This is a genomic window from Jeotgalibacillus sp. R-1-5s-1, from assembly GCF_004405105.1.
In the GTDB taxonomy this organism is placed as follows: domain Bacteria; phylum Bacillota; class Bacilli; order Bacillales; family Jeotgalibacillaceae; genus Jeotgalibacillus.
The window spans coordinates 1-91,068 of record NZ_SORW01000024.1; the positions used below are offsets into that span (position 1 = coordinate 1).

General features: G+C 45.4%; 89 protein-coding genes, 3 tRNA genes and 1 pseudogene. 60 read left to right on the top strand and 33 right to left on the bottom strand.

Going from position 1 to position 91,068, the window contains the following annotated elements:
* Positions 1-208 precede the first annotated feature (208 nt).
* The 14 genes from E2491_RS10480 to dnaA form a co-directional block, all read right to left on the bottom strand.
* Positions 209-985, bottom strand: coding sequence for an ABC transporter permease subunit (locus tag E2491_RS10480; protein ID WP_134375601.1), 777 nt, complete (start codon positions 983-985; stop codon positions 209-211).
* Entirely contained in the window at positions 982-1,878 is an 897-nt protein-coding gene (locus tag E2491_RS10485) for an ABC transporter ATP-binding protein (RefSeq protein WP_134375602.1), read from the bottom strand. Before E2491_RS10485 ends, E2491_RS10480 begins: the two co-directional genes overlap by 4 nt.
* Entirely contained in the window at positions 1,879-2,070 is a 192-nt protein-coding gene (locus tag E2491_RS10490; protein WP_134375603.1) for a PLD nuclease N-terminal domain-containing protein, read from the bottom strand.
* Complete coding sequence (locus E2491_RS10495; RefSeq protein WP_134375604.1) at positions 2,063-2,281, bottom strand: sigmaY antisigma factor component; 219 nt, start codon at positions 2,279-2,281, stop codon at positions 2,063-2,065. Before E2491_RS10495 ends, E2491_RS10490 begins: the two co-directional genes overlap by 8 nt.
* On the bottom strand, positions 2,274-2,579 hold the full coding sequence (locus tag E2491_RS10500; protein ID WP_134375605.1) for a YxlC family protein: 306 nt from the start codon (positions 2,577-2,579) through the stop codon (positions 2,274-2,276). The genes E2491_RS10495 and E2491_RS10500 overlap by 8 nt, the downstream gene beginning before the upstream one ends.
* Positions 2,557-3,054 carry a sigma-70 family RNA polymerase sigma factor gene (locus tag E2491_RS10505; RefSeq protein ID WP_134375606.1) on the bottom strand — a complete coding sequence of 166 codons (498 nt, stop codon included), beginning with the start codon at positions 3,052-3,054 and terminating at the stop codon, positions 2,557-2,559. Before E2491_RS10505 ends, E2491_RS10500 begins: the two co-directional genes overlap by 23 nt.
* A 471-nt stretch (positions 3,055-3,525) precedes the next feature.
* Positions 3,526-4,617, bottom strand: coding sequence for an HD-GYP domain-containing protein (locus tag E2491_RS10510; RefSeq protein WP_134375607.1), 1,092 nt, complete (start codon positions 4,615-4,617; stop codon positions 3,526-3,528).
* A 157-nt stretch (positions 4,618-4,774) separates the two neighbouring features.
* On the bottom strand, positions 4,775-7,282 hold the full coding sequence (gene gyrA, locus E2491_RS10515; RefSeq protein ID WP_134375608.1) for a DNA gyrase subunit A: 2,508 nt from the start codon (positions 7,280-7,282) through the stop codon (positions 4,775-4,777).
* A gap of 170 nt (positions 7,283-7,452) precedes the next feature.
* A complete protein-coding gene (gene gyrB / locus E2491_RS10520) occupies positions 7,453-9,393 on the bottom strand; it encodes a DNA topoisomerase (ATP-hydrolyzing) subunit B (protein ID WP_134375609.1) in 1,941 nt (646 codons plus the stop codon).
* 26 nt (positions 9,394-9,419) lie between these two features.
* Positions 9,420-9,674 (bottom strand): extracellular matrix regulator RemB, encoded by a 255-nt coding sequence (gene remB, locus E2491_RS10525; RefSeq protein WP_134375610.1) that lies wholly within the window; start codon positions 9,672-9,674, stop codon positions 9,420-9,422.
* Positions 9,675-9,679: 5 nt separating this feature from the next.
* Entirely contained in the window at positions 9,680-10,807 is a 1,128-nt protein-coding gene (gene recF / locus E2491_RS10530; RefSeq protein WP_134375611.1) for a DNA replication/repair protein RecF, read from the bottom strand.
* Positions 10,808-10,821: 14 nt separating this feature from the next.
* Positions 10,822-11,043 (bottom strand): S4 domain-containing protein YaaA, encoded by a 222-nt coding sequence (gene yaaA / locus E2491_RS10535; RefSeq protein WP_134375612.1) that lies wholly within the window; start codon positions 11,041-11,043, stop codon positions 10,822-10,824.
* A 440-nt stretch (positions 11,044-11,483) separates the two neighbouring features.
* Complete coding sequence (gene dnaN / locus E2491_RS10540) at positions 11,484-12,620, bottom strand: DNA polymerase III subunit beta (RefSeq protein WP_134375613.1); 1,137 nt, start codon at positions 12,618-12,620, stop codon at positions 11,484-11,486.
* A 197-nt stretch (positions 12,621-12,817) separates the two neighbouring features.
* Positions 12,818-14,164, bottom strand: coding sequence for a chromosomal replication initiator protein DnaA (dnaA, locus tag E2491_RS10545; protein ID WP_134375614.1), 1,347 nt, complete (start codon positions 14,162-14,164; stop codon positions 12,818-12,820).
* A gap of 989 nt (positions 14,165-15,153) precedes the next feature.
* On the opposite strand from dnaA, the gene rpmH reads away from it, so the two are divergent.
* The 11 genes from rpmH to E2491_RS10600 all read left to right on the top strand — a co-directional run bounded on the left by rpmH (position 15,154) and on the right by E2491_RS10600 (position 25,336).
* The gene (rpmH, locus tag E2491_RS10550; protein WP_084215458.1) at positions 15,154-15,288 is read left to right on the top strand and encodes a 50S ribosomal protein L34; all 135 of its coding nucleotides are present in this window, start codon (positions 15,154-15,156) and stop codon (positions 15,286-15,288) included.
* A 72-nt stretch (positions 15,289-15,360) separates the two neighbouring features.
* Positions 15,361-15,717 (top strand): ribonuclease P protein component, encoded by a 357-nt coding sequence (gene rnpA / locus E2491_RS10555; RefSeq protein WP_134375615.1) that lies wholly within the window; start codon positions 15,361-15,363, stop codon positions 15,715-15,717.
* A 100-nt stretch (positions 15,718-15,817) separates the two neighbouring features.
* Positions 15,818-16,570: a YidC family membrane integrase SpoIIIJ gene (gene spoIIIJ, locus E2491_RS10560; protein WP_371414472.1), complete on the top strand. Its 753-nt coding sequence runs from the start codon at positions 15,818-15,820 to the stop codon at positions 16,568-16,570.
* A 17-nt stretch (positions 16,571-16,587) separates the two neighbouring features.
* Positions 16,588-17,205, top strand: a complete 618-nt coding sequence (gene jag / locus E2491_RS10565) for an RNA-binding cell elongation regulator Jag/EloR (RefSeq protein ID WP_134375617.1) — start codon at positions 16,588-16,590, stop codon at positions 17,203-17,205.
* A 333-nt stretch (positions 17,206-17,538) separates the two neighbouring features.
* Positions 17,539-18,924, top strand: a complete 1,386-nt coding sequence (gene mnmE / locus E2491_RS10570; protein WP_134375618.1) for a tRNA uridine-5-carboxymethylaminomethyl(34) synthesis GTPase MnmE — start codon at positions 17,539-17,541, stop codon at positions 18,922-18,924.
* A 239-nt stretch (positions 18,925-19,163) separates the two neighbouring features.
* A complete protein-coding gene (gene mnmG, locus E2491_RS10575) occupies positions 19,164-21,059 on the top strand; it encodes a tRNA uridine-5-carboxymethylaminomethyl(34) synthesis enzyme MnmG (protein ID WP_134375619.1) in 1,896 nt (631 codons plus the stop codon).
* A 16-nt stretch (positions 21,060-21,075) separates the two neighbouring features.
* Positions 21,076-21,789: a 16S rRNA (guanine(527)-N(7))-methyltransferase RsmG gene (gene rsmG, locus E2491_RS10580; RefSeq protein WP_134375620.1), complete on the top strand. Its 714-nt coding sequence runs from the start codon at positions 21,076-21,078 to the stop codon at positions 21,787-21,789.
* A gap of 53 nt (positions 21,790-21,842) precedes the next feature.
* The gene (noc, locus tag E2491_RS10585; RefSeq protein WP_134375621.1) at positions 21,843-22,697 is read left to right on the top strand and encodes a nucleoid occlusion protein; all 855 of its coding nucleotides are present in this window, start codon (positions 21,843-21,845) and stop codon (positions 22,695-22,697) included.
* Between the two features lie 264 nt (positions 22,698-22,961).
* The gene (locus tag E2491_RS10590) at positions 22,962-23,723 is read left to right on the top strand and encodes a ParA family protein (protein ID WP_134375622.1); all 762 of its coding nucleotides are present in this window, start codon (positions 22,962-22,964) and stop codon (positions 23,721-23,723) included.
* Entirely contained in the window at positions 23,716-24,564 is an 849-nt protein-coding gene (locus E2491_RS10595) for a ParB/RepB/Spo0J family partition protein (protein ID WP_134375623.1), read from the top strand. The genes E2491_RS10590 and E2491_RS10595 overlap by 8 nt, the downstream gene beginning before the upstream one ends.
* A 58-nt stretch (positions 24,565-24,622) precedes the next feature.
* The gene (locus tag E2491_RS10600) at positions 24,623-25,336 is read left to right on the top strand and encodes a DUF554 domain-containing protein (protein ID WP_134375624.1); all 714 of its coding nucleotides are present in this window, start codon (positions 24,623-24,625) and stop codon (positions 25,334-25,336) included.
* Here E2491_RS10600 and yyaC read toward each other — a convergent pair.
* Positions 25,296-25,907, bottom strand: coding sequence for a spore protease YyaC (yyaC, locus tag E2491_RS10605; RefSeq protein ID WP_134375625.1), 612 nt, complete (start codon positions 25,905-25,907; stop codon positions 25,296-25,298). The genes E2491_RS10600 and yyaC overlap by 41 nt on opposite strands.
* Positions 25,908-26,090: 183 nt before the next feature.
* Between yyaC and E2491_RS10610 the strand changes: the two genes are divergently transcribed.
* From E2491_RS10610 to rpsR, 6 genes are all read left to right on the top strand, one after another.
* On the top strand, positions 26,091-27,020 hold the full coding sequence (locus E2491_RS10610; protein ID WP_208528068.1) for a mechanosensitive ion channel family protein: 930 nt from the start codon (positions 26,091-26,093) through the stop codon (positions 27,018-27,020).
* A gap of 12 nt (positions 27,021-27,032) precedes the next feature.
* Positions 27,033-27,230, top strand: coding sequence for a DUF951 domain-containing protein (locus E2491_RS10615; RefSeq protein ID WP_134375626.1), 198 nt, complete (start codon positions 27,033-27,035; stop codon positions 27,228-27,230).
* 440 nt (positions 27,231-27,670) lie between these two features.
* Positions 27,671-28,771, top strand: coding sequence for a redox-regulated ATPase YchF (gene ychF / locus E2491_RS10620; protein ID WP_134375627.1), 1,101 nt, complete (start codon positions 27,671-27,673; stop codon positions 28,769-28,771).
* Between the two features lie 290 nt (positions 28,772-29,061).
* On the top strand, positions 29,062-29,352 hold the full coding sequence (gene rpsF / locus E2491_RS10625; RefSeq protein WP_134375628.1) for a 30S ribosomal protein S6: 291 nt from the start codon (positions 29,062-29,064) through the stop codon (positions 29,350-29,352).
* A gap of 76 nt (positions 29,353-29,428) precedes the next feature.
* Positions 29,429-29,938 (top strand): single-stranded DNA-binding protein, encoded by a 510-nt coding sequence (gene ssb / locus E2491_RS10630; protein WP_134375629.1) that lies wholly within the window; start codon positions 29,429-29,431, stop codon positions 29,936-29,938.
* 44 nt (positions 29,939-29,982) lie between these two features.
* Positions 29,983-30,219 (top strand): 30S ribosomal protein S18, encoded by a 237-nt coding sequence (gene rpsR, locus E2491_RS10635; RefSeq protein WP_134375630.1) that lies wholly within the window; start codon positions 29,983-29,985, stop codon positions 30,217-30,219.
* A gap of 152 nt (positions 30,220-30,371) precedes the next feature.
* Here the strand turns inward: rpsR and E2491_RS17835 are convergent, their stop codons facing one another.
* Positions 30,372-30,710, bottom strand: a complete 339-nt coding sequence (locus E2491_RS17835; RefSeq protein ID WP_134375631.1) for an RNA polymerase sigma factor — start codon at positions 30,708-30,710, stop codon at positions 30,372-30,374.
* A gap of 220 nt (positions 30,711-30,930) precedes the next feature.
* Between E2491_RS17835 and E2491_RS10645 the strand changes: the two genes are divergently transcribed.
* The 6 genes from E2491_RS10645 (at position 30,931) to E2491_RS10670 (ending at position 39,674) form a co-directional block, all read left to right on the top strand.
* Positions 30,931-32,961 (top strand): methyl-accepting chemotaxis protein, encoded by a 2,031-nt coding sequence (locus E2491_RS10645; RefSeq protein ID WP_134375632.1) that lies wholly within the window; start codon positions 30,931-30,933, stop codon positions 32,959-32,961.
* A gap of 255 nt (positions 32,962-33,216) precedes the next feature.
* Positions 33,217-34,149 carry a YybS family protein gene (locus E2491_RS10650; RefSeq protein ID WP_134375633.1) on the top strand — a complete coding sequence of 311 codons (933 nt, stop codon included), beginning with the start codon at positions 33,217-33,219 and terminating at the stop codon, positions 34,147-34,149.
* Positions 34,150-34,232: 83 nt separating this feature from the next.
* The gene (locus E2491_RS10655) at positions 34,233-36,212 is read left to right on the top strand and encodes a DHH family phosphoesterase (protein ID WP_134375634.1); all 1,980 of its coding nucleotides are present in this window, start codon (positions 34,233-34,235) and stop codon (positions 36,210-36,212) included.
* On the top strand, positions 36,209-36,655 hold the full coding sequence (gene rplI, locus E2491_RS10660; RefSeq protein WP_134375635.1) for a 50S ribosomal protein L9: 447 nt from the start codon (positions 36,209-36,211) through the stop codon (positions 36,653-36,655). The genes E2491_RS10655 and rplI overlap by 4 nt, the downstream gene beginning before the upstream one ends.
* 133 nt (positions 36,656-36,788) lie before the next feature.
* Positions 36,789-38,153 (top strand): replicative DNA helicase, encoded by a 1,365-nt coding sequence (gene dnaB / locus E2491_RS10665; RefSeq protein WP_134375636.1) that lies wholly within the window; start codon positions 36,789-36,791, stop codon positions 38,151-38,153.
* 369 nt (positions 38,154-38,522) lie between these two features.
* Positions 38,523-39,674: a serine hydrolase domain-containing protein gene (locus E2491_RS10670; RefSeq protein ID WP_134375637.1), complete on the top strand. Its 1,152-nt coding sequence runs from the start codon at positions 38,523-38,525 to the stop codon at positions 39,672-39,674.
* Positions 39,675-39,766: 92 nt separating this feature from the next.
* Here the strand turns inward: E2491_RS10670 and E2491_RS17655 are convergent, their stop codons facing one another.
* From E2491_RS17655 to E2491_RS10680, 3 genes are all read right to left on the bottom strand, one after another.
* Positions 39,767-40,300, bottom strand: a complete 534-nt coding sequence (locus E2491_RS17655) for a hypothetical protein (RefSeq protein WP_244093937.1) — start codon at positions 40,298-40,300, stop codon at positions 39,767-39,769.
* Between the two features lie 421 nt (positions 40,301-40,721).
* Positions 40,722-41,438, bottom strand: a complete 717-nt coding sequence (locus E2491_RS17660) for a hypothetical protein (protein ID WP_244093938.1) — start codon at positions 41,436-41,438, stop codon at positions 40,722-40,724.
* Entirely contained in the window at positions 41,439-41,681 is a 243-nt protein-coding gene (locus E2491_RS10680; protein ID WP_134375638.1) for a hypothetical protein, read from the bottom strand.
* Positions 41,682-42,613: 932 nt separating this feature from the next.
* On the opposite strand from E2491_RS10680, the gene E2491_RS10685 reads away from it, so the two are divergent.
* Positions 42,614-43,906 (top strand): adenylosuccinate synthase, encoded by a 1,293-nt coding sequence (locus E2491_RS10685; RefSeq protein WP_134375639.1) that lies wholly within the window; start codon positions 42,614-42,616, stop codon positions 43,904-43,906.
* A 43-nt stretch (positions 43,907-43,949) separates the two neighbouring features.
* Here the strand turns inward: E2491_RS10685 and E2491_RS10690 are convergent, their stop codons facing one another.
* The 3 genes from E2491_RS10690 to E2491_RS10700 form a co-directional block, all read right to left on the bottom strand.
* Entirely contained in the window at positions 43,950-44,780 is an 831-nt protein-coding gene (locus tag E2491_RS10690; RefSeq protein ID WP_134375640.1) for an STAS domain-containing protein, read from the bottom strand.
* 29 nt (positions 44,781-44,809) lie between these two features.
* The gene (locus E2491_RS10695) at positions 44,810-45,724 is read right to left on the bottom strand and encodes a YitT family protein (RefSeq protein WP_134375641.1); all 915 of its coding nucleotides are present in this window, start codon (positions 45,722-45,724) and stop codon (positions 44,810-44,812) included.
* Positions 45,725-45,826: 102 nt separating this feature from the next.
* Positions 45,827-46,867 (bottom strand): potassium channel family protein, encoded by a 1,041-nt coding sequence (locus E2491_RS10700; RefSeq protein ID WP_134375642.1) that lies wholly within the window; start codon positions 46,865-46,867, stop codon positions 45,827-45,829.
* 174 nt (positions 46,868-47,041) lie between these two features.
* Between E2491_RS10700 and E2491_RS10705 the strand changes: the two genes are divergently transcribed.
* The 11 genes from E2491_RS10705 (at position 47,042) to E2491_RS10755 (ending at position 57,285) form a co-directional block, all read left to right on the top strand.
* Positions 47,042-47,116: transfer RNA gene (locus E2491_RS10705), tRNA-Glu, on the top strand.
* A 29-nt stretch (positions 47,117-47,145) separates the two neighbouring features.
* Positions 47,146-47,221: transfer RNA gene (locus tag E2491_RS10710), tRNA-Asp, on the top strand.
* A 4-nt stretch (positions 47,222-47,225) separates the two neighbouring features.
* Positions 47,226-47,298 (top strand) — tRNA-Phe (locus E2491_RS10715).
* A 399-nt stretch (positions 47,299-47,697) separates the two neighbouring features.
* Positions 47,698-49,116, top strand: a complete 1,419-nt coding sequence (locus E2491_RS10720; RefSeq protein ID WP_166805850.1) for a M23 family metallopeptidase — start codon at positions 47,698-47,700, stop codon at positions 49,114-49,116.
* A 934-nt stretch (positions 49,117-50,050) separates the two neighbouring features.
* Entirely contained in the window at positions 50,051-50,761 is a 711-nt protein-coding gene (gene yycF / locus E2491_RS10725) for a response regulator YycF (RefSeq protein WP_134375644.1), read from the top strand.
* A 6-nt stretch (positions 50,762-50,767) separates the two neighbouring features.
* Positions 50,768-52,615 carry a cell wall metabolism sensor histidine kinase WalK gene (gene walK, locus E2491_RS10730; protein WP_134375645.1) on the top strand — a complete coding sequence of 616 codons (1,848 nt, stop codon included), beginning with the start codon at positions 50,768-50,770 and terminating at the stop codon, positions 52,613-52,615.
* A complete protein-coding gene (locus E2491_RS10735) occupies positions 52,612-53,934 on the top strand; it encodes a YycH family regulatory protein (RefSeq protein WP_166805851.1) in 1,323 nt (440 codons plus the stop codon). Before walK ends, E2491_RS10735 begins: the two co-directional genes overlap by 4 nt.
* The gene (locus E2491_RS10740; protein WP_166805852.1) at positions 53,921-54,790 is read left to right on the top strand and encodes a two-component system regulatory protein YycI; all 870 of its coding nucleotides are present in this window, start codon (positions 53,921-53,923) and stop codon (positions 54,788-54,790) included. Before E2491_RS10735 ends, E2491_RS10740 begins: the two co-directional genes overlap by 14 nt.
* A gap of 6 nt (positions 54,791-54,796) precedes the next feature.
* Positions 54,797-55,594: an MBL fold metallo-hydrolase gene (locus tag E2491_RS10745; RefSeq protein WP_134375683.1), complete on the top strand. Its 798-nt coding sequence runs from the start codon at positions 54,797-54,799 to the stop codon at positions 55,592-55,594.
* Positions 55,595-56,116: 522 nt separating this feature from the next.
* The gene (locus E2491_RS10750; protein WP_134375648.1) at positions 56,117-56,692 is read left to right on the top strand and encodes a hypothetical protein; all 576 of its coding nucleotides are present in this window, start codon (positions 56,117-56,119) and stop codon (positions 56,690-56,692) included.
* Entirely contained in the window at positions 56,689-57,285 is a 597-nt protein-coding gene (locus E2491_RS10755; protein WP_244093939.1) for a peroxiredoxin family protein, read from the top strand. Before E2491_RS10750 ends, E2491_RS10755 begins: the two co-directional genes overlap by 4 nt.
* Positions 57,286-57,549: 264 nt before the next feature.
* Here E2491_RS10755 and E2491_RS10760 read toward each other — a convergent pair whose 3' ends face one another.
* On the bottom strand, positions 57,550-58,005 hold the full coding sequence (locus tag E2491_RS10760; RefSeq protein ID WP_134375649.1) for a GNAT family N-acetyltransferase: 456 nt from the start codon (positions 58,003-58,005) through the stop codon (positions 57,550-57,552).
* A 139-nt stretch (positions 58,006-58,144) separates the two neighbouring features.
* On the opposite strand from E2491_RS10760, the gene E2491_RS10765 reads away from it, so the two are divergent.
* A complete protein-coding gene (locus tag E2491_RS10765) occupies positions 58,145-59,362 on the top strand; it encodes a S1C family serine protease (protein ID WP_134375650.1) in 1,218 nt (405 codons plus the stop codon).
* Between the two features lie 187 nt (positions 59,363-59,549).
* Positions 59,550-59,714, top strand: coding sequence for a CxxH/CxxC protein (locus E2491_RS10770; RefSeq protein ID WP_134375651.1), 165 nt, complete (start codon positions 59,550-59,552; stop codon positions 59,712-59,714).
* A gap of 648 nt (positions 59,715-60,362) precedes the next feature.
* Here E2491_RS10770 and E2491_RS10775 read toward each other — a convergent pair.
* Entirely contained in the window at positions 60,363-60,857 is a 495-nt protein-coding gene (locus E2491_RS10775; RefSeq protein WP_134375652.1) for a peroxiredoxin family protein, read from the bottom strand.
* Between the two features lie 577 nt (positions 60,858-61,434).
* On the opposite strand from E2491_RS10775, the gene E2491_RS10780 reads away from it, so the two are divergent.
* From E2491_RS10780 to E2491_RS10810, 7 genes are all read left to right on the top strand, one after another.
* Complete coding sequence (locus tag E2491_RS10780; RefSeq protein WP_134375653.1) at positions 61,435-62,010, top strand: glycerol-3-phosphate responsive antiterminator; 576 nt, start codon at positions 61,435-61,437, stop codon at positions 62,008-62,010.
* Positions 62,007-63,122 carry an ABC transporter ATP-binding protein gene (locus E2491_RS10785; RefSeq protein WP_134375654.1) on the top strand — a complete coding sequence of 372 codons (1,116 nt, stop codon included), beginning with the start codon at positions 62,007-62,009 and terminating at the stop codon, positions 63,120-63,122. The genes E2491_RS10780 and E2491_RS10785 overlap by 4 nt, the downstream gene beginning before the upstream one ends.
* Positions 63,123-63,199: 77 nt before the next feature.
* A complete protein-coding gene (locus E2491_RS10790) occupies positions 63,200-64,054 on the top strand; it encodes a carbohydrate ABC transporter permease (protein ID WP_371414473.1) in 855 nt (284 codons plus the stop codon).
* Positions 64,055-64,080: 26 nt separating this feature from the next.
* Positions 64,081-64,863, top strand: coding sequence for a carbohydrate ABC transporter permease (locus E2491_RS10795; RefSeq protein WP_134375685.1), 783 nt, complete (start codon positions 64,081-64,083; stop codon positions 64,861-64,863).
* 14 nt (positions 64,864-64,877) lie between these two features.
* The gene (locus E2491_RS10800) at positions 64,878-66,218 is read left to right on the top strand and encodes an ABC transporter substrate-binding protein (protein ID WP_134375656.1); all 1,341 of its coding nucleotides are present in this window, start codon (positions 64,878-64,880) and stop codon (positions 66,216-66,218) included.
* A gap of 18 nt (positions 66,219-66,236) precedes the next feature.
* Positions 66,237-66,971 (top strand): glycerophosphodiester phosphodiesterase, encoded by a 735-nt coding sequence (locus E2491_RS10805; RefSeq protein ID WP_134375657.1) that lies wholly within the window; start codon positions 66,237-66,239, stop codon positions 66,969-66,971.
* Positions 66,972-67,019: 48 nt separating this feature from the next.
* The gene (locus E2491_RS10810; RefSeq protein WP_134375658.1) at positions 67,020-67,391 is read left to right on the top strand and encodes a hypothetical protein; all 372 of its coding nucleotides are present in this window, start codon (positions 67,020-67,022) and stop codon (positions 67,389-67,391) included.
* Here E2491_RS10810 and E2491_RS10815 read toward each other — a convergent pair.
* Positions 67,369-68,940, bottom strand: coding sequence for a sensor domain-containing diguanylate cyclase (locus E2491_RS10815; RefSeq protein WP_134375659.1), 1,572 nt, complete (start codon positions 68,938-68,940; stop codon positions 67,369-67,371). The genes E2491_RS10810 and E2491_RS10815 overlap by 23 nt on opposite strands.
* 177 nt (positions 68,941-69,117) lie before the next feature.
* Positions 69,118-70,554, bottom strand: coding sequence for a DASH family cryptochrome (locus E2491_RS10820; protein ID WP_134375660.1), 1,437 nt, complete (start codon positions 70,552-70,554; stop codon positions 69,118-69,120).
* Positions 70,555-70,827: 273 nt separating this feature from the next.
* Here E2491_RS10820 and folE2 point away from each other — a divergent pair, with 273 nt between their 5' ends.
* The 4 genes from folE2 (at position 70,828) to E2491_RS10840 (ending at position 73,720) form a co-directional block, all read left to right on the top strand.
* The gene (gene folE2, locus E2491_RS10825; protein WP_371414471.1) at positions 70,828-71,733 is read left to right on the top strand and encodes a GTP cyclohydrolase FolE2; all 906 of its coding nucleotides are present in this window, start codon (positions 70,828-70,830) and stop codon (positions 71,731-71,733) included.
* Positions 71,730-72,278 (top strand): dCTP deaminase, encoded by a 549-nt coding sequence (dcd, locus tag E2491_RS10830; protein ID WP_134375662.1) that lies wholly within the window; start codon positions 71,730-71,732, stop codon positions 72,276-72,278. Before folE2 ends, dcd begins: the two co-directional genes overlap by 4 nt.
* Complete coding sequence (locus tag E2491_RS10835) at positions 72,278-73,210, top strand: CobW family GTP-binding protein (RefSeq protein WP_134375663.1); 933 nt, start codon at positions 72,278-72,280, stop codon at positions 73,208-73,210. Before dcd ends, E2491_RS10835 begins: the two co-directional genes overlap by 1 nt.
* 237 nt (positions 73,211-73,447) lie before the next feature.
* Positions 73,448-73,720, top strand: coding sequence for a hypothetical protein (locus tag E2491_RS10840; RefSeq protein WP_134375664.1), 273 nt, complete (start codon positions 73,448-73,450; stop codon positions 73,718-73,720).
* Between the two features lies 1 nt (position 73,721).
* On the opposite strand, the gene E2491_RS10845 is transcribed toward E2491_RS10840, so the two are convergent.
* A complete protein-coding gene (locus E2491_RS10845) occupies positions 73,722-74,789 on the bottom strand; it encodes a saccharopine dehydrogenase family protein (protein ID WP_134375665.1) in 1,068 nt (355 codons plus the stop codon).
* 359 nt (positions 74,790-75,148) lie between these two features.
* Here E2491_RS10845 and E2491_RS10850 point away from each other — a divergent pair, with 359 nt between their 5' ends.
* The 7 genes from E2491_RS10850 to E2491_RS17485 all read left to right on the top strand — a co-directional run bounded on the left by E2491_RS10850 (position 75,149) and on the right by E2491_RS17485 (position 81,655).
* Positions 75,149-75,964 (top strand): PHP domain-containing protein, encoded by an 816-nt coding sequence (locus E2491_RS10850; RefSeq protein WP_134375666.1) that lies wholly within the window; start codon positions 75,149-75,151, stop codon positions 75,962-75,964.
* Positions 75,961-76,758 (top strand): sugar phosphate isomerase/epimerase family protein, encoded by a 798-nt coding sequence (locus E2491_RS10855; protein ID WP_134375667.1) that lies wholly within the window; start codon positions 75,961-75,963, stop codon positions 76,756-76,758. The genes E2491_RS10850 and E2491_RS10855 overlap by 4 nt, the downstream gene beginning before the upstream one ends.
* Positions 76,739-77,530, top strand: a complete 792-nt coding sequence (gene surE / locus E2491_RS10860; protein WP_134375668.1) for a 5'/3'-nucleotidase SurE — start codon at positions 76,739-76,741, stop codon at positions 77,528-77,530. Before E2491_RS10855 ends, surE begins: the two co-directional genes overlap by 20 nt.
* The gene (locus E2491_RS10865) at positions 77,530-78,588 is read left to right on the top strand and encodes an ABC transporter substrate-binding protein (protein WP_134375669.1); all 1,059 of its coding nucleotides are present in this window, start codon (positions 77,530-77,532) and stop codon (positions 78,586-78,588) included. Before surE ends, E2491_RS10865 begins: the two co-directional genes overlap by 1 nt.
* Positions 78,589-78,603: 15 nt before the next feature.
* Positions 78,604-80,319, top strand: a complete 1,716-nt coding sequence (locus tag E2491_RS10870; protein ID WP_134375670.1) for an ABC transporter permease — start codon at positions 78,604-78,606, stop codon at positions 80,317-80,319.
* Positions 80,316-81,350 (top strand): ABC transporter ATP-binding protein, encoded by a 1,035-nt coding sequence (locus E2491_RS10875; RefSeq protein ID WP_134375671.1) that lies wholly within the window; start codon positions 80,316-80,318, stop codon positions 81,348-81,350. The genes E2491_RS10870 and E2491_RS10875 overlap by 4 nt, the downstream gene beginning before the upstream one ends.
* Positions 81,351-81,511: 161 nt before the next feature.
* On the top strand, positions 81,512-81,655 hold the full coding sequence (locus E2491_RS17485; protein WP_166805853.1) for a hypothetical protein: 144 nt from the start codon (positions 81,512-81,514) through the stop codon (positions 81,653-81,655).
* Positions 81,656-81,816: 161 nt separating this feature from the next.
* On the opposite strand, the gene E2491_RS10880 is transcribed toward E2491_RS17485, so the two are convergent.
* Positions 81,817-82,263, bottom strand: a complete 447-nt coding sequence (locus E2491_RS10880; RefSeq protein WP_244093941.1) for a MarR family winged helix-turn-helix transcriptional regulator — start codon at positions 82,261-82,263, stop codon at positions 81,817-81,819.
* 109 nt (positions 82,264-82,372) lie between these two features.
* Between E2491_RS10880 and E2491_RS10885 the strand changes: the two genes are divergently transcribed.
* Complete coding sequence (locus tag E2491_RS10885) at positions 82,373-82,786, top strand: organic hydroperoxide resistance protein (protein ID WP_134375673.1); 414 nt, start codon at positions 82,373-82,375, stop codon at positions 82,784-82,786.
* A gap of 28 nt (positions 82,787-82,814) precedes the next feature.
* Here the strand turns inward: E2491_RS10885 and E2491_RS10890 are convergent, their stop codons facing one another.
* Positions 82,815-83,390 (bottom strand): hypothetical protein, encoded by a 576-nt coding sequence (locus E2491_RS10890; protein WP_134375674.1) that lies wholly within the window; start codon positions 83,388-83,390, stop codon positions 82,815-82,817.
* Between the two features lie 245 nt (positions 83,391-83,635).
* On the opposite strand from E2491_RS10890, the gene yiaA reads away from it, so the two are divergent.
* Positions 83,636-84,106, top strand: coding sequence for an inner membrane protein YiaA (gene yiaA / locus E2491_RS10895; RefSeq protein WP_134375675.1), 471 nt, complete (start codon positions 83,636-83,638; stop codon positions 84,104-84,106).
* A 265-nt stretch (positions 84,107-84,371) separates the two neighbouring features.
* Here the strand turns inward: yiaA and E2491_RS10900 are convergent, their stop codons facing one another.
* Positions 84,372-86,285, bottom strand: coding sequence for a P-loop NTPase fold protein (locus tag E2491_RS10900; protein ID WP_134375676.1), 1,914 nt, complete (start codon positions 86,283-86,285; stop codon positions 84,372-84,374).
* Between the two features lie 430 nt (positions 86,286-86,715).
* Between E2491_RS10900 and E2491_RS10905 the strand changes: the two genes are divergently transcribed.
* A complete protein-coding gene (locus E2491_RS10905) occupies positions 86,716-86,982 on the top strand; it encodes a hypothetical protein (protein WP_134375677.1) in 267 nt (88 codons plus the stop codon).
* Between the two features lie 12 nt (positions 86,983-86,994).
* Positions 86,995-87,459: an SMI1/KNR4 family protein gene (locus tag E2491_RS10910; protein ID WP_134375678.1), complete on the top strand. Its 465-nt coding sequence runs from the start codon at positions 86,995-86,997 to the stop codon at positions 87,457-87,459.
* Positions 87,460-87,551: 92 nt separating this feature from the next.
* On the opposite strand, the gene E2491_RS10915 is transcribed toward E2491_RS10910, so the two are convergent.
* Together E2491_RS10915 and E2491_RS10920 are read right to left on the bottom strand one after the other, a co-directional pair.
* On the bottom strand, positions 87,552-88,430 hold the full coding sequence (locus tag E2491_RS10915) for an RNA polymerase sigma-70 factor (protein WP_134375679.1): 879 nt from the start codon (positions 88,428-88,430) through the stop codon (positions 87,552-87,554).
* Positions 88,396-89,715, bottom strand: a complete 1,320-nt coding sequence (locus E2491_RS10920) for a phytoene desaturase family protein (RefSeq protein ID WP_134375680.1) — start codon at positions 89,713-89,715, stop codon at positions 88,396-88,398. The genes E2491_RS10915 and E2491_RS10920 overlap by 35 nt, the downstream gene beginning before the upstream one ends.
* A gap of 154 nt (positions 89,716-89,869) precedes the next feature.
* On the opposite strand from E2491_RS10920, the gene map reads away from it, so the two are divergent.
* Positions 89,870-90,613, top strand: coding sequence for a type I methionyl aminopeptidase (gene map / locus E2491_RS10925; protein WP_134375681.1), 744 nt, complete (start codon positions 89,870-89,872; stop codon positions 90,611-90,613).
* 236 nt (positions 90,614-90,849) lie between these two features.
* Here map and E2491_RS17490 read toward each other — a convergent pair.
* Positions 90,850-91,068 (bottom strand): annotated as a pseudogene (locus tag E2491_RS17490) (hypothetical protein); the annotation flags it as partial.

Below are 91,068 nucleotides of genomic sequence, written 5' to 3' on the forward strand. Positions count from 1 at the left end.
CTGTTATTTTGAAAAAGTTTTTTCAGCATCCAGTTGAAGTTGATGGCCGTTGTTTTTCGCAACGAGGAATAATATATCACGGATGTTTCATATAACGCAACCCTTTTTAAATAAACTATTAATTTAATTTATTTCAAAGCTCAAATCCCATTAAAAAAGAGCAGGATCCGTATCCATGCTCTGCGTTAAACATTATAGCGAAAAACAATTACTGTACCCATTCTTTTCTCTTTAAATAACGTACTGATCCGGCGATCAGCAGTACACTCAATAGGATCGTACTTACAATGGCGCGCCAGGCTCCCGCTACAGATTCGTTCATCATAATCGCTTGTGAATGAAGTGTCAGACTTCCCGGCGTCCACAGCATTGGCTCTCTAAAGATGGATGACAGTAAAGATAATAGCAATAGAATCACAAGTCCTGCACCAGCCACCGCTGCGCTTCTTTTTAACACCGTGCTTAAAGACAGGACGAGCGAGACAGCAAACAGCAGCCACAAAATATAGAAGAAAGAGGCTGACATCATATCCGCAAAGGCAATCGGATCAAACAGCAGATAAATGTAGTATAGTGATGCAGCTGCACCCGAGATGTAGGATATTAAGACGATCGCTGCAGCTGCCGTCCATTTAGAAAAGAAGTAGGCGAAGTAGGAAACAGGCTTTGCGAGCACCATAACCGCTGTGCCTCCTGTGCGTTCACCTGACAGCATGCCCATAATGCCGAGCACTACCACAAACAGACCAATTTGTGAGAACTGCCCGAGTGTCTCAACAAAAACCTGATCCGCTCCCGGCAGAGGAATCTCGATCACCGCTCCTTCCGGAAGACCGCCAAACTGTTCTAAAATGTCCGGCAGATAATAACTCGTTAACGGCTGCATGATCCCGAGCGCAATAAAAACAAGTGGCATCCAGAGCCACTTATAGCTCCTTTTCATTTCAAGCCACTCTTTTTTTAATAATACAGTGTAGGCATTCATACGTTCATCACCTCGTGAAAGACATCCTCTAATGTCGCTGTACCGACTTCCATTGACCGGACCGGCAGCTGGTGGGTAATTATTTCTTTTAATAGGAGTGGTCGCAGGCTATCAATCTCCATCCCTTTTACGATCGCTGTACGGTCATCTGATTTAACCGTCAGAACGGGATGCTTTTGTTGTAATAAAGTAACCCACTCCTTAATTGGTTCATCGGAGCGTATGGTGATTTCCGGACGGTCATAGGCCGCATACACCTGTTCAAGGGAGTCAAAGAGCACCTTTTTTCCATGATTCATGATCAGCACATCATCGCATAACGTCTGGGCATCGTGCAGAACGTGCGTAGAATATAGGATGGTCATTTCCTGCTTTAACTCCTGAAGCAGATCCATCACATCTTTACGTCCGGCCGGATCAAGTGCTGATACCGGTTCATCGAGCAGCAACAGCTTTGGCTGATGGATCAGTGCCTGTGCGATACCAAGCCGCTGTTTCATTCCGCCTGAGAAGCCTCCGATTTTTTTATTCGCTGCTTCTTTTAAACCGACCCGTTCCAACAGCTGATCTGCGCGTATGATCCCTTCTTTTTTAGAAACTTTACCAAGCTCTGCAGCAAAAACAAGGTATTCTTTTGCGGTCATCCAGTTAAAAAAGGACGGATATTGTGGTAGAAATCCAATCAGGCTTCTATTGTCTCCGTGATGCTGATCAAATGTTATGGTACCTGCTGTTGGTTCAGCCAGCCCGCTGATCATATGAAGTGTAGTTGTTTTCCCGGCGCCGTTTGGACCGAGTAGCGCTGTGGTCCGACCGGGTGAAAGAGAGAAAGTAAGCTGGTCCACCGCTTTTGCTGAACCATAGGATTTTGTTAAGTCTGAAACGGTAATCATCTAGGTATCCCTTCTTCCGATGATAAAGTAAAGGACAGGGCCAATCAGATTAATAAACAGAATAATGATCACCCACAGCCATTTCGGACCGTTTACAGAAGGTCGTTTGGCCAGATCCACCAGGGCTAAAACAGCGATCACAATATTAATAAATGCCAGAGGCGCGATTAAAGCAAAATTCAATTCATCCATTTTGATCTCTCCTTTTAATTAAATAAGGCTGTAGTTTGCGGGACCAGACTAAATAGCAAATGAGCGGAAGTGGCGTCTGAATAATGCCCCAGATGCCCCAGAACCATTTGGCATGCCCTCTTTTTCTTGCATCCGTGAACAAATAGATACTCTGTGCAAGGACAATGAGGATCAGCAAAATGAGCAGTCGGATATCAGGTAGTTCATTCATGCTGTCTCACCCCATTTCTCCTGCGATAGATCATACCTGAGATGCCCGCAATGATAAAAAAGAGGAGCTGACCCACTGCATAAAGAACCGGATCATTGATTAACACGAGCAGCGTGACCGTGATGAGGCATAGCGCAATGAGAATGAACCAGATCAGCTCCTTGCGCTGCCGCTTACGTGTTTCTGTCATCATCATGTGGATCTCTTCCATAGACGGTGTTGCTGCTGTCACCCGATCAAGGTCACGCAGTCCCTCTTTCAGTTTTTCTTCTATGTCATCGTGCCTGTTGCGTTTCATTGTCTCCCAGCTCCTTTCTCAGCTTAGTCATTGCGTGATGCATCCGGGATTTAACCGTACCGGTCGAAACCTGGCAGATCGTTGCGATTTCTTCATAGGAATAGCCATAATAATAGCTCAAGACGACAGGAATCCGGTGGATATCCTTTAACGTTTTCAGCGCTTCTGCAATCTCAAGTCCCGGCCCCTCCCCAAGCTTCCATTCCAGCTGACGGCTGTTCAGGTACATGTGCTCCCGCTTTTTCCGTCGCTTTTTATCGATCCAGAGGTTGGTTGCGATCTGGATCATCCACGTTGTAAAGGCTGCCTTCTTCGGATTGTACTGAGCGTAACGCTCGATACAGCGAATCATTGTATCCTGCGCGAGATCCTCGGCTTCAGCAGGATGAAGGGTCAGCTTGACTAAATAGGCATATAAAAACGAATAATGTTCATGCAGCAGCACGCTCAACTGCTCTGGTGTCGTTATCTTCATCCTGCCTCTCCTTTCTTTTTCTATGACTTATACGCTTAAGGTCACCCATTTGTTCAAATCAATTTTTATTTTTTTAAAAATTTTTTTATCAAAAGAAAAGAGCTATCTCCGTTAGGAAATAACTCTGTTAAGAATGTCAGTTTTCATCAATCGTACCGGGGTCATCCTTCGCTTTCCCTGGTCTAGCTCCAGCGACTAGCCCCTCGAGGTCATAAGTCGAAGCTGAACGAGGGCAAAGGGCCGCCCTCTTTTCATCTTCGCCTTATGCTTGTCGGGGCTGGACGAGTCGCCTCCGCTTTTCTAAGGCCGCGCGGTGAGCCAGCTAGTGCTAGGCACTACGCTGTCTCACCTGTCGCTTCTCTGCCGCAGGAGTCTACGGATGCCCCCGGTACGATGTGGCTTCATTTTGAGATAGATATGAAATATAAAGTCATGCCTTTTTTAAACACTTTGAAAAAAGCGAATCTCATTCTAGGAAATAACTCTTTCTATAAACAATTTGCGGTTCGTTGACAGATCAATGACTTCTTCTGTTAATGTCGAGCGTACCATCGGGCGGAGTAGTTCGTCAGGTTTTGTGAAAATGACTTCAGCGACCTGTTCGTTGGACAGTTCGACCTTTGTACCGGTGGACAGGTTACCGACCATTTCCTGCAGGGTTTTTAACAGGATAATATCAAACTTGCCGAATTCGTCGTGCATGATCGTTTCCAGCGCTTTAAAAGGTGATTGTCTGGCACGGTACAGCCGTTCTGAAGTCATCGCATGGTACACATCCGCGAGGGCGATCATCTGGGCGGGCAGATTAATGTCCGATCGTTTGCTGCCACGCGGGTACCCGCTGCCATCGAGTCTTTCATGATGCTGATAGATTGCCTGCTTCATTTCGTTTTTCAACAGAGGTGTATCCATTACATATTGATAGCTGTAGATCGGATGCTTACGGATTTCAATGGCTTCCTCTTGCGTCAGTGGCCCTGTTTTCTTTAAAATCGACAGCGGCATTTTCGCCATTCCGGTATCGGCAATAATCCCTGCCAGAGCGGTCTGGATGCAGGCTCCTTTGTCATAGCCGTATTTTTCGGCGATCAGGTAGCTGATGAGTGCGGTTGATACAGCATGGTGTGCCATATAATCCTTTGGCTGTGACCAGCGGGGCAGATAATAGATCATGTCCCGGTCGGAAGAAACTGCTTTTAAAAGCGGTGTCAGTTTGTTTTTCAGATCAACGACATCCACTTTGCTTCCGGATTGCCATCCATTGAAGGCAGCGTTGAAGAATTTTACGAAATCCATGTAAAGCTTTTTAAAGGAGTAATTCTCCACTTCATGAAAATCTGCGGTTTCATTGTAAGCTTCATCTTTTGAAGGCTCAGCATCGACCATCCCTCCATCAGCTGTCTTAGATAAAATAGCCAGCTGGCGGATGTTAAATGCCCGCATTACTTCAATATGAATCGGCTCAATTTCTGTCCCTTTTTTTATAATCGGGTTTGCCGTCAGTCCCATGACATCTTCTGCTGCAATGCAACCTACTGTTAATTCCTCAACATGTACCTTCATCCTCGCACCTCGGCTAGTTCTTTTTATTCATTTTATCACATAGCAAAAAGAAAACAGAAAGTTATTTTCCTGTTTTTTCAGAATCCTTTAGCTGACCACAAGAAAAAGGGTGGGACCGCGCCAAATAACGCGATCTCACCCTTCATACAGCCATGCTTTATTCTTCTGACTCTTCTTCTGATGGAGCTGCTGCTTCCATGCCTTCTGCAGCCTCTTCATCCATTTCATCTGTTTCTTCTTCTTTTTCAATACGTGTCACAGTGGCCACATATTCCTCTTCACCAAGACGGATCAGCTTCACACCCTGCGTGCTTCTGCCTGTCTGGGAAATACCATCGACATCCATCCGTATCAGCACACCTTGAGCAGTGATGACCATGATGTCTTCATTACCGGATACGGCGTTTACAGAGACAAGACGTCCATTTTTCTCGGTAATGTTACACGTCTTAATCCCTTTACCGCCTCTTGATTGAACACGGTATTCTGCTTCAGGCGTCCGTTTACCGTAGCCGTTTTCCGTCACGACCAGGATATCGTTGTCTTTTTCAAGCACTTCCATGCCAACGACTTCATCATCAGCATTCAACCGGATTCCTCTTACGCCGGCAGCAGTACGTCCCATTGACCGGACGTCGGTTTCAGGGAAACGGATCAGGAGACCATTTTTCGTCCCGATAATCATTTCCTGACTGCCGTCTGTAAATTTCACCGAAATGAGCTCGTCATCCTCACGCAGGTTGATCGCAATCAGCCCGTTTGTACGGATATTGGCAAAATCGGTTGCCTGCGTACGTTTCGCCAGCCCTTTACGCGTCGTAAAGAAGAAGTAAGAATCCTCTTTGAACTCCTCTACACGGATCATTGCGTTCACGACTTCGTCTTTATCAATCTCAAGAAGGTTAATAATCGGAAGTCCTTTCGCTGTCCGGCTGTACTCAGGAATTTCATAACCCTTCGTACGGTATACTTTTCCTTTATTCGTAAAGAACAGGATCGTATCGTGCGTAGAGGTCGTCAGCAGGTGCTCAACGAAATCATTTTCGTTGGTACCCATGCCCTGAATACCGCGGCCACCACGTTTTTGAGAACGGTAGGTAGAAGCCGGCAGACGTTTAATATAACCATTATGTGTAAGTGTGATGATCAGATTTTCACGCGGGATCAGATCTTCATCCTCAATCATTTCAGCTCCGCCTGTTGTAATCTCTGTACGGCGCTTATCGTTAAAACGTTCTTTTAATTCAAGCAGCTCTTCACGGATGATTTCAATGACGCGTGCTTCACTTGCAAGAATTTCTTTCAGGTCTTTAATTAACGCAACGAGTGACTGATATTCTTCTTCAATCTTGTCGCGCTCAAGTCCTGTCAGACGCTGAAGACGCATATCAAGAATCGCCTGTGCCTGCTTTTCAGACAGACTGAACTGCTCCATCAGCCCTTCACGTGCAAGATCCGCTGTTTCAGATCCACGGATTAAGGCAATAATTTCATCAATATGATCAAGCGCAATGCGCAGACCTTCTAAAATATGTGCACGCGCTTCCGCTTTACGGAGTTCAAATTCCGTTCTGCGTCGGATCACGACTTTCTGGTGCTCTAAATAATGGTGAAGCGCTTCTTTCAGGTTCAGTACCTTCGGCTGACCATCTACAAGTGCCAGCATATTAATACCGAAGCTTGTCTGAAGAGCTGTCTGTTTGTACAGGTTATTTAACAGAACATTGGCATTTGCATCACGGCGGACTTCAATCACGATCCGCATACCGTTACGGTCAGATTCATCGCGAAGATCCGTAATGCCGTCAATCTTTTTATCACGCACAAGCTCAGCGATTTTTTCAATCAGCTTCGCTTTGTTGACCTGATAAGGGATTTCATGAACGAGAATCGTTTCCCGTCCATTGGCTTTCTGTTCAATTTCAACCTTCGCACGCTGAACAACGGATCCTCTACCCGTTTCATAGGCGCGGCGAATGCCACTGCGGCCTAAAATCATCGCACCTGTCGGGAAATCTGGTCCCGGAATATGTTCCATCAGTTCAGCAATCGTAATCTCAGGGTGCTCACTGAAAGCAAGAAGGCCGTCAATGACTTCACCGAGCTGGTGTGGGGGAATATTTGTCGCCATTCCAACCGCGATTCCACTTGAACCATTTACAAGCAGGTTCGGGAAACGGGAAGGCAGAACGATCGGCTCACGTTCAGAGCCGTCATAGTTATCACGGTAATCAATTGTATCTTTATTAATATCGCGTAGAAGCTCCATCGATATTTTGGACATTCTCGCTTCCGTATAACGCATCGCGGCAGCGGCATCTCCATCGACAGATCCAAAGTTTCCATGTCCCTCTACAAGCATATAGCGGTAGCTGAAATCCTGCGCCATACGGACCATCGTGTCATACACGGCTGAGTCTCCGTGAGGGTGGTACTTACCGATTACTTCCCCGACGATACGGGCAGACTTTTTGAATGCTTTATCAGACGTCATCCCAAGGTCATTCATCGCATACAGGATACGACGGTGAACCGGCTTCAGACCGTCCCTTACATCAGGAAGCGCACGGGATACGATAACACTCATCGCATAGTCCATGAACGACGTACGCATTTCCTGGCTAATATTGATCTCATGAACATTCGAACTAGGCGTCTCGGCCATAACAACAAAAACCTCCTTATAAGAGAAAAGCCCGGTTAATCAACGGCTTTGCATCATTCAGACAGACCCTCCGGCGATCACGATCATACCGGCTGATTCTGCTGTTTTTTGATCTTTAAAACAGTAAGAAGGGATAGAACAGATGCCTATCCCTCTCCTCTATCCACCTGTTACACGTCCAGGTTTTTCACGTAGGCAGCATTGTCCTCGATAAACTGACGGCGCGGCTCTACTTTATCCCCCATCAGAATCTCAAACGTTTCATCCGCTTCAATTGCATCTTCCATCGTGACTTGTAAAAGCGTACGTGATTCCGGATTCATGGTTGTTTCCCATAGCTGCTCCGGATTCATCTCACCAAGACCCTTATAACGCTGAAGTCCCGGTTTTGGTGCCGCTGGGATTTCTTCAAGAATCTTATTCAGTTCGCGGTCTGTATACGCATATCGGATTGTTTTCCCCTGCGTAATTTTATATAACGGCGGCTGTGCAATATAGATATAGCCGGCTTCAATAATCTGTCTCATATAACGGTACAGGAATGTTAAAAGGAGCGTACGAATGTGCGCACCGTCTACATCGGCATCCGTCATGATGACAATTTTATGGTAACGGGCTTTTGAAATATCGAAGTCTTCCCCGATACCTGTGCCAAGCGCTGTGATGATCGCACGAATTTCATTATTCGACAGAATTTTATCAAGACGCGCTTTCTCAACGTTAATGATCTTTCCACGCAGCGGCAGGATCGCCTGGAAATGACGGTCACGGCCCTGCTTGGCTGATCCGCCGGCAGAGTCACCCTCTACGACATACAGTTCACTGATCTTAGGATCACGTGACGAACAGTCAGCCAGTTTACCCGGAAGACTTGATACTTCAAGCGCACTCTTTCTGCGCGTTAATTCACGTGCTTTTTTAGCTGCAAGACGCGCACGCGCCGCCATGGAACCCTTGTCCACGATCTGGCGTGCGACGGTCGGGTTTTCCATCATAAATTTATCGAAATGCTCCGAAAAGAGCTGATCTGTAATCGTTCTTGCCTCAGAGTTGCCGAGCTTTGTTTTCGTCTGTCCTTCAAACTGCGGATCCGGATGCTTTATCGAAATAATCGCCGTTAATCCTTCACGCACATCTTCACCGGACAGGTTGCCATCGGCGTCTTTTAATAAATTATTACGGGCTGCATAACTGTTAATCACGCGGGTCAGCGCAGTCTTAAAGCCTGATTCATGCGTTCCACCCTCATACGTGTTAATGTTATTTGCAAAAGAATAAATGTTGCTCGCAAATCCCTGATTGTACTGCATGGAAATTTCAATCGAGATACCGTCTTTTTCACCTTCGATAAAGACCGGCTCTTCATGAATAACTTCCTTCGTGCGGTTTAAGTGCTCAACATAAGACTTAATTCCGCCTTCATAGTGATAATGCTTTTTAATATTATTTCCTTCTTCATCCTTCGCGCGCTGGTCTTCAATTTCAAGAGCCAGACCACGGTTAAGAAAGGCTAGCTCACGCACACGGTTTGCAAGCGTGTCAAAGTCGTATTCCGTCGTTTCAGTGAAGATTTCCGGATCCGCTTTAAAGCGTGTAACCGTTCCAGTGTGGTCAGTTTCTCCGACAATCTTCAAATCAAACTGCGGCACACCTTTTCTATACGTCTGGGTATAGATGTTGCCGTCACGGTGAACAAAGACTTCCAGCTGCTCAGAAAGGGCGTTAACAACTGAAGCCCCTACCCCGTGCAATCCGCCGGATACTTTATATCCGCCGCCACCGAACTTACCCCCGGCGTGAAGTACAGTCATAATGACCTCAACGGCTGGACGTCCCATCTTTTCGTGTGTTCCGACCGGAATTCCCCGGCCATTATCTTCTACTTCGATCCAATTGTCTTCTGTGATTCTAATCGTAATCGTGTCACAGTGGCCTGCAAGCGCCTCGTCAATACTGTTATCAACGATTTCCCATACGAGATGGTGAAGTCCTCTTGAGGAAGTCGAACCGATATACATTCCCGGACGTTTCCGGACGGCTTCGAGACCTTCAAGAACCTGTATCTGATTTTCATCGTAGGCTTGCTGGATTTGTGTATCTTCAGTTGCCACGCGATTTCACCTGCACTTTCTATTACTTAGGACCGGTTATACGGTCTGCTCATTTTTTCCGCTCTTTTTTTAAGGGTTGCTGATGACAATGGAGATAAATAAACCTTGAAATCAGTAATAACAATGGCTTTACAGGCTGACTGACAGAGATCAACGATACCGTTTTCGTTGTCCTTCATAAACTGCTCCATAATGAGCGAGCCCTCTGCCGCCTGTACATCCATTATCGCCACGATGTCATTCATTCTTACCATTGCGTCTTCCCCAATATGCACATACACCTGGGTCAGCCCCCTTTTGTTTTCTTCACAATGCTGCCCTGCTCAACAATAAATGTAGTGGCCTCATTCAGAGTCTCATGATCAATGCCTTCGACACTCGTTGTCGTGACAAAGGTTTGGACCTTTCCCTGAATCGTATTTAAAAGATGTGACTGACGGTAATCGTCAAGCTCAGACAGCACATCATCAAGCAAAAGAATCGGGTATTCACCGATTTCCGAATGGATCAACTCTATTTCAGCAAGCTTAATGGAGAGTGCCGTTGTTCTTTGCTGACCCTGTGAGCCAAACGTCTGAACATCATGACCATTCACAAGAAACTGTAAATCATCACGGTGTGGCCCGACTAATGTTACTCCCCGTTCAATCTCGCGCTTTCGCAATCCTTCAAACTTTTCCCTGAACGCATCTTCAACTTCCTTATGAGAAACGCCTGAGTCAACCGGAATGGATGGCTTGTACACGACTTCAAGTGTTTCAAGTCCCCTTGAAATTCCTTTATGGATCGGTTCTGCCCATTCCTGCAGAAGCTTCAAATAATGAAAGCGGCGCACCACAATTTTAGCAGCCATTTCAATAAACTGATCCGTCAGCACATCAAGCATCGTCTGATCCTTTTGGCGCTGCGTCTGAAGCTGCTTTAAATAATGGTTTCGCTGCTGGAGAATCTTCTGGTAGAGACTGCTGTCGTGCAGATAGACCGCTGAAACCTGTCCAATCTCCATATCAATAAAACGACGCCTTACTTGAGGGCTCCCCTTCACTAAGTGGAGATCTTCGGGCGCAAACATCACAACATTCATATGGCCGACATAGCGGCTGAGTTTTGATTGTTCAAGGTGATTGACTTTTGCTTTCTTCCCTTTTTTTGAAATGATCAGTTCCAGGGGAAGAGCACCGTGCTGTTTCATCACTCTACCTTTTATTTTAGCATATTCCTCATCCCATTGTATTAAATCTTTGTCATTTGACGTTCTATGGGATTTTGCCATTGCCAGGACAAAAATGGACTCCATGACGTTTGTCTTGCCCTGAGCGTTCTCTCCGAGGATTACATTGACGTTATTATCAAAGGTCAGGGTCATTTTTTCGTAATTTCGATAATGCGAAAGCTCGAGCTCCTCAATGTGCATGCATGAACATCCTTCTACCCTTCCGACTTCACCGTATAAGTGCCGACTTCCGGAATATATATTTCATCGCCATCGCGCAGCTTGCGTCCTCTGCGCTGGTCCTGTTCCTTGTTAATAAAAATCTCATGCTCGCTTAAATACCATTTGGCCATTCCGCCACTCTGGATAATGTTTGCAAGCTTTAAAAATTGACCGAGTGTAATATATTCGGTCTGGATCGTGATTTTTTCACTCATGTCCGTTCACTTCTTTCTTATTGACTTATCCTTCTATTTTACCTTAACGGGTACGCGAAAACAAAGAAAACATGGAGTTGTAATGATTGTAAAAGTTGGGGGTTGAAGTCGGATCTTCGAGAGCTGGATGGTTTTGTGGGAAATGTACTGTTTCGGTGAGTGATTGACCCGATTCAGAAAATATTTGTATCGTTTCAACATTTTTTCGTACTGTTTCAGCATTTTATTGTATCGCTTTCTGTCAAAAGCAGCTGAATTGTTCTGTTTGGTCTGTTAATTGTATCACTACAGCTATGGATTTGTATCGTTCCACTCACGAATTGTACCGTTCCCCAAAATTGAAAATCCTCTTCTCCCTCAGGCCTTCACTAAAACAAAAAACTGAAACACATCCGGCCAAATGAGCGGCTGTGTTTCAGTCTTTCAATGAATCAATGAAATTAATAAGTACGAACAGGGGTGATCAGCTGAAGAATGCTGTCATCCGCCGTCGGGCGAAGAACGAATGGTCTCATCGCACCGGTAAACTGGATATTCGTTTCTGTGCCCTCAAGCACCTTGAGCGCATCCATCATGTATTTCGCACTGAATGAAATCGTCAGCGCTTCGCCAGTTGTTTCATCACTCTGGATCTCCTCTACAACTTTCCCGATTTCAGGTGTGTTAGATGAAATCTGAACATTGCCATCTTCACTGATCAACAGCTTCACGACATTGTTGCGTTCTTCACGCGCTAATAGAGAAGCACGGTCGATCGCCTGTAAAAATTCTTTTCCGCCAACTGTCATGGACGTTTTACTTTCAGACGGAACGAGTCTTGACGTATCAGGATAATTTCCTTCAAGCAGTCTTGAGAAGAACAGTACGTGCTTGGAGCGGAACAGCACCTGATTTTCAGTCATAACAATTTCTGTTTCATCTGCAGTATCTTCAAGAATTTTGTTCAGTTCATTTAGACTTTTACCCGGAATGACGGCTTTGTATGGCTCGCCGTTTCCTCCGCTGACTGGTGCCTTGCGCATCGCCAGACGGTGGGAGTCTGTTGCAACACAGTTTAACGTGCCGTCTTCCACTGTCCAGTTTACACCTGTCAAGATAGGGCGTGTTTCTGAGGTGGACACTGCGAACACAGTCTGACGAATAATGGTTTTTAACAGGTTTGTCGGGATTTTCAACACGCTGTCTTCCTCAATTTCCGGAAGATGCGGATATTCTCTTACATCCTGCCCGTTTAAGTTGAATTCCGATTTTCCTGAGCGGATCACGGTTTGCAGGTGTGAGTGGACTTCAATTTCCACGGTATCAAGCGGCAGCTTTTTAACAATGCTTTCAAAAAATCTGGCCTGAAGGACGATGCCCCCTGTTTCTTCAACCTGAACGATTTCTTTGCCATCTTCTTCTTTTGGAATAAACGATTCAATCGAAATATCTGAATCACTTCCAGTCAGTGTTATTCCTTCCTCGTGAGCTGTAATTTTAATTCCGCTCAAAATCGGAATCGCTGTTCTGGATGAGACCGCTTTGATGACATCATTGACGCCATCAACAAGACGATCACGCTGAATCTGAAATTTCATGTAAGATATCCTCCAACTCTTCGCATATTTGCTGCGAGTTATATAATAAATATTTTTAAATAAACTTAGTAATAATAGTAGGGGCTGTGGATATGTGGATATGTCTGTTAATGACTGAAATGGCGTGTTATCCACATGTGAATAGAATGTGGTCGAACGTGCACGGATTTTGTCACTTATACACAGCGCTGTTTGTCCTACTTTTGCAGTTCGGCTTTAATATCCTTTAATTCCTGCTTTAACGATTCGTCTGTTGCCAGCAGTTTTGAGATCTTTTCGTGCGCATGTATAACCGTTGTATGATCGCGGCCTCCGAATTCTTCCCCGATCTTTGGTAAAGAGAAGTCCGTCATCTCACGGGACAGGTACATCGCGATCTGTCTTGGAAATGCGACGGTTTTCGTCCGTTTTTTCGCTTTGAAATCCTCAAGCTTTACGCTGAAATGCTCTCCAACGGTTTTTTGAATGTCCATGATCGTAATCACTTTCGGCTTAGAGCTTGGCATAATATCCTTAAGCGCTTCAGCTGCCAGGTCCGCATTAATGTCCTTGCTTACTAATGATGAATAAGCAACGACGCGGATCAGCGCCCCTTCAAGCTCACGGATATTGGAGTCGATCTGGTTGGCGATATACAGCATCGCTTCATTTGGAATATCAAGTCCTTCTGCCTTCGCCTTTTTGCGGAGAATGGCGATCCTTGTTTCAAGATCAGGCGGTGTGATATCTGTGATCAGCCCCCACTCAAAACGTGAACGCAGACGGTCCTCAAGTGTCGGAATCTCTTTAGGCGGCCGGTCGCTTGAGATTACGATCTGCTTACTTTCTTCATGTAATGTATTAAAAGTATGGAAAAATTCCTCTTGCGTCTGTTCTTTCCCGGCTAAAAATTGAATATCATCAATTAGCAGTACATCTACGTTCCGGTATTTGTTGCGGAAATCAACCGCCTTGTTATCACGGATTGAATTAATGAATTCATTGGTGAATTTCTCAGAAGATAAGTAAACAACCTTAGCAGATGCGTTATGTTCAAGTACATAGTGACCGATCGCATGCATTAAGTGCGTTTTACCAAGTCCTACTCCCCCGTAAATAAATAACGGGTTATAGGCTTTTGCCGGTGCTTCTGCTACAGCGAGTGAAGCAGCATGCGCAAAGCGGTTACCCGATCCGATGACAAAGGTGTCAAAGGTGTACTTCGGATTCAGCATGCTCTTAGACCATTCCTGCTGGTCATCATCAACAACGGGCTTTCTTGGGGGTGCAGCCAAAGCGAAATCATCTTCGTCCTGATTTTGAGGAATAATGAACTTGATCGTCAGCTCTTCCCCGGTTATTTCCTTTATGACACCGACAATTAATTGAGTGTAGTTCCCTTCAAGCCAGTCCCGGGCGAATTCGTTAGGCGCTGTGACGGTTAAAACGTTCCGTTTAAGAGAAAAAGCTTTTGTTGATTTGAGCCAGGTTTCAAAGCTCGGTTTACTGATCTTTTTCTCCATATCCTGCAGTGCCCGGTTCCATAAATCCGTGATATTTTCCAAACTGAATGCCCCCTCCTTTTCTATATTATTTTTCGGGAAAAACATTCCCGTTTCATAAGATTTATATATATACATTTTTCTGAATAGCTGAAAATGGTGAATTCGAGGGTTATCGACACCATTCCATGCTTGTGGACAACTTTTTCCATGCATGTGAAATAGTTTATCCACAAATTATCCACATCTGTGGATAATGTTTTTTGAGAGAATAAGTTATTCAGAGTGAAAACACAACTATAATATCAGATAATGCTTGATGGTGCAATGGTTCGTATTGTTTATCCACAACCCTTTAAACAAGTGGATTTTATTTGTCCACAGCCTGTTTGTCTGTGAAAAACGTGTCGATAAGCGTTGTGGATAATTTTTTTGTGATGATTTTTAGGGAAATGAGTTATTCACAGGTTGAGAGATTTGGAGAAGGATTATTTTTTTGGTGAGGGTTATACATGTGGATTTGGTTGAGTGAGTCATTGGTGAGATGTTTTTGCTGCGTGGCTGGAGATTGTTTTTGGTGAGCGGGATTTGTTGGATAGAGTGGAGTGGTTTTGCCGAGGTTGTGAACATCTGATCTGCTTGCGCGGATCAGATGTTCACAACCTCGGCGGGGGTGGCGCATTGAAATAGCGTGTGAGGAATCGATGTTGAAGAGAAATGGTTATTTATATAGAAAGTGTGTGAAAGAAAAAACTGGCGTATTCGGTTGAACCTTTGGTTCAACCGCTTTTCAGCGGAGCTGAAAAGCAGGTAAAAAAGACAAGAAGACGAGAGGCGAGTTTACTCGCCCTTCGCCTTCTTGTCTTTTTTACCTGAATACGCCAGTTTTTTCGATTTTTAAATTGGCTATTGAATGCTTGGTGGGTTTTTGCTATGATATAGTGGTTGCATGAAATGAGCATAGATAGTTGATGATTGTCATCGATAGAATGAACCAGGTATTTCTGGAAGTATGATCATATAATTAAATGATCTTTTAGGAGGTGTCTTACATGAAACGTACATTCCAGCCAAATAAGCGTAAGAGAAGTAAAGTACACGGTTTCCGCGCGCGTATGAGCACGAAAAATGGACGCAAAGTTCTTGCTCGCCGCCGTCAGCGTGGACGTAAAGTATTGTCTGCTTAAGACCACTGATTCCACTCAGTGGTCTTTTTTCACTTATAAAATGAAATGACTGACGAAATTGAAGGTGTTCTGATGAAAAAAGAGCAGCGTATTAAGAAAAATCCGGAGTTTCAGCAGGTTTTCAGGAAAGGAACATCCATGGCGAACCGTCAGTTTGTTCTTTACCGGCTCCAAAAAAATGAACAGGCTGTTTTTCGTCTTGGATTGTCTGTCAGTAAAAAGGTTGGGAATGCGGTTGTTCGTAATCAGATCAAGCGTTATATCAGACAGGCATTTTATGAGTTGTCTGAGGAGCTGGATCCGCACCATGATTACATCGTGATTGCCCGTAAGCCTGCTGCTGACCTGAATTTTCACGAAACGAAAAGCAGTTTGATGCATGTGATGAAAAAATCACGTGTATTACGTGTCGAAAAAACGAAGAAATAGGGCCATAGTGTTCTATTAAAATGAAAACGTGTTACAATTACGTTTGGCAGATTATAATTTATAGGATAAAACAGGGAGGAACAGATTAGTGAAGAAGAAAATGATTCCCTTCTTTATGATTGCGGTTGTGGCGGTTTTCTTAGCCGGCTGTACTGAAATTGACCAGCCAATCACATCCGATAGTGAAGGGATTTGGAATAGCTATTTCGTATATCCGCTTTCTTGGCTTATTACAACGTTTGCTGAATTTTTTAATGAGAACTACGGGCTAGGGATTGTCCTTGTGACACTTGTGATCCGTTTCGTTTTACTTCCCTTAATGATTAAGCAGACAAAAAACACAAAACGTATGCAGGAAATTCAGCCTGAAATGTTGAAGTTACGTGAAAAGTATTCATCAAAAGATGCTCAAACGCAACAGAAGCTTCAGCAGGAAACAATGGCGATGTTCCAGAAGCACGGCGTTAACCCGCTTGCAGGGTGTTTCCCGCTTCTTATACAAATGCCGATTCTGATTGCTTTCTATCATGCAATCGTCCGTACTACTGAAATTGCGAACCACAGCTTTTTATGGTTTGACCTTGGCGAGCCGGATCCGTTCTTTATTCTTCCGCTCGTTACAGGTTTAACAACGTATTTACAGCAGAAAATCATGATGGCAGGAAATCCGGCCGGGCTCAATCCGCAAATGCAGATTATGCTATACCTGATGCCGGTTATGATCGCAGTGTTTGCGATTGTCTTCCCATCAGCGCTATCTCTATACTGGGTAGTCGGTAACATCTTCATGATTGTTCAGACACTCCTGATTAATGGAGTTGGCAGCAAGAAGACAGAGAGTTCCGTTCAATAAGACAGGGGGACCGGATTGTGGATGAAATCACACTGACAGGTGCCACCGTGGAAGAGGCTGTAGCTGAAGCACTTGTAAAACTGGCCATTTCCAGGGAACAGGCAGACATTCATGTGCTTGACGAAGGGAAAAAAGGGTTTTTAGGGATTGGCTCCCGCCCGGCAAAAGTGCAGGTCATCCGTAAAAAAGATGCGGTTGAGGAAGTGGACCGTTATTTGAAGGATGTGACTGCACATATGGGTGTGGACGTAACAACATCTATTCAGCGTGAAGGAAAAACCGTTACATTTAGACTTGAAAGTGAAAAAGTTGCACTGCTGATCGGCAAAAGAGGACAAACGCTTAATGCGTTGCAGTCTCTTGCCCAGCTGGTAGCCAACCGCTACTCAGCGCAATTTATCACAATCGTTTTAGATGCAGAGGATTACCGTGAGCGCAGAAGGGTGACACTCAGTCAGCTTGCTGAAAGAATGGCTCATCAGGCAGTCCGGACGAAAAAGCCGGTTAAGCTTGAACCGATGCCATCCTTTGAGCGGAAAATTATTCACAGTGCGTTATCAGGCAGACGTGATATCGAAACACATTCAGAAGGAAATGAACCCCGCCGTTATCTCGTAATTACGGCAAAAAAATAACATGATGCAGCCAGCCGGATCTCATTCGGCCGGCTGTTTTTTTGGGCGGAAGATGTCAATTTAAATAAATAAAAAGTTTTATAATGTAAAATAATATTATATATAATTTTAATAAAAATCCTTAATATGGATTAAAATTAATATTTTTGATCATGGTGTAAACATACAGCATCTTTTAGACAGTGTTTTGATCAATACCATACTTTACTCGAAATGCCAACTGATTTTCTTTTTAAATAGGGTGAAGTGTGCTATTCTAATGATTTAGGGAGTTCATGATAAAAAATATCCTTTATTTATAGATACGTTATGGAATGATGAGGTGAACACAGGATGGAATTTGATACGATTGCAGCGATTTCCACGCCGATGGGTGAAGGCGCAATCGCAATTGTACGGTTAAGCGGTGATGAAGCATTTCAAATTGCTGACCGCGTGTTCAAAGGGATCGGCGGGAAGCAGCTGCAGTCTGTTCCTTCTCATACGATCCATTACGGACACATTGTAGATCCAGCTAAAGATGAGACCATTGAGGAAGTCATGGTATCCGTAATGAAGGGGCCAAAAACCTTTACGCGGGAAGATGTGGTGGAGATCAATTGTCACGGCGGGATTGTCAGTGTGAATCACGTGCTGCAGCTGCTTTTAAGACAAGGAGCCAGAATGGCAGAGCCGGGTGAATTTACAAAGCGGGCTTTCTTAAATGGCCGGATTGATTTATCTCAGGCTGAAGCTGTTATGGACCTGATTCGTGCCAAAACAGATCGCGCGATGAACGTAGCGATGAATCAGATGCAGGGGCGCTTGTCCAAGCTCGTTCAGTCACTGCGACAGGAGATCCTCGAGATCCTGGCACAGGTTGAAGTGAATATTGATTATCCGGAATATGACGACGTGGAAGAAATGACGTTGAAGATGATGATGGAGAAATCACAGTATGTAAGATCAGAAATCGAGAAGCTGCTCAGAACGTCAGAGCAGGGGAAGATTTTACGTGAAGGGCTGTCAACGGTCATTATCGGGCGTCCGAACGTAGGGAAATCCTCTCTGTTAAACAGTCTTGTTCAGGAGAATAAAGCGATTGTAACGGATATTCCGGGGACAACCCGTGACGTCATTGAGGAATACGTCAATGTACGCGGCGTTCCGCTTCGCCTAGTAGATACAGCAGGGATTCGGGAAACAGAGGATATTGTTGAACGAATAGGTGTTGAACGTTCACGTAAAGTGCTGAAGGAAGCGGATTTAATTCTTCTCGTTTTAAATCACGGTGAAGAGCTTTCAGACGAAGACCGACGATTATTTGAAGCGGTGAGCGGGATGGATGTCATCGTCATCGTCAATAAAACAGACCTCGATCGTGCCATTGATTTAGATGAAGTACAGCAGCTGGCGGACCGCCACAAGCTCGTGACAACTTCTTTATTAAAGGAAGAAGGTGTTGATGAACTTGAAGAAGCCATCGCCTCTCTATTCTTTGACGGATCCGTTGAACTTGGTGACGGAACCTACGTCTCTAACAGCCGTCACATCGCACTTTTACACCAGGCGCTTCAATCAATCGAAGAAGCCATTCAAAGCGCTGAAATGGGCACACCTGTTGATATGGTCCAGATCGACCTTCGCCGCACGTGGGAAATTCTCGGCGAAATGATCGGAGACACCGTCCAGGAAAGCCTCATCGACCAGCTATTCTCGCAATTCTGCCTAGGGAAATAAAGCACCGGCCCAAAAAGCCGCTGCTTCACGATAAATATTAAGAGCTGAATGAACTGGACCTGAACACTAGAGGGTGATCGTAGCGGAGGGTGCGAGACTCCTGTGGGAGAAGCGGGACAGGTGAGACCGCCAGGCGAAGCCTGGTGGGCTCACCGCCCGCCCGCGGAAAGCGAGTGCCCTCCGCGGAGATCGCCCGGTGCCAGTTCATCAGCCCAAACTAAAGGAGGCCATTCATCGTCATGGTGAAAAAATTTGAGGCAGGTAACTACGACGTCATCGTCATCGGTGCAGGTCACGCCGGCGTCGAAGCCGGACTGGCAGCTGCCCGCATGGGTGCTAAAACCCTGATGCTGACGATTAACTTAGATATGGTGGCATTTATGCCATGTAACCCTTCTGTCGGAGGTCCGGCCAAAGGGATTGTTGTGCGTGAAATTGACGCACTTGGCGGTCAGATGGGCAAAACCATCGACCAGACGCACATTCAGATGCGTATGCTGAATACAGGAAAAGGCCCGGCTGTCCGTGCACTGCGCGCGCAGGCGGACAAAGTGCTGTATCAGCAAATGATGAAAGAAACGATTGAAAATGAACCGAATATGACTCTTCTACAAGGGATGGTCGAAGAGCTGATCATTGAAGACGAAGAATGTCACGGCGTTGTGACCAATACGGGTGCTACATTCCGTGCGAAAACAACGATCATTACAGCCGGTACCTTCCTTCGTGGAGAGGTAATCATTGGAGATCTGAAATACTCCAGCGGTCCGAATAATCAGCAGCCGTCAATCGGTCTTGCCGATCACCTTCGCGGACTCGGTTTTGATATCGTCCGTTTCAAGACGGGAACGCCGCCACGCGTAAACAGTCACACGATTGATTACAGTAAAACGGAAATTCAGCCGGGTGATGAAACGCCGCGTGCGTTCAGCTATGAAACGACTAACTATATTACTGATCAGCTGCCGTGCTGGCTGACGTATACAAATGAGACAACGCATACCATTATTGATGAAAATTTACACCGCTCAGCGATGTATTCGGGTATGATTAAAGGAACCGGTCCACGTTACTGTCCTTCTATTGAAGATAAAGTGGTCCGCTTTAATGATAAACCACGCCATCAGATCTTTTTAGAGCCTGAAGGAAGAAATACAAAAGAAGTGTATGTGCAGGGACTGTCAACGAGTCTGCCGGAGGATGTACAGCAGCAGATTCTTGCAACGATTCCGGGACTTGAAAATGCCCAGATGATGAGATCAGGTTATGCGATTGAATATGATGCGGTCGTGCCAACTCAGCTATGGCCAACACTTGAAACAAAGAAAATCCGAAACCTTTACACAGCCGGCCAGATTAACGGTACGTCCGGTTATGAAGAGGCAGCCGGTCAGGGCATTATGGCTGGTATTAATGCAGCGCGCCGTGCTTTTGGTCAGGACGAAGTGATCCTCAGCCGCTCTGATGCCTATATCGGAGTGCTGATTGATGACCTTGTGACGAAGGGAACGAATGAACCGTATCGTCTGCTGACATCCCGTGCAGAATACCGTCTGCTGCTTCGTCATGACAATGCCGATCTGCGTCTGACGGATATCGGTTATGAAATTGGTCTGATTAAAGAGGATCGCTATAAAAAGTTTAATGAGAAAAAAGCACTCATTGATCTTGAAATCAATCGCCTGAAAACCGTGATGATTAAGCCGAATGAGCACGTTCAGGCGCTTCTTGAAGCGGCTGGCAGCAGTGCGTTGAAAGACGGAATTCGCGGAACGGACCTTTTAAGAAGACCGGAAATCACGTACAATCTAATTAAACAAATCATCCCGTCTGAAACCGCTCTTCCGGAGGATGTCGAAGAGCAGGTTGAAATTCAGATTAAATACGAAGGATATATTGAAAAATCACTTCAGCAGGTAGACAAGCTGAAAAAGATGGAAAATAAAAAAATTCCGGATGGCATTGATTATCAGGCCATCACAGGACTCGCAAGCGAAGCGCGCCAAAAGCTACAGGAGGTACGCCCGCTGTCGATTGCCCAGGCATCCCGTATTTCCGGGGTGAATCCGGCTGACATTTCAATTCTTCTCGTTTATATCGAACAGGGACGGATTGCAAAAGTAGCAGGCGAGTAATCAAAAGGAGAAACCGATGACAGAACAGCAGTTTTATGAACAGCTTAAAGCCAAAGGCATTGACCTTTCTGATCAACAGCTCGGGCAATTCAGAACGTATTACGAAGTGCTCGTGGAGTGGAACGAGAAGATGAACCTGACAGCCATTACGGATCGTGAAGAAGTGTATTTAAAGCACTTCTACGATTCAATAAGTGCTGCGTTTTATCTGGATTTCTCAAAGCCGATGACGATCTGTGATGTAGGTGCGGGAGCGGGTTTTCCAAGTATTCCGATTAAAATCTGCTTCCCTCACCTTGATGTTTCAATCGTGGATTCCCTGAAAAAACGAATCACGTTTCTTGAGCATTTAGCCGATGAATTAAAGCTTGATCACGTGCACTTTTACCATGATCGTGCTGAGACGTTTGGACAAAATCCGTCTCACCGCGAACAGTATGACCTGGTCACAGCGCGTGCAGTTGCAAGACTGTCGGTCCTTTCAGAGCTATGCTTACCGCTTGTGAAAACGGGTGGACAGTTTGCAGCGATGAAGGGTGCGAGCGCACCTGAAGAGCGTGAAGAAAGTAAAAAAGCGATTCAGCTTCTTGGCGGAAAAGAAACGGCCGTTCATTCTTTTACGCTGCCTGTAGAAGACAGTGAACGGTCAATCATTGTGGTCAAAAAAGCAAAATCTACACCGAAAAAGTATCCAAGAAAACCGGGGACTCCTAACAAATCCCCGCTGTAAGCCGATGATACAGATGTAGAGACTGCGAGTTTCATATAAGGTGGTGTGTCTTGATGAAGACTCCGTTTTCGCGGATCTTTGGCCTTGGTGATAAGGACGAGCCTGTTTCGCCTGAAACCACGGAACATAAAGAAGAAGTCAAACAGATTGATATTCATCAAATTAAACCGAACCGTTTTCAGCCGAGAACGATTTTTGATGATGAGAAAATAGAGGAACTGGCCCGTACGATTCATACGCACGGGATTATTCAGCCGATCGTCGTGCGGGAAAGCGGCGATGGTTCATTTGAGATTATTGCCGGGGAACGCAGATGGCGCGCGATGAAATCACTGGAATGGGAAACTGTGCCGGCCATCGTGAAAAACCTGAGTGATACGGAAACAGCCTCTGTTGCGCTCATTGAAAACCTTCAGCGCGAAGAATTATCACCTGTTGAAGAGGCCATGGCTTATCAGAAGCTGTTAGACCTCCACGAATTAACGCAGGAAGCCCTCGCTCAAAGGCTCGGTAAAGGTCAGTCAACCGTTGCGAATAAACTTCGCCTGTTAAAGCTGCCTGAATTTGTCCAGGAGAGCATTATTCAAAAACAGATCACAGAACGTCACGCGCGTGCGCTCATTCCTTTAAAAGACAGTGAGCTGCAGGTCAAAGTGGCGGAAGAAGTGATTGAACAGCAGCTGAATGTAAAACAGACTGAACTGCGCGTTCAAAAGCTCCTGGAAACAAAAGAAATAAAACCGAAGCCGAAGCGTAAAGCATTTAATAAAGACGTCCGGATTGCGGTCAATACGATTCGTCAGTCACTGAATATGATTTCTGATTCCGGAATGAAGCTGGATTCGCAGGAAGAGGAATTTGATGATTACTATCAGATCACGATTAAACTTCCAAAAAAGAAAAAGTAAGAAGCACTTCTGTGTTTCTTGCTTTTTTTTATCATCAGTGCCGATTTTCAAAACTATTTTTTAAAATGTCTGTTAAAATAAAATTATTCTTTATTTACGTAAAGCGAATTCGGCTTTTTAACGCCACTGACTATTGGACTTTTATACATAAATATCCGGCATGGGGAATCGTCCATGCACTTGCAGGCCGTTTGAAGGATGCAATCATTCTATGAAAGTTTGTACCGCAATACCGTGACGGTGCAGTAAGGACAGGTGACCAACATGGGAAGAATTATCGCCATCACGAATCAAAAAGGAGGAGTCGGAAAAACGACCACCTCCGTTAATTTAAGTGCATGCCTTGCTTATTTAGGAAAAAAAGTGCTGCTCGTTGATACAGACCCCCAGGGGAATGCCACAAGCGGTGTTGGCATTGATAAAGGGGAAGTGGATCAGTGCATTTATGACATTTTAATTGATGACGCGGATATTAAGCCGATTATCCGTCAGACAACCGTTGAAAATCTCGATGCTATCCCGGCTACGATTTCTCTCGCCGGAGCAGAAATCGAACTTGTATCAATGATTTCCCGGGAAATACGGCTGAAGTCCGCTTTACAGGAAGTGCAGGATCAGTACGATTTTATCGTCATCGATTGCCCGCCTTCACTCGGTATGCTGACGATCAATGCGTTAACTGCTTCAGATGCCCTTATTATCCCTGTGCAGTGTGAATATTACGCGCTTGAAGGGTTAAGTCAGCTGCTCAGTACAGTACGTCTTGTACAAAAGCATTTAAATAACCGTCTGCTAATTGACGGAGTGTTGCTGACGATGCTCGATGCCCGGACAAACCTTGGGATTCAGGTGATCGAAGAAGTGAAGAAGTATTTTCAGGATAAGGTATACCGGACCGTCATTCCTAGAAATGTCCGACTCAGTGAAGCACCGAGTCACGGGCTGCCGGTTATTTTATATGATGCGAAATCAAGAGGTGCGGAAGTGTATCTGGAACTCGCAAAGGAAGTGATTAAAAATGGCTAAAGGTCTTGGAAAAGGTGTAAATAAACTTTTTAAGGATATGTCGTCGATTGAGGATGAGCAGATTCAGCAGCTGTCGGTGAAGGATATCCGGCCGAATCCGTATCAGCCGAGGAAGATCTTTGAGGATGGTCCGTTACGCGAACTGACGGATTCAGTCAAAATCCACGGAATCATGCAGCCGATTATTGTGAGAAAAAGCATTAAAGGATTTGAAATTGTAGCGGGTGAACGCAGATTTCGTGCTGCCAAAGCCGCCGACCTGACGCATATTCCAGCGGTCGTTCGCGAGCTGAATGACAGGCAGATGATGGAGCTTTCTGTGCTTGAAAATCTTCAGCGTGAGGATCTGACGCCGATTGAAGAGGCGAAAGCGTATGAAACGCTCATGAAAAAGCTGAAAATCACGCAGGATGAGCTGGCACAGAAGGTTGGCAAAAGCCGTCCTCACATTGCCAATCATCTGAGACTGTTACAGCTGTCAGACAAGCTGCAGGAGATGCTTTCCGGTCAAAAGATTTCGATGGGCCATGCCCGTGCCCTTGCAGGGATTAAAGATCAGGCAGCTGCGCTTCAATTAGCGGAGCGGGTCGTCAAAGAAGGATTAAATGTGCGTCAGCTTGAGGCGCTGATTCAACAGCTGAATCAAAAACCGTCAAAAGAATTAAAGAAGAAACAGGCAGATCCTTATATTAAAAAGCAGGAAAGCTACCTGCGTGAACGTTTTGGGACAAGTGTTGCGATTAAAAAAGGAAAAAGCAAAGGGAAAATTGAAATCGAGTTCCTGTCAGAGGATGATTTGAACCGGATTTTAGCGCTTCTTGACGGAGGTCAGGAGGAGTAACAGCGGACCTGGCTCACTGCCCGGTCTGTTCTTTTTGCCAGAAAGGAAGACTGTATCCATGGTGTTATTGGGAACATTGGTCAATGGCCTGTTAATCATTGTAGGCACGCTGATTGGGAAGATGCTTCACCGGATTCCTGAGCGGATGAAAGCAACTGTTATGTCAGCGATTGGTCTTGCAGTGGTGGTCCTTGGTCTTCAGATGGGGCTTCAGAGTAACAACTACCTGATCGTGATTTTAAGTCTGGTCATCGGAGCGGTGCTCGGTGAATGGATGGGGCTTGATGATAAGCTGAATGCGATGGGACGATGGATTGAGCGTCAGGTTGGAACGAATGGAGATACGAGTATATCCCAGGGGTTTGTCACGGCCACGCTGATTTTTGTGATCGGTGCGATGGCTGTTATTGGGGCGCTGGATTCAGGGATCCGGGGCGATCATCAGGTGTTATATACGAAATCTATAATTGATGGCTTTACCTCAATTATCTTAGCTTCCACGCTGGGCATTGGCGTACTGTTTTCAGCAATTCCGGTTATTTTATATCAGGGATCCATCGCGCTTTTTGCCACGCAGATTGATAAGTTTGTTCCGGCTCCGTTAATGGATCAATTTATCGCTGAAATGACAGCAACAGGCGGCCTGATGATTTTTGCGATCGGATTAAACCTGATCGGGATCACAAAAATCAGAGTGGCCAACCTGCTGCCGGGTATTTTAGTCGTTGGGGCTATTGTGACTGCTGTATATTTTTATGGGAACCTGTCATAACATCCTTACGGTAAAGAATATTGGAGTAATGAATCGCGTCTGCGATCATCGTTGCCATTTCATTGACCAGATATAAGCGGGTGTTCTGAAGCATCGCATGTTCCATAAAACCGCCTGCATTAACAATACCGATAATATGAATTTCACCGGTTGCCGGAAGTTCCTTGTGTACGCCGGCCCCCGGACGAACCGGGCCGTCACCGACTTCAAGGTATCCGATATTTTTAAAATGTCCGAGACATGCATCGATCCCCACGATAAATGCATCATGATGAAGGAAACGGATTCGCTCAATCACTTCTTCGAGATTTAAGGCATGTACCGGTTCTTTTAATGTGCCATATTGGAAAAAGTGAGGCAGCTTCCGTTTCTCTAATAATGAACCGGTTAACGGTCCGAGCGAGTCCCCTGTAGACCGGTCCGTTCCGATACAGACAAAGACAATCGGACGCCCATCGGATGGATAGCGGGCTGCGAGTTCTCTCGCCAGACGATGAGGTGTCATTGAATCTTCCACGTGGCTTCGGCAGCTTGTCGGTGTAACCTGGCAGGATGGAATTGGTTGTGTCATGGTTGGACAACCCCTCTCTTAAATCCAGTATTGGTTATTCGATTCTATGTTATTCAACCTCTTTTGTTCATTATATAATACTTTTTGTTCTTTTTAAAGAACAAATTTCATTTTATTCGTTTTATTTTTCTTTGGAGCAGGATGCTGATAAACTATAGTCATTATTTCAGAGGAAGTGGAAGCATGGAAAACCAGCCGAATGAACAAGTCGAAGAGAGCCTGAGTGCGCTTGAACAAATGTGGGAATCGATGGTCGCGTACTTGACTAATGAGTCAACGTGGATCTCTTTCAGCATTGTCTCACTCAAAATCATATTTATTATACTGGTTGCAGGTATTGTAGTACGGATCGTCAAAAAAGTCATACAAAAAGTGTTCACAGTACGCTCAAGAGCCCCGATGCAGCTTTCAGAAAGACGGGAAGCGACCCTGTTGAAGCTTCTGCAGAACGTGGTGGCATATGTGGTTTACTTTGTCGCAATTTTGGCGATTTTATCTGCCTTATCCATTGATGTCAGGGGACTAATTGCCGGGGCCGGAATTCTTGGTCTGGCAATCGGTTTCGGCGCTCAGAACCTGGTGCGTGATATTATCACCGGCTTCTTCATTATTTTTGAAGATCAGTTTTCAGTCGGTGACTACGTCCGGATCGGACAGGCGGAGGGTCACGTTGAAGAGATCGGTCTGCGTACAACAAAAGTAAAAAGCTGGACGGGAGAGCTTCATATCTTCCCGAACGGAAATATTACGGAAGTCACAAACTTCTCTATTCATAACAGTGTTGCTGTTGTCGATATCAGCATTGCCTATGAAGAAGATATTGAGCGGGCACAGGATGAAATCCGCAAGTTCTGCGATTCGCTAGAAGGAAAATATGAAGAAATCATTATGAAGCCCGAACTGCTTGGCGTTCAGACATTAGGTGCCTCGGAAGTCGTGATGCGTGTAATCGCAGAAACCCAGCCGATGAGACACTGGTATATCGCCCGTGAGCTTCGCCGTGAAATTAAACAGCACCTGGATGGACTCGGAATCGAAATCCCGTTCCCTCGCATGGTCATGTATTCACGCGAAGAAGCCGGCAAACAATTGAACAAAAATTCAACAGAATAGGAGGAACTTTTCGTGGAAGAAAAAGAATTTGGACTAAACGATATTGTGGAGATGAAAAAACAGCATCCATGCGGCACGAATCGCTGGAAAATCATCCGTATGGGCATGGATATCCGCATCAAATGTGAAGGCTGCTCCCACAGCGTCATGATCCCGCGGAAAGAATTCTCCCGTAAAATGAAGAAAGTACTTGTGAAACATGAAGAATAAGAAAAGAAGCTCTCTTTCGTGATGGAAGGGAGTTTTTTCTGTCCGCGAATATGATATGAGTTCCTTGGAGCGAAGCGAGCGCAAGGGTTCTAATGTCGATAGGATCATCTTTTCTGTCAAAAGGAGAGCAGTTTCTGTCAAAAGGAGAGCAGTTTCTGTTGATAGGTTGTCTGGCAGAGATTGAATGGTTGATAGCACGCCAATTCTTGTTGATAGGCCTTTGATTGATGTCGATCGAACCTCCGGATATGTTAAAAGCATCAAAGAATCTGTCGATCGACCCCCCGAATGCTGTACCATAATCTCCAAGACGAGATCCTGATACTGATTAAACCTATAAAAACAGGCACTCTTGTATTTAGCGCGCGGAATCTTTATAATTGTGTGAGGTTTGAAGTTGATACGTCACATGAAAATGTTTGAGATATGGAGTGAATAAAATGGCATTAACAGCAGGAATTGTAGGTCTTCCGAACGTCGGAAAATCTACGTTATTTAATGCAATAACAAAAGCGGGTGCAGAATCCGCCAACTACCCTTTCTGTACAATTGATCCAAACGTAGGAATCGTAGAAGTACCAGACCCGCGTTTAAATAAGCTGACAGAGCTTGTACAGCCGAAAAAAACAGTTCCAACAGCGTTTGAATTCACCGATATTGCAGGGATCGTAAAAGGTGCGAGCAAGGGTGAAGGACTCGGAAACAAGTTCCTTTCACACATCCGTGAAGTGGACGCGATCGTTCAGGTTGTCCGCTGCTTCTCTGATGACAACATTACGCACGTTTCCGGTAAAGTGGATCCGATTGATGATATCGAGGTCATCAATCTTGAACTGATTTTAGCGGATCTTGAAGCCGTTGATAAGCGCATCGGCCGCGTCGGCAAGATGGCGAAACAGAAGGATAAAGAGGCGGTAGCTGAAATGGCGGTTCTTGAAAAGATCAAGGAAGCGCTTGAAAACAATCAGGCAGCCCGAACGGTTGAACTGACAGAAGAACAGGTGAAGATTGCGAAAGGGATGCACCTTCTGACAAGCAAGCCAATGCTTTACGCAGCGAATGTAGCAGAAGATGAAATCGCAGATCCTTCAAACAACGAATACGTAAAGCGTGTGCAGGAGTTTGCTGCTGAAGATAACGCAGAAGTGATCATCGTTTGTGCAAAGATCGAAGAAGAGATCGCAGAGCTTGATGATGAGGAAAAAGCAATGTTCCTGCAGGAGCTTGGCATTGAAGAATCAGGTCTTGATCAGTTGATCCGCGCAACGTATAACCTTCTTGGCCTTGCGACATACTTCACAGCAGGCGTTCAGGAAGTGCGTGCATGGACATTCCGCCACGGGATGAAGGCGCCTCAGTGTGCCGGTGTCATTCACACGGACTTCGAACGTGGATTCATCCGTGCAGAAACGGTTTCTTATGATGACCTGATCAACTCAGGCGGCATGACACCAGCAAAAGAAGCCGGAAAAGTCCGTCTTGAAGGAAAAGAATACATCGTAAAAGACGGAGATGTCATTCACTTCCGTTTTAACGTGTAATACATTTAGAAGAGGTGTCTGGAGCGAATGGCACGGCCGCGGCAAGCGCCCGCCTTTCGCGGAGCTCACCGACTAAATAAAGAGACTGGAATAAGCTCAATCATGAGCGATTCCGGTCTCTTTTTAGTATAGTAAGACACGTTTTCCAAAACATTGGGCAAACATCAAACACCACCTTGTACAACCAAACCAACTATGATATACTTTTACCTTGTGAGTAATAGATAGAGTTATTACTTCTTGTCTTCTGGAAGCAGAAGGCCGCATAGACCATAAGGAGGTGAATACCGATGAGAAAGTACGAAATCATGTACATTGTCCGTCCAGACGTTGATGAGGATCAGAAGAAAGCTGTAACTGAGCGTTTCGAAAACATCCTTACAACAAACGGAGCGGAGATCATCGAGTCAAAAGAGTGGGGTAAGCGTCGTTTCGCTTACGAAATCAACGATTATCGCGAAGGTTTCTACCAGATCGTGAAGTTGAACTCAGGTTCTGAGGCTATCAACGAATTCGATCGTCTGGCTAAAATCAGCGAAGATATCGTCCGCCACATGACAATCCGTGAAGACGAAAAGTAATTTTTACCGATAGAGCAGTACCCCATGCAAAAGCCGGTGTAAGCCTGCTGATGCAAAGACAAAGGAGCTGGTTCTGATGATGAATCGAGTCGTATTAGTCGGTCGGTTAACAAAGGATCCGGATCTGCGTTATACACCAAGTGGTGCCGCTGTAGCCACGTTCACGCTTGCTGTTAATCGTGCTTTCACGAATCAGCAGGGTGACCGTGAAGCGGATTTCATCAACTGTGTCGTATGGCGCCGACCAGCCGAAAACGTGGCAAACTTCCTCAAAAAGGGCAGTCTTGCAGGCGTTGACGGACGGATTCAGACACGAAGCTATGATAACCAGGAAGGAAAACGCGTATACGTAACAGAAGTTGTTGCCGAAAGTGTGCAATTCCTTGAGCCGAAAAATGCTTCCGGCGGTCAATCCGGCGGAGGATATGGAAGCAACCAGGGTTATCAGGACAATAATAACTTCGGTCAGCAGCCGCGCGACAATCAGAGCAACCAGAATAACCAGAACTACACAAGAGTGGACAAGGACCCATTCTCAAATGACGGTCAGCAGATCGACATTTCAGATGATGATCTGCCATTCTAAGGTGTAACTTATTATAAAATCTAAAAAAGAAGGAGGGGAATCCCATGGCAGGAGGACGCAGAGGCGGTCGTCGTCGTAAAAAGGTGTGCTACTTTACTTCAAACGGTATTACACACATCGATTATAAAGACGTAGATCTACTAAGAAAGTTTATCTCAGAGCGTGGAAAAATTCTTCCACGTCGTGTGACTGGAACAAGCGCGAAGTATCAGCGTATGTTAACAATTGCAATCAAACGTTCACGTACAATGGCATTACTACCATTCGTATCTGGTGAATAATAAAAAGGACTGACTCTTCGCTGAGTCAGTCTTTTTTATTGTTGTATTATATATGAACCGTGCAAGAATACTCCCTATTCTTCTTTGTTGAGGGGACGGGACCCTGCCCACCGCAGCTAGACAAAGGAAAGGGAGGGGGGTTCAAACAAGTTTCATGACACTTTTACCCCTTCAATTTCCTCCATACACTGCCTGATTAATTCCTGTGATAAAAATCGATCATATGTAAAAGACTTCGGATTCTGCCAAAGTTTCTTAAAAACGCATTGAATCACTTCTTCTGTTAAAGCGGGATCCTTCGTTTTTCCATAGACAACCTTCCACAGCAGAGCAACATATCGATCGTAAAGCTGACTTAATGCATCCTGGTTACCGGCGGATAGCTCTGCAAACAGAATATGGTCATGGTGTCGAATGAATGATCCCTCCTTTTTATTACGTACTCTGAAATTTCCCTCTTTTATATGATATAAAACGTAGTGTAAAGACACCTTTTATGAAAAAAATTAAATTTTATTGTAAAAAGGGTTTAAGTTTCAGATCTGATTTCTTTTTATATAAAAATTTTTTAATAAATAAGTATTTAGAACTATAAAAAACTTAAATTAACCCTTTAGATTTTCCGCTATGATCCGATGTATGTAGTAGACAGTCATGACTTACTAACTACTTTAAGTGTGTACTGATTACTTACACCACGGGGTGAACGGAATGAAAAAACATTTGCAATCTATACGAATGAAACTGATTTTAACAACTTCGGTTGTATTAATCACATCATTCGTAGTGCTATTGGGATTAACAAGCTGGCAGCTGCTTGACCGAACTCAGGAAAACGTTCTCTCTCAGGCTGAAGGAATTGCGGGAGAATTAAACAATACAGTAGAAACATTTTTAGACCAGTATGGACGGAGTATTGAACAGGTGGCATCAACCACAACAGCAATTGAGTATGTTGAGTCCTCTTTGGAGGATGGAGATGCGGCATCGCCTGGTGAACTTGAATCATTGCTGGAAGAATATTTAGGTATTTATTCTGATCCGTCTTCTATTTACGTAGCGGCGGATAATGGGTCTCTCCTCATTTCGCCGTTTGTGGATCTGCCGGCGGATTTTGATGCGACAACACGTGACTGGTACATTAATTCAGCGGCAGCACCTGATGAAGTGTTATGGAGTGAGCCTTATATTGATGAAGCAACAGGAGAATACGTGATTACAGCCTCTAAAGGGATCCAGAGCGGCGGACAGGTGATTGGGGTTGTTGGTGTAGACGTAAAGCTTGGGGATTTGACAACTAAGCTTGGAGAAGCGCAAATCGGTTACGGAGGTTTTCCATTTGTTTTGTCTTCTCAGGGGATTGCACTCGTTCATCCAACGTTTGAGGGTGAAAGTCTGATGGACTATGACTTTATTCAGGACGTATACAGTGATGAGGATGGAACCGGTTCAATTGAGTATAATTTAGAAGGCTCAGAAAAGCTGCTCGTTTACTCAACTTCCGCCAACACAGGATGGAAGGTCGGGGTTGCTTTTGACCAGAACGATATTGCTGCTGAATCGCAGTCTATTTTACTGCTGTTAATCGCCATTGGGGTTGGAACCCTGATTGTGGCTGCGGTCATTATGTCGATTGTGGCAGGACGTTTCTCAAAACCGATCGTGCGTTTAAATGAAGCGGTGCGTCAGGTGGCAAATGGAGATCTGAGTGTCAAATCAGATGTAAACTCGAAGGATGAAATCGGGGATCTGTCCCACCAGTTTAATCTGATGGTTGATCATATGAACGACATCATTTCAACGGTTAAAACATCTGTTGATGAGGTGCGCGGTTCTGCAGAAGGCTTGAGTGCTGTAGCAGAAGAAACGAATGCGTCCAGTGAGCAGGTGGCAAGTGCTGTCAGTGATATTGCAGACGGTGCAACCCAGTCCGCTGAGGAAGCAGATGAAGCAAACCGCCAGTCTTCACGTCTGAGTGATCAGATTAACACGATTTCAGAGCAGTCGAGACAGATGTCTGAAGTGGCGAGTGAAGCCGGTGAAGTGAATCAGAATGGACTGAACCAGATGAAGCAGCTGAAGGATTATCACGAATCATCGTCAGGCTTTATTCTGTCTATGGAAAGTGTCATTAAAGATCTTGAGCAGAAGGTTCAGACGATCGAAAGCGTGATGTCGACAATTACAGACATTTCATCCCAGACGAATCTTCTTGCACTGAATGCTTCTATTGAAGCGGCGCGTGCGGGAGAGCACGGAAAAGGGTTTGCTGTTGTAGCGGATGAAGTCCGTAAGCTTGCTGAACAGTCTGTACGTGCCACTGATGAAGTAAAGCAGACGATCGTAGATATTCAGGACAGCTCTAAGCGTGCCGTGTCAGAAATGGGACGCACGAAAGAAACCTTCGACAGCCAGTCTGAGGTTGTGGAGAAGACGAATGAAATCTTCATGCGCATGTCTGACTTTATGAGCACAATGGAAACGTCGATTCTTGCTGTTTATCGTGAAATCGAAGATGTCTCTTCAAGCAAGGAAGTCGTGACGCGTGTCATTCAGGAAATGGCTGCGATGTCTGAGGAAACGGCCGCTTCCTGTCAGCAGGTTGCCGCTTCAACGGATGAGCAGGTGCGCGCGATCCAGACAGTGACAGAATCAGCAGAACGCTTAAGTGAATTAAGTGATGATCTCCTGCAGGCTGTAAATCGTTTTCAGCTTGCGGAAGATAAAAGTGAATTGAATTAACAGACGTTTGTGAAGCCGGGGCTGCTCTTTTAAGAGCGGTTCCGGCTTTTTTATTTTGGGTGATTCAGGGTCCCGCTTTAGGGCGGCAGATCAAGTGCAGAAATCTTTTTAAAAGCGAAATAACACAAAAACGTGAACGGAAAATGGAAGGAAAATTCATTTCGGGATGGGTGCGGGTTGAATGGAGACCGTTAGACGGATAGAATGTACATGAACCAATGATCATGGAACGGATTTTAAATAGAGGGTGAACTAATGGATAGACAGTCTACATTGAGACTAACTGAAGGTGCGATTCTGACAGCGTTTTTTGCTGTACTGTTACTCATAACCGTTTATGTGCCGGTGATTTCGATCATTACGGCGTTCTTTTTAATATTGCCGTTTTTAATTTATAGTGCTAAATATTCAATAAAAGCATCACTGATCATGGTTGGTGCGGCGATTGGTGTGTCTGCAATTATTGGAGGGATTTTTTCGATTCCTGCAGCGGTTGCCTATGGAACGACCGGGATCGCGATGGGCTGGATGGTTCAGCAGAAAAAAAGTAAATTAACGATTTTGCTCATTTCATCACTGGTCTTTTTAGTAAATGTTGTTGTGCAGTATGCGATCTCTATTGTCGTGTTTGAGATCAACGTGATTGAAGAGTTTTTTACGATCATGACAGAATCATTTAATCAGTCTGTGACGATGTTCAATAATGCCGGGGTAGACACGGAGCAGGTGCAGGAAGTCTGGTCACAGAACATGATGATGATCGAGCTCTTGCTGCCGACGCTGCTTGTCTTCAGTGTCGCTGTTTTAATGTGGATTACGATCGCCGTTAACTTTCCAATCGCGAAGAGACTGAAGGTTGATGTGCCGGTTTTTACTCCGTTTCGCGAGCTGACTTTGCCGAAAAGCGTGATCTGGTATTACCTGATTGTGCTGTTAACAGCATTGATCGGTGCGCCGGAGGAAGGGACGATGTTTGCTTATTCGATTATCAACCTGCAGATTGCGCTTGAATTGCTGATGATTTTGCAGGGGCTGTCGTTTATCCAGTTTTACGGGCATCATAAAAACTGGAGTAAAGGGCTTATGGTTCTTGTGACGATTCTGGGAATATTAATCAATCCATTAACCCGCATTTTAGGTATAATAGACTTAGGCTTTGATTTACGAAAGCGAATGTCCGGAAAGTGATATCAGGTAACCTTTTACACTGATATCAGATAAGATAATTTATACAGAATGCAAACGGTTCAACCGTTTTGGGAGCTGAAAGCATGCCAACTTATTTTCAACACCGGGTTTTGCGCAGACTGCTGATCGGCGTGACGGTGATTCTCGCCCTGATTCTTGCAGGCCTTGCCATCTATAACTGGATCATCGCATTCTTTGCGGCAGCAGTGGCTGCTCCTTTTTTGTGGTTCGCTTTTGTATACGAAAAGCGGTTTTTTCTTGATACAGAGCAGTATATATCCACCCTTTCCTACCGGGTCAAAAAAGTAGGGGAAGAAGCGCTGATGGAGATGCCGGTTGGAATTCTTCTTTATAACGATGATTTCTTTGTGGAGTGGTCGAACCCTTATTTGTCCGCTTTTATTGAAGATGGACCGATGATTGGCCGTTCGCTTTACGATGTAGCGGATGTACTTGTGCCGGTCATTAAAAAGGACGGCAGCTCAGAGGAAACCGTATCCTGGCAGGGACGAATTTTCAGAGTCGTTCACCGTCAGGAAGAAAAACTGCTATACTTCTTTGATGTGACGGAACAGTCAGAGGTGGAGGAGCAGTACGAAGCGGATCGCACTGTGCTGTCTGTCATTTTCCTCGATAACTATGATGAGCTGACACAGGGCATGGATGATTCCGCCCGCAGTAATATTAATAGTGTGGTCACAACCCTGTTAAATCAATGGGCGAACCAGCACGAGATTTATGTAAAAAGAATTTCATCAGACCGCTTTTTAGCTGTGATGAATGAACGCATTTTACGTGATCTGGAGCAGGAGAAATTCACGATTTTAGATACGATCCGCGAGACGACGGCAAAACAGAATGTCCCGCTGACGCTCAGTATTGGTGTGGGCTCCGGAGCGGAAACCCTACCTGAACTTGGTCAGCAGGCGCAGTCGAGCCTTGATCTTGCCCTGGGCCGCGGTGGTGACCAGGTTGTCATTAATCAGGCAAACGGTAAAGTAAAGTTTTTCGGCGGGAAAACCAACCCGATTGAAAAGCGGACCCGTGTCCGCGCACGCGTGATTTCCCATGCGCTGCGTGAACTGATCATCCGCAGTGATAAAGTGATTGTCATGGGCCATAAACGCCCGGATATGGATGCAGTCGGAGCGGCGATCGGCATCCGGAAAATTGCTCAGATGAATCAGCGGGAAGGCTTTGTGGCGCTCGATTTTTCTGAAATCGACAGCGGTGTAACGCGTCTCGTCGAAGAGATTAAAACGAAACCTGACTTATATTCTCATATCATTACACCGGAAGAAGCGATGGAGATGGTAACAGAGGATACGCTGTTAGTCGTCGTGGATACACATAAGCCGAGTCTTGTAATAGATGAACGTTTATTAAATAAGGCTGAAAAAGTAGTTGTCATTGACCATCACCGGAGAGGCGAGGAGTTTATTGAAAACCCATTGCTCGTTTATATGGAGCCATACGCTTCCTCTACAGCTGAACTCGTGACAGAGCTTTTGGATTATCAGCCTAAACACGAAAAAATCACAATGCTTGAAGCAACCGCACTTCTTGCTGGTATAATAGTGGATACAAAAAGTTTTACGATGAGAACCGGATCGCGAACATTTGATGCGGCTTCCTACCTCAGAACGCTCGGTGCTGATACGATTTTAGTGCAGCAATTCCTGCGTGAGGATGTCACCACGTATGTGGAACGTGCACGTTTAGTGGAAACCGTGACGTTTTATAAACATGGAATGGCGATTGCCTTTGGCGAAGATGACCGGATTCATGACCCTGTCATTATTGCACAGGCAGCAGATACGCTTTTATCCATGGAGGATGTGGCAGCGTCCTTTGTTGTGGCATTCCGGGATGAGAACGTAGTCGGCATCAGTGCCCGTTCACTCGGCACTGTCAATGTCCAGCTGATCATGGAAAAGCTCAATGGAGGCGGTCACTTAACGAATGCCGCCACACAGCTGAAAGGGATCAGCATTGATGAGGCTGTTGAACAGCTCAAACAGGCGATCAATGAACACATCGAAGGAGGAACTGAAGAATCATGAAAGTTATTTTCTTAAAAGATGTTAAAGGTAAAGGTAAAAAAGGCGAAGTGAAAAATGTAGCAGACGGCTACGCACACAACTTTCTCCTGAAAAATAATCTGGCTGTTGAAGCCAACAATGCGAACCTGAGCCAGGTCAGCGCACAGAAGAAAAAGCAGGAAAAAGAGGCGCAGCAGGAGCTTGAAGAAGCGAAAAAGCTGAAGGAAACAGTGGAAGCCTTAACCGTTGAATTAAAAGCCAAATCAGGAGAGGGCGGCCGTCTGTTCGGCTCCATCACATCCAAGCAAATCGCTGAAGAGCTGAAAAAGCGTCATAATATTAAAGTCGACAAGCGCAAAATTGAAATGGACGATGCGATCCGTTCTCTCGGTTACACAAACGTGCCTGTTAAACTGCACAACGAAGTGACAGCAACGCTTAAGGTACACGTAACAGAAGAATAAAACCTGACCGGAAATCGGATTCAGCCAATATTTTTAAGCAAACGGCGAACCGATTTCGTGCTATACTTAAAAAAATGTGATCATTTGAGATCACATTTTTTTTCGATCAAAATCTTTCGGGAGGGATCCAGCTTTGAATGAACAGTTTGCGGATCGTATGCCGCCCCAGAATATAGAAGCAGAAATGGCTGTTTTAGGTGCGATTTTCCTCGAACCACAGTCACTCATTTCTGCACAGGAAATTTTAATGCCGGAGGACTTTTACAGAAGCGCCCACCAGCGGATCTTTGAAGTGATGGTCCGTCTGAGCGACCGCGGAAAAGCGATCGACCTGGTGACAGTGACAGAAGAACTGTCTGCGATGAAAGAGCTTGAGGATGTTGGCGGAATCTCCTATCTGACCGACCTTGCAGGCTTTGTTCCGACAGCTGCCAACGTAGAGTACTACGCGCATATCGTCGAAGAAAAAGCGCTTCTCCGCCGCCTGATCCGCACAGCGACAACGATCGCGCAGGACGGTTATGCCCGTGAGGATGAGGTAGAAAACCTTTTAGCTGAAGCCGAACGTAACATCATGGAAGTTGCCAACCGTAAAAATACGTCCGCCTTCCACAGCATGAAAGACGTTCTTGTCCGCACGTACGATAATATCGAAATGCTCAACAGCACAAAAGGTGATATCACAGGAATTGCGACAGGCTTTAACGAGCTTGACCGCATGACCGCCGGCTTCCAGCGCAATGATCTGATCATCGTGGCCGCCCGTCCATCTGTAGGTAAGACCGCCTTTGCCCTGAACATCGCGCAAAACGTTGCCACCAAAACGGGTGAAAACGTCGCGATCTTCAGTCTCGAGATGGGAGCAGAGCAGCTCGTCATGCGTATGCTTTGCGCAGAAGGCAATATTAACGCACAAAACCTGCGTACCGGTGCCCTCACCGATGAGGACTGGCGCAAGCTGACGATGGCCATGGGAAGCCTTTCTAATGCCGGCATCTATATTGATGATACGCCGGGTGTCCGCGTTCAGGATATCCGTGCGAAATGCCGCCGTCTCAAGCAGGAGCACGGTCTCGGCATGATTTTAATTGACTACATGCAGCTGATTCACGGAACCGGCAAGCCGGGTGAGAACCGTCAGCAGGAGGTTTCTGAAATCTCCCGTTCCCTGAAAGGACTCGCGCGTGAGCTTGAAGTGCCACTCATTGCCCTGTCACAGCTGTCCCGTGGCGTGGAATCACGTCAGGACAAGCGTCCAATGATGTCTGACCTGCGTGAATCAGGAAGTATTGAGCAGGATGCCGACATCGTCGCCTTCCTGTACCGTGATGACTATTACGATAAAGAAAGTGAAAACCAGAACACGATCGAAATCATCATCGCTAAACAGCGTAACGGCCCGGTCGGCACGGTTTCGCTTGCCTTTATTAAGGAATATAACAAATTCGTTAACCTCGAGCGGCGTCTCGATGACCCGAATATGCCGCCTGGTGCGTGAAGAAAGCCTCCCGAAGATGGGTAACGGGTTCGGTTTTGGAGTACAAAATGTCAAATAACAGCCCTATTCGCTACCCAAATAGCTATATAATTTTCACTAAATTCACACTAAAAAACGCACAGTGATTGGTAATCTGTGCGTTTTTTATTCATAATAGAGGATTTTTTAAAGGTTTTATGGGATTTTATGTTAATATATAGATAAAGGGATTGTTCAATTAAAGGGCAGTTTAACGGAATAAGATAGTATGTAAATAGGGGGAAGATAACTTGTTTAAAATATTCAATTTTATATAACCGTTAATAAGGGGTCCGCCCTCCAAAAGTGAAATTATACTCACTAACAAATCATAATTGGAGGTCATTTTATATGAGTGAACAAAATTTGAGATGCAAAGAATTAGATAAAGTATTAGATTTCTTAGAACAAAATAGATTATTTGATGGGGTAGTGCTTTTATCCGAGGAAGGCAAACCATTTTACAAGAGAGCGATAGGCGAGAGAACTATCTCAGAACAACATTCCCATAATTCGATTTTTGAAATTGCCTCGATTTCAAAGAGCTTCACAGCAATGGCAATTATGATACTAATTGAGGAGGAAAAACTAAAATTAGACGATAACCTAAAAACGTTTTTCCCTTATCTTCCATACAAAAACATTACAATTAAAAATATGCTAAATCACACCTCTGGACTTCCCGATTATATGGAATGGTTTGAGACAGAGGGTAACTGGGACCAAACAAAAATTGCAACAAATAAAGATGTAATTAAATTCCTGAAAGATGAAGAGCCTGATGTATTGTTTCCAGTAAATGAAAAGTGGGAGTATTGTAATACAGGGTATGTATTGCTGGCAGAAATTATAGAAATGGTTTCAAAAATGGAGTACGGGGAATTTTTAAAGACAAGAATATTTGAACCGTTAAGTATGTTAAATACATCCACGCATTCTCAATTCTTAGATGATGAAATTGAATATTTTTCGTTAGGTTATATCTATGATTGGGAACAGGATTTGCACAGACTTCCGAATGAAATCGAAGAGCATAAGTATGTGTATTTCCTCGACGGTGTTAAAGGTGATGGGGGCATAAAATCAACCGTTGATGATTTACTAAAGTGGGAGCGTTCTATTTATAATAATGAGTTGGTATCAGCACAAACAAAGGAGTGTATAATTAACCCCAATTATGTTAACGGAGATGCTTCCGTTAAATATTGTCCTGGTTTGCACAAGGACTTGGGAGGATATGGTTTTGGCTGGAAAATTGAAGACCACCCTAAGTATAAAAAGATTGTGCTTCACGATGGATATTGGGCAGGGTATTGTTCTTGTTTAATCAGCTACAAAGATTGTGGCAAAGCTATCATTATGCTAAGCAACCTTGATTTTACCACCGATGAATTAAACAAGATTCCGCATTTGTTAACCCTTACATTGGAGAAAGTTTTGTTTGATGGCGAAGCAGAACTGCAAGAGTTTAAGCAGTTAATTAAACCTACTTATGTAGAATAATCAAAGGCAATCTTCAGTTAAAGGTGGCTTTAATTGAATAAGGCAATATAGAAATGAAAAGACCGATTGCTTAATCGGTCTTTTCTTCGTTCCTACTGCATATAAATTATGTCGTTTATTGAATATTGCTTATTGGCAATACCGAGACGCTGAGCAGGCGTTTTAGAATCCTTTCCCGCACGAGTTATAAAACAGAAATTATAATAGGTCCTGAGAATCGTCATCGCCATCTGTGCGTACTTGGGATTGAAGTTAGAGTAAATATAACTCTTGTCATCACCACGAGCTGTCGTGAGCGGTCTTTCCAGGATAGATAGCCGTCTTCGTATTTGCTGGATAAAAGTGTTGGTGGCATTATCGTTAACGTTCATTATCATATTGGCGATTTCTCTTGGTTCCACAGAAGAAAGGTTTGTCTTGCAATCTACCCACCGTCTTCCTCTATCTATGGTGGCTAACGGATGTTCAATCGGGTTATCCGCATATTCAAAATGTGTTCCAGTTGGTAAAGTTACTTCCCTATGAAAAGAGTGATGTTGGAACAATTCTTCTAGTTGTAAAAACGCAAGTTTCCTCAAAGAAGTTGTACCATATCCTCGGTTACTACCCCAATCCAGCAGTTCCATTTTAGCCTCAACAAATTCTTCACGAGCTTGCTTTCGTGTCTTTGTCTTATCAGTTTGACAGAGAAAATGATGAGCGTCCGAATGAATCATCTCTTTTGCGAAAACACGATTTATCGATGTGGTAATAGAAGAGTCCTCATCAGTTACAAATCGCCATTCAGAAGCTCTTACAAGCTGTTTGATGAGCCATTATAAGTTGCTCCAACGTGGAACCCGTCCATATATTGAGCTCTACGATTAAACTTGGACATATCACTACGATACTTCACTTCGTCCTGCGTATCATTGTTTGTTGGTGGCTGCGGATAATGAGAATACTTCGGAAACCGAGCATTCTTTTTTGCGAATTCATTGAGGTGGTCCTCTTTTTGAAGTACCGTATCCAATGCTATGTCTCCAAGTGTAGAGGTCCAGTCGTAAGCTACATCTGAACGGAATACATTCCTAAAATTTCACAAGTTCTTGTTATGGGTGCACGGCTTAACAGTAACTTCATAAACAGAGGCAATATATCGCTTCTTTGCTGGTGATATGTGATGGCTTGTCTCCCTTTCGGTAAGACGTTAGTAAACTTCTTGCACGTTTTACATTGATACCGTTGCGATTTCGCCTTACTTTTACCTCGTTTATAAAATTCTTTGGCGGCAGTAAAAGGTGTTGTCTCTCCAACGGAACAGCCTTCCTTATGAAACTCATAATCAGGCTGTTGTTCTTGAACAGTGTTGACACGAACCAAACGCTCGATTTCCTCAGCAATTGACCAATTTGATAGTGTATTGGTATAACATCCTAACACAGCCCCACCTTTAGGGTCAGGGTTGCATTTAATGGATTTATCTGTACCAGAACCTGTTAAGCGATATCGACTCGGCTTTCTTTTAGTCTCGAATTTCAGTTGAGGTAATCCGTGCCAAAGGCAATATGGATTCGCACAATGGTTGTATTGAATTCGGTGCTCCGTTCCATTTAGCGTAAATCCAACTGGCTGAAACAATAACTGACTATATCTTGTCCCAAATTGCTTGGGAGTCAGGTGCTGATAATCCTTGTTCCGATTAGTAATCTCATCCATCGTAAGCGGAGAAAGGACGTTCACAACATTATCTTCTTTGGTAGCTAGTCGTTTAAGATTTGCCATCTACTTTGCCACAACCTTATCTTCGATTCCAAGTTGTTGAATGAGCCTGCGATTATTCCGTTTATTATCTATCCAGTCTATGAAATCTTTATCGTCTAAGAGATTTAGAAGAAATTGATTCACGATTTCACTTTCCGTGTGCTCCGAATATTCTGCATAGCTTTTTACGATTGTTCTAGCTCTTTCCGATACCAACCAATCAACGTTTTCTGCATTTAGGTTTTTTGGTTTAATAAATTTCATTTATCACCGCTCCTATTGAATTTACACTAGGATTAGTATAACCAATTCGCAGGAGTATGTTGGCTATCAGACTCTTGTGAAATAGGGTGCAATTTTTGTTGTGAATCAGTATGTTAAATTATTATAAATCCTTTAACAACAACAAAAACAAGAGTTCCAATTCATATGCGAATTGGAACTCCATTTTAATTGCTTTTTTAATGTTTGTACTCCAAAACCGAACCCGTTAGTAAGATGGGAGGCTTTCTTTTTTATGGAGTGGTTTGGCGGAGAGGGGAGTTTGTGAGGTTGAAGCCAGAATTCGTCAGGATAGCCACTAAGTTCGTGAGGATAGGCGGCGGGTTTGTGAGTTCCGGACCGGAGTTCGCCAGCTTGCCGGAAAGTTTGTAAGTTCAGTGAAATAAGCCCCATGCCCGCCGCTGGTAACAGTCCTCTAAATATGGCTCCGGAAAAGTTCGTAAGCTTAGCAGCCAAATTCGTCAGGATAGCCACTAAGTTCGTGAGGATAGGCGGCGGGTTTGTGAGTTCCGGACCGGAGTTCGCCAGCTTGCCGGAAAGTTTGTAAGTTCAGTGAAATAAGCCCCATGCCCGCCGCTGGTAACAGTCCTTTAAATATGGGTCCGGAAAAGTTCGTAAGCTCAGTACCCAAGTTCGTGAGGATAGGCGTCACTTTTGTCAGTTTCCGCCGGAATTCGTGAGTTTAAATGTCATATTCGTCAGTTCAGTGAAAATAGTCCTTCCCGCCGGAATTCGCAAACACACACAAAAAGCCACAAATCCTGCCAGACATCTGACCTTCAACCCCTTAAATAACGAATATAAACAAAAATAATATAATCAATGTTCGTCTTTTCATTGACGTCTCCCCTAATCACTGGTACACTGTTTTTGTTTGATAAAAAGGGTGTAACAGCCTGACGGAGGTGCGTTTCATGTCTTCAGTAGTCGTAGTAGGTACGCAGTGGGGAGATGAAGGGAAAGGGAAGATCACTGACTTTCTCTCAGAACATGCAGAAGTAATTGCCCGCTATCAGGGTGGTAATAATGCAGGACATACAATTAAATTTGACGGGGAAACATATAAGCTTCACTTGATTCCATCCGGTATTTTTTATAAAGATAAAATTTCTGTTATCGGAAACGGCATGGTGGTCGATCCGAAAGCACTTGTTGCAGAATTAAAATATTTACATGACCGTGGGGTATCAACGGATAACCTGCGTATCAGTAACCGTGCGCACGTGATTTTACCGTATCACCTGAAGCTTGATGAGGTAGAGGAAGAGCGTAAGGGTGCTAACAAGATTGGTACGACGAAAAAAGGGATCGGACCTGCTTACATGGATAAGGCAGCGCGTGCCGGTATCCGGATTGCAGACCTTTTAGATAAAGAGTCATTTAAAGAAAAACTTGAACATAACCTTGCTGAGAAAAACCGTCTGCTTGAGCGTTTTTACGAGGTAGAAGGCTTTAAGCTTGAGGATATTTTCGAGGAATACTATGAGTACGGTCAGCAGGTCGCGAAATATGTGTGTGATACGTCTGTTGTGCTGAATGATGCGTTGGATGAAGCACGCCGCGTATTATTTGAAGGCGCACAGGGCGTGATGCTTGATATTGACCAGGGTACATACCCATTCGTTACATCTTCGAACCCGGTTGCAGGTGGGGTAACGATCGGATCCGGAGTAGGTCCAACGAAAATCAATCACGTAGTTGGAGTATCAAAAGCCTATACAACGCGTGTTGGAGACGGTCCGTTCCCGACAGAGCTTCACGATGAGATCGGCAGTCAGATCCGCGAAGTCGGCCGCGAGTACGGTACAACAACAGGTCGTCCACGCCGTGTCGGCTGGTTTGACAGCGTTGTGGTTCGTCATGCCCGCCGTGTGAGTGGTCTGACGGATCTTTCATTGAACTCTATTGACGTTTTAACAGGCATTAAAACGCTGAAGATCTGTACGGCTTACCGTTTAGGTGATGACATTATTACAGAATATCCGGCCAACCTTCGTACTTTAGCTAAATGTGAGCCGATTTATGAAGAGCTTCCGGGCTGGGATGAAGACATTACAGGCGTGCGTTCACTTGATGAACTTCCTGATAATGCGCGTCACTATCTTGAGCGTGTGTCACAGCTGACAGGTATTCCTTTGTCAATTTTCTCTGTTGGTCCTGACCGCTCTCAGACAAACGTTGTCAAAAGCGTTTGGAGAATGGAATAGTACACATTTAAAAAGCATCAGGCACAATGCCTGATGCTTTTTTTCAATCATTTAACTGCATGGATTCCAAGGCCTGTTTCACATTGGAAAACGTCCGTATCGTGGAGAAGTTGATACCGGTTAAAATCACGTGCTGCGCCAGAGACGGCCGCATGCCGCTCATAATGACGCCAATCCCGAGAAGCTTCAGTACATTCGTAATATCAAATACGTGTCCCGCCACCTCTGAATCAATGGAAACAAGACCCGAAAAATCAATAATGACGTATTCCAATCCAAGCTCACTGATCGCAGGAGCTGTTTTCGTCAGGAGATGCTCTGCGCGTTCCGAGTCAATCTTTCCAATCAGAGGCAGAACCGCCACACCGTGCTGAAGTGGCACAACAGGAGCTGATAGAGCAAGGATTTCCTTCCGATTTTCCTCATTAATCGCATTTTTGTATTGCTCAAACACAAGAATCGATTCTTTCAGGCTGATATCCATCATATAATTCAGCCGGTTCAGGACGTGAAGCGTATCCTTGGCAGACAGCTCATACTCAAGACATAGATCACCCATCAGTTTACTGAAATACATCCGCGTCTCAGGATACGGCTTAATCATGCTTGAAAGCTTATCCATCATCGCTGCCTGGGTCTCACTGTTTTGCCTTGACCATTCCAAAAACTCATCAGCCACCTGCTGATCATCCTCATACAGCAAAGCCTTCGCTAAAAAATGAAAGAATGGTGCATTTGCTTGTCTCGACTGCTCAATGACATGATCCGGAATATCAATCTCCATTTTACCAATGCTGTATTCAATCAGTTTCTCACCCAGCTTTTCACCATACTCATCAAGATAAGCTGCCAATGTATGAATACTGCCCATCATAATCCCTCTATTCTCTCTATTTTTGAAAATTAATGAATCGCCTTCTTTTTAAAACGTCCGCCTCTGACTTCAGCAATATTTCCAACTGCTAGAAAGGCGCTGGGGTCAATATCCTCGACAATCCCTTTCAGCTTGGCCTCTTCAAGCCTTGTGATCACACAAAAAACAACCTTTTTCTGATGAAGGGTAAAACCACCCTGGCCATTCAGGTATGTCACACCACGCCCCAGACGGTCAATAATCGCATCCCCAATCTCTGTGTACTGATCGCTGATAATCCAGGCAGCACGCGACTCGTCGATTCCCTGAATCACAATATCAATCGTTTTAAACGCAATAAAATAAGCAATGGCTGAATACATCGCACGATCCCACTCAAATACAAAGCCTGCCAAAATAAAAATAAAAAAGTTAAAAAACATAATAATTTCTCCAACGGAAAAAGGCAGGTTTTTATTAAAGAGAATCGCCAAAATCTCAGTGCCATCCAGAGAACCGCCATACCGGATCACGGTTCCAACGCCGATACCAAGCGTAATTCCACCAAATACGGTAGCCAGCAACAGGTCGTCAGTAAATACTTCAAAGTCGTGAAGAAAGTAGGTTGAAATGGATAAAACGCTGATTCCCAAAAGCGTGGATAAGGCAAATGTTTTACCTATTTGTTTATACCCTATAAAAAAGAAAGGAATGTTCAATAAAAAAATAAATAATCCAAGCCGCCATCCTGTCAAATAAGATAAGATGATGGAAATCCCGACTATGCCACCATCCAGCACCTGATTGGGCACAAGAAATAATTCTAGTCCTACAGCCATCAGTATGGCTCCAAGTACAATGAACAAAACCCTCTTTCCAATTCCCTGAAAAGAAAGGGCGCGATGCTGCTGACGCTTCTTTTTAGATACAGGCGGTATTGTCCGCTTCTTCTTTTTTGGTGGCATACAGTACCTCCTTTCATATATCTGTATTTATTATACATGAATTTGACTGAATCATTTGAATTCAGCGACGCAAACATAATAAAAAGCCGGAAAAAATCCGGCTCAATCAATCGTTTCATATAAAACATTCAGCTTTTTAAATGTACTGTCTTCGCAAATAATGTACAAAAGGTCGCCTTCATTCAGCTTCTTTTTGTTGGCATCCCGGAAATCCATATCCTCATTAACGGCAATCAGTACAGCCCCGTCATCAAGCAGTTTCTGGGAAGCATCACGATATGTATTCCATGAAGACTTCGCTTTTATCACATAAATGTTATTGCCAAACCGTTTGCTTAACAACTGTCTGAAGATCGATGTTGTGCCCGGCTGCAGTGTTGCTTTCGCCATCAGCAGGGAAACCGAATCATCCGACAGAATAAAATCATCAACCCGGATATGATTAAATTTCGAAATGTGACGTTCCTCACTGATTTCAACAACAGTCTGAATATCGACATTATGCGTGACAGACAATGCCTCCACTGCTGATGCGACCAGCAGACTTTTTCCGTCACATAAAACCGGATTATCAATTCGCGGATCCGAAAAAATAGCGACCCTTTTTGCCTCCAGAATATTGGCCTTCAACAGTGTCCGCTCTTCAGACGGGTCCCCGCTGATAAAATGAACCCCATCATGTGTGATCGGCGTTTCTGGAAGATCTTCAATCAGCACAATGGGCGCTTTACTATTGTGATAAAGTACTTCATGAATCGCCTGTTCTGTTTTTTTAGACCATCCGATATAGACATAATGTCCATTTTTCTTATACACAAGCTTTCCCTCCTTTTTAAGTCGCTGATAGGTGCTTGCCCCTTCCACGATTTTTCCGATCAATACCCCGATGAGTCCAATTCCAAAGATAAACAGAAAAATACCGACCAGACGCCCGGCAACGGTCACAGGAAAGAAATCACCATAACCAACAGTCGTTAACGTTGTCATCGTCCACCAGAAGCTGTCGAAAAGGGTAGGAAACGTTTCCGGCTCAATGAAATAAACAGAGAACGTTCCGAATAAAATAATCAGAAGGGATAATAAAGAGATAAATTTAAAATTAAGCTCTGACAGCTGTTTCCACAGCCTGAAAAAAATCTGCATCGTTCATCCCCCTCTCTTTTTTAAAAAAATGGCTTATTAAAATGGTACAGATAAAATGTAAAAAGTACCATACATTTTACAAGAAAAAAGTTTGTCATCTTTTTTTAAAAAAAGATTGTCATAGTAAAAATGTTTGTGGTATAGTTAGATTCGTTGCTAAGGAACACGCACGATGGCCCGTTGGTCAAGCGGTTAAGACACCGCCCTTTCACGGCGGTAACACGGGTTCGAATCCCGTACGGGTCACCACTATACATACTTATCTTCTAAAAAAACAAGGTCCCGTGGTGTAGCGGTTAACATGCCTGCCTGTCACGCAGGAGATCGCCGGTTCGATCCCGGTCGGGACCGCCATTTAGGCTTTGTAGCTCAGTTGGTAGAGCAATGGACTGAAAATCCATGTGTCGGCGGTTCGATTCCGTCCAAAGCCATTAAGATACGCTGCTGGTGCGGTGTATCTTTTTTATTTGCCTGAAAATAATCTTCTGACAGGATACATGTCCACTTATTGTTTTATAAACCTCGCTATCCACCTATAGACTTTTTCCTCAATTAGTAAATAACGCCAAGCTTGTTACATTCCCTCTCTTACAATCTTTAAACATCACAAAATCATAACAATTGCATGTCATTCAACGAATTGACATACATCAATCGACTGTTAAAGGTGACTATTGAAGCGTTTTTAAATGAAAACGAATGGTATGGCTGAAAGCGCTTATTTTACAATTAAGCGACAGCCGTTGTCCTCTATTAAATCTATGGTACATTTGGGAGGCGTGAATTTTGGCGCATCTATGAACCTTAATTTCTTTACGGAGGACAATAGAATGAAAAGATCAATGCCAGGCGAAGGCCTGATTCCTTTAAATAAAAGACCGTCAGTTAAGCTTTTTGCTGCCGGTGTTATTTTATCTTCTTCACTCGTCGGATTCGGAAAGCCTGCACAAGCAGAAGAAGAGGGATTAAGTATTATTTACCATGTATACGCCGGAGACGAGTATATGGGCATGGTAGAGGATGAACAGCTCATCATGGAATGGGCTGAAGAGGAGGAAAAGAAGCTCGAGTCTTCAAAGGAGCTTGAGGTCGCACACAATATAACGATGATTCCTGAACACGTCTTTCATCCGGAGACAAATGATCGTGATATCCTGAATCAGGTGAAGCAATCAGCTGATTTTGTCACAGAAGCAAAAGCATTAAGCCTGAACGGTCATGCGATTGCGTATGTAAAAGATGACAAGGAAGAAAAAGAAGTGATCCGTCAGCTTAAATTAAGCGCTGTATCAAAAGAAGAACTGGCAGCCTATGAAAAAAAGGATAGCAGCGGAGAACTGAAACCTGGAGAAAGCCGGATTAATTCAATTACCATTGAAGGGCTTGAAGAAGCTGAGGACATGTCTGTCACACCTGAAAGTCTCTCCACTCCTGAAAAGGCAGCAAAAAAGCTTCTCGCAGGAACGAAAGCTGAAGTGGAACACGAGGTAAAAGAAGGCGAGACAAAAGACCAGCTTCTAAAACAATACAATATGAAAGAAGAGACGTTCGATCAGTTGAATCCAAATCTGGATGAACTGAAAGAAGGGGACATTGCAAAGGTTCAGGAAGCAATTCCCGGCCTTCAGGTAAAGGTGGAGAAAGAAAAACGCGTTAAAGAAACGATCGCGCATGAAGAACAGGTGAAGGAAGACGACACCATGCTAAAAGGCGAATCCCGCGTAGAGCAGGAAGGCCGGGATGGGGAAAAGGTCTTCACCCAGGTCATCAGTGAAACAAATGGAAAAGAAGTATCCAGCGACATCACAGATGAAGAAGTAACGCGTGAAGCGAAAAATCATATCGTAGTCAACGGAACGAAAGAGATTCCTTCAAAAGGAACCGGAACATTTGTGTACCCGACAAATGGCGGCTACATTTCAAGTCACCAGGGACCAAGATGGGGAGATTACCATAAAGGGATCGATATCGCCCAGCCGGACGATTACACGATCAAAAATGTAGATAACGGCGTCGTTGTTTCAGCTGGTCCTGACGGCGATTATGGAAATAAGGTCGTCATCGATCACAATAATGGCGTGCAAACAACATATGCTCATCTTGCCGAAATCCACGTAACACCTGGACAGGTCGTTGCGCAGGGTGAATCCCTTGGGATCATGGGAGATACAGGGTTCTCAACAGGTATCCACCTTCACTTCGAAGTACATGTGAACGGTCAGCTTGTAAACCCGATGGATTATTTATAAAACAGCATAAAGTTTAATGGTTTGAAAAAGCTGTTTCCATATTTGAATGAGGAATATGGGGACAGTTTTTTTTTTGTTTAAAGATGTATCTTGGATGAAAATCTGGAGAGTTGTCAAATACATGGTAAGAGTTGTTGAATAAAGCGGAATTGTTGTCAAATACGATAAAGAGTTGTCAAATAACAGGGGGAAGTTGTCAAATAACTGAAAAAAGTTGTTAAATAGCCTGCCGGCTCACCGCGCGGCTGCGGAGAGGAGGGGGATTCAGGAACGGTTCTTTTTATATACTGATTCGTTTAATGATTTTTCAGCACAAATACATTTCCCGGGAAATGTATTTGTCGATAAATGATGAAAAAAGTGGAGGAACACAAAAAGGCTATTTTCGAATAGGGGTTGTTCACGAAAGTGACCAAGTTTGAAGTGAAAGTGTCCAAGTTGAACTTAAAAGTGACCAAGTTATGGCAATAAGTGTCCAAGCTCAGTCCGAAAGTGACCAAGCTAACAGCAAAAGTGTCCAAACCCCAGTCCGCCTCCGCTTTTCTTGATGTCTAGCTCCGGCACCTAGCCCCTCGAGGTCATAAGCCAAAAATGAACGAGGGTAAAGAGCAACCCTCTTTTCATTTTCGTCTTATGCTTGTCGGGGCTGAGCAAGGCGCCTCCGCTTTTCTCGATGTCCAGCTCCGCCGGGCAGGGACTAGCAAACTTCCCGTCCTCTCGTTCGATAAGTCAACATCGGTTCACTTCGTTCACCGTGTTTCCTTTATCTTCGTCGAGGCCAGTCCAGTTTGTACGTCCCTAACCGCCCGCCTCCGCTTTTCTTTTGTAAATAAGTGAAATATCCACCTTAACGTGATACATTTACTATAGTAGATTGTAAAAAAATTAAAACACTCTTATAAATTGATCATGAAGCTAAAGGAGATTAGTGAACATGGATAAAAAGATTCTAGTTGTTGATGATGAGAAGCCGATTGCAGATATTCTTCAGTTTAATTTAAAGAAGGAGGGCTATGAGGTTCATTGTGCTTATGATGGTGATACGGCTGTTGAGATGGTCGAGGAAATCAAGCCTGATCTGATTCTTCTTGATATTATGCTGCCGGGACGTGACGGGATGGAAGTTTGCCGTGAGGTCCGCAAAAATCATGAAATGCCGATTATTATGCTGACGGCGAAAGACTCTGAGATTGATAAGGTACTTGGTCTTGAGCTTGGTGCGGATGACTATGTGACGAAGCCGTTCAGTACGCGTGAGCTTGTGGCGCGTGTAAAAGCGAACCTTCGCCGTCATCAGGCGCTGAAAGGTCAGGCAGAGGAAGAGAACCTGACGAATGAAATTACGGTTGGTGTGCTGACGATTCATCCGGATGCCTATATGGTGACAAAACGCGGTGAGACGATTGAACTGACGCATCGTGAGTTTGAATTGCTGCATTATCTATCGAAGCATATTGGACAGGTTATGACGCGTGAGCATTTGCTGCAGACGGTTTGGGGTTATGATTATTACGGCGATGTGCGTACGGTTGACGTAACGGTTCGTCGTCTGCGTGAAAAAATCGAGGATAATCCGAGTCACCCGCTGTGGATCGTGACGCGCCGCGGCGTCGGGTATTATTTGAGAAATCCGGATCAGGAGTAGGATTGAATGAGGAAGGTCAATTTTTTTCAATCAATACATTTAAAGTTTGTATTGATTTATGTACTTCTTATTGCACTCGCAATGCAAATTATCGGCGTCTACTTTGTGCGTGAGCTCGAGGAGACGCTGATTGATAACTTTAAGAATTCAGTCGTGGACCGTCTTGATCCTCTGGAATACACGGTTGCGCAGGAAATCAGCAGCAGCCTTTCCGGAAACCGGTCGGAAGATGAACCTACACTGCAACAGTCCATCCGCCAACTGCTGGGTGGACTTAATTCTGAGGATATTGAAGAAGTACAAATAATTGATACAAGAAGCCGTATTTTAGGAACTTCAGATGACAGCAACCAGGCGATTGTCGGACAGCGGACCACAAGTAACGACCAGGTGCAGGAAATTCTGTCCAATGATACGGATCTTCAGCAGGAAGAAACGTATATGGATCAGGGGAACCGCGTCTGGGTGCTTGCCCAGCCGATCATCACTGATCAGGGAGAGACGATCGGGGTCATCTGGGTCAAATCACAGATAGAAAATGTGTATGAGCAGATGGATGAGATCAATGAGATTCTGGCAGGTGGAACCGCAATTTCCCTTGTCATTACAGCGATTCTAGGTGTGCTGCTCGCCCAGACGATTACCCGTCCGATTGCCGCAATGAGAAGTCACGCTGTTGATATGGCAAAGGGGAATTTCTCCCGTAAAGTAAAGGTGTACGGTCATGATGAAATCGGGCAGCTTGCGATCACGTTTAACAATTTAACGAAAAGATTGCAGGAAGCGCGGGCGACTACAGAAGCAGAGCGGAGAAAACTGTCGTCTGTCCTGAGCTACATGACAGACGGGGTAATCGCGACAGATCGCCGTGGAAGGGTTATTTTGATCAACGATCCCGCTGCTGCGATGCTGAATGTTTCACGTGAAACAGTGCTGTCAATGTCACTTCCTGAAGTGCTTGGCATCGAAGAAGAGTATTCGGTTGATGATTTGTCTACTCAGACAGATTCCCTCATTTTGAACTTTGGAACGGATGCGAAGCCGTATATTTTACGTGCGAATTTCTCCGTTATCCAGAAGGAAACAGGGTTTGTAAACGGTCTGATTACCGTGCTGCACGATATTACCGAGCAGGAGAAAATCGATGCAGAGCGCAGGGAATTTGTAGCGAACGTATCCCACGAGCTGCGCACCCCGCTTACAACGATGCGAAGCTATCTGGAAGCCTTATCAGAAGGCGCGTGGCAGGACCAGGAGATTGCCCCGCATTTCCTTGAGGTGACCCAGACGGAAACCGAGCGGATGATCCGCCTTGTAAACGACCTTCTTCAATTATCTAAAATGGACAGCCGGGATTACCGGTTGAACAAGGAATTCGTGAACTTTATCAACTTTTATCAGCGGATTATCGACCGTTTTGATATGGGACGTTCTCAAAACGTCACGTTTAAAACGAAGCTTCCACAGGAGCCGGTGTATGTTGAGATTGATACAGATAAAATGACGCAGGTGCTTGATAACATCATTTCCAATGCACTGAAGTATTCACCGGAAGGCGGACAGATCCGTTTTAAAGTGGAGCTGAAAGAGCGTGAAAAGGAAATGGTCGTCAGCGTTTCCGATCAGGGGGTCGGCATTCCGCGTGAAAACCTGAAAAATATATTTGAACGTTTTTATCGTGTAGATAAAGCAAGGACGAGACAGCTTGGCGGTACGGGACTCGGTCTTGCCATTGCCAAGGAGATGATCACCGCCCATGAAGGACGAATCTGGGCATCAAGTGTGGAAGGAAGAGGGACAACCATTTACTTCACGCTGCCGTATGACCCAACAAGTGAGGATGAATGGTCATGAGGATCGAATTATTCAAATCAATCTTATTGACGCTGCTCGTAGTCTTAAGTGGTCTGTTAACATGGAATGTCTGGTCGTATCAGCCATCTACCGAAACGTTTGAAGCACCTACAACGATTGACGTGGCGATTAGCGAAGAGCGGGATATTGATGATCTGATCAAGCCGCTCAGATTTCTTGTGCATGAAGAGGAAGCCGTCTATGGCGCATCTGCTGCTAGTGAAGTGGAGACCCTGCTGAGTCAGATGACGGACTGGAGTATTTTCAGCATACGTCAGAACACCTCGCTAAATGAAGAAGAGTTTTTAAATCTTGTTCACGGTCCGAACCGGATCGAAGTCGTGTTCCCGGTCAGTGTTCCATTCAATACGTATCAGGATGTCCTGCGATTTGAAGACAGTAATCTGCCGCAGGACAGCTTCAATAGAATCGTCATTGATGTTGCTGCGAGGGACGAGTCTACGTTTACCGTTTACTTTGTTCATTATGAAAACAGGGTTGTGTATGAATCGCGTGTCGACCGTGACAGTCTTGCTGCTGTAAACAGGGATATTGTAGTTCCAGCCTCAGAAAAATATATGGCTTACGCACGCTATGATACAGGTCAGCGGGCCATTTTTGTGCCGGCTAACCGCCTGACGCCACAGCAATACGGTTACCGGATGGAACGGATTGATATTGAACTGTTCAGGCAGGCACTGTTTTCAAACCCGGACGATATTAACTATAATTCACTCGCTTCATCGAGAGAACAGTACGTCGACAGCTCCAACCTGCTTGAAGTTAACAACAACACAAACATGATGAGCTTTGTAAACTTGAGTTCGGATGGCGCCACAATCATTGATTCAACTGAGCTGATTACAAACAGCCGCCGCTTTGTGAACGATCATAGCGGATGGACGGGGGATTATTATCTTGCAAACCTTGATCCGATGAATCAGCAGGTCACATACCGTATGCAAATAGGCGGGGTTCCGATTTTCAGTGAGGATGGCGTTTCTGAGATTAATCAGGAATGGGGAAGTACGATCATTCATAAGTACAGCCGTTCATTCCTTCAGACACAATTCCCACTTCCAACGGAGTCAGCGACTAAAACACTGCAGCCGGGTCTTGATGTCATCAGCCAGATTCAATCACGTGAGGAAGACTATGAAGCTGAGCTGTTAGAAGATGTTACACCTGCCTACAGGATGATCAGGGATTCTCAAAACGCACTGACCTACACCCTTGATCCATCCTGGTACTATAAATATGATGGCGTCTGGAAACGCGTTCCGGAGCAAGGGGGAGGGGATCCGATTGGATTGGAGTAAAACAAAAACCATTTTTATCGTGGTCTTTCTCATTCTGGACGTCTTTTTATTCTTTTTATTTCTGCAGAAATATCAGGATACACAGAACAGCCAGCTGCCACAGCTCTCTATTGCTGATCAGATTGAGGAAGAAAACATTACGATCAGCAGTGAGTTGCCCGATCTCGATGACAGCAAACCGTATTTAAATGCGGAATCCTACCGCTTTTCAGCAGAGGAAGTGTCCAATCTTGCCGGGCAAAACGCGACAGTGCGTAATAACCGCATTCTCGAGTCGAGTCTGAATACACCAGTCGATATTGAGGATCCTGAAAATCCTGAAGAGCTGACCAATCTTTTAGAAGAATTTGTTCTGTACGGTGAGCAATACCGCTTCAGGGATTACCGCGAGGAAGAAAACGAGATTGTCTACTTTCAATATTATGAAGACAGTACGCTTTACTTTAACGTTAATGCCCAGCTGGTTGTCACGTTAAACGACCAGCAGCAGGCAGTCAGCTATACCCAGACGTATTTATCATCTCTTGAAACCTTCTCGACTGAGCAGGAACTGATCACACCGGGTGATGCACTTGAATCGTTTTATGGATCAGGTGTCGTTGAAGCTAATTCACGGGTGACAAACCTTGAAATCGGCTATTTCCCGTCGTTTTTACAGGCCGGGAATAATGATGACAGCGTAACAGGCGACGTTCAGGTACTCACACCTACGTATAAAATGACGATTGAAAATGGAGAAGGCAGTCAACGGGATCTGTTTATTAACGCCGTTGACGACAACATTTACGATATGAGCCAAGTCAACTTGGACTTTGACCAGCTCGATGAACAGGAAAACGACGAATCAACGGAGTGAAGCATGATGACAATGCACATGAGTGTACTCGCAAGCGGCAGTACCGGAAATGCGATCTATATTGAAACAGAAGAGCATTCCTTCCTGGTCGATGCCGGCTTAAGCGGAAAGCAGATGGAGGGCCTCTTTGAAAAAATCGGGCGCTCCGCTGACCGCCTGAGCGGAATCCTGGTCACCCATGAACATAGTGATCATATTAAAGGGCTTGGCGTATTAGCCCGCCGCTATAAGCTGCCCATTTATGCAAACGAAAAAACGTGGAACGCGATGGAGCCCCTGATCGGAAACGTTCAAACCGATCAGAAATTCATCTTCCCGATGGAAACGGTAAAATCATTTGGCGGGCTGGATATCGAATCATTCGGCGTCTCACATGACGCGGCAGAGCCAATGTTTTACGTCTTTCACCAGGACGGCAAAAAACTCGTCCTCATGACCGACACAGGCTACGTCAGCGACCGCATGAAAGGCATCATCAAAGGAGCTGACACCTACGTCTTTGAAAGCAACCATGACGTCGGCATGCTCCGCATGGGCCGCTATCCATGGAGCGTCAAACGCCGAATCCTGAGCGACGTCGGCCACGTCTCCAACGAAGACGCAGCCGTAGCCATGAGCGAAGTATTCAGCGACAACACCAAACGCATCTATCTGTCCCATCTCTCAAAAGACAACAACATGAAAGACCTCGCCCGCATGAGCGTCACCCAGACACTCGAAAGCTGCGGCGTGCGAGTGGGGGACACTTTCGATCTGTACGATACCGATGCATCAATCCCGACCGAGCTATACAAAATCGTCTAGGGGACGGAGCGCCTGTGCCATTTTTGATAAATGGGCAGGTGCTTTTTTTGTTGGTGATGGTGGGTTCGCAGGGTTTTGTGCGAGGTTCGCGGAATGTTGCGTGTGTTTCGCAAGATATGGGGTGAGGTTCACAGAATTCCGGGGGACTTTCATCAAATTTTAGCCAAGGTTCGTAAGGTTGGGACGTTTGGCATCGTTCGGCGGAGACCATCTGTTAGCCAAAATCATCAAGGGCCCCGGCCTGCGCCGGGTTTTTTCATGAAAGTGACCAAGTTGAGCGCGAATGTGTTCAAGCTGAGGGTGAAAGTGACCAAGCTGGCGAAGAAAGTGACCAAGTACAGCCCAAAAGTGTCCAAGCTCGCCGAAAATGTGACCAAGTACTTCGTCCACCTCCGCTTTTCTAATTTCCAAAACCTTTGTGACATCAGGCAAACTCGGTTTATTTTCGGGCACAATGAAGTAGACTGATAGGAGGAGAAATAGGAGGAGGGGTATGGGATCGAGTGGTATAATATTGGGGCATTGATTATTTCGTCGACTCAGGTCAGCCTTCTGGTTGCTTTTACAGTTGCCTGGTGGTCGATCAGGCGGGTGGAACGGCAGCTGGCATCGACGGTTTCGAATTTGTTTTTTACGTTTGTGCTCGTCTGGAAGTTTTCAAGTATTCTTATTTATTTTGATTATGTGCGGCAGACACCGATGGCCGTGCTTTATTATAACGGAGGAGAGTGGGGATTGCGGCTGGCTGTGTTGGCCGTTTTGATTCAGCTCTTCTTTTACGGCAAAAAGTATTCGCAGATCAGCAGCCTGGTTTTTCCGGCCTGGCTCGTGCTGCTCACGTCTCTTGAAGCGGCTAAGCTGATTCAGGCTGCCGACACGGTTGCGGATGCTCTTTTAGCGGGTGTGTTTCTGGTCCTGCTCGTACTGATCTGGCCAAAAGAAAACCGCTTTTTAAATGGATATATGCTAGTCGCCATCCTGATTTTCCAATGGATGACGGTTTGGGTAAATGGAGATTTTTTCACTGAAGGTTTATTTTACAGCGGTCTGTTCAGTCTGATTGTGTTTGTGCTGTATCGAAGGAGGAAAAGAGTATGATTCCACGTATCATTGCGCTTGCGGGAGTGGGCGTGCTGGTGGCGTTGCTGATTATGAATGTGATAAACGATCAAAAAGAGCGTGAGGAGCGGCAGGCATTAATGGAGCAGTATTCTGTGATGCCGGCTGACAATGAAACGGCCCAGCCGGTTGAATCCACTGGTGCGCTAAAGGAAGGTCAAGCGGTGCCGGATGTCCAGGCACCAACGCTTGACGGCGACATTATTGCGTTAAAGGACCTTCGCGGTAAAAAAATCATTCTGAATTTCTGGGCAACCTGGTGTCCGCCATGTATGGCTGAAATGCCACATATGCAGGATTATTATGAAGGGATGGCCAAAGAACAGAACGTCGAAATTTTAGCGGTAAACCTGACAAGTAAGGATAATGGAATGGATAAAGTGCGCAGCTTCGTACAGGATTATGAGCTCACATTCCCGATCTTACTTGACGATACAGGACTGCTCGGCGAAGAATTTCAGGCGTATTCGATCCCAACCACGTATTTAATCGACGAGGAAGGCATCATCCAGCGCAAGCTGATGGGGCCGATGGATCAGGATATGATGATTGAAATGATGGGTGAGATCTGATCAACGTCCGGCTGGAGCGCCGGGCGTTTTTTAAATGGGGCGTGTGGTTTTGAAGGAATGATTTTTTCAAAAGAAGGATTGCTGGTCAGCAGTGAAGGAAATCAACCCTTGAAACGAAGGAAAAAAGAGACGCATCCGGGCTAGTGAGGGAATGAAAATCCGGAAAGAAGGAATCTCATTTTCAAAAGCCTGAATGAACATGTCAAAAGCCCGAATCACTTACCACAATGAAGGAATCCTGCAAAACGCCTCGTCCCGCCTCCATCAATCCAGCCGCTTCTCCACCACCTCACGTAAAACCTCAAATCCTTGATGGCGATAAAACGCAGCTGCGTCCCGATTCGAGCTCCAGTAATCCAGCTGAACCCTGTCAATGCCCCGAACCCGCGCAGCTTCTTCTACTTTCCCAAGTAAAAGCGCGCCGTAACCTTTTTTCTGATGTGCAGGCGAGACGCTGATCTGGTGCACATACACATAAGAAACCTCTTTTTTAAACGCGTTGGCTTCCCTGCGGCGGATTTCAAACCAGACAAACCCTGCATCCCCATCGAGCACATACATCTCATGCTCTCCATGCTCAAGAATCCTGGCAAATGCATCCCTCATCGCTTCAAATGAATAAGGCACAAATAAATCAGGATGCAACTCAACATGTAAATCATGAACCGGTTTATTTAAAGATGCGATTAAATGCACATCTGTCGTTCGTTTCAGCATCATCGTTCCCCCAATAAAACAGTGTTTTTTCAAGTATAGAGCATTTTCTTAAAAAATTTAGCCGTTTTTCATCTAATTTTCATTTTCACCTTTTATACTGTGAACCATAGAAAACAAAATATTGATGAAAGGGATGAAACACATGGGCTACTATGATGATCAGGAAACCCGGGAGCGCATGTCCCGTAAAAAAAGCGGCAGCAAGGCAGGTTACTTTTTATCTAGCCTGTCCGGACTCATCGTCGGAGCGCTTTTAGTGACACTGTTAATGCCAATGATGGGGAATGGCGGCTCACCGGCTGTCAATAATACATCCTCAGGAGACGGCACACAGAGTGCACAAACGCAAAATGTTTCCTATGATGTCTCATCAGACGTGACCTCAGCCGTTGAAAAAGCCGGCGGAGCAGTCGTAGGTGTCACCAACCTGCAGTCCGGTCAAAGCCTCTTTGGCGGACAATCCGGTGAAGCAACAGAAGCCGGTACCGGTTCAGGTGTTATTTATAAATCTGAAGGAGACGTTGCCTATATCGTGACGAACTATCACGTCATCGAAGGCAGCGATCAGGTGGAAGTCACACTCGCTGACGGCACAAAAGAGGAAGCACAGGTGCTTGGAGGAGACCAGTGGACAGACCTTGCTGTACTGCAGATCAGCAATGAAAATGTAGATACAGTAGCTGAATTCGGAGATTCACAGGCGCTGAAGCCGGGTGAACCGGTCATTGCGATCGGAAATCCATTAGGCCTTCAGTTCTCAGGATCTGTGACAACAGGAGTCGTATCCGGTGTTGAACGGACAATCCCGGTTGACATCAATCAGGACGGCGCTGTTGACTGGCAGGCAGAAGTTATTCAAACTGACGCTGCGATCAACCCTGGTAACAGTGGTGGCGCACTCGTCAACATTCAGGGTCAGCTGGTCGGCATCAACTCAATGAAAATTGCCCAGTCATCAGTAGAAGGAATCGGCTTAGCCATTCCGATTGATATGGCGGCACCAATCATTGAAGATCTTGAAACTCAAGGTGAAGTCCTTCGCCCGACAATGGGTATCACACTTTATGACCTGGCAAATGTTTCAGTTGCTCAGCGTCAAAGCGAGCTGAACCTTCCAGAAGAAGTTGAATCAGGCGTTGTCATTCAGCGTGTTGTTCCTGATTCAGCAGCCGCTGCAGCAGGACTTGAAGACTTTGATGTCATCGTTGAAATGGATGGCAAGAAAATCAACAATAGCGTTGAACTTCGTCAGCACCTTTACACTGAAAAAGAAGTTGGCGACGAGCTTCAAGTGAAAGTTTATCGCAACGGTGAAATGCAAGAGTTTACTCTCACCCTCACAGACGATGCAGATCTGTAAAAGGTGAGTTCATATAGATGCAAGACCATAGATAGTGAAACGTCCAACTCTACTATTTTTTAAGCCTATTTTGTCTCATGGCAGGAACGCCTCCACCGTTCCTGCCTCTTTTTTTATGCTTTTATCATGCGCTTCATTTTTTTATGCTAAAATGAGAGATCGGAAATTTGAAGAAGGCGGTGAAAAAATGAAGATCTATTGCTGCCAGGAACACGTTGAGCTTGCCCTCGATGTTTTTGTGGATGAACAGGAAAGTTACCCGGATTTAAAGACAGTGGATAACCCGGCCGACTTGTCCACAATCTGTGAATATTGTACTGAACGTGCCATATATATTGTGGAGAACACATGATCCCATACGAAATGTGGATAGAAATTGTGGATATGTGTATAACTTTTGTGGATAACCTGTTTATAATGGGTGAATAACTGTGAGCCTCCATTCATTTTCTGTTCATCAAAATCCTTCCACTATGGACAAGAAAGCGCTTATATCAACGTTTTCCGAGCGCTCGCTCGACAAACCCGGTGCGAAATTAGCGAAAAATTAGGCTAATTTGTTGTCCACATGTGGATTAATTTGTTGTTTGGTTGAATGTTGTGGATGGTAGTATAAAACCGGGCCGGACTCATCCTACGCTTTCCTTTGTCTAGCTGCGGCGACTAGCCCCTCGAGGTCATAAGTCCAAGATGAACGAGGGCGAAGGGCAGCCCTCGTTTCATCTTCACCTTATGCTTGTCGGGGCTGGACGAGTCGCCTCCGCTTTTCTATGGGCCGGGCGGTGAACCCCTTGTGCTTCGCACAAGGGGTTCACCTGTCCCTTTCCGCCATAGGAGTCTTCGGATGAGTCCGGCCCTTTGGGTTGATCTTAATTGGAACGAGGTTAAAAGAATAAAACTAAAGTCAAAAGCTTATGAACCGAGTTGTTTAGTTATATAAAAAGGGATGTCCGCTAATGAGGCTGGACATCCCTTTTCATTATTATTTTAATTCAGTCGACTATTTCAGGTTTTTTTGAATGTAACGGATTGTTTTGCGTAGGGCTTCGGCATCCGGGCGGCCGAATGGTCCGCTTTGGCGGTGCTGGAACAGGACGTGTCCTTCTTCATCTAATATGAAGTAGCCTGGCTCGCCATGTTCTCCGTGGTCTTCGTAAGGTGCGTCTTCTCCGTGATAAAACACGCCATACGCATCAAATACTTCATGTTTTTCGTCAGATAGCACTGGGAATTTAAGTTCGTATTCCTGCTTAAAGGTCGATAAATTTTCGTTCGTGTCTGTTGAAATCGCTACAACGCTTACATTATTTTCAGTGAATTTAGAAAGATGATCGGAATACTCTTTTAAATCCTCCTGGCAGACCGGGCACCATGAGCCTCTGAAAAAGACGATCAGCTGCCAGCCGTTTCGTTCGTTTTCTAGAGAGTAAGTTTCACCAGTTGTAGATGTCAGTTCAAAATTCGGGGCTTTCTCGCCCAGTTTAAAAGTTTTCATCGTGTAACGCCTCCTAAATTTGTCAGCATAGTGTGTGAATACCCTTTTACTGGATGCGTAAACAGATGGAGATGCCTGGATGTTTTTTGTGAAAGTGTCCAAATAAACTCTAAATATGTCCAAGTAACCCCGCAAAGTGACCAAGTCCCCCATCCTTTCACAAGCGAAGCGTCCAGCCTCCAGACTTTAGGTACCAAAAAGCACTCAGAGCCCCGGCGTGCGCCGGATTCTTTCAGAGAGTGGTTGAATAACCGCGAAGAGTGGTTAAATAACCTCAAAAAGTTGTCTAATCCTCATAAAAAGTAGTCAAATAACCAAAAGAGTTGTTAAATCCGCACGCAGAGTGGTCAAATCCCCACCTCCCTTTTATTCCTTAACACAACATTTTCAAATCTCATACAGCTTCTTCATATTCTCTTAATATTCCTCATTTAAAGTAAGTGGTGTGAACGACAAGTGAATAGCAGTCCGGTATGACTTAGGAGAACCATAAAAACGAGAGACAGACGACATCGGCCTCTTTATGTTTTTATGGATTTTTTTATGCTCAAATGCCGGGGAAAAGGAGTGGGCAAGTATGTTTTTAGAAAGAGTGAAAGAATCTCAGGTGATCGCATCGATCAAGGAACCGAAGCAGCTTGAAGCCTTTATCGAGACGGATATTAAGGCAGCCTTTTTACTGTTAGGAAATGTCACGGTGATTAAACGATACGTTGATTTTTTAAAAGAGCATGACCGGGATGTGTTCTTACATATTGAGAAAATTCCGGGCATCAGCTATGACCGCGAGGGTTTAAAGTTTATTGCGCGGCATGTGAAGCCGACGGGGATTGTGACAACGAAGTCCTCTCTCGTCGCAGCAGCACAAAAGGAAGGTCTTATTGCGATTCAGCGTCTGTTTTTAATTGATTCAGATGCCTTGAAATATGGGCTAGAGAGTGCGGAAAATATTCGCCCGGATTTTCTTGAACTGATGCCGGGTGTGGTCCCGCACATGATTGAGCACGTCAAAAAGAAAACGGATATTCCGATTATTACAGGCGGGCTGATTCAAAACAGAAAGCAGATGATCAGAGCGGTGGAAAGAGGCGCAACGGCTGTATCAACCGGCCGTACGCATTTATGGAAGCCGCTGACGGAGGTGGTTCGATGAGAAAGGTTGAGCTGAAAGGATTAACGAAATCCTATGACGGAAAACAGGACGTGTTAAAAGCAATTGATGTCACGATTGAGCCGGGCGAATTCTTCGTTCTCGTCGGGCCATCGGGCTGTGGGAAAAGTACGATGCTGCGGATGATCGCAGGGCTTGAATCCATCACAGCAGGAGAGCTTGCCTTAGATGGCAAACGCGCCAATGCCCTTTCGCCAAGTGATCGCGACCTGTCGATGGTATTTCAGAATTACGCCCTCTATCCGCATTTAACAGTGGAGCAGAATATCACATTCGGACTTCACGTGAAAAAAATCTCTAAAAAAGAGCAAAAAGCGCGCTGTGAAGAGGTTTGCGCAATGCTTGGGCTCACCGATTATATGAAGCGCAAGCCAAAGGAACTCTCAGGCGGTCAGCGGCAGCGAGTTGCGTTAGCGCGTGCAGTCGTTACGCAGGCTCCGCTTTGCCTGATGGATGAGCCGTTATCAAACCTTGATGCGAAATTAAGAGCAAAAATGCGCTCAGAAATCCGCCAGCTTCAAAGAAAGCTCGGTATCACGATGATTTATGTCACGCACGATCAGACTGAGGCGATGACGATGGCGGACCGGATGATGATTTTATCAGGTGGGGACGTACAGCAGATCGGCCGTCCGCTGGATGTGTACAACAATCCGGCGAACACCTTTGTCGCATCCTTTATCGGATCGCCGCCAATGAACTTAATTGAAGCTGAAATTTCCGATTCTGTATTGGTCGCAGATGGACACTGGATGACACCCATCACAGCTGATATGAAAGCGAAGCTGCAGACGGATAAAGTCACGCTCGGTGTACGTCCGGAGCACATTTCACTGGCCAAAGACAGCGAGCCGGGCTTCCTTGTTCAGGTCGCAAACGTTGAGGTGCTTGGCACGGAAACGCTTGTTACATTCGATTTTGGCGAGGACACACAGTGGATCGCAAAATGGAACGGACAAAGCGATATCCAGCCTGGTGCACAAATCCGCATTGCAGTCGATGACCATCACTTAGCCCTGTATTCAACTGAAACAGGAGAGCGCATCTACTGTCAGGCGTCTGAACAGGCAGCTGAAAAGAAGGTGTCGTCATGACTGTGATTCGACAGGAAGCGACAAGTGGATCGACAGGTGACTGGCACCTCGAACGTAAGCGCGCCTGGTCAAACTGGATGACTGGCATGATGTTTCTGCTGCCATCGCTGATTTTGTTTGGTGTGTTTTTGTTTTACCCGATGGTCCGTACGGTGTATTTGAGTTTGTTTTTGACGGATTCGCAAGGGGTTCCGGTGGTGTTTGTGGGCTGGGAGAATTTTGTGAATTTGTTTCAGTCGACGAGTTTTCAGCTGAGTGCGAAGGCGACGGCGCTGTTTGTTTTGTATACGGTGCCTGCAGGGATTGTGCTTGCAACGGCGCTTGCGATTTTGGCGAATCAGAAGCTGCGCGGCATCGGGCTGTTTCGCACGATGTTTTCAGCGACGATGGGTATGAGTGTGGCGGCGTCTTCTGTGATTTGGATGTTTTTATTTAACCCGTCGATCGGTTTATTTAACCGGATTTTGGCGGCGCTCAATATTCCGGGTGTGCAGTGGCTGCTTGATCCGCAGTACGCACTGCTGTCTGTTTCTGTAGCGACGATCTGGATGAATACAGGCTTTGCGTTTCTCATCCTCCTTGGCGGGCTTCAGAATATTGATCAGTCCTTATATGAAAGTGCGCGGATTGCCGGGGTGAGCGAGTCTTATAAGCTTCGTAAAATAACGCTGCCGATGCTGTCACCAACGCTGTTTTTCGTGACGACCGTATCGCTGATCAACGCATTTCAGACGTTTGGACAGATTGATTTGTTAACGCGTGGCGGCCCGATGGAATCCACGAATGTCATTGTGTACTCCATTTATAAAGACGCGTTTATTAACTACAACGTAGGATCTGCGAGTGCGCAGGCTGTGCTATTGTTTGTAGCCGTACTGATTGTCACTGTGCTTCAATTCAAAATCGGTGAAAGGAAGGTGCACTATCAGTGAGCATTGGAAAAAAAGTTTTACTCTATATGGCGCTCACCGTCTCCGGACTTGTGATGGTGTTCCCGATTCTTTACGCCTTTTTAATAAGCTTTATGCAGGGTGGGGAAGTGCTGCAGGGCTCTTTGTGGCCGGAAAGCTTTTCACTCGCCAATTACTTTTCCGCTTTTGAGCGGGTGCCGCTGTTGACGTATTTATGGAACAGTCTCGTTGTCTCTGTGCTGATCATGGTCGGACAGCTCGTGTTATGCAGTCTAGCCGCGTTTGCGTTTGTATTTATTGAATTTAAAGGACGTGAATGGATTTTCTATCTGTTTATTTCCACGATGATGATTCCGTGGGAAGCAACGATGGTACCAAACTTCCAGACGGTGCAGTCGCTTGGCTGGCTCAACAGCTATGCAGGGCTGACGATTCCGTTTTTTGCGATGGCTTTTGGGACGTTTTTACTCAGACAGCAGTTCAAGACGATTCCAAAGGAGCTGTATGAAGCCTCACAGATCGCCGGAATCAGCAAGTTGCGCTTTTTCACAGGAGTTGTCCTGCCAGTTGCAAAAACGACGATCACAACTTTAGCGATTTACAGCTTTTTAACCGCATGGAATATGTATTTATGGCCGCTTCTTGTGACGAACAATGAAGCAAACCGGACCGTTCAAATCGGCCTGAAGCAGATGCAGACCCAGGAAATTGCAAGTGACTGGGGCGTTGTCATGGCGGGTGTGGTCATGGTCATTTTACCAACGTTAATTCTCTTATTTGCAGGACAAAAACGACTTCAGGAAGGCCTCACACAAGGGGCGCTAAAATAAGGAGGAAACAATCAATGAAAAAGCTTTGGATCGGTTCAACGGCAATGGTACTTCTTTTAGCAGCATGTTCTGGTGAAACAGAGGAATCTGTGGAAACAACAGATGCAACGGCTTCCACTACAGAAGACGGGAAAACAGAGGTTGTATTCTGGCACGCGATGAGCGGAGAGCTTGAAACAGCGCTGAACACACTTGTAGATGACTTTAACGCATCCCAGGATGAGTACGAGGTTGAGCCAGTATTCCAGGGAACGTACGAGGAAGCACTGACAAAGCTGAACACAGTTGCCGGCACAGACGAATCTCCAGCGATGATGCAGGTATTTGAAGTTGGTACGAAATTCATGATCGACTCCGGTCATATCCAGCCGGTTCAGGATTTTATTGATGAAGAAGGCTTTGATACATCGATCTGGGAAGAAAATATCACAAACTATTACAGTGTAGACGGCGTTCAATATTCAATGCCATTTAACTCATCAACACCAGTCCTCATTTATAATAAGGACGCATTTGAAGCAGCAGGTCTTGATCCTGAGAAAGCACCAATGACCTACAGCGAGCTAAAAGAGGCTGCAGAAGCGCTGACAACGGATGCTCAAAAAGGCTTCTCAATTCTAAACTACGGCTGGTTCTTTGAAGAGATGGTCGCTGCTCAGGGCGGACTGTTTGTCAATGAAGAAAACGGACGTGCAGGTCAGGCAACAGAGGCTGTTTTTAACGGAGAAGAAGGACTGAACGTATTCAACCTGATCAAAGACATGTATGATGAAGGTACGTATTATAACTCAGGCCAGAACTGGGATGATATGCGTGCAGCATTCCAGTCAGGCGCAACCGCGATGATTCTTGACTCTTCTGCCGGGGTAAAAGGCATGATCGACAACGCACCATTTGAAGTAGGCGTTGGATACCTGCCAGTACCGGACGATGCAGAGCGTAACGGTGTCATTATCGGTGGTGCATCCCTTTGGATGGCTGACGATATCCCGGCTGAACAGAAGCAGGGTGCATGGGAATTCATGAAGTACGCATCATCAGCTGAAGTACAGGCACAGTGGCACGTAGATACAGGATACTTCGCAATCAACCCGGCTGCTTACGAGGAGCAGATCGTGGTAGACCAGTGGGAGCAGTACCCGCAGCTGAAGGTAACCGTTGATCAGCTAAAAGAAACACAGGCGAACGCAGCAACAGGCGGCGCGTTGATCTCTGTATTCCCTGAAGCAAGACAGCGTGTTGTTAACGCGATGGAAAGCCTGTATCAGGGAACTGACCCTCAGGAAGCACTTGACCAGGCAGTAGAAGAAACAAATCGCGCACTTGAAGTAGATGCGGCGAAATCAGGAAACTGAACACAGGGAGGAACCTTCATGACGAACCTTTACGCCCACCGCGGCGCAAGCACAATGTGTCCGGAAAACACGATGGCTGCCTTTAGACAGGCCGTCCGTGAAAAAGCAGACGGAATTGAAATTGATGTACAGCTTTCAAAGGATGGAGAAGCCGTAGTCATTCATGACGAAACCGTTGACCGCACCACAAACGGCACAGGTGCAGTAAAGGATCTCACTGTGATGGAGCTGAAGAAGCTCGACGCCGGCAGCTGGTACAACGAAGCCTGCGCTGGAGAAACCATCCCTCTTTTAGAAGAGGTCTTAAAATGGATTGCCAAAACCAAACTAACGTTAAATATCGAACTGAAAACAGATGTGGAGCCGTATCCGGGTATCGAGCAAACCGTCCTGGACGCAGTGGAACGTCACGGGCTGGAGGAGCGGGTCATCCTGTCCTCCTTCAATCCAGATACACTCCGCCGGATCCGTGAGCTCGATCACGCAGTCTCAATCGCGGTTCTCGTCTGGGATAACGTGGACGGCGTCGTCAAAATGGCCCGTCGCCTCGGTGCTGACGCCATTCACGCCCGCCCGGACTTCATGCGCACCGCAGAAGCCGCCCGCGCAGCCGCATCAGGCCTGCCGATCCGGCTTTATACGGTCAATGAGCCTGAAGACCTTGAAGGCATCGCGCTTTCAGACGTTGACTCACTCTTTACCGACGCCCCGTCGCGTTTGCGAAAAGAACTGGCCGCAGTTTCAGTTGAATAATCGTGTTATGAAATAGACCTGGTCCGGTTGAGGACCGGGTCTTTTTCGTTGATATGGCTCAATGGCCGGGGTGACTGGAGAAATGTTGATCGCGTTGGTGGGGCGATCGAAAGCGTGAGCGGCTTTAGAAATGTCGATCGGGTTTGCGAATCTGTCGAAAGCGGTGAAGTTTCTGTTGATAACAAGGACAATGATGTCGTTAGTGTTCCTGAAGCAGCTGAAAATGTGACTAGCCACCACTTTACTGTCGAAAGCCCGGGACAAAATGTTGATAGACAATCAATTCATGTTGATACGACATCAAAAGCTGTCGACCGCCGCGAACCCAACCCAACCAACCCTCCTCCAACAAAAAACAGACCCCGCGCACCGGCGAAGTCTGTCATCATTAATCTTTTCAGGTCTGAACCCTCCGTTTAGCAGGATCCTCCCAAAGCGCGTAATTATTTTTCTCCGCATTTTTCACGGAATACATCGCCTGATCCGCTTTATGAATCAGTGTTTCCACATCCTGAGCATCCTCAGGAAAACGGCTTACGCCAAGGCTGAAGCGTATCGGCAAAAATTCCCCTCCCAGCTCGAGCGGCTCTTCATTAAACACCCGCCGCATCAGTCGCAGCTGATGATGCAAATCCTCGTCATTCTGATAAGCTAAGAATGCATAAAATTCGTCGCCACCGACCCTTGCTGCGAGCCCTTTTTCACCTACCACACTTTCAAAAAGCCGGCCCACATGAACAAGGAAATCATCTCCAACCTGGTGCCCGTAAGTATCATTGACACCTTTAAAGCCATCGAGATCAAGAATTAAGAAAGCTCTCTGTTCGTTCAAGCCAAGCTCCTTATCTGATCTCTCATAAAACGAACGGCGGTTGGCAAGCTTGGTGAGCGGGTCATGGTAAGCGAGAAAACGAATCGTCTGCTCAGCCTCTTTAAACGAATGAACATCGCGAATAATCAGCATTAAATAGATTTTTTGATTCAGATAAATAAAATCTCCATCAATGATGACATACTTTTCATTTCCCTCCGCGTTAGCAATCTTCGTTTCGAAATCAGTAAAGCGAGTGCCCGTTTCAAAAGCCTGAGTAAATCTCTGTAGCGCTTCATGCTTTCTTTTATCAGGAATATAACAAGGAAGTGTCGTATTTTTAACCCGCTGAATGCCCATTAATTTTTTAGCGGCAGGGTTTGCGCTTTCCACCTCAAAATGCTCATCAATCAGGATAATAGCGTCCGGATTTAAATTATACAGGGTCGAAAATCTTTTAGTATAAGAAGCCAGAAAATCAAACTTTCTCATTCCCACACTTAATGCAATCGCCCAGATCATGCCCCCGTAAATATATGGATAAGGAGGAATCGTCCCTCTGAAATCAATATAACCAAAAACAATATCCCAGACCAAAACGATAGAAGCAATCAAAATGAGCAATCTGAAAATTCGTTTCTGTACATCTACCTTGCTTTTTCTCTGGACAGTAAGCAGTAGAAAAATGATAATAATATGAAAAATATTACCAAATGTTAACGTTGTCAAATAAGCAGCATTAAATTCCGGGTAAATAAAAAGTCCATTCTGTTCAAAGGTAGTACTGTTTGTAAAATTGGACTGGAATACGAAAGACAGGACAACAGGAATCGCCGGAAGGTAAAAAATCCAGGGATAAAAAAGGGAAGGAACCTTTTGGTGAAGGGGTGTTACTTTAAAAATGAAATGCATGGAAAAGCACAATATCAACAGACCGGCATTTCCAAAAACATAGGTAATAATCATTGGACTATAGGAGATATCTACTTGTTGACGAACAAATTCCGACAGAAATAAAATCGCGTAACAGGTAATATACGCGCTTAATAAACGGTGCTCAATCCGGCGTGTGTTACGCCAGAAAATATCTGCGGCCATATAAAGCAGGATACCGGCCGGAACTAAATAGACAATCATATAAAGTAGAAGATCCCTCATATCGGATCACACTCCTGTGAAATAGGTCTATCTGTGGTTTTTAACAAAATTATCTCATAATAAGTCATAAATAGATATATTATTTTGCTAATTTTCAGACAAATAACTGACCTTAATAGTATTTAAGAGTAATAAAAACCCTCTTTATGAGACTAACGTCTCATAAAGAGGGTTGGATCACTTCATCGCCTTTAAAAACTTCACCTTCTGTTTTTCCATAGAATCAAACAGCGGCACGATCGGCTTTGGATAATCCCGTCCGATCACAAAACCCGCCTCCTGCTGCTCACTTTCTGTCATTTCATAGGGCGCAAAAAGCTTCGGCGGCTTCACGCGGGAAAGCTCAGGCAACCAGTGATGCAAAAACGCACCCTCCGGATCATAGTCCTTCGCCTGCTTCACAACATTAAACGCCCGGAACTGTAGCGCATCATTGCCAACACCCGCCTGATACAGCCAGTTGCCGTAATTACTCGCCACATCATAATCAATCAGCAGCGACTCAAACCACGCAGCCCCCACGCGCCAGTCGAGGCCAAGATTTTTCGTCCAGAAGCTCGCCACATTCTGACGGGCCCTGTTTGATGTAAAGCCGGTTGCAGCAAGCTCCCGCATCGACGCATCCACAAGCGGATAACCGGTGCGGCCCTCCATCCAGGCAGCTTCATGCTCGTCATTGCGCTCCCACGGCGGAATCCGGTCACGCAGCCCGGACGCCTGGAACAGATCATCCCCGTAGCGGCGGTGCACCAGGTGAAAATAATCGCGCCACAAAAGCTCAAAATACAGCCAGTACGTGGAGTCATTTTTCACACGCTCCGACTCATAGCGCTGTACCTCCTCCATCACCATCCGCGGCGACAGACAGCCATGCGCAAGCCACGGTGAAAACTTCGATGAGTCATCCTCCTCAAGCATGCCGTTGCGCGTTTCCTTATATATGCGAAGCTGATCCGACTCAAACAAATAATGCTGAAGCCGCTTCAAGCCTTCTGTCATCCCGCCTCTGAAACGAAGAGGCTGCTCAATTTCTTTAAGCCCAAGCTCCTGCAGGGAGGGAATGCCACCTTCATCAACCTCAAGCTGTGACTCAAGCGGCTGTGGCGCCTTTAAAGGAGGTCTCAGTAACGCACCGTCCTTCTCAATCCTTTTTCTGAACTGGGAAAACGTATCCGGCACTGCATACGGCTCAAACGGCAAATCATCCGGATCATACAGATTATGCCCATGATCAATCGTCACCTTCGCCGTCAGCACATTTCGAACCGCACGCTCAGCCGTCTGCTCCTCACTGCCAATCTCCTCATGAATAAACAGCCGCGAAATCCGCAGCTTCTCCTGCAGCGCATCAAACACCTCACCCGGATCCCCAACCCGCACCACAAGCGGGATATTCAAACCGTTCAATTCACGCCGCAAATCGCGTACACTCTCCATAATAAAAGCAGCCCTGAACCGCTCCGTCTTCTTAAATCCATAACGCGTCTTCTGATAATCCGCAGGATCAAACACATACACACCCACAACCGGCAGCCCACACTCCACCGCCCGCCTCAAAGGCCGGTGATCCACCGTGCGCAAATCCTTCCGGAACCAGACCACTGCAACCTCCATCCAAATCGCTCCTTTAACCGTTTTCCCTATTGTAAAAGCACCGCGTATGCAAGGGGAAATCACAATACGTTCACGACCCCTTCTGATCCAATCCCCCTCACAAAACGTATCCCTTCAAATAAGAATTTTGCCCATTAAGTCGACACTCTTCGACAGGTCATTCTGTCAATATTCGACAGGTGACTGGCACCTCAGATTTGAATCATCCAATAGAATGAGATAGACTGTAAATCGTAATTATTCTTATTTAAAAAGTCTGAGAGGATGAATGCGATGTTAAATAAAGCATTGCCAACCAAAGAGGAACGTCATAAGCAGTTTGGATCTGTTGATAAGATAAAGGGGACGAAGCCGACGGATAAGGAAAAGATGGCAGATCTCCAGAACGAGAAGAAGGATTATTATTTTGCGATTGATCAGGTGGGGATCTCGAATATCCGCTACCCGGTTTTCATTGAATCGGAGCGTGCACCAGTATTCCAGCAGACAGAAGGGATTTTTAAGCTGACGACAAGCCTGCCGGATTCTGAAAAAGGCATTAATATGAGCCGTCTTCCGGAAGCGCTGCATGCTTTTTATGAAGCGCAAAAACCACTCACATTCGAAACGCTGCGTGAGCTGACAGGGGATATTGCCGGACGCATGAAGCAGGAGAAGGCGCATATTGAGGTCACCTTCCCTTGGTACACCGAGCGCAAGAGCCCGGCGATGGAAGTATCCGGCCTGCATCACACACACGTCACCCTGGCTTCCTCCTGGCAGGCAGACGGAAAACGTACGGAATCCATCACGATGAAGGCCAAGGTTGCGACCCTGTGTCCATGTTCAAAGGAAATCAGTGAATACAGCGCACATAATCAGCGCGGTGTTGTCACGGTGAACATGCAGTTTGACAGCGGGCAGCTTCCGAAATCATACAAGGAGGATCTGCTTCACATACTCGAATCCAACGCAAGTGCAGCACTGTATCCGATTTTAAAACGGCCGGATGAAAAGTTTGTCACGGAACAGGCTTTTGAGAACCCGCGTTTTGTAGAGGATCTGATCCGTCTGATCGCCTCTGAGCTGTATGAAACCGGATGGGTACGTGCGTTTGAGATTACGTGTGAAAATCAGGAGTCAATTCACCTGCACGATGCCTATGCCCATTTAAAAGTGGACAAGGAGCGTCAGCGATGATTTTATCAGGTAAATCGATTCGCGAGAAACTGACCAGCGGGGAACTTGATATCTCGCCTTATACAGAAGAGCAAATTCAGCCGGCCTCCATTGATCTGAGGCTTGGCGAGCACTTTTTAACGATTGATGAGCACGCGGGTACCGCGCTGTCGATGGAGGAGGAAGCTGCTTACCGGAGCGTGCGAGTAGAAAAAGGCGGAACGATTGTCATTCCGCCTCAATCTTTTTTACTCGCGACCACGGTTGAATCCGTGCGTCTGCCGTCTCATCTGACAGCATTTGTAGAAGGCAGAAGCTCGATCGGACGGCTGGGACTCTTTATTCAGAATGCCGGCTGGGTCGATCCCGGATTTTACGGTCAGATCACACTGGAGCTATTTAATGCGAACCGACTGCCAATCACCCTGACGCCAGGCCGCAGAATCTGTCAGCTCGTTGTCGCAGAAGTGGACCAGCCGGCTGACCCGTATGAGGGCAAATATCTCGGGCAGACCGATGCCACCGCCAGTCGGATCTTTTTAGATCAGGAAAGGGGTAAAGCGTGATGAAACCCACTGAAATCCTGCTTTTGAGCGGATTTTTAGGAAGCGGAAAAACAACGCTGCTACAGCGATTTCTTGAAAAAGAAAAGCAGACAGGAAGAAAAGTAGCCGTCATTATGAACGAAATCGGTCAGTACTCCGTCGACTCCCACGCTGTCGGGGAAGACACGCCGCTAAAGGAGCTGTTAAACGGCTGTATTTGCTGCTCCATGAAGGATGAGCTCGAGCTCACATTGCTGTCACTTTTTACGCAGGAGCAGCCGGACGTCATCTATATCGAAGCCACAGGAGCTGCACACCCGGTTGACATCATGGACGCCTGCCTGCACCCGCTCATTGCGCCATATGTCAACATGCGCGCTGTCGTCAGCCTGGTCGATACAGAAAAATGGCTCATCAAAAGCCGTCTCAGCCCGCAAATCAGCACCTTGCTCACCGAACAAATCCGTCATGCAGATGACATCGTGCTCAATAAAATGGACCGTGTGAGCGAGTTGGAAATGGCCACTGCAGTAGCAGAAATAAAGGAAATCAATGCGCATGCAGCCATCCATCAGGTCTCATTCGCTGCAGTGGACCCTGATGCGATTGGACAACGTACCGGGCAAAAAGACGAACATATTCCCGTCACGACAGCCAGCCTGAAAATCCAGTCCTATACATACGGATTTACAAACGCGATTCCTCAAGAACGCTTTGAAGAATGGCTGCGCCAGCTTCCAGACACCATCCACCGCATCAAAGGATTCGTCCAGTTCGAACAGGGCAAAACAACACAAATCCAATACTCATATGGCATCCCCATCTACACCGACGAAATCATGAAGCTGCCCATGAACCTGGTTGTCATTGGCGAGTCGCTTGATAAAGAGCGATTGAAGGAAGAGCTAAGAGCGTTGGAAAACAAATCGCGTGCAGAAAACCGGTCCGGGTGATGGCCGGTTTTCTTTAGGATTGTGTTTCTTTCAGGGGTGGTTTGTTAGACTTTGACGCTGATTGTTAGGGCTTGCCGGTCTATTATGCATACTTTTTTGTTTATTTTATCTACTTTCCAGCATATTTTGCGCACCTCTATTTCAGCAAAATAAAAAAGCCCTCGGAGAAGGCTTTTAGTCAAATGCAATTGTTGTTCAGAAATCTATTTGCTATATTTTAGAAAAAAGGAGGCCCCCATGCAGCTTCTCTACAACTTTCTGATCCTAATCACCGTCACCACCACAGGCGTTCTGATTAGCCATTTCGTCTTCAACAAAATGACTAAACAGAACGTCTTGATAGAGGTGTCAGGGTATCTCGTTTCAGCAGGCGTTGCCTACATCCTGACATTTCTATTAAGCGAGCGCCTTACGATCTTCTTAGAGATCATTTCACTTTCCTTCATTGCGCTTGCTCTATTCACGATGATTCGTTTCTTCGTAAAATCAAGAAGAGAAGTGAAGAATTAACTCACTCCTCAACCTCAAACGCACCCGACCCAGGCAGCGCCTCCACAAGCCCTGAACCAAATAACCCAGCCGGCGTAAAGCTGCCGCTTGGCAGGTCGCGGCCGAGGATGCGGCGTACCATTTCAAGAGAGCCGTAGACGGTCAGGTCATAGCCGTTAGCCGTCTGCAGACGGACGGTTTTCGTGCGGCCGTCTGCAGCTTTTGCTTCACCCCATACAAAGGACGGGGAAGTGGAGCGGGTCTGTTCGTCCGGACCGCTCACCTTTTTGTCCACCCACTTCAGCAACTGCTTTTGAACCGGCTTCGTGCCAAGTACAGGTCCGAAAAAGGACATGACCCGCGCGTTGCGGATATTTTTCTCCGGCATCGGAATCCAGGTCGAGATCGTCGGGATTTTCGTTGTATGGTAAGCCGTTGAGACATCTCCCCATGGAATCGCCGTTGCTGAACGTGCCCCGCGTCCAAAGTCGATCATTCTCTTTTTAGAGCCCATTGGAAACGTCACGATTTTTCCGTCGCGACGCTCAGCACTCCCTTTAGAGAGGCCATGAATCATCGTTTTCGTTGTGCCGGGTGACATCCCTGATTTAGAGTGGAAGCCAAGCGCAAGCTCGACCGCATCCGGCATGAGTTCCTTCAGCTTATGCGCTGTGCAGTCAGTCGGAATCACGTCAAAGCCGACACCAGGACACAGCACGATCCCTTTTTCAGCCGCCCGCTCAGACATCTTCGGCGAATGGATTCTCTCAAACACGCCGATCTCACCCGTGATATCAAGATAATGAGCACAAGCAGTCAGGCACCCCTCCACCATCTGCTTACTCGTCAGTAAAAACGGTCCCGCACAATGCAGCACTAGCTCCATCCCATCAAGCGAATCCGCTACCACGCCAGCATGATCAAGCGCAAATACACGTGACTCAAGTCCAAGCTCAGCCGCCAGCTTCTCCACGGCTTCTTTATTCCGTCCGGCCAGCACAGGCGTCAGCCCATCCTTCACCGCCTGACGCGCAATCAGCTCCCCCGTATAGCCATTCGCTCCATAAATCATCCACTTTCCACTCTTCATCTGACTCACCCTTTCCATCCCCAAGATTGTCTAACAGTATACCAGTAATAAGAAAAAAATTCCTTTTTCATATCATCTAATCATTTGAATTAAGAAACTTTACCTAATCACCTCAATACATAAACCCCATGTAAATTCTTCACACCACCTTAACAATCCATTTCCCCAAACTTCAACAAACCACATCACTCATAGGCTTTTTGGAAAACCATAGGTGAAAAAATCAACCTGTGGTTTTTACGTTTTTTTAACATAGCAGCGAAGTTTCTTTTAATCCGCCTTAATAGTCAGTCTCTACACTAAAAGTAACAACAGATCACCAGATTCAAAGGACAATAATTCGAAAATGAGGTGTCAATGTGCTGGATTTACATATGCACTCTACCGCGTCGGATGGTGCAGATTCGCCTGCATTGCTCGTGCAAAAAGCGAAGCAGGCAGGGGTGGAGCTGATGTCGATTACAGACCATGATTCGATTGGTGCTTATGAGGAAGCCGCAAGAGAAGCGCAGATTCAGGGGATTCATCTGATCACAGGCATTGAGCTGAATACAAGCTCACAGGACGGCGAATTTCACGTGCTTGGTTACGGATTTGATCTTTATTCGACGGCTCTTGCAGATTATTTAAATTGGCGGGTGGACGATCGCATGACCTGGAATCAGCAGCTCGTTCAAAATCTGCAGTCGCTTGGCTACGAGATTGAATGGGAGGACGTGCAGGAGGTTGCAACAGGCAGCATTATCGTTCGAACCCACATTGCTGAAGCACTTAAAAAGCGGGGCTATTTTGAGACTGCAGAGGAGGCGTACCACAGCCTTCTCATAAAAGGAAAACCAGCCTTTGAACCAAGAGCTGACTTCTCAGTGGAAGAAGCGATTTCACTTATTCATCAGGCTGGGGGAAAGGCATTTCTCGCTCATCCCGGACTTTATACAGAGGCGGTGCCGATTGAACGGTATCTCGAAGCAGGGCTGGATGGGATTGAAGTGTTCCACGCGCGTCACCGGCTGAAGCAGACGGCATACTGGCTCGGGAAAGCATCCGACTACGGCTGTCTGATCAGCGGGGGCTCCGATTACCACGGTGAGCAGTCGAAAAATCCGGGTCCGATCGGCTCCGTCACCATTCCGGATGCGATCAAACGCTACTGGCTGAAGGAGGCGGGGAGATGAAGTGGTTTGCTTCTTCAACATTAAGGTGGTTCGAACCCGTCACAGTGGCCATCCAGTCTATCAGTCAAAAAGGACTGGCAGGGGTTGAAATCTGGTCAGAGCATATCGATTATTATCAGACGTCAATCAGGGACATCCAAAAGGTGCAGGAATCACTGTCTCTTATGTACACGTTTCATGCACCTAGCTGGGATTTGAATCTGACTGCGTTAAATAAAGGTATGCGGGAGCAGTCAATCGGCGAAATCGAGCGGTCCTTTGAAAGGGCAGCTCTGTTAAAAGCCCCGAATGTCACCGTGCACCCCGGGCGGTTAACTGTTGCCAACAGTCTGCTCGCATGGCACGAGGAGCAACAGATCAAAAGTACTGAGCGTCTGGTTATTTTAGCGAAACAATACGGAGTCACACTGTCTATGGAAATGATGGAGCCGATCCGAAAAGAGCTGATCACCACGCCGGAGCAGATGAACCGGCTGACGGATGTGGTTGGACATGGCATCGAAGTCACGTTTGACGTCGCCCATCTGCCGCTCACAACAGATGTCGTACAAGCCTTCGGGCAAACAAAGAGAATCGGCAAGGTGCATGTGAGTGATTCAACGCCTGTTCAGTATCACGTGCCGCTTGGTGAAGGTGCGATCAGACTTGAGCCGGTGATGGAAAAGCTCAAACATGTCTCTGTGCCACTCGTATTAGAAGGTATGGACCGTGGCCATGATCAGACGCTTGAACGGCATTTACGTTATATAGAAAACAGTCGGGAGGAGTCGGTCAATGAAATTTCTTGTTACTAATGATGATGGCATTTTTGCACCAGGTGTAGCGGCTATGGTGGAGGTGCTTCAGCATTTTGGTGAGGTGACAGTCGTTTGTCCCGATCAGGAAAGAAGTGCGATCAGTCACTCCATCACCCTCAGGCAGCCGGTGAAGGCAACACCTGTCACTCATTTTGGCCAGCATATCCGGGCTTTTGCGGTGAATGGTACGCCGGCTGACTGTGTGAAGCTCGGCATTGAGGTGCTGATGGATCAGAAGCCGGATTTTGTTTTTTCAGGAATTAATATCGGGCCGAACCTTGGCCGTGACCTGTATTATTCCGGCACGATGGCTGGTGCCTCAGAGGCTACACTGCACCGTATACCGGCTGTTTCTGTGTCACTTAATAAGCTCGATCAGCCGATTAACTTTCAATACCCTAAGGAACTGTTTTATTCCACGCTTGAAATTCTATTTCAGCGTAAATGGGGACCGGGACTTTTCCTTAATATCAATCTGCCCTACCTGCAAAAAAAATCAGTCAAGGGCTTTGCGGTTGTGCCGATGGATTTATCCGTATCGCGCTACAGCTATGTCGGCTTAAACGATCCGAGAGGCAGCGTATATTACTGGCTGAAGGATCAGTGGGAGCAGCTTAATGATTTCTCTGAAGGGAGTGATTATGCGAGGTTACGAGAAGGCTATATTACGGTCACACCAATTGAACATAAACGGACCAACAGTCGCGGGATGACAAAACTGGAACGGCTTTTTACCATGCAAACGAATCAAACAGGAGGAATTGTGTGATGAAAAAATGGAAGCTTGCTGCAATGATGACAGGAATGACACTTTTAGCTGCGTGTGGAGCGGATGACGTACAAAACGAAGTAACAGATTCAACAGCCAATGCAGATGAGCCGACAGAAGCTACGGCTGAAGGAGAAGTATCCGGCAGCCTGTCGTTTTATACCTCTCAGCCTGATGCAGACGCAGAAGCGCTTGTTGCAGGTTTTAATGAAAAGTACCCGGATGTAGATGTGAGCATTTTCCGTTCAGGTACAGAGGAAGTCATTTCCCGTGTGCTTGCTGAAGACCAGGCGGGAGACGTTCAGGCAGATGTTCTGCTTGTTGCGGATGCCGTAACATTTGAAGGGCTGAAGGAAGAGGATCTCCTGATGGCTTACGATTCTCCTGAAGCAGATGCCATCCCGGAAAACTTTGTCGATCCTGACCAGATGTATTACGGCACGAAGGTCATGTCGACTGTCATGGCGATTAACACGGAGCTTGTTGAAGAAGCACCAACATCATGGTCAGCACTCACGTCTGAGGAAGCTGCTGGTGAAGTCATTATGCCATCACCGCTTTATTCAGGTGCTGCTGCGTATAATGCAGGCGTATTCAGCCGTACAGACGGATTTGGCTGGTCGTTTTATGAGGACCTGTATGCCAACGATACGATGGTTGTACAGGGGAACGGCGGTGTGCTTGAAGCGGTAGCCGGTGGAGAAAAGGCGTATGGAATGGTCGTTGACTTTATCGTCGCAAAAGCAAAAGCGGAAGGCTCACCAATTGACCTTGTGTATCCGGAAGAAGGTGTACCGGTCATCACAGAGCCTGTTGGCATCATGTCAGGAACAGATAACGAAGCGGCTGCTAAGGCATTCGTAGATTATGTCCTTTCTGAAGAAGGTCAGGAACTGAGTGTAGAGGTTGGTTATACACCAATCAGAGAAGGCATGACACCTCCTGAAGGGCTGCCAAGTGCAGAAGAGTTAAACGTATTATCAGTTGAATTATCTGAGCTCACAGAAACAAGAGAAGCAGACAAGGAGCAATTCCGCGCGATTTTCGGCGACCAATAAGTGAGGGTGAAAGAGATGCAGCACGTGACGCGAGGGGGCAGCCGTCCCCTCTCTTTTTTCAAATCGGTGAAACCGTCAACGCTATTACTGACCATCGTAGTCATCTTCTTTTTTGTCCTGCCTGTGATCCGGCTCTTCTCCTTAAGCTTTGTGGATGAAGGTGCGGTCACACTCAGCAATTACAGTGAGATGCTGCAGGAAGCAAGAACATGGAGAATGCTTGAAAATACAGCCTGGATGGTGCTCGGCTCGACATTTGTCGCCGTCATCTTAGGCCTGTTTTTTGCCTGGCTCATTGCTTACAGTGACATTCGCGGAAAAGGACTCATGCAGCTTTTTATCCTGATTCCGTTTATTATACCGTCTTATATCGTAACCTTATCGTGGACCCAGCTGATGGGCCGCAACAGCTTTTTAGCTGATTTTCTTCAGTTTTTACCTGGCGATCTTGAACCCGTCAATCTGTATTCTATGGGCGGAATGATTTTTATTCTCGGTCTGTCTCATTTTCCGCTCGTCTATTTATTTACCGTCAGTGTTCTCAGGAAAATTCCGCGTGATCTGGAGTGGGCGGCCCGTTCATCAGGTGCTTCCCCTGGCAAAGTCTTTGCGAAAGTGACGCTGCCGTTAGCACTGCCCGGCCTTGCCGGAGGGGGTCTGCTTGCTTTTATTGCTAACCTTGATAACTTCGGAATTCCGGCTTTTCTTGGTATCCCTGCTGGCATTCCGGTGTTAAGCACCGCCATTTACCAGGAGGTCGTCGGCTTTGGTCCCGGCGCTTTTTCACGCGCTGCCACCTTATCTGTGCTGCTGGCAACCGTGGCGCTTTTAGGAACCGCTATTCAGTGGCTGCTCGTTCGTAAATCCAAGCAGCTTGAAACCGTCCAGCAGGATTACTCACCGCGTTTTTCGTTCGGTAAAAAGCGGTTGGGCGTAGAAATCATGGTTTGGCTGTTTTTAATCACACTGACGATTGTCCCGGTGATCTCAATGCTGATGTCTTCGTTGATCAGGGCTTACGGTTTACCATTTGCCGCTGAAAACCTGACGCTGTCACACTATGTCTTTGTCCTGGCAGAAAACGACCGCGTGCAGGGAGCGATTCTAAACAGCCTCATGCTTGCAGGTGTGACAACGCTTGTCTGCCTGATCGTTGGAACAGCTCTTGCGTATGTGAGAACACGAAAGCCTACCGCACTCAACCGGACACTTGAGCTCTTTGTGGCACTGCCTTATGCGCTCCCTGGCATGGTGCTTGCCCTTGCGATGATCTTCATGTGGCTGCAGCCAATCCCGGGCTGGAATCCAGGAATCTACGGCACGATCACGATTTTATTTATTGCCTATATCACACGATTTATGATTCTTCAGGTGCGCGGCAGCATCACAGCCATGGCCCAGGTGGACCCGTCCATGGAGGAAGCCGCCCATATTTTCGGAGCACGCCCCTTTGTAAAATGGCGGAGAATCCTGTTTCCGCTTCTGCTTCCTGGCATGCTGAGCGGAGCCTTTCTCGTCTTTTTAACCGCTTTAACTGAGCTCACTGTATCTTCACTGCTCTGGTCAAGCGGCTCTGAAACGATCGGACTTGTCATTTTTAATTTCGAGCAGGCTGGTTATTCAACGTACTCAACCGCCTTTTCAACCGTCATTGTGACAGCAATTCTCTTTACAATGCTGATCCTGTACGCCCTGCAAAAAGCCTGGAAAAAGAAGGTGAAAGAAGCATGACCACTCATATACAGCAAATCAGAAAATCATTCGGCTCATTTGAAGCGCTGAAATCCATTTCGTTATCCATTGAAAAAGGTGAATTCATCGCCATTCTCGGTCCATCAGGCTGTGGAAAAACAACCTTACTCAGACTCATTGCAGGCTTTGATTCGCCAACGGACGGAGAGATCTCGATTGATGGAGAGCTGGCAGGCGCCGCTCACTACAGTAGCCCGCCTGAAAAACGCAATATTGGCATGGTGTTTCAATCCTTTGCTCTCTGGCCACACCTCTCAGTCCGTAAACAGGTCGAGTTCCCGATCCAGCACCACCCTCACGCTTCAAAAGAAATGAAGGCACATAAGGAAAAGAGAGCAGAAGAGGTACTGAAGCTCGTGGGACTTGGCCACCTAGCAGACCGGATGCCAAACGAGCTGTCAGGGGGACAAAAGCAGCGCGTCGCCTTAGCCCGCGCACTTGCCCATGAACCGGCCCTGCTCTTAATGGACGAACCGTTAAGCAGCCTCGATGCCGAGCTTCGCGAGGACATGCGCCGCGAAATCCAGACCATTCACCGGATGACAGGTAGCTCCATCCTATACGTCACTCACGATCAGGGAGAAGCGCTTGCGATGGCAGACCGGATCGTCATTATGAAAGACGGTCGCATTGAACAAATAGGTGCGCCGGAGGACATCTACCTCCGCCCGGCCACACCATTTGTCGCAGGCTTTGTCGGCAAAGCCACGATGATAGAAGGAACCTGGACCAACGACACCTTCAAGCCTGCAGCTGCACCTGAGGTCACATGGAGCGGTCAAGGTATCCATGACAGCTTCAGACAAGACGATATGTATCCGGTTCGCCCTGACCAGTGGATCCTGACAGAAGACACCCAAAACGGTATTCCAGCCACGATCACCAATGTCCTCTATCAGGGAAAGGACATTCACTACACCGTCAAAGCAGCCAACAACCAGCAAATCAGCTTTATTCAGCCGATCCACACCCGCTATCAGATTGGCGAACAGGTAACACTGGCACTATAAATGAGAAAAGAGCGCAGGTGAGCGCTCTTTTTCGTATAACTAAAATGAATATCCGATTAGGCCTTATCCTGAAATTACAATGATGGCCAATAGATGGTATCTCTTGTAACAATTAATTGTTATCATAAAAAGGAAGAACCTTACCAGAAAGGATGATCCACATGATGAAAGCCATGTTCTTATCAGGGCCGGTCAGCCTGGGAATCCTCACGTTCGTGGGCCAGCCGTTTTGGGGGCTTGTCAGCGCGATGGGATTTTTACTGGCAGGTGCGTATTTCAGTAAGCCGCGGTTTAATCAGCAATAAAAAAAGAAGGGCGCTCAACTCAGCGCTCTTCTCCTATTTAAAACACCTGATCCAAAACCATCCCCACAATACCGCCAACAAACACTAACACAAAAGCAAACAGCGCAATTCCCCACGCTTTCTTCCGTGCTTTTTCTTCAGATGAAGCCATCAGATCCCTCCTAACAAGTCTCCTTCTCCTCCGCAAGCCCAAGCTTCACAGACAAATCATCCAGCATTTCCTTATAACGCACATATTCCTCTGCACTCAAGCCTAACACATCATTGATCTTAGCCGGTACATCGCGTGCTTCTTCCTGCAGCGCCTGACCCCGTTCAGTGAGCTTAATCACAAGCTGACGTTCATCATCCGGATTTCGACTTTTTTCGACATAACCGTTCACGATGAGCTTTTTCACAACCGGCGTAAGGGTGCCGGAGTCGAGCTGTAGCCGCTTCCCGATTTTACTGAGTGGCACATGATCCGCCTCCCACAGCACCAGCATCACGAGGTACTGCGGATACGTCAGGTTGAGCGGGGCAAGGTAAGGCTGGTAGCGCTTGATGATCTCCTTGGAAATCGAGTAAAACGGAAAACACAGCTGATTCGATAAATGTAATGGGTTCAAAAAAATCTCCTCCCCAGAGTCATATTGGTTGCAAAGTCTTTTTCGTTGTGTAAAATTAGATTGTGTACAATATAATTCTAACATAAAAGATCTCAAGGAGGAACCAATCATGAAAAAACTATTTACAGCAACAGCAACAGCACAAGGTGGACGTGAAGGTAAGGTCCGTTCAGAAAGCGGCGTACTCGATCTTGAACTGACAACACCAAGACCGGATGCCAAGCCAAACGCAACCAACCCTGAGGAGCTATTCGCAGCAGGCTACTCTGCATGCTTCGATTCAGCGATGAGCATCATTGCCATGCAGAAAAAAATCGAGCACACAGGCACTGAAGTCACAGCCCACGTATCCCTGAACAAAGGTGACGCAGGCTACATCATCTCAGTCGACATGGACGTACTCGTAAAAGGCGTAGACGAAGAAACAGCCCAAAACCTTGTCCACGCAGCTCACGAAGTCTGCCCATACTCAAACGCAACACGCGGCAACGTAGACGTGAACTTTACGGTGCATGTGGCGTAAAAAAATGACCGTCTCCATTACGAGGCGGTCATTTTTTTCTTTCTTTAACAGTCACGTTTTCCTGTTTGCTCACAAATTCAATCATGCTACGAACAGTCTCCTCATGCTCAGCACGCCCGTGTTTCGGCAGGAAAAACATGAGCGGCTGCAAACCGATTCCTTTAAAAAATATGTATTTATTCGGAGTCGAAATAACTCTCAGCTCCCCGTTAATCGGCTGTCTACTCTGACTTTCACCAAGTACAAAACTCGAACGCTCCTCATCCAATCCAATTAAAAGCTCTGAAGCACCTCTTTTTTGAATATTTCTCAACAGCCTGAGCGCAAGGATCTTCTCGATTCCCTTCATAATCGAATGAGCCAGAATCGTCAGCAGCACACCCGCCACCAGCAAGTAAATGAATGACTCCCTATTAAGGTCACTAAGCTGCGCAGTACTCTCCGCGATCTCCAGATTAGCAGGCCTGCTAATCGTCATGTAATTCATCAACATCACAATGGGAACAGACAACATTACGAAGATATATGCGATTCGCAGTGCCGGAAAATGCCTCATCACATCAACACAATCTTTAAATGAAACAGGAAACGATGTTTTCATCATATCCTTACTCACCTCCAGTCAATCACTCTTAAAATCATAACATGTCACACTATTTCAGAACGATCGAATTCAGTTAACGTGAAACACCATATTTCCGCAGAGGCAGATGGAAAAACCTTCACACTCTTCTAAATGTTGTTTACAAGTTTCGTAGATCAAGTATAAGATGATGGTAAACAATAGAAGCAATCGAGCATAAGGTCATATAAAGACCACAACATGAACGAAAGTGAGGAGAGTAGCACATGGCAGAAGTAAAAGAAAACTCATTTATGCAGGAAGACGAGAAAAAACCGAGAATCAAGGTGGAGCGCAAGCCCGGAGAACCAACTCCTGCCTTTAAAGGCGCAAGCTGGGCAGCACTTGCGATCGGGCTATCCGCTTACCTGATTGGCCTGTTCAACGCCTCCATGGAGCTGAACGAAAAAGGCTACTACTTTGCTGTACTCGTATTCGGCCTCTACTCAGCCGTATCCCTGCAAAAAGCCGTCCGTGACAAAGAAGAAGACATCCCGGTCTCAGGCATCTACTACGGCCTCAGCTGGCTCGCCGTCATCATCGCGATCCTCCTGATGGCGATCGGACTCTACAACGCGGGCAGCATCATCCTGAGTGAAAAAGGGTTCTACGGTATGGCATTTGTTTTGAGCCTGTTTGCAGCCATCACGATTCAGAAGAACATCCGCGATACGCAGCAGGCGAAGGAGCGGGGTTAATCTAATTGAAACAATCATAATAAAATGAATGGGATGGTAGTTTATTCGTTATGTGTGCAAAAGAGAATAAGTGGTTTAATCCTGCTTAATTCATCGTTAAAAAAATCATAACCTTAATCTGTTTCTAAATCATTCTCCTAGAATGTTAGTGAAAATTCTAATATGTTTTGAATAAAAATTTACAACAATTCAAAAGCCATCATACTTAAATGATGGCTTTTGAAATATAATCTTCAGAAATTACCTGATTATTTATTCGTAATACTTATGTTGGAAATTCTTCTGTGGTTTTATACGTCTGCACAAATTCATTGTATTGTTCAAATATAAATGAGCTTTGTTCATTAGTAATGTTCTCAAGTTTAGAATAATCGTAAAGCGCTTCAAATAAACCTTTTTGTATAAGATGAATGCTCCCGGGTAATGAATTTATATTATATAAAAAATTACAAACTTTCTCTTCCATTGGTGCATCAATGTCTTGCCCATCATTAAGCAAATCTTCGATACTGTTGGTAACTTTTACTTTGACTTTATCAACTTGATTATTAAGCCCTTCGTCCTCATATTCCCTGATATTATCCAATAAATACACAATATGTTCTATTAAAATTTTTGTTTCCTCATTTATAAACAATTGTACATCTCCGCGAAATAAAGCTAACTCTAAGTCATAATAGTCATAATCGTAAAAATGTTTTACTAATAAATTTACATTGTTAGGTTTTTCAGTGTTAAGAACCCAAAAACCCGCTATTGAAATACCTGTCCACCTCAGCTCACTAAAATGGAGACTCTTCGATAACGATTGATACAAATCATTTTTTTTATAAAATTTTAAGTAGAAACCAAGGTTACCACCAATTGAGAATTTTTCTAAATTCTCTAAGTGGTTTTCATCGCGCAATATTCTCACAACAGCAATACTATAAAATAGTGACATCAAATACTGGTCATTTAACTTAATTTTTGAACTAATGATATTTACTGTATCTAAGAATGCTTGCACGATTGACTTCGCCTGTCTGAGATTACTATTACCGATCGAAGACCAGATTTTTTTAAAATCTGAAAGAATCTGGTCTTTACATCGAGCTACTTGCTCTTCAACATTTGACATTTTATAAACTTGGTTTTTGAAGGACTCATTGAAAACGCTCTCAATTGAATTGTCATCTGAAGATTTATTATAAGTAATACAATCCAGTTTTCCTCTAAACACTTTATCTACATAGTCATATCCTAAAATATCTGAATTACAAAGAATGATTACTTTGGTATTGTAATTTTCAATAAGTTCATTAATTAACCCAGTTGCTATATTATACTTTTGAGTATTGTTTGTTATTTCAATTAGTTCTTTCTCATTTGAATAATTTTTAAATGTATCTGCAATTTTTGTAAACTCACTATCTATATCTTCAAACTCTCTAATTCGTGTAGCTTTTCTATACCCACTACTCCTCGATATCGATCTGCTCTTGTTATATATTTCTTTTTTCGTACTATTAACTCCTAATGAAGTTATTCTTTCGAAATCATCAAAAATAAAAATTGCCCCCTGTGGTATACTTTTCAGGCTATAAGTATTTTTCAAAAGACTAAAAAAAGGTTTTCCTATTATGGGTATATATTGAATCCAATTAAGGAAAGAATCATCATTAGTTTCAATTTGGTTTTTAATTTCATTTAGAATAAGTTCTCTTGAATCTAGACCGAAACAAGATATTCGATAAATGGGCTTCGAAGAAAAATTGTAATATTTATTTAAGAATTTTGTGACTATATATGTTTTTCCACTACCCCACTCACCTGTAACTAAATAGCCTTTTCCATTAGGCTTATCCTCAATATATTTATACAGGCTGTTTTCAAATGAATTTAATTCTGAAAAATTAGGTTTGTTAAAGTGATTTCTGACAAATAAATAAAATTTTATTAAAAGAATTGAAACTAGACATACAACCATACAAATTAGTGCAAACTCTCTTAATACTAAATAAAAATCGTTAATATCAGAAATTGTTAATCCGAACAATAGATTATTAGCGTTAGCAAACAATAGTATATTTTTAATTATATTTTTAATTGCAATTATTTCGTACAATAATACAAAGGCCAAAACTATTATAAATGTTTGTTTAATAAATTGTTTTAATTTATCACAACTGCGTCCCAACGCATTACCTCCTCATTTTCGGGTTCTTTCAAAATTTAGTGCGAATTTTATTAACTACCGCTAGTTTTACGTAAATTTCTAATTCAAAGCTAAAGATGGAGCATTCAATTAGACTAACACTGTCTTAGATTTGCTGACCTTCTAATCATAGAAGGATGGGTCATATTAATGCTTGTACCTTTGAATCTTTTGGATACAAAATGTTGATGTCGATATTTTAGTAGGAAAATAGTTAACATTAACAGCTGAAAATAATCTGCACTCAATGATTCAGATGTCCACAAAAGTTCATTTTACAGAAATTCGACAATAAAGATCAAAAACCTTCCAAATTCACAAAATACTTTTATAGATAGATTTCTGCTATCAATCCGTTCTAAATAGATATCTAAATCCTAATCCGATGACATAATAATAAAAGGAGCCGCCCATGAACCGCAAATTAAAAATCCTCATCTGGTCCACCAGCTTCATACTTGTGATCCTTATACCATTCATCTTCAACATCAGAATCTTCCAGGGAGCCGCAGCATACATCGGGTTCCCGTTTGACTGGTTAGTCTTTTACCCGAATAACGGTTACAGCTTTCAGGGAATGGGCTTTTTGCTGAACCTGCTTATCTTTTATCTGTTAATAAAAGCACTGATCCTGCGCGTGAATAGAAAAAAGAGCCACCCACCTGAAAATAATCCTTAAAGGAGCCAACCCATGACTAACTTATTTCGAACCGGCGACGACCCTTCTGAGCTGGAGCCACTTAACGATGAAATGATCGCACATGCAGAAAGAACACTCGGTGTTACGCTGCCTGAGGCCTATAAACAAACAATGCGCGTTCAAAACGGTGGATACTTAGAGAAGAACCTGCATCCTTTCCAATGGAACGGCGAAACAGATGTTCTTGTCATTGACTATCTCATGGGGATCAGCAAAAGCAGCTCAGAAGGCATTCTGCTTAGCCATTATCTGATAGAAGAATGGGGACTGCCGACAGGGCTTGTCATCCTCTCAACACAGGGTTCGACAGGCATCACGCTGGACTACCGCGACATCCAGCCCTCTGACGAACCACCTGTTATCTATTATGATGTGGATGCGGGGGAGGAACAGGTGCTTGCCAAAAGCTTCGCGGACTTTTTGACGCAGCTGTACAATGATCATCAGAATGGATAAGGTCAAAGTAAACAAAGCTCACGCAAATCAGCGATGAGCTTTTTCCTAGATTACCTCAACCTCGTAAAATAACTAAAACTCTGATAACCCACTCATCCCTCAATCCCTCTAAAACCCGGCAGTTTCTCCGGATTCACCGTGATATAAAACTCAGCGATTTGTTCGTCACGGATACAGAAGCTTAAGACGCTTTGGAGCCTGCCGTGCATATAGAGGACGATGGCCGGCTGGTGGTTGATGCTTTTTATCTCAAAATAGAAGTCCTGTGGCGCTTTTTTCATAATGCCATATAGTAAGGCCAATACGTTTGAAGCAGGTGTGATTGGGCGTACGGCAGCGTTGACGATACCGCCACCATCGGAATAAAGGATGGCGTTGTTTGAGATAAGCTCCAGCAAGGCTTCTGTGTTTTCCTTTTGAAAGGCTTCTATGAAGCGGTTCACGATGAGTTTGTTTTTCTCGTAGTGTAAGCTTTCGCCCTCAGCCGCTGCAATCTTCCGCTTTGCCCTGCTGAAAATTTTCCGGCAGTTTTCTTCCTTTTTATCAATGACCTCCGCAATGTCCGGGTATGGGAAGTTCAGGACCTCTCTCAGAAGGAGCACGGCCCGCTCGTCTGCTGCCAGATGCTCCATCATACGCAAGTAAGCAATGCTCAGTCCTTCTTTTTGAATGACCGTCTCACTCGGGTCCAGGGCGTACAGCTTCTCTTGTAATAACGGTTCAGGATTCCACGGTCCCACATATTGCGCCCGTTTGTGGCGTGCAGATTTTAAGACATCGAGACAGAGGTTGGTACAGATTTTGCAGAGATAGGCTTTTTTATTCCTGATGTTCTCTTCATGTACCTGGTGCGCCTTTAGAAACGTTTCCTGAACGACGTCCTCTGTTTCGGTCACTGAACCGAGCATGCGATAGCCCAGTGAAAACAACAATGGTTTATATTGCTCGTAGTCTTCCCTCGTGATCTCCATGACTCATCCTCTTTTCATTCAAAATGATATCCTCAGCCGCCTGTTTCCCACTACTGACTGCGCCATCCGCTAAAATAGAATCTGGCGATGCCCAGTCTCCTGCGATATACAAGCCGGGAATCGCATCTTTAAGCTGCTGTAATAAGACTTCATCCCCTATTTGAGGTAAACGCTGATTAACGGTTATGTTAGGGATGATACGCTTTGAAATGACACACTGCTGCCAGCCCGGCTGCAGCTGATCTAAAAATCCTTCAAGCTCCTGTTTGATTACTCTTCCATCCATCTGTTCATCCGGGTGAAGATATTTAAATACGTGAAGAATCGCATGACTCGAATCGTCTGAAAGGCGTGCATAGTGGGAGTGCACGGAATAATAAAGCGCGCGTGCAGGATCGATCGCAAAAAGCTGTTTTGGATATGGAAGCTTTGTTAGAGCCACATCAAGCGTTGCTCCGCGGACAGGGATCATCCGGGACAAACATTCTTTTTGCTCAACAGGCATGATGCTGCGGGTCATCTCATGCAGTTCATGTGGACCGGTTGTGCAAATGACATGCTTTGCGAGCATCTCCTCACCATCTGACAGATAGACTTTAACCTGGCCATGCGGAGCGGGTTCAATCTGTTTCACCGCGCGACGCGTTTGAACATGAACGCCTGAAAGTGTAGCCTTTTGATGAAGCTGATCAATCATCGTCATCCATCCGCCATCCAGATAAAGGACGCCACCAAGTGCTTGTTTAAGACTTGATAAGGCAACCCTTGCACTCATTTTTTCCGGCGCATGACAGTAGGTAGCCAGCCTGCCAAATGAATAGAGCATGGATGCCACCACTTTAGAAGAAGCAGTCTGCCTGACCCATTGTTGAAATGTCTGTCCAGCGAAGCCTTCAGGGTTTGTACGCATGATCGTCATCAACGCCCCCATCCATTCCAAACGCTCCTTCATCGTAAACAAACGGGTAGTCAAAAGAGCTGCCGGTGAAAAAGGCGCTGCATATTCAGTACCGTTCTTAACGATGGTTCCCCCTAGCTTCGGTGATCCGCTGGCAAGATCGATACCTAACTCTTCGAGAATCGCCTTCGCTTTTCCTTTTTTAAAAAGAGCATGAGGACCAAGATTGAAGGATTGCTCATTCACCTTATTGGTGATCGAACGCCCGCCAACCGTTGCCCCTTTCTCTAATAAGGTAATAGACACATTCGTTTTCGCTAAAAAAGCAGCTGCCACATACCCGGCGAGTCCGCCACCCACAATCACAACATCCCATTTTTGAGTCATACCATAACCTCCTGCTTGTTTTTACTACTTAAGACGAGTCAGGTTGATGATTGTGACATCAAATTAAAACTTTTTTATCGGGATTCACGTCATAAAATTGACTTGTGCTATAATGCAAAAAATGTGAGTTGACAGGCAGGAGGAAGAATAACGGATGATTATTCAAAGCGAACAGGATTTAGCCGGGTTAAAGGAGATCGGGGCGTTTGTGGCTTCTGTGAGAGAGGCGATGAAGCAGGCGACGGTTCCGGGGATCACAACAAAAGAATTGGATCTCATTGCAAAGGAAATGTTTGATCAGAAAGGTGCTTCTTCAGCGCCAATCAGAATGTATGATTTCCCCGGCTATACGTGTATCAGTGTGCATGATGAAGTGGCACACGGTATCCCCGGAAATCGGGTTATAAAGGAAGGGGACCTTGTGAATATTGATGTGTCCGGCTATTACAACGGCTATTACGCGGACACCGGGATCTCGTTTGTTGTGGGTCAGGGAGAGGAGATCAAGCATAAGCTGTGTGACGCTGCAAAAGAAGCATTCGAGGCAGCGATGGCAAAAGCAAAGGCAGGCTCCAAGCTCAATCAGATCGGAAAAGCAGTCCACCTGACAGCAAAGAAAAACAACCTGACCGTTATCAAAACGCTAACAGGCCACGGAATCGGCAAAGCCTTCCGTGACGAACCCGACCATATCCTGAACTACTTCGATCCATGGGATAACAAGCTGCTCCGCGATGGCCTCGTCCTGGCCGTAGAACCCTTCGTCTCAACAGGAGCAGAAGACGTCATCACACTCGACGACGGCTGGACCTTCAAAACACCAGACGGCAGCCTCACCGCCCAATACGAGCACACCATCGTTGTAACAAAAGGAAAGCCGATTATTTTGACGGAGTAGGAATCACAGGGACGAATACGGTGAATCATTTGAGTCACAAAAGGGTGTCCTGAAAAAAGAGTCTCATTAACACAACAGTCCAACCCTCTTAAGCTTCTATAAAGCACCTTGAAGCGGACTTTGGCCGTTACAGGAGATCTGGCATGGTACACCCAATCCCCAAATAACAAACACAAATAAAGCTTGGATCACCCAAGCTTTATTTGTTTATAGTCCCTATACAATCCAAACGCCCGTCAGCTTGACAGCCTGGGATACACGTCTCTTATATAATCCGGCATATCCTCTTCTTTTATCGCTGCAATTTCCTCTAATGTGGTGCCTTCTTCTAATAGAAGACTCACAAGTTCCCAACCAACAAAATAGACTTCTCTTTCGTGGTTTGTGGTTCCAGTGCCAAATGTGAACCTGGTGATCAATTCTGATGATGAATCATCTAAATAAGGAATGATCCC

What these genes read in the sequence shown, in the direction of transcription:
- E2491_RS10835 (WP_134375663.1), top strand. Translation starts at nt 72,278, where the DNA reads ATGAAACCCACTGAAATCCTGCTTTTGAGCGGATTTTTAGGAAGCGGA.
- surE (WP_134375668.1), top strand. Translation starts at nt 76,739, where the DNA reads ATGAAATTTCTTGTTACTAATGATGATGGCATTTTTGCACCAGGTGTA.
- E2491_RS10500 (WP_134375605.1), bottom strand. Translation starts at nt 2,579, where the DNA reads ATGAAACGCAACAGGCACGATGACATAGAAGAAAAACTGAAAGAGGGA.
- E2491_RS10645 (WP_134375632.1), top strand. Translation starts at nt 30,931, where the DNA reads ATGAAAAAACATTTGCAATCTATACGAATGAAACTGATTTTAACAACT.
- E2491_RS10910 (WP_134375678.1), top strand. Translation starts at nt 86,995, where the DNA reads ATGACTAACTTATTTCGAACCGGCGACGACCCTTCTGAGCTGGAGCCA.
- E2491_RS10505 (WP_134375606.1), bottom strand. Translation starts at nt 3,054, where the DNA reads ATGAAGATAACGACACCAGAGCAGTTGAGCGTGCTGCTGCATGAACAT.
- E2491_RS10780 (WP_134375653.1), top strand. Translation starts at nt 61,435, where the DNA reads ATGTTTTTAGAAAGAGTGAAAGAATCTCAGGTGATCGCATCGATCAAG.
- rnpA (WP_134375615.1), top strand. Translation starts at nt 15,361, where the DNA reads ATGAAAAAAGAGCAGCGTATTAAGAAAAATCCGGAGTTTCAGCAGGTT.
- E2491_RS10495 (WP_134375604.1), bottom strand. Translation starts at nt 2,281, where the DNA reads ATGAATGAACTACCTGATATCCGACTGCTCATTTTGCTGATCCTCATT.
- gyrA (WP_134375608.1), bottom strand. Translation starts at nt 7,282, where the DNA reads ATGGCCGAGACGCCTAGTTCGAATGTTCATGAGATCAATATTAGCCAG.
- E2491_RS17660 (WP_244093938.1), bottom strand. Translation starts at nt 41,438, where the DNA reads ATGGCAAATCTTAAACGACTAGCTACCAAAGAAGATAATGTTGTGAAC.
- yiaA (WP_134375675.1), top strand. Translation starts at nt 83,636, where the DNA reads ATGGCAGAAGTAAAAGAAAACTCATTTATGCAGGAAGACGAGAAAAAA.
- E2491_RS10650 (WP_134375633.1), top strand. Translation starts at nt 33,217, where the DNA reads ATGGATAGACAGTCTACATTGAGACTAACTGAAGGTGCGATTCTGACA.
- E2491_RS10655 (WP_134375634.1), top strand. Translation starts at nt 34,233, where the DNA reads ATGCCAACTTATTTTCAACACCGGGTTTTGCGCAGACTGCTGATCGGC.
- E2491_RS10760 (WP_134375649.1), bottom strand. Translation starts at nt 58,005, where the DNA reads ATGATGCTGAAACGAACGACAGATGTGCATTTAATCGCATCTTTAAAT.
- E2491_RS10485 (WP_134375602.1), bottom strand. Translation starts at nt 1,878, where the DNA reads ATGATTACCGTTTCAGACTTAACAAAATCCTATGGTTCAGCAAAAGCG.
- E2491_RS10765 (WP_134375650.1), top strand. Translation starts at nt 58,145, where the DNA reads ATGGGCTACTATGATGATCAGGAAACCCGGGAGCGCATGTCCCGTAAA.
- rpmH (WP_084215458.1), top strand. Translation starts at nt 15,154, where the DNA reads ATGAAACGTACATTCCAGCCAAATAAGCGTAAGAGAAGTAAAGTACAC.
- E2491_RS10890 (WP_134375674.1), bottom strand. Translation starts at nt 83,390, where the DNA reads ATGATGAAAACATCGTTTCCTGTTTCATTTAAAGATTGTGTTGATGTG.
- E2491_RS10845 (WP_134375665.1), bottom strand. Translation starts at nt 74,789, where the DNA reads ATGAAGAGTGGAAAGTGGATGATTTATGGAGCGAATGGCTATACGGGG.
- E2491_RS10745 (WP_134375683.1), top strand. Translation starts at nt 54,797, where the DNA reads ATGACAATGCACATGAGTGTACTCGCAAGCGGCAGTACCGGAAATGCG.
- E2491_RS10875 (WP_134375671.1), top strand. Translation starts at nt 80,316, where the DNA reads ATGACCACTCATATACAGCAAATCAGAAAATCATTCGGCTCATTTGAA.
- folE2 (WP_371414471.1), top strand. Translation starts at nt 70,828, where the DNA reads ATGTTAAATAAAGCATTGCCAACCAAAGAGGAACGTCATAAGCAGTTT.
- E2491_RS10915 (WP_134375679.1), bottom strand. Translation starts at nt 88,430, where the DNA reads ATGGAGATCACGAGGGAAGACTACGAGCAATATAAACCATTGTTGTTT.
- spoIIIJ (WP_371414472.1), top strand. Translation starts at nt 15,818, where the DNA reads ATGATTCCCTTCTTTATGATTGCGGTTGTGGCGGTTTTCTTAGCCGGC.
- mnmE (WP_134375618.1), top strand. Translation starts at nt 17,539, where the DNA reads ATGGAATTTGATACGATTGCAGCGATTTCCACGCCGATGGGTGAAGGC.
- E2491_RS10815 (WP_134375659.1), bottom strand. Translation starts at nt 68,940, where the DNA reads ATGAGGGATCTTCTACTTTATATGATTGTCTATTTAGTTCCGGCCGGT.
- E2491_RS10690 (WP_134375640.1), bottom strand. Translation starts at nt 44,780, where the DNA reads ATGATGGGCAGTATTCATACATTGGCAGCTTATCTTGATGAGTATGGT.
- E2491_RS10680 (WP_134375638.1), bottom strand. Translation starts at nt 41,681, where the DNA reads ATGAAATTTATTAAACCAAAAAACCTAAATGCAGAAAACGTTGATTGG.
- E2491_RS10600 (WP_134375624.1), top strand. Translation starts at nt 24,623, where the DNA reads ATGGTGTTATTGGGAACATTGGTCAATGGCCTGTTAATCATTGTAGGC.
- E2491_RS10870 (WP_134375670.1), top strand. Translation starts at nt 78,604, where the DNA reads ATGCAGCACGTGACGCGAGGGGGCAGCCGTCCCCTCTCTTTTTTCAAA.
- E2491_RS10595 (WP_134375623.1), top strand. Translation starts at nt 23,716, where the DNA reads ATGGCTAAAGGTCTTGGAAAAGGTGTAAATAAACTTTTTAAGGATATG.
- yycF (WP_134375644.1), top strand. Translation starts at nt 50,051, where the DNA reads ATGGATAAAAAGATTCTAGTTGTTGATGATGAGAAGCCGATTGCAGAT.
- E2491_RS10775 (WP_134375652.1), bottom strand. Translation starts at nt 60,857, where the DNA reads ATGAAAACTTTTAAACTGGGCGAGAAAGCCCCGAATTTTGAACTGACA.
- E2491_RS10685 (WP_134375639.1), top strand. Translation starts at nt 42,614, where the DNA reads ATGTCTTCAGTAGTCGTAGTAGGTACGCAGTGGGGAGATGAAGGGAAA.
- rpsF (WP_134375628.1), top strand. Translation starts at nt 29,062, where the DNA reads ATGAGAAAGTACGAAATCATGTACATTGTCCGTCCAGACGTTGATGAG.
- rplI (WP_134375635.1), top strand. Translation starts at nt 36,209, where the DNA reads ATGAAAGTTATTTTCTTAAAAGATGTTAAAGGTAAAGGTAAAAAAGGC.
- E2491_RS10920 (WP_134375680.1), bottom strand. Translation starts at nt 89,715, where the DNA reads ATGACTCAAAAATGGGATGTTGTGATTGTGGGTGGCGGACTCGCCGGG.
- E2491_RS10840 (WP_134375664.1), top strand. Translation starts at nt 73,448, where the DNA reads ATGCAGCTTCTCTACAACTTTCTGATCCTAATCACCGTCACCACCACA.
- E2491_RS10510 (WP_134375607.1), bottom strand. Translation starts at nt 4,617, where the DNA reads ATGAAGGTACATGTTGAGGAATTAACAGTAGGTTGCATTGCAGCAGAA.
- E2491_RS17655 (WP_244093937.1), bottom strand. Translation starts at nt 40,300, where the DNA reads ATGGAACTGCTGGATTGGGGTAGTAACCGAGGATATGGTACAACTTCT.
- rpsR (WP_134375630.1), top strand. Translation starts at nt 29,983, where the DNA reads ATGGCAGGAGGACGCAGAGGCGGTCGTCGTCGTAAAAAGGTGTGCTAC.
- E2491_RS10820 (WP_134375660.1), bottom strand. Translation starts at nt 70,554, where the DNA reads ATGGAGGTTGCAGTGGTCTGGTTCCGGAAGGATTTGCGCACGGTGGAT.
- E2491_RS10490 (WP_134375603.1), bottom strand. Translation starts at nt 2,070, where the DNA reads ATGGATGAATTGAATTTTGCTTTAATCGCGCCTCTGGCATTTATTAAT.
- noc (WP_134375621.1), top strand. Translation starts at nt 21,843, where the DNA reads ATGAAGACTCCGTTTTCGCGGATCTTTGGCCTTGGTGATAAGGACGAG.
- E2491_RS17485 (WP_166805853.1), top strand. Translation starts at nt 81,512, where the DNA reads ATGATGAAAGCCATGTTCTTATCAGGGCCGGTCAGCCTGGGAATCCTC.
- E2491_RS10610 (WP_208528068.1), top strand. Translation starts at nt 26,091, where the DNA reads ATGGAAAACCAGCCGAATGAACAAGTCGAAGAGAGCCTGAGTGCGCTT.
- E2491_RS10905 (WP_134375677.1), top strand. Translation starts at nt 86,716, where the DNA reads ATGAACCGCAAATTAAAAATCCTCATCTGGTCCACCAGCTTCATACTT.
- E2491_RS10770 (WP_134375651.1), top strand. Translation starts at nt 59,550, where the DNA reads ATGAAGATCTATTGCTGCCAGGAACACGTTGAGCTTGCCCTCGATGTT.
- E2491_RS10590 (WP_134375622.1), top strand. Translation starts at nt 22,962, where the DNA reads ATGGGAAGAATTATCGCCATCACGAATCAAAAAGGAGGAGTCGGAAAA.
- E2491_RS10805 (WP_134375657.1), top strand. Translation starts at nt 66,237, where the DNA reads ATGACGAACCTTTACGCCCACCGCGGCGCAAGCACAATGTGTCCGGAA.
- dcd (WP_134375662.1), top strand. Translation starts at nt 71,730, where the DNA reads ATGATTTTATCAGGTAAATCGATTCGCGAGAAACTGACCAGCGGGGAA.
- E2491_RS10865 (WP_134375669.1), top strand. Translation starts at nt 77,530, where the DNA reads ATGAAAAAATGGAAGCTTGCTGCAATGATGACAGGAATGACACTTTTA.
- E2491_RS10785 (WP_134375654.1), top strand. Translation starts at nt 62,007, where the DNA reads ATGAGAAAGGTTGAGCTGAAAGGATTAACGAAATCCTATGACGGAAAA.
- rsmG (WP_134375620.1), top strand. Translation starts at nt 21,076, where the DNA reads ATGACAGAACAGCAGTTTTATGAACAGCTTAAAGCCAAAGGCATTGAC.
- E2491_RS10790 (WP_371414473.1), top strand. Translation starts at nt 63,200, where the DNA reads ATGACTGGCATGATGTTTCTGCTGCCATCGCTGATTTTGTTTGGTGTG.
- E2491_RS10480 (WP_134375601.1), bottom strand. Translation starts at nt 985, where the DNA reads ATGAATGCCTACACTGTATTATTAAAAAAAGAGTGGCTTGAAATGAAA.
- E2491_RS10670 (WP_134375637.1), top strand. Translation starts at nt 38,523, where the DNA reads ATGAGTGAACAAAATTTGAGATGCAAAGAATTAGATAAAGTATTAGAT.
- E2491_RS10720 (WP_166805850.1), top strand. Translation starts at nt 47,698, where the DNA reads ATGAAAAGATCAATGCCAGGCGAAGGCCTGATTCCTTTAAATAAAAGA.
- yaaA (WP_134375612.1), bottom strand. Translation starts at nt 11,043, where the DNA reads ATGAGTGAAAAAATCACGATCCAGACCGAATATATTACACTCGGTCAA.
- ychF (WP_134375627.1), top strand. Translation starts at nt 27,671, where the DNA reads ATGGCATTAACAGCAGGAATTGTAGGTCTTCCGAACGTCGGAAAATCT.
- E2491_RS10700 (WP_134375642.1), bottom strand. Translation starts at nt 46,867, where the DNA reads ATGCAGATTTTTTTCAGGCTGTGGAAACAGCTGTCAGAGCTTAATTTT.
- mnmG (WP_134375619.1), top strand. Translation starts at nt 19,164, where the DNA reads ATGGTGAAAAAATTTGAGGCAGGTAACTACGACGTCATCGTCATCGGT.
- ssb (WP_134375629.1), top strand. Translation starts at nt 29,429, where the DNA reads ATGATGAATCGAGTCGTATTAGTCGGTCGGTTAACAAAGGATCCGGAT.
- recF (WP_134375611.1), bottom strand. Translation starts at nt 10,807, where the DNA reads ATGCACATTGAGGAGCTCGAGCTTTCGCATTATCGAAATTACGAAAAA.
- E2491_RS10795 (WP_134375685.1), top strand. Translation starts at nt 64,081, where the DNA reads ATGGCGCTCACCGTCTCCGGACTTGTGATGGTGTTCCCGATTCTTTAC.
- E2491_RS10695 (WP_134375641.1), bottom strand. Translation starts at nt 45,724, where the DNA reads ATGCCACCAAAAAAGAAGAAGCGGACAATACCGCCTGTATCTAAAAAG.
- E2491_RS10800 (WP_134375656.1), top strand. Translation starts at nt 64,878, where the DNA reads ATGAAAAAGCTTTGGATCGGTTCAACGGCAATGGTACTTCTTTTAGCA.
- E2491_RS10755 (WP_244093939.1), top strand. Translation starts at nt 56,689, where the DNA reads ATGATTCCACGTATCATTGCGCTTGCGGGAGTGGGCGTGCTGGTGGCG.
- E2491_RS10855 (WP_134375667.1), top strand. Translation starts at nt 75,961, where the DNA reads ATGAAGTGGTTTGCTTCTTCAACATTAAGGTGGTTCGAACCCGTCACA.
- E2491_RS10885 (WP_134375673.1), top strand. Translation starts at nt 82,373, where the DNA reads ATGAAAAAACTATTTACAGCAACAGCAACAGCACAAGGTGGACGTGAA.
- E2491_RS10735 (WP_166805851.1), top strand. Translation starts at nt 52,612, where the DNA reads ATGAGGATCGAATTATTCAAATCAATCTTATTGACGCTGCTCGTAGTC.
- walK (WP_134375645.1), top strand. Translation starts at nt 50,768, where the DNA reads ATGAGGAAGGTCAATTTTTTTCAATCAATACATTTAAAGTTTGTATTG.
- dnaN (WP_134375613.1), bottom strand. Translation starts at nt 12,620, where the DNA reads ATGAAATTTCAGATTCAGCGTGATCGTCTTGTTGATGGCGTCAATGAT.
- yyaC (WP_134375625.1), bottom strand. Translation starts at nt 25,907, where the DNA reads ATGACACAACCAATTCCATCCTGCCAGGTTACACCGACAAGCTGCCGA.
- map (WP_134375681.1), top strand. Translation starts at nt 89,870, where the DNA reads ATGATTATTCAAAGCGAACAGGATTTAGCCGGGTTAAAGGAGATCGGG.